General features: G+C 63.3%; 100 protein-coding genes and 2 pseudogenes (1 of these 102 running past the window's edge). 48 read left to right on the top strand and 54 right to left on the bottom strand.

What is annotated here, in order from left to right; translation table 11 throughout:
* Positions 1 to 115: the 5' end (the start) of a Vi polysaccharide biosynthesis UDP-N-acetylglucosamine C-6 dehydrogenase TviB gene (gene tviB, locus AWB70_RS27975; protein WP_045458804.1), read on the bottom strand. The gene continues 1160 nt to the left of window position 1, outside the view; the window shows 115 of its 1275 coding nt (coding positions 1-115); the start codon lies at positions 113 to 115; its stop codon lies beyond the left edge, outside the window.
* 95 nt (positions 116 to 210) lie between these two features.
* Positions 211 to 2448: a polysaccharide biosynthesis tyrosine autokinase gene (locus tag AWB70_RS27970; protein WP_014193884.1), complete on the bottom strand. Its 2238-nt coding sequence runs from the start codon at positions 2446 to 2448 to the stop codon at positions 211 to 213.
* A 786-nt stretch (positions 2449 to 3234) separates the two neighbouring features.
* Here AWB70_RS27970 and AWB70_RS27965 point away from each other — a divergent pair.
* Positions 3235 to 4356: an MraY family glycosyltransferase gene (locus tag AWB70_RS27965; RefSeq protein WP_014193883.1), complete on the top strand. Its 1122-nt coding sequence runs from the start codon at positions 3235 to 3237 to the stop codon at positions 4354 to 4356.
* Positions 4357 to 4639: 283 nt separating this feature from the next.
* Here the strand turns inward: AWB70_RS27965 and asnB are convergent, their stop codons facing one another.
* The 3 genes from asnB to AWB70_RS27950 all read right to left on the bottom strand — a co-directional run bounded on the left by asnB (position 4640) and on the right by AWB70_RS27950 (position 9444).
* Entirely contained in the window at positions 4640 to 6661 is a 2022-nt protein-coding gene (gene asnB, locus AWB70_RS27960; RefSeq protein WP_053570869.1) for an asparagine synthase (glutamine-hydrolyzing), read from the bottom strand.
* Positions 6662 to 6708: 47 nt separating this feature from the next.
* Positions 6709 to 7842, bottom strand: a complete 1134-nt coding sequence (locus AWB70_RS27955) for a glycosyltransferase family 4 protein (protein WP_053570868.1) — start codon at positions 7840 to 7842, stop codon at positions 6709 to 6711.
* Between the two features lie 156 nt (positions 7843 to 7998).
* Positions 7999 to 9444 carry a glucosamine inositolphosphorylceramide transferase family protein gene (locus AWB70_RS27950; protein WP_235024373.1) on the bottom strand — a complete coding sequence of 482 codons (1446 nt, stop codon included), beginning with the start codon at positions 9442 to 9444 and terminating at the stop codon, positions 7999 to 8001.
* 257 nt (positions 9445 to 9701) lie between these two features.
* On the opposite strand from AWB70_RS27950, the gene AWB70_RS38490 reads away from it, so the two are divergent.
* On the top strand, positions 9702 to 10091 hold the full coding sequence (locus tag AWB70_RS38490) for a hypothetical protein (protein WP_143281714.1): 390 nt from the start codon (positions 9702 to 9704) through the stop codon (positions 10089 to 10091).
* Positions 10092 to 10487: 396 nt separating this feature from the next.
* On the opposite strand, the gene AWB70_RS39580 is transcribed toward AWB70_RS38490, so the two are convergent.
* From AWB70_RS39580 to AWB70_RS38485, 4 genes are all read right to left on the bottom strand, one after another.
* Entirely contained in the window at positions 10488 to 10613 is a 126-nt protein-coding gene (locus AWB70_RS39580; RefSeq protein WP_255725117.1) for a hypothetical protein, read from the bottom strand.
* Positions 10614 to 10805: 192 nt separating this feature from the next.
* Positions 10806 to 11252, bottom strand: a complete 447-nt coding sequence (locus AWB70_RS27940) for an NUDIX hydrolase (protein WP_045458814.1) — start codon at positions 11250 to 11252, stop codon at positions 10806 to 10808.
* Between the two features lie 343 nt (positions 11253 to 11595).
* Positions 11596 to 13707: a phosphocholine-specific phospholipase C gene (locus AWB70_RS27935; protein WP_053570865.1), complete on the bottom strand. Its 2112-nt coding sequence runs from the start codon at positions 13705 to 13707 to the stop codon at positions 11596 to 11598.
* Between the two features lie 28 nt (positions 13708 to 13735).
* Positions 13736 to 13996 (bottom strand): hypothetical protein, encoded by a 261-nt coding sequence (locus AWB70_RS38485; protein WP_143281713.1) that lies wholly within the window; start codon positions 13994 to 13996, stop codon positions 13736 to 13738.
* Between the two features lie 123 nt (positions 13997 to 14119).
* Between AWB70_RS38485 and AWB70_RS27925 the strand changes: the two genes are divergently transcribed.
* A complete protein-coding gene (locus tag AWB70_RS27925; RefSeq protein WP_053570863.1) occupies positions 14120 to 15379 on the top strand; it encodes a YbfB/YjiJ family MFS transporter in 1260 nt (419 codons plus the stop codon).
* A gap of 25 nt (positions 15380 to 15404) precedes the next feature.
* Here AWB70_RS27925 and AWB70_RS27920 read toward each other — a convergent pair whose 3' ends face one another.
* Positions 15405 to 16811: a replication initiation protein gene (locus AWB70_RS27920; RefSeq protein ID WP_053570862.1), complete on the bottom strand. Its 1407-nt coding sequence runs from the start codon at positions 16809 to 16811 to the stop codon at positions 15405 to 15407.
* A 632-nt stretch (positions 16812 to 17443) separates the two neighbouring features.
* Here AWB70_RS27920 and AWB70_RS27915 point away from each other — a divergent pair.
* Positions 17444 to 18655: an AAA family ATPase gene (locus AWB70_RS27915; protein ID WP_014193873.1), complete on the top strand. Its 1212-nt coding sequence runs from the start codon at positions 17444 to 17446 to the stop codon at positions 18653 to 18655.
* Positions 18652 to 19629 (top strand): ParB/RepB/Spo0J family partition protein, encoded by a 978-nt coding sequence (locus AWB70_RS27910; RefSeq protein ID WP_014193872.1) that lies wholly within the window; start codon positions 18652 to 18654, stop codon positions 19627 to 19629. Before AWB70_RS27915 ends, AWB70_RS27910 begins: the two co-directional genes overlap by 4 nt.
* Before the next feature lie 995 nt (positions 19630 to 20624).
* Here AWB70_RS27910 and AWB70_RS38480 read toward each other — a convergent pair.
* The 3 genes from AWB70_RS38480 to AWB70_RS27895 all read right to left on the bottom strand — a co-directional run bounded on the left by AWB70_RS38480 (position 20625) and on the right by AWB70_RS27895 (position 22236).
* On the bottom strand, positions 20625 to 21080 hold the full coding sequence (locus AWB70_RS38480; RefSeq protein ID WP_143281712.1) for a hypothetical protein: 456 nt from the start codon (positions 21078 to 21080) through the stop codon (positions 20625 to 20627).
* Positions 21081 to 21265: 185 nt separating this feature from the next.
* The gene (locus AWB70_RS27900) at positions 21266 to 21739 is read right to left on the bottom strand and encodes a hypothetical protein (protein WP_053570861.1); all 474 of its coding nucleotides are present in this window, start codon (positions 21737 to 21739) and stop codon (positions 21266 to 21268) included.
* Between the two features lie 29 nt (positions 21740 to 21768).
* The gene (locus tag AWB70_RS27895) at positions 21769 to 22236 is read right to left on the bottom strand and encodes a zinc-finger-containing protein (RefSeq protein WP_014193870.1); all 468 of its coding nucleotides are present in this window, start codon (positions 22234 to 22236) and stop codon (positions 21769 to 21771) included.
* Positions 22237 to 22517: 281 nt separating this feature from the next.
* Between AWB70_RS27895 and AWB70_RS27890 the strand changes: the two genes are divergently transcribed.
* The 5 genes from AWB70_RS27890 to AWB70_RS27870 all read left to right on the top strand — a co-directional run bounded on the left by AWB70_RS27890 (position 22518) and on the right by AWB70_RS27870 (position 26042).
* Complete coding sequence (locus AWB70_RS27890; protein ID WP_235024372.1) at positions 22518 to 22757, top strand: hypothetical protein; 240 nt, start codon at positions 22518 to 22520, stop codon at positions 22755 to 22757.
* A 404-nt stretch (positions 22758 to 23161) separates the two neighbouring features.
* Positions 23162 to 23572 (top strand): hypothetical protein, encoded by a 411-nt coding sequence (locus AWB70_RS27885; protein ID WP_053570859.1) that lies wholly within the window; start codon positions 23162 to 23164, stop codon positions 23570 to 23572.
* A 2-nt stretch (positions 23573 to 23574) separates the two neighbouring features.
* Positions 23575 to 23940 (top strand): c-type cytochrome, encoded by a 366-nt coding sequence (locus AWB70_RS27880; protein WP_235024371.1) that lies wholly within the window; start codon positions 23575 to 23577, stop codon positions 23938 to 23940.
* Positions 23941 to 23980: 40 nt separating this feature from the next.
* Positions 23981 to 25027 (top strand): catalase family protein, encoded by a 1047-nt coding sequence (locus AWB70_RS27875; RefSeq protein WP_053570857.1) that lies wholly within the window; start codon positions 23981 to 23983, stop codon positions 25025 to 25027.
* A gap of 94 nt (positions 25028 to 25121) precedes the next feature.
* Entirely contained in the window at positions 25122 to 26042 is a 921-nt protein-coding gene (locus tag AWB70_RS27870) for an AEC family transporter (protein WP_053570856.1), read from the top strand.
* A 6-nt stretch (positions 26043 to 26048) separates the two neighbouring features.
* Here the strand turns inward: AWB70_RS27870 and AWB70_RS27865 are convergent, their stop codons facing one another.
* Complete coding sequence (locus AWB70_RS27865; RefSeq protein ID WP_014193865.1) at positions 26049 to 27014, bottom strand: LysR family transcriptional regulator; 966 nt, start codon at positions 27012 to 27014, stop codon at positions 26049 to 26051.
* 9 nt (positions 27015 to 27023) lie between these two features.
* Entirely contained in the window at positions 27024 to 27878 is an 855-nt protein-coding gene (locus AWB70_RS27860; RefSeq protein WP_053570855.1) for a helix-turn-helix domain-containing protein, read from the bottom strand.
* A 237-nt stretch (positions 27879 to 28115) separates the two neighbouring features.
* Between AWB70_RS27860 and AWB70_RS27855 the strand changes: the two genes are divergently transcribed.
* The 10 genes from AWB70_RS27855 to AWB70_RS27810 all read left to right on the top strand — a co-directional run bounded on the left by AWB70_RS27855 (position 28116) and on the right by AWB70_RS27810 (position 37080).
* On the top strand, positions 28116 to 29048 hold the full coding sequence (locus tag AWB70_RS27855; RefSeq protein WP_235024370.1) for a transporter: 933 nt from the start codon (positions 28116 to 28118) through the stop codon (positions 29046 to 29048).
* Between the two features lie 25 nt (positions 29049 to 29073).
* Entirely contained in the window at positions 29074 to 30795 is a 1722-nt protein-coding gene (locus tag AWB70_RS27850) for an FAD-dependent oxidoreductase (RefSeq protein ID WP_053570853.1), read from the top strand.
* Positions 30796 to 30818: 23 nt separating this feature from the next.
* Positions 30819 to 31169, top strand: coding sequence for a c-type cytochrome (locus AWB70_RS27845; protein ID WP_235024369.1), 351 nt, complete (start codon positions 30819 to 30821; stop codon positions 31167 to 31169).
* Between the two features lie 23 nt (positions 31170 to 31192).
* Entirely contained in the window at positions 31193 to 31639 is a 447-nt protein-coding gene (locus tag AWB70_RS27840) for a nuclear transport factor 2 family protein (RefSeq protein WP_053570851.1), read from the top strand.
* A gap of 137 nt (positions 31640 to 31776) precedes the next feature.
* Positions 31777 to 32268 (top strand): cupin domain-containing protein, encoded by a 492-nt coding sequence (locus tag AWB70_RS27835; protein WP_053570850.1) that lies wholly within the window; start codon positions 31777 to 31779, stop codon positions 32266 to 32268.
* Between the two features lie 36 nt (positions 32269 to 32304).
* Positions 32305 to 33300: a hypothetical protein gene (locus tag AWB70_RS27830; RefSeq protein WP_053570849.1), complete on the top strand. Its 996-nt coding sequence runs from the start codon at positions 32305 to 32307 to the stop codon at positions 33298 to 33300.
* Positions 33301 to 33385: 85 nt separating this feature from the next.
* Positions 33386 to 34849, top strand: a complete 1464-nt coding sequence (locus AWB70_RS27825; RefSeq protein WP_053570848.1) for an aldehyde dehydrogenase family protein — start codon at positions 33386 to 33388, stop codon at positions 34847 to 34849.
* Between the two features lie 16 nt (positions 34850 to 34865).
* The gene (locus AWB70_RS27820; RefSeq protein ID WP_053570847.1) at positions 34866 to 35921 is read left to right on the top strand and encodes a maleylacetate reductase; all 1056 of its coding nucleotides are present in this window, start codon (positions 34866 to 34868) and stop codon (positions 35919 to 35921) included.
* On the top strand, positions 35918 to 36739 hold the full coding sequence (locus AWB70_RS27815) for an intradiol ring-cleavage dioxygenase (protein ID WP_053570846.1): 822 nt from the start codon (positions 35918 to 35920) through the stop codon (positions 36737 to 36739). The genes AWB70_RS27820 and AWB70_RS27815 overlap by 4 nt, the downstream gene beginning before the upstream one ends.
* Positions 36736 to 37080: a Rieske (2Fe-2S) protein gene (locus AWB70_RS27810; RefSeq protein WP_053570845.1), complete on the top strand. Its 345-nt coding sequence runs from the start codon at positions 36736 to 36738 to the stop codon at positions 37078 to 37080. Before AWB70_RS27815 ends, AWB70_RS27810 begins: the two co-directional genes overlap by 4 nt.
* On the opposite strand, the gene AWB70_RS27805 is transcribed toward AWB70_RS27810, so the two are convergent.
* From AWB70_RS27805 to AWB70_RS27785, 5 genes are all read right to left on the bottom strand, one after another.
* Positions 37049 to 38275 (bottom strand): glycoside hydrolase 5 family protein, encoded by a 1227-nt coding sequence (locus tag AWB70_RS27805; RefSeq protein ID WP_235024368.1) that lies wholly within the window; start codon positions 38273 to 38275, stop codon positions 37049 to 37051. The genes AWB70_RS27810 and AWB70_RS27805 overlap by 32 nt on opposite strands.
* 381 nt (positions 38276 to 38656) lie before the next feature.
* Positions 38657 to 39400 (bottom strand): FadR/GntR family transcriptional regulator, encoded by a 744-nt coding sequence (locus tag AWB70_RS27800; protein WP_045456038.1) that lies wholly within the window; start codon positions 39398 to 39400, stop codon positions 38657 to 38659.
* 18 nt (positions 39401 to 39418) lie between these two features.
* Positions 39419 to 40195 carry an ATP-binding cassette domain-containing protein gene (locus tag AWB70_RS27795; protein WP_014193851.1) on the bottom strand — a complete coding sequence of 259 codons (777 nt, stop codon included), beginning with the start codon at positions 40193 to 40195 and terminating at the stop codon, positions 39419 to 39421.
* On the bottom strand, positions 40195 to 41205 hold the full coding sequence (locus tag AWB70_RS27790; protein ID WP_053570844.1) for an ABC transporter permease: 1011 nt from the start codon (positions 41203 to 41205) through the stop codon (positions 40195 to 40197). Before AWB70_RS27790 ends, AWB70_RS27795 begins: the two co-directional genes overlap by 1 nt.
* Positions 41205 to 42314 carry a sugar ABC transporter substrate-binding protein gene (locus AWB70_RS27785; RefSeq protein ID WP_053570843.1) on the bottom strand — a complete coding sequence of 370 codons (1110 nt, stop codon included), beginning with the start codon at positions 42312 to 42314 and terminating at the stop codon, positions 41205 to 41207. Before AWB70_RS27785 ends, AWB70_RS27790 begins: the two co-directional genes overlap by 1 nt.
* 299 nt (positions 42315 to 42613) lie before the next feature.
* Here AWB70_RS27785 and AWB70_RS27780 point away from each other — a divergent pair, with 299 nt between their 5' ends.
* Entirely contained in the window at positions 42614 to 44356 is a 1743-nt protein-coding gene (locus AWB70_RS27780) for an IlvD/Edd family dehydratase (protein ID WP_014193848.1), read from the top strand.
* 1 nt (position 44357) lies between these two features.
* Here AWB70_RS27780 and AWB70_RS27775 read toward each other — a convergent pair whose 3' ends face one another.
* Complete coding sequence (locus AWB70_RS27775) at positions 44358 to 45266, bottom strand: DMT family transporter (RefSeq protein ID WP_045456044.1); 909 nt, start codon at positions 45264 to 45266, stop codon at positions 44358 to 44360.
* 31 nt (positions 45267 to 45297) lie between these two features.
* Positions 45298 to 46428: a Fic family protein gene (locus AWB70_RS27770; RefSeq protein WP_053571053.1), complete on the bottom strand. Its 1131-nt coding sequence runs from the start codon at positions 46426 to 46428 to the stop codon at positions 45298 to 45300.
* 102 nt (positions 46429 to 46530) lie between these two features.
* Between AWB70_RS27770 and AWB70_RS27765 the strand changes: the two genes are divergently transcribed.
* Positions 46531 to 46989 carry a cupin domain-containing protein gene (locus AWB70_RS27765; RefSeq protein WP_053570842.1) on the top strand — a complete coding sequence of 153 codons (459 nt, stop codon included), beginning with the start codon at positions 46531 to 46533 and terminating at the stop codon, positions 46987 to 46989.
* 1 nt (position 46990) lies between these two features.
* On the top strand, positions 46991 to 48550 hold the full coding sequence (locus AWB70_RS27760; protein WP_053570841.1) for a glycerol-3-phosphate dehydrogenase/oxidase: 1560 nt from the start codon (positions 46991 to 46993) through the stop codon (positions 48548 to 48550).
* Positions 48551 to 48567: 17 nt separating this feature from the next.
* Here AWB70_RS27760 and AWB70_RS27755 read toward each other — a convergent pair whose 3' ends face one another.
* From AWB70_RS27755 to AWB70_RS27745, 3 genes are read right to left on the bottom strand one after another with little or no spacing between them, the layout of a single operon-like run.
* Entirely contained in the window at positions 48568 to 49473 is a 906-nt protein-coding gene (locus AWB70_RS27755; RefSeq protein WP_053570840.1) for an alpha/beta hydrolase fold domain-containing protein, read from the bottom strand.
* A 7-nt stretch (positions 49474 to 49480) separates the two neighbouring features.
* Complete coding sequence (locus AWB70_RS27750; protein WP_053570839.1) at positions 49481 to 50986, bottom strand: GMC family oxidoreductase; 1506 nt, start codon at positions 50984 to 50986, stop codon at positions 49481 to 49483.
* On the bottom strand, positions 50983 to 51600 hold the full coding sequence (locus AWB70_RS27745) for an isochorismatase family protein (RefSeq protein WP_014193841.1): 618 nt from the start codon (positions 51598 to 51600) through the stop codon (positions 50983 to 50985). Before AWB70_RS27745 ends, AWB70_RS27750 begins: the two co-directional genes overlap by 4 nt.
* 186 nt (positions 51601 to 51786) lie before the next feature.
* Here AWB70_RS27745 and AWB70_RS27740 point away from each other — a divergent pair, with 186 nt between their 5' ends.
* From AWB70_RS27740 to AWB70_RS27710, 7 genes are all read left to right on the top strand, one after another.
* On the top strand, positions 51787 to 52707 hold the full coding sequence (locus AWB70_RS27740; RefSeq protein WP_014193840.1) for a LysR substrate-binding domain-containing protein: 921 nt from the start codon (positions 51787 to 51789) through the stop codon (positions 52705 to 52707).
* A gap of 242 nt (positions 52708 to 52949) precedes the next feature.
* On the top strand, positions 52950 to 53348 hold the full coding sequence (locus tag AWB70_RS27735) for a VOC family protein (RefSeq protein WP_053570838.1): 399 nt from the start codon (positions 52950 to 52952) through the stop codon (positions 53346 to 53348).
* A 79-nt stretch (positions 53349 to 53427) separates the two neighbouring features.
* A complete protein-coding gene (locus tag AWB70_RS27730) occupies positions 53428 to 54066 on the top strand; it encodes a twin-arginine translocation signal domain-containing protein (protein ID WP_053570837.1) in 639 nt (212 codons plus the stop codon).
* 23 nt (positions 54067 to 54089) lie between these two features.
* Entirely contained in the window at positions 54090 to 55673 is a 1584-nt protein-coding gene (locus tag AWB70_RS27725; RefSeq protein WP_053570836.1) for a GMC family oxidoreductase, read from the top strand.
* A 91-nt stretch (positions 55674 to 55764) separates the two neighbouring features.
* Entirely contained in the window at positions 55765 to 56097 is a 333-nt protein-coding gene (locus AWB70_RS27720; protein WP_014193836.1) for a ribbon-helix-helix domain-containing protein, read from the top strand.
* Between the two features lie 256 nt (positions 56098 to 56353).
* Positions 56354 to 57415: a catalase family peroxidase gene (locus AWB70_RS27715; RefSeq protein ID WP_053570835.1), complete on the top strand. Its 1062-nt coding sequence runs from the start codon at positions 56354 to 56356 to the stop codon at positions 57413 to 57415.
* Positions 57412 to 57945 (top strand): cytochrome b, encoded by a 534-nt coding sequence (locus AWB70_RS27710; protein WP_045456078.1) that lies wholly within the window; start codon positions 57412 to 57414, stop codon positions 57943 to 57945. Before AWB70_RS27715 ends, AWB70_RS27710 begins: the two co-directional genes overlap by 4 nt.
* Positions 57946 to 57955: 10 nt before the next feature.
* Here the strand turns inward: AWB70_RS27710 and pdxR are convergent, their stop codons facing one another.
* The 8 genes from pdxR to AWB70_RS27670 all read right to left on the bottom strand — a co-directional run bounded on the left by pdxR (position 57956) and on the right by AWB70_RS27670 (position 68378).
* Positions 57956 to 59473 carry a MocR-like pyridoxine biosynthesis transcription factor PdxR gene (gene pdxR, locus AWB70_RS27705; RefSeq protein WP_045456080.1) on the bottom strand — a complete coding sequence of 506 codons (1518 nt, stop codon included), beginning with the start codon at positions 59471 to 59473 and terminating at the stop codon, positions 57956 to 57958.
* Between the two features lie 44 nt (positions 59474 to 59517).
* Complete coding sequence (locus tag AWB70_RS27700; RefSeq protein ID WP_045456083.1) at positions 59518 to 60831, bottom strand: MFS transporter; 1314 nt, start codon at positions 60829 to 60831, stop codon at positions 59518 to 59520.
* 35 nt (positions 60832 to 60866) lie between these two features.
* Positions 60867 to 62540 (bottom strand): GMC family oxidoreductase, encoded by a 1674-nt coding sequence (locus tag AWB70_RS27695; protein WP_053570834.1) that lies wholly within the window; start codon positions 62538 to 62540, stop codon positions 60867 to 60869.
* 162 nt (positions 62541 to 62702) lie between these two features.
* Positions 62703 to 63527, bottom strand: coding sequence for an IclR family transcriptional regulator (locus tag AWB70_RS27690; RefSeq protein WP_235024367.1), 825 nt, complete (start codon positions 63525 to 63527; stop codon positions 62703 to 62705).
* Positions 63528 to 63542: 15 nt separating this feature from the next.
* Positions 63543 to 64556, bottom strand: a complete 1014-nt coding sequence (gene pta / locus AWB70_RS27685; RefSeq protein WP_053570833.1) for a phosphate acetyltransferase — start codon at positions 64554 to 64556, stop codon at positions 63543 to 63545.
* A 60-nt stretch (positions 64557 to 64616) separates the two neighbouring features.
* Positions 64617 to 66383, bottom strand: coding sequence for a sulfoacetaldehyde acetyltransferase (gene xsc / locus AWB70_RS27680; RefSeq protein ID WP_053571051.1), 1767 nt, complete (start codon positions 66381 to 66383; stop codon positions 64617 to 64619).
* A 295-nt stretch (positions 66384 to 66678) separates the two neighbouring features.
* Complete coding sequence (locus AWB70_RS27675; RefSeq protein WP_053570832.1) at positions 66679 to 67527, bottom strand: IclR family transcriptional regulator; 849 nt, start codon at positions 67525 to 67527, stop codon at positions 66679 to 66681.
* A gap of 98 nt (positions 67528 to 67625) precedes the next feature.
* On the bottom strand, positions 67626 to 68378 hold the full coding sequence (locus AWB70_RS27670) for an IclR family transcriptional regulator (protein ID WP_014193826.1): 753 nt from the start codon (positions 68376 to 68378) through the stop codon (positions 67626 to 67628).
* A 159-nt stretch (positions 68379 to 68537) separates the two neighbouring features.
* Here AWB70_RS27670 and AWB70_RS27665 point away from each other — a divergent pair, with 159 nt between their 5' ends.
* The 5 genes from AWB70_RS27665 to AWB70_RS27645 all read left to right on the top strand — a co-directional run bounded on the left by AWB70_RS27665 (position 68538) and on the right by AWB70_RS27645 (position 74760).
* Positions 68538 to 69524 carry an AAA family ATPase gene (locus tag AWB70_RS27665; protein WP_200826445.1) on the top strand — a complete coding sequence of 329 codons (987 nt, stop codon included), beginning with the start codon at positions 68538 to 68540 and terminating at the stop codon, positions 69522 to 69524.
* Positions 69521 to 71254, top strand: coding sequence for a cobaltochelatase CobT-related protein (locus AWB70_RS27660; RefSeq protein WP_053570831.1), 1734 nt, complete (start codon positions 69521 to 69523; stop codon positions 71252 to 71254). The genes AWB70_RS27665 and AWB70_RS27660 overlap by 4 nt, the downstream gene beginning before the upstream one ends.
* 163 nt (positions 71255 to 71417) lie before the next feature.
* Positions 71418 to 72821 carry an NAD(P)/FAD-dependent oxidoreductase gene (locus AWB70_RS27655; protein ID WP_045456093.1) on the top strand — a complete coding sequence of 468 codons (1404 nt, stop codon included), beginning with the start codon at positions 71418 to 71420 and terminating at the stop codon, positions 72819 to 72821.
* A gap of 33 nt (positions 72822 to 72854) precedes the next feature.
* Positions 72855 to 73238, top strand: coding sequence for a nuclear transport factor 2 family protein (locus AWB70_RS27650; RefSeq protein ID WP_053570830.1), 384 nt, complete (start codon positions 72855 to 72857; stop codon positions 73236 to 73238).
* Positions 73239 to 73320: 82 nt separating this feature from the next.
* Positions 73321 to 74760: an amino acid permease gene (locus AWB70_RS27645; protein ID WP_053571049.1), complete on the top strand. Its 1440-nt coding sequence runs from the start codon at positions 73321 to 73323 to the stop codon at positions 74758 to 74760.
* Between the two features lie 70 nt (positions 74761 to 74830).
* Here the strand turns inward: AWB70_RS27645 and AWB70_RS27640 are convergent, their stop codons facing one another.
* On the bottom strand, positions 74831 to 75592 hold the full coding sequence (locus tag AWB70_RS27640) for an IclR family transcriptional regulator (protein WP_014193820.1): 762 nt from the start codon (positions 75590 to 75592) through the stop codon (positions 74831 to 74833).
* A gap of 210 nt (positions 75593 to 75802) precedes the next feature.
* Between AWB70_RS27640 and sauS the strand changes: the two genes are divergently transcribed.
* The 3 genes from sauS to AWB70_RS27625 are packed head-to-tail and all read left to right on the top strand — an operon-like array spanning position 75803 to position 80239.
* Entirely contained in the window at positions 75803 to 77254 is a 1452-nt protein-coding gene (sauS, locus tag AWB70_RS27635; RefSeq protein WP_053570829.1) for an acylating sulfoacetaldehyde dehydrogenase, read from the top strand.
* Positions 77251 to 78849: an AMP-binding protein gene (locus tag AWB70_RS27630; RefSeq protein WP_053570828.1), complete on the top strand. Its 1599-nt coding sequence runs from the start codon at positions 77251 to 77253 to the stop codon at positions 78847 to 78849. Before sauS ends, AWB70_RS27630 begins: the two co-directional genes overlap by 4 nt.
* Before the next feature lie 49 nt (positions 78850 to 78898).
* Positions 78899 to 80239, top strand: coding sequence for an MFS transporter (locus AWB70_RS27625; RefSeq protein ID WP_045456105.1), 1341 nt, complete (start codon positions 78899 to 78901; stop codon positions 80237 to 80239).
* Positions 80240 to 80265: 26 nt separating this feature from the next.
* On the opposite strand, the gene tssE is transcribed toward AWB70_RS27625, so the two are convergent.
* From tssE to tssK, 6 genes are all read right to left on the bottom strand, one after another.
* A complete protein-coding gene (tssE, locus tag AWB70_RS27620) occupies positions 80266 to 80691 on the bottom strand; it encodes a type VI secretion system baseplate subunit TssE (RefSeq protein ID WP_045456107.1) in 426 nt (141 codons plus the stop codon).
* Between the two features lie 11 nt (positions 80692 to 80702).
* Positions 80703 to 83354: a type VI secretion system ATPase TssH gene (tssH, locus tag AWB70_RS27615; RefSeq protein ID WP_053570827.1), complete on the bottom strand. Its 2652-nt coding sequence runs from the start codon at positions 83352 to 83354 to the stop codon at positions 80703 to 80705.
* Between the two features lie 113 nt (positions 83355 to 83467).
* Complete coding sequence (locus AWB70_RS27610; protein ID WP_014193814.1) at positions 83468 to 83953, bottom strand: Hcp family type VI secretion system effector; 486 nt, start codon at positions 83951 to 83953, stop codon at positions 83468 to 83470.
* Between the two features lie 94 nt (positions 83954 to 84047).
* Positions 84048 to 85730: an OmpA family protein gene (locus AWB70_RS27605; RefSeq protein ID WP_053571048.1), complete on the bottom strand. Its 1683-nt coding sequence runs from the start codon at positions 85728 to 85730 to the stop codon at positions 84048 to 84050.
* 5 nt (positions 85731 to 85735) lie between these two features.
* Positions 85736 to 86464 (bottom strand): DotU family type IV/VI secretion system protein, encoded by a 729-nt coding sequence (locus AWB70_RS27600; RefSeq protein WP_053570826.1) that lies wholly within the window; start codon positions 86462 to 86464, stop codon positions 85736 to 85738.
* Positions 86461 to 87813, bottom strand: coding sequence for a type VI secretion system baseplate subunit TssK (gene tssK, locus AWB70_RS27595; protein ID WP_053570825.1), 1353 nt, complete (start codon positions 87811 to 87813; stop codon positions 86461 to 86463). The genes AWB70_RS27600 and tssK overlap by 4 nt, the downstream gene beginning before the upstream one ends.
* A gap of 482 nt (positions 87814 to 88295) precedes the next feature.
* Between tssK and tssB the strand changes: the two genes are divergently transcribed.
* The 9 genes and pseudogenes from tssB (at position 88296) to AWB70_RS39400 (ending at position 100280) form a co-directional block, all read left to right on the top strand.
* Entirely contained in the window at positions 88296 to 88808 is a 513-nt protein-coding gene (gene tssB / locus AWB70_RS27590) for a type VI secretion system contractile sheath small subunit (RefSeq protein WP_053570824.1), read from the top strand.
* Between the two features lie 43 nt (positions 88809 to 88851).
* On the top strand, positions 88852 to 90405 hold the full coding sequence (tssC, locus tag AWB70_RS27585) for a type VI secretion system contractile sheath large subunit (RefSeq protein ID WP_053570823.1): 1554 nt from the start codon (positions 88852 to 88854) through the stop codon (positions 90403 to 90405).
* Between the two features lie 391 nt (positions 90406 to 90796).
* On the top strand, positions 90797 to 93463 hold the full coding sequence (locus AWB70_RS27580) for a type VI secretion system Vgr family protein (RefSeq protein ID WP_053570822.1): 2667 nt from the start codon (positions 90797 to 90799) through the stop codon (positions 93461 to 93463).
* The gene (locus AWB70_RS27575; RefSeq protein WP_053570821.1) at positions 93460 to 95469 is read left to right on the top strand and encodes a Tle5 family T6SS lipase effector; all 2010 of its coding nucleotides are present in this window, start codon (positions 93460 to 93462) and stop codon (positions 95467 to 95469) included. The genes AWB70_RS27580 and AWB70_RS27575 overlap by 4 nt, the downstream gene beginning before the upstream one ends.
* Positions 95470 to 95471: 2 nt before the next feature.
* Complete coding sequence (locus AWB70_RS27570) at positions 95472 to 96749, top strand: SEL1-like repeat protein (protein WP_053570820.1); 1278 nt, start codon at positions 95472 to 95474, stop codon at positions 96747 to 96749.
* Between the two features lie 84 nt (positions 96750 to 96833).
* Positions 96834 to 97086: pseudogene (locus AWB70_RS27565) on the top strand (PAAR domain-containing protein).
* 135 nt (positions 97087 to 97221) lie between these two features.
* Positions 97222 to 98121, top strand: a complete 900-nt coding sequence (locus tag AWB70_RS27560; protein ID WP_235024366.1) for a phospholipase D-like domain-containing protein — start codon at positions 97222 to 97224, stop codon at positions 98119 to 98121.
* On the top strand, positions 98121 to 99419 hold the full coding sequence (locus AWB70_RS27555) for an SEL1-like repeat protein (protein WP_053570819.1): 1299 nt from the start codon (positions 98121 to 98123) through the stop codon (positions 99417 to 99419). Before AWB70_RS27560 ends, AWB70_RS27555 begins: the two co-directional genes overlap by 1 nt.
* 181 nt (positions 99420 to 99600) lie before the next feature.
* Positions 99601 to 100280: pseudogene (locus AWB70_RS39400) on the top strand (DUF6396 domain-containing protein).
* A 208-nt stretch (positions 100281 to 100488) separates the two neighbouring features.
* Here AWB70_RS39400 and AWB70_RS27545 read toward each other — a convergent pair.
* From AWB70_RS27545 to AWB70_RS27480, 14 genes are read right to left on the bottom strand one after another with little or no spacing between them, the layout of a single operon-like run.
* The gene (locus AWB70_RS27545) at positions 100489 to 101916 is read right to left on the bottom strand and encodes an MFS transporter (protein ID WP_045456132.1); all 1428 of its coding nucleotides are present in this window, start codon (positions 101914 to 101916) and stop codon (positions 100489 to 100491) included.
* Between the two features lie 20 nt (positions 101917 to 101936).
* Positions 101937 to 103154: an NAD(P)/FAD-dependent oxidoreductase gene (locus AWB70_RS27540; RefSeq protein WP_053570817.1), complete on the bottom strand. Its 1218-nt coding sequence runs from the start codon at positions 103152 to 103154 to the stop codon at positions 101937 to 101939.
* Entirely contained in the window at positions 103147 to 104112 is a 966-nt protein-coding gene (locus tag AWB70_RS27535; protein ID WP_014193915.1) for a VOC family protein, read from the bottom strand. The genes AWB70_RS27540 and AWB70_RS27535 overlap by 8 nt, the downstream gene beginning before the upstream one ends.
* Positions 104113 to 104122: 10 nt before the next feature.
* A complete protein-coding gene (locus AWB70_RS27530; RefSeq protein WP_053570816.1) occupies positions 104123 to 105613 on the bottom strand; it encodes an aldehyde dehydrogenase in 1491 nt (496 codons plus the stop codon).
* 15 nt (positions 105614 to 105628) lie between these two features.
* On the bottom strand, positions 105629 to 106453 hold the full coding sequence (locus AWB70_RS27525) for an aspartate dehydrogenase (protein WP_053570815.1): 825 nt from the start codon (positions 106451 to 106453) through the stop codon (positions 105629 to 105631).
* The gene (locus AWB70_RS27520; protein WP_053570814.1) at positions 106446 to 108113 is read right to left on the bottom strand and encodes a thiamine pyrophosphate-binding protein; all 1668 of its coding nucleotides are present in this window, start codon (positions 108111 to 108113) and stop codon (positions 106446 to 106448) included. The genes AWB70_RS27525 and AWB70_RS27520 overlap by 8 nt, the downstream gene beginning before the upstream one ends.
* Positions 108106 to 108906, bottom strand: coding sequence for an SDR family oxidoreductase (locus AWB70_RS27515; protein ID WP_053570813.1), 801 nt, complete (start codon positions 108904 to 108906; stop codon positions 108106 to 108108). The genes AWB70_RS27520 and AWB70_RS27515 overlap by 8 nt, the downstream gene beginning before the upstream one ends.
* Positions 108903 to 109763 carry an IclR family transcriptional regulator gene (locus tag AWB70_RS27510; protein ID WP_014193920.1) on the bottom strand — a complete coding sequence of 287 codons (861 nt, stop codon included), beginning with the start codon at positions 109761 to 109763 and terminating at the stop codon, positions 108903 to 108905. Before AWB70_RS27510 ends, AWB70_RS27515 begins: the two co-directional genes overlap by 4 nt.
* On the bottom strand, positions 109760 to 110620 hold the full coding sequence (locus AWB70_RS27505) for an alpha/beta fold hydrolase (RefSeq protein WP_053570812.1): 861 nt from the start codon (positions 110618 to 110620) through the stop codon (positions 109760 to 109762). The genes AWB70_RS27510 and AWB70_RS27505 overlap by 4 nt, the downstream gene beginning before the upstream one ends.
* Before the next feature lie 8 nt (positions 110621 to 110628).
* Complete coding sequence (locus AWB70_RS27500) at positions 110629 to 111156, bottom strand: cupin domain-containing protein (protein WP_014193922.1); 528 nt, start codon at positions 111154 to 111156, stop codon at positions 110629 to 110631.
* A gap of 29 nt (positions 111157 to 111185) precedes the next feature.
* On the bottom strand, positions 111186 to 111929 hold the full coding sequence (locus AWB70_RS27495) for an SDR family oxidoreductase (RefSeq protein WP_053570811.1): 744 nt from the start codon (positions 111927 to 111929) through the stop codon (positions 111186 to 111188).
* A complete protein-coding gene (locus tag AWB70_RS27490) occupies positions 111922 to 112983 on the bottom strand; it encodes a Rieske 2Fe-2S domain-containing protein (RefSeq protein WP_053570810.1) in 1062 nt (353 codons plus the stop codon). Before AWB70_RS27490 ends, AWB70_RS27495 begins: the two co-directional genes overlap by 8 nt.
* 17 nt (positions 112984 to 113000) lie before the next feature.
* Positions 113001 to 113309: a recombinase-like helix-turn-helix domain-containing protein gene (locus tag AWB70_RS27485; RefSeq protein ID WP_014193925.1), complete on the bottom strand. Its 309-nt coding sequence runs from the start codon at positions 113307 to 113309 to the stop codon at positions 113001 to 113003.
* Position 113310: 1 nt separating this feature from the next.
* On the bottom strand, positions 113311 to 113628 hold the full coding sequence (locus AWB70_RS27480) for a non-heme iron oxygenase ferredoxin subunit (RefSeq protein ID WP_008345991.1): 318 nt from the start codon (positions 113626 to 113628) through the stop codon (positions 113311 to 113313).
* Positions 113629 to 114055: 427 nt separating this feature from the next.
* Between AWB70_RS27480 and AWB70_RS27475 the strand changes: the two genes are divergently transcribed.
* A complete protein-coding gene (locus tag AWB70_RS27475) occupies positions 114056 to 115129 on the top strand; it encodes a porin (RefSeq protein ID WP_053570809.1) in 1074 nt (357 codons plus the stop codon).
* Positions 115130 to 115343 lie beyond the last annotated feature (214 nt).

Here is a 115343-nt window from a genome sequence, read left to right as displayed (position 1 = left end):
CGCGGTTGATGTCGAATCCGACGACCGGATGACGCTTGCCGAATTCCACCGCGAGCGGCAGGCCGACGTAGCCCAGACCCACGACACCGATTTTCAACTCATGCGGCGAGAACATATTTACTTCTCCTCGTTTTACACACTCAGGACGTTTAATTAGTAGTACTTTTTGATTCGGGGTCCAACAGGAGCGGATACCGGATGAGTCAGTCCCTATTCCTTGTCGCTCTTGTAGGCGGCGTAGGCGTAACCACCATACTGGCGCGCCTGGGCGTAATTGCCGTAATGCACCTTGAAGCCGTTGAGCAGCACGCCGGTGACGCTCGCACCCGACTGTTCAAGCCGCTTGACCGACTCCGAGATTTCGCCGGAGCGCGTATCCCCGTAACGCGCCACGAGGAAGATGGAACCCGCGACGGGCGCCATGATCGACGTATCGGACACCGCCAGGATCGCCGGGGCGTCGAGCAGCACGATGTCGTACTCCTCCGACGCACGGCTCACCGCATCGGTGAATGCATTCGACAGCAGCAGTTCGGCCGGGTCCGGCGGGTAGAAGCCGCACTGCACGAAGTCGAGGTTGTTCAGCACCGAACGATGCACCGCCTCGTCCAGCGAGCTCGAACCGTTCACGATATCCACGAGGCCCTTGCCGCGCGGCAGGCCGAAATACTGGTTCAGGTGGCCGCGGCGCAGGTCGCAGTCGACCAGCAGCACGCGCTTGCCGCCAGCCGCCAGCAGCGTCGCCAGATTCGCCGACACGAACGACTTGCCGATACCGGGCAGCGGGCCCGCCAGCATCACGACGTTGTTCGGCGCGTCCATCAGCGCGTACTGCAGCGACGCACGCATCATGCGCAAGCCCTCGACAGCCGGGTCCGTCGGGTAACGCGAGGCGAGCGCGAGCTGTTCGGGCCGCTTGTCCGCTATACGCTTGGCGAGTTCCTTCTGGCGGTCGCTGTCCGGAATCGTCGCGAATACGGAAAGACCCGTCTTCGATTCGAGTTCCTTCGGGTCGAGCACGCCCTTGAACAGGAAGTCGCGAGCGAACGCCATCACGATGCCGAGGAAAAGCCCGACGCCTGCCGCGATCACCAGCACGAGCGCCTTCACCGGCTTGACGGGACGCTCGGGCACTTCCGCGCGGTCGAGCAGTTCCACGGTCGGCGTACGGCCGGCCTTGATCAGACGCATCGTTTCGATATTGTTGCGCAGGGCCGAATAGACATCCGTGCTCATGCGCACATCGCGCTGCAGACGAAGCGCACCCTGCTCTGCCTGCGGCATCGCCTTGACGCGCGCCGACAGCCCGCCGATGTACTTCTCGGTCGCCGCGATCTGCTGGTCGATCACCACCACGCTCGGATGCGCCGCCGAGAAGTGGCTCGCCAGGTCCGCACGGCGGCGCTTCAGGTCGAGCAACTGAGCATCCGCCTGCGAAGCCTGCTGCATGACGATGCGGCCTTCTTCGTCGGCGTTGAACAGCGTGCGGCTGTTGCGGTACGCGTTGTAGTTGTCCTCGGCCTGCTCCATCTGGCGCTTGGCGTCGGGCAACTGCTGCTCGAGATATTCGAGCGACTTCTCGGCGTTGATCCCGCGGCGATCGGCGTTCTGCTTGATGTACATGCGCGACAGTTCGTTGATCGTCGCCGCGACGAGCACCGGGTCCTTGCCTTCGAGCGTCGTGCTGATCACGCCGGACTTGTTGCCCTGCTCGGCAATCGTCAGCGAATTCTGCAGGCGCTCCATGGCGGACACGCGCGATCTGCGCATCAGATTGAACTCGACGCCCTTCTCGCCGTGAATGAAGCTCACGAGCAGGGAGATCGGGCCGGCTTCGGTGTCGAAGCGCTGCACGGTGCCGATCTGGCCGCCGACGCCCGTTTCGATGCCCGGGCCGCGCACCTGATACTGGCCGTTGCCGAGATAGCGCAGCGTGTAATCCTCGCCTTCGAACGCCTTCGGCACGTCGAACGCCGATACGTCGATCGATTCGGAACCCCACGCGTAGCCGCCGCGGCCGAAAAGACCCGGCGTCGAGGTGCCGTCGCTCATGCGCGCGATCATGCCGCCGATCACCGGGAAGCGATGCGGCGCTGCCTGGATATAAAGCTTGAGCGCATCGACGACCGGGCCGAGCACGAACTTCGAGCCGAGGACCTGGATTTCGCCTTCGGCCGTTGCTCGCTGATCGAACATCTGCGCGGCGGCTCTCACCATGTCGCGCGTGTCGCCGGGAGGCGCGGCGCTCGCTTCGTCCACCCTGACGAGCATGCCGGCCTGATAAATGGGCGCTGAGAAGAACGCGTACACCACCCCGATGCTGAAGACGACCGCCACGGTCGCAGCGATCATCTTCCAGTGACGGCCCAGCGTCTCGAGAATCGACTTGAGCTCGATCTCGTTGTCTGACTCGGCCGTTAGGACTGACGCCTGATTTTTAACTTTCATGGAACGTCTCGTTACAGGCTCTTATGGGACCGGCGCGCAGCGCGCACCGATTGCGGATCGAAACACCAGCGGCGCACCCCTGAACGGAGCGCTAAAAACCATTACCTTTTGATGAATTTCGGACTGCATTTGGGGCCGTTAAAATCCCGCCCCGTCATTGCAGTCGTATTGAAACACACGACTCAAAAAAAGAAAAATTCCTACAGACGATTTTTGTTGTTTAACGAACCTTTCAGAGCAGACAAGTGTTCGATGCCTCACTTTTAAGAGCCTATAGACTATTCGGCCCATTTGAGCAAATCGCAAAATATCACAGCGCCCCTTGGTGTATGCGCGGCACCGCACATATAATCGCTGTTAATCGGCCTGTTAATACTATGAGGAAAGCCGGTTCATCCGGCGGCGCTTTTGCGGACTTTTCTTCGCCCCGCCGCGCCAGGCCTGGCGTCCGCGCCAGCCGGGCTGCCGGCCGATGAATCTTGACATTGATCAAGAAAAGCACCCGGCTGCATAACGAGAATGCGCGGGAGGGTGTGCTTGCGCACCGACAGTGCGTGTTTTTTCAAACGCAAATCTAAAAAACTTTAGAAAACTCGTTCAATTCTCAGCACTTTTAAAACCCCGTTTGTATGAATAATCGGGGGAAGTCCCAATATAATCGAAATTGGTCCGGTTTCACACATTAAACCGCCATAAATCCGTGGACAATGGCAGGGGTAGTACCTAACATACGTTTTCGGGTTTTGATATTCGAAAAGAGATGCGCCCTCTTCGTGAGTGAGAAAAATGTTAAACCTTGCGCTTGGCTTCATATGCTCTTTCTGCATCACGCTGCTTATTGTTCGATTCGCGGGGCGCTACGGGGCGCTCTCCCTGGATCATGATTTGAAGGGCGTTCAGAAGAATCATTCTCATCCCGTTCCGCGGATCGGCGGCATCGCATTGATGATCGCGGCGATCGTGACCTTTACCGTGTGCGCCTTCGTGGGCGGCAATCCGCGGGAAGAGTCCATGTTGCTGCTGCTGTGCGCCGCGCCCGCGTTCCTGAGCGGCGTGATCGAGGATGTCACCAAGCGCGTGAGTGTCCGCGCACGTCTGTTGAGCGCGATGCTCGCCGCGCTTCTGGGCGCATTTCTGCTGCATGGCGTGATCAACCGCGTGGATCTGCCGCTCGTCGATCCGATTCTCTCGTTTGCGCCCATCGCCATCGGCTTTACGGTGCTCGCCGTCGCAGGGCTCACCAATGCGGTCAATATCATCGACGGTTTCAACGGACTGGCCGCCGTCGTGTCCATTCTGATCCTCGGTTCGATCGGCTATGTCGCGCATGACGTGGGCGATCTGCTCGTGATGAGCGCCGCGCTCACGATGATCGGCGCAATCGGCGGCTTTGCGATCTGGAACTATCCGGCGGCGTCGATTTTCCTCGGCGATGGCGGTGCGTATTTCATCGGCTTCACGATTGCCGAGCTGCTGGTGCTGCTCATCGCGCGGCATCCGAACATCTCCGCGTGGTACGCGATCGTCGTGATCTATCCGGCATTCGAAACGCTGTTCTCGATTTACCGCCGTAAGATCGTGCGCGGCCGTCCGGTGGGCGCGCCCGACGGCATCCATCTGCACACGCTGATCTTCAAGCGCGTGGTGCGCAAAGGCACGGACCCGCGCCAGCGTCAGCGCCGCAACGCGCGCACCTCGCCGTATCTGTGGGTGCTGAGCATGATCGGCATCGTGCCCGCGTCGTTTTTCTGGCACAACCCGGTGGTGCTCGCGGTGACGGCGACGGTGTTCGTCGTCGTGTATGTGTGGCTGTACACGGCGATCGTCCGCTTCAAGACGCCGCGCTGGCTCGTCAGCAGCCAGGGTATCGTGACCGCCGCCGTGCCCGAGCAGACGCATCACAAGTGATCCGAAGGCGCGGCAGGCGCTGAATGCGGTAGACGATGGAATAGGCCTTGGCTCGAGAGAGACCAAGGCCTTTTTGTTTTGCATCGGGCGATGCGGGCCGATGTTTCCGGCGGCTGGCGTTACGCGTCCGTCCTGCGCCGATCCGCCGCGCGCCGTGCGCCGTGCCTTGTGCCTTGTGCCTTGAGTCCACCGGCGCGGCATGGCGCGCGGAGCTTCGGCGCCAAAGCAAAAGGCCTTGGTCCGTTCAGACCAAGGCCTTGTTCCTTCCACCGCGCCGCCCTTGTCAGCCCGCTACACCCGCAAGATCGGCCGTACGCGACGTGAAGAGCGGAATCGACGAAGCCTGCTGATGTTCGAGCCACAACTGGAACATCAGCACGTTCCACAACTGACGATGCCAGTTCTGCTCGCCCGACAGATGCTGCTGCCATTTCGTGCGCACGATGGCCGGATCGAAGAAGCCTTCCCGGCGCAGCCGCGACGCATCGAGGAGCGCCTCCGCCCAGTCGCGCAGCTCGCCGCGCAGCCAGTGCGTGATCGGCACGCCGAAACCCTGCTTGGGCCGCTCGATCATCGCGCGCGGCACGTGGCGATAGAGCACCTGACGCAGCGCCCATTTGCTCTGGCCGTCGCGCACCTTCATCGATTGCGGCAGCCGCCACGCGAACTCAACAACGCGGTGATCGAGGAACGGCACGCGCGTTTCGAGCGACACGCCCATCGCGGCGCGATCGACTTTCGTGAGAATGTCGTCGGGCAGGTAGGTAATCATGTCGAGCGCCATCATGCGCTGCACGTCGTCGAGACCGGTGAAGGCCGGCGCATTGCCGGTCATCAGCGTCGGCGGCTGACGTCCGCCGATCACGAGCGCGGCCGGATCATTCCATTGCGACATGAGATGCAGATACACCTCGTCCTGCGTCCGGCACGACAGCAGTTGCGCGCCCTTGTGCAGCTTGTCGCCGACTTTCACGCCGCGCAGCGAAGACGGCAGCATCGGGCCCACGAGCCCCGCCATGCTGTTCCAGCGCTTCGGCGATATCCCGGCAATGCCCGATGCCGCCAGCTTGCGCAGCGGCGCGGGCAGCATCGTCACCTTGTCCCACATGCCCGGCGCGGTCCGGTAGCGCTGATAGCCGCAGAAGAGTTCGTCGCCGGCGTCGCCGGACAGCGAAACCGTGACGTGCTGCCGCGCGAGCTGCGACACCAGAAACGTCGGAATCTGCGACGAATCAGCGAAAGGTTCGTCGTAGAGTTCGGGCAGGCGCGGAATCACGTCGAGCGCCTGGCGCGCCGTGACATACATCTCCGTGTGCTCGGTGCCGAGATGCGCGGACACGGCCTTCGCCAGCTTGGCTTCGTCGAAATCGCTTTCGTTGAAGCCGATGGTGAAGGTCTTGACCGGGCGCGTGGACTGCTTTTGCATCAGCGCGACGATCGTCGACGAATCCACGCCGCCCGACAGGAACGCGCCAAGCGGCACGTCCGAAATCATCTGCTGGCGGATCGCGTCGCTGAGCAGATGCTCCAGTTCGTCCACGGCGTCTTCGGCGCTGCCCGCGAAGCCGCGCGCGGTGCCGTTCACGGCCGCCTCGACGCCGGACCAGTATGACCAGATGCGCGGCTCGCGCCGCTCCATCGACACGCTGAGCAGCTTGCCCGGCTCCAGCTTGAAGATGCCGTCGAAAATGGAATACGGCGCCGGCACGCAGCCGTGGCGAATCTGCAGCGTCAACGCGCCGCGATCGACATTGTTCTCGAACGCGGGATGTTCGCGCAGCGCCTTGAGCTCGGAGCCGAACAGGAACGTGGCTTCGTCGCCGTGTCCCTGCCAGCCGTAGTAGAGCGGCTTTTCGCCGATCCGGTCGCGGCCGAGCGTGAGTTGGCGTTCCTGCTTGTCCCACACGGCGAACGCAAACATGCCGACGGCGCGCTCGACGGTCGCCTGAATGCCCCAGGCGTCGAAGCCGGCCATCAGCGTTTCGGTGTCGGAGCTGCCGCGCCACGCGGGCGCGCGCTGCGTGTCTTCGAGCTCGTCGCGCAGATCGAGATGGTTGTAGATCTCGCCATTGAAGACGATCACGTAACGCCCGCTGACCGAGGACATCGGCTGATGTCCGGCCGCCGACAAATCCTGAATGGCCAGCCGCCGATGTCCCAGCGCGATGCCGCGCAGGTCGTCGGTCCAGTCGCCCGCGTCGTCGGGCCCGCGATAGGCGATGGCAAGCGCCATCTTCCGGACCGTTGTCTTCGAGTCGCCCGGCCCGATGCCGCGCCCACCCAGAAAGCCGACGATACCGCACATATTCGTTCTCCTTCGAATTCGGCCTCAAGGCCGGGCTGTTGCGATGCTCACTTCTCTTGGACGAGCCGCAAGTAGATATCTTCGAAACGCTCGCGCGCGCGCATCATCGTGAACTCGGCGTGGATGCGCGCGCGGGCCATCTGGCCGAGGCGCAGGCGCTCGTCGGGTTTCATGTCGATGACGCGCGAAAGTCCCGCTGCGAGCGCGTCGGCGTTTTCCTTCGGAACGACCACGCCCGTGTTGGCGACGAGCATGGCCGCGTCGCCGACGTCGGTGACGACGCACGGCAGCGCCATCGCCATCGCTTCGCCGACGACGTTGGGAAAACCTTCGGTACGCGAGGACAGGCAGAACACGTCCATCGCGGAGAGGCACGCGGGCACGTCGCGGCGCTCGCCGAGCAGCACGAAACGCGACGCGAAGCCCGTCTGCGCGATCCAGCCGGCGAGTTCGCGATTGTTCGCATCGAGATCGCGGCCGACCATCATGAAGCGCACGTCCGGATGACGCGCGGCGATAAGTCCCGCGGCGCGCACGAAACTCTCGTGATCCTTCACCGGATGAAAGCGCCCGAGAATGCCGACGACGATCGTCCGGTCGTCGAATCCGCATTGCTCGCGGATCGCGAGGCGCTGCTCCGGCGTCGCACACAGGCGCGCGACATCGAATCCGTTCGGCACCACCATCATGCGGCTGGCGTCGTAGCCCACGGAGACGTGCGCGCGGCGCGATGCCTCGGCGGCGCACACGATCGCCTGCGGCACGGAATACGAGAGCCACGCGCAGAGCTTGCGCAGCAGCACGGTGACGCGCGAGCCGCCCGATCTGACGTCGGTGGTGCGCACGCCCCAGACGATGCGCTTGTGCGCCGCGAGCCGTCCCGCGAGGCCGCCGAGGAAATCGGCGTGATACATCCAGGTCTGGATGATGTCGGGACGCACCTCGCGGATCAGTTGCACGAGACGCCACAACGCGCGCGCAAAGCCGAGCGGGGATTTCATGCCGAGACTGCGCACGTCGACGCCGCGCGCGGCGAGCTCTTCGCCGACCTTGCCGGTCGTCGTCAGCGAGCAGACGACGTGACGAAACCGCGGATCTTCGATGTGCGACTCGATGAGGCGCTGAAGCATGCGTTCAGCGCCGTCCGCATTGAGCGCAACGATGACATGGAGAAGCTTCATGGTCCCGGCTGCCGTTTTTTCTACGATGGGCCCGTCCCCATGCGGCCGACGCGCGCGTGGCTGGCGGAAAAGCTCCGCCGACGGGTGTGTTTTTATGACGATGGGCTGCCTCGCCGGAGGACGCGCGAGCGGCGCTTCGCCGCTTTCAGCGAATCGTCAATGTATGCCGGCGCGGGTGGCCCGTTCTGTTCGTCGCCCCACACGCTGGCTGGCTTGCCGGCGCGGGTCAGGCGCCGGCGCGGCCGCGCGCCGCGCGCGCTTCGTCAGACTGCGCCACGGGCTCCATTTGCGCAGTTGCGTCTTGATATCGACGATCGTGAAGTCGCCCGCCGAATTCCACGTATGGACGCCCTGATGGCCGCGCGGCGGATTGCGCACCGCCACCGTGCGCTCCGCGTAAGTCGTGGTCGTGAGTTCGGTGATCTCGCGAAACGCGAGCGCCGCGCCGTATTCGCGCTCGCAGTTCTGCGCCGGGCGGATCAGGCGGTTCTGCGCATCCGTGAAGAGATTGCCCGCCATGCGCGCGAGCCGGACATCGGAGACGACCGGGTTCATCGGATGCGCGGTCCATTCGCCGAACGGACTGTCGGAATGGAAGATCGAGAGCTCGTCCCAGTTCGGTCCGCCGTCTTCGGCGACGCTCGTGAACATCCACCAGGTCTTGCCGTCGAAATGCAGCGTGGTGTCCGCCGCCACGATGTCGCGCATGACGACCTTGTGCAGCACCCATTCGGTCGGGAAAGAGGCCGCGCGGTACATCTCGATCGTCCGGTTGCCGCAGGTTTCCGGAATCATGAAGATCTCGCCTTCATGTTCGAAGAGAAACGGATACGACAGGTGATAGTTGCGTTCGAGCACGATGCGCGGCGTCTCCTGCCACGACTGCGTGGCCGGATCGAATGCCATATGGCTGATGGTGCCGCGATTGGTGTCGTAGGGAAGGCTTTCGAAGAACAGGTGATATTCGCCGTTCTTGCCGCGCCACAGGAAAGGATCCGCGTGGAATTGCGTGGGCATGCCGGGAAGCGTGATCCAGCCGCGGCTCTCGTTCGGATCGGTGGCGTTGTTGGCGGGCGCATCGGCTGCCGTGTCGGCGCGTCGATACGCAAGCACCCAATGGCCGCGCTGCACGAGCACCTTGAGCGGCTGATTCAGCACCTTTCTGCCCAGATGCCGCAATGCGAACCATGCCGAAGTAAGACCCGACAGCACCGCCGGCCTTGCCTTGCCTTCGACGAGCGGAAAGACCTGCGGCGATCCGGCGGCTTCGAGCCGCCTGCGCGCACGCTCGACGAGCACGTCGATGCGCTGATGACTCGCCTGCAACGACTTCAGGAAGAAAAGCTTCTCCGGTATCGCCACGTGCGATTCGGCGAGCAGACGCATTTCGCCCGTCTCGGGCGACTTCCACACGACCTGGATATGCGGCGTCCGGCCCTGCAGCAGCGCCTTCCACAACGCCTCGACGTTCTCGTAGCCGTCGTACAGCACGACAAGCGAGGCGGGCGCGTCGGCGCGCGACGCGTCGCAGGAGTCGCCATAGAGACGCTTTTCGAAGTTCGTCCACCACTGAAGCACGGAAGGAAACGAGGATTGCGCCATATGTCTTCTCTCTGTCAGCAGCAGATATTCGAGTTCCGCTTCGCTCGATCGGGGCCGCGTTTGTTTGATTCGATTTAATGGCGGCCGCTTGAGCCGCCTGTACATAAACGCTTAACTGCGTATGCGCTTTTAATCGGACGCTTTCGCAGTGACGGTCAGTTCATTTCAAGTGACTGACGCGAAAAAAGACTAAAGTCTGGTGAAAATGCATGCGGTGCGCTATCGCACACAAACCGGCGACCGCAAATGGATGGGAAATGGAACGGATGTTCCGCAATGCTGAACCGTGTGACGGCCGGCCAGGCCTGGCGCGGCTGAGCGCCCGGGCGGCGCAGAAGAGAAACGTACTTCGAACTTCAGTGGATAGGCGTTTTGACGCACCCGCGTGGATGCACGGCGGGTCAGGGCGCTTCGTCGCGATGCACCACGGCTTCGCGCTTGCGATACCACGTAGGGCGCTTATGACCGGCATCGCTCTTTTCATCTGCCTTATTCTTGGAGAAAGGCGAAAAAATAATCTCGATTACCGCCAGCAAAGCCAGGCCAATTATTGCGAAAAAAACAATTGCGCCTATAACACCGACCACAGTCATGCTTCCTCCGCGCTCACCGCGTTGTATCAAGCATTTGATAAAACACGTCGCTGAAAGTTTTCACCGAAACGAGCTACTTTAATTAGTCATTCTATCACACCGACACTCCGCCCAATTTTCGCGGGACTCGCCGATACACATCATTTTCCGACGGGTGGAGTCTGCGCAAATTTTGGAACAAACGGGGGAAATCGCCTCTTTTCGTCCGACCGGGCGGCCTTTGGCCATCGTGGTTCCGCGCCTGCTGTCGCCGGGGTCGACGACAAACGCACGCGCGTTCGATCGAAACGGGATACCGATAGGGAAGTTTTAATACGCGAATCCGAAATTCGAAAGGTCGAATTGCGCAATTCGATTGAGCGCACGCATATTGGACGTTTCAAAGACGCCCGACCGCACCATTTGCCCGACGATTAATCCGTCATCGGCGAAACAACGCCTTGCATTTTCTTACGCGAGACGCTCGCTCTCGGGCGGCTTGTCCGATGGCGTCAATAGAATGTCCGCCACGGCCAACAGCGAGAGACTCACCACAGCGACGAATCCGACGGTCCCGGCGAACATGACGAGCTTCATGGTTTCCTCCGTCATCCAAATGGCGCGTGCGTGCGCGGGTCGGGCCGCATCGGTATCCGTCCGATTGAAGCGAACGCCGGCGACCGTTCCAAGCGCAAGCATAGGCGCATCTTCGCTGAAAAAGTAATCCTTTTCAGCGAAGATGCGTCCGCTCCGCTTTTGGCAGACCAGAGGAAAAGTGCTTTGACCGCCCTAGCGCCAGCGGCGGCCGATGCCCGCGGCGGCGTCCCCGCCAGCGCCGTCATGACTCCACGCCGGGCGCGAACTCTCCCGGCCGCCGCCCATCGCCCGGCTCAGGATGGCTCGCGTGCCCGGCGTGGCGCTGACTTGTGGGAGTTGCGATGCCTCGACCCAATGCAGTTCATGCAGCCGGCCGCCCGCCGAGGGGCGCGGATGCACGTCGTCCGGAATCGCGATGCGGAAAACATGATGCAAGTGATGCGCCGAAACCTGCTCGAACAAAAAGGCCGCCGCGCTTGCCGCGACGCCGGTGTCTTCGTGCAGCGCTCGGATCGCCGCGATGATCGTCAATTCTTCATATCCGACCGTTCCGCCCGGGAGCAGCCACGGACCGCCGCGCTCCCGAACAAGAAGTACTGACTGGTGACGAACCAGCAGCACGGTTGCCCGTTCTCTCATCCCCGTCTCCGGTGTTGCACCCCAATTCGTTATTGGATTGGCGATGCAATTCGACGCTGCGGCTACCGCGTGCCATGTTTTGATCTCGCAGACGTCTGCATCATGAGGTTGAACTGGTGTGCCCCTCGATCTTCACCGTCTTCAGCAGGCTGCGCAATGCGTGCATGTCCCACGTGAGTGCGTAGTACCACACGTTCGGGCGCTTTTGATCGTATTTGTCGGCGGAATAGAGACGTGAAGCTGCTTTTTGGCGGCGCGTGCGAATGAGGACGACCACGCCGTTGGATGCGCGGCCGCGCGCCGTGAAAGCGCGCGGCCGGCCATACGGATCAGCGATGAAACTTCACGCGCCGAGCGCGGGATCGCTCATGCTGTCCCGGCCCGTTTCGACGTGACCGGCAAGACGGCGCAGGAACGCGCCGTCGGTATCGACCTTGATTTCGACGTCGTACCAGCCGTGCGCGTCGCGCAGATCGAGGTAGACCTGCGCGGTGTCGCCGCCGCGCACGCGCCGCGTGATCGTCTTCGACGGGTCGTAGGCGTTGACCACGCTGAAGGTGCACGCCGCCGTGCCGCGATTTTCCAGCCGCAGTTGCAGATTGCCGTTCGCGACGTCATAGCCTTCCGCGACGTCCGGCGCCGCCTGCTCGCGCGACCACCAGGCGTGCTGCGCCCCGGCCTTGCCCGCGATCCGGCGCAGAAAGCCGTTCGGGCCATGCACGACGAAATCGAAGCTGCCGTCCTGATTCGCCGCGACGCGATCCGCGAGCCGCTTGTGCGCTTCGACCGTGTAGGTGCGCGGCGCATCGGCGCTGGCGTTGCGATAGAGCAGGAAGACCGCGCCCGCGCTGCCGGTATTGACGAAATCGAACGCGACGGAATCTTTCGACGCATCCGCGCGCGCCCGCACGAAAAGCTCGTACGGCAAGGCGCGCGCGGCACGCACGCCGGGCTCCTGCTTCGGCGTCGTCTGCGCGACGGGCGGCACGGGCACGTAATCCGGATGCCGCTTCTTGTCGGCCGGAACGTAAGCGCTCGTGGCCGGCAGCGCGGGCATCGTGCTGTTCGGATTGCGGAAGTCGAACGCCGAGCTCAGATCGCCGCAGATCGCGCGGCGCCACGGCGAGATGTTCGGCTCGGCGAGCCCGTGCTTGCGGCCAAAGCGCTTCTGGATGAAGCGGATCACGGACGTATGGTCGAAGGTCTCGGAGCACACCCAGCCGCCTTTGGACCACGGCGACACGACGAGCATCGGCACGCGCGCGCCGAGGCCATACGGGCCGCTCGCATACTTTGCGCTGCCCGGAAAGATTTCGGCGCTGGTATCGACCGTCGAGAGACCGTTAGTGTTCGACGTCGACGGAAACGGCGGCACGACGTGATCGAAGAAGCCGTCGTTCTCGTCGTAGTTGATGAGAAGCGCCGTCTTGCTCCACAACTCGGGGTTGGAGGTCAGCACCTGCAACACCTGATCGACATACCACGCGCCGTAGTTCGCCGGCCAGTTCGGATGCTCGGAGAACGCCTCGGGCGCGACGATCCACGACACTTGCGGCAGCGCGCCGCTCGCGACATCGCGCTTCAGGATCGCGAAGTAGTCGTCGCCGGCGGCGGCATTCGTGCCGCGCCGCGCCTTTTCGTAGAGCGGGCTGCCGGGCTGCGCGTTCTGGTACTGCGTGAAGTAGAGCAGCGAGTTGTCGCCGTAATTGCCGATGTACGCGTCATCGGTCCAGCCCCAGCCGTTCTTCGCGTCGAGCCCGGTGCCGATGTCCTGATAGATTTTCCACGAGATGCCCGCGCGCTCCAGCACTTCGGGGAAGGTCGACCAGCCGTAGCCGGCTTCCGCGTTGTCGACGACCGGGCCGCCGCCGGTGCCGTCGTTGCCGACATAGCCCGTCCACATGTAGTAGCGGTTTGGGTCGGTCGAGGTGTTGGTCGAGCAGTGATAGGCGTCGCAGATCGTGAAGGCATCGGCGAGCTGATAGTGGAACGGGATGTCGTCGCGCTGCAGATACGCCATCGTCGTGGTGCCTTTGAACGGCACCCACTGATCGTAGCGGCCGCCGTGGAACGCGCCCTGCCCGTCCGTCCAGCCGTGCGGCAGGTCTTGCAGGAACTGCAGGCCGAGATTCGACGCGTCCGGATGGAACGGCAGCACCTCGCCCGCGCCGGTCGCGATCGGCTGATGGAAGACCGGCTTGCCGTTCGGCAGCGTGACGGCGCTCCTGTCGCCGAAGCCGCGCACGCCGCGCAGGCTGCCGAAGTAATGATCGAACGAGCGATTCTCCTGCATCAGCACGACGATGTGCTCGATGTCCTCGATCGATCCATGACGGTTGTTCGCGGGAATCGCGAGCGCCTGAGAAATGCCGAGCGGCATCACGTTCAGCGCGGCAGTCGCGCCTGCGGCCTCGACGGCCGCACGCAGAAAGTCACGACGGTTCTTGTTTTTCATTCGTTTCGGGGGAAGTGAAAAGGAAAGGTCAGTCGACGGTGTGAATGACCGGTGTCGCGAGCGGCTCGGATGCGGCCCGGGCCATCGCGGGCGGCGCGGTGGCGTCGGTGGCTTGCTTCGCCCAGTCCTGCAGCTCGCTCGTTGCGGTCGTTGCGGGTAATGCGGACGGCTCGCTGCGCGCCGGGGTGTCCGATGACGGCGATTCAGGCTTGCTGCACCCGCAAACGATTGCGTAGGCGCAAACGATGATGCGCGCCACGACGGCGTGGCGGCTTGAAACGGTCGGCATCGGGGTTCTCCGGCTTCGCTGGTGCGGATCGACGCAGCGCTGCGCAGCATAGCTATCGCCTGTGTAAGCAATGTGACCGGTCCGCGATACCATGAGTCTCTTCATCCAGCGGACGAAAAAAGCGTGAACCAGCGTGACGATGCAAGTGCAGAGCTTTCCGATCGAGCGGCCCCGTTCGGCGCGGGCGTCCACGAGGCCGGTCGAAGGCAAGCGCTGTTGCTCGCGGTGGCGCTCTCGCTCGGCAGCGCCATCGCGCTCGGGCTCGCGCGCTTTTCCTATGCGCTGCTGCTTCCGCCGATGCGGCTCGATCTCGCCTGGAACTTCGCCCAGGCCGGCGCGATGAACACGGCCAACGCGTTCGGCTATCTGCTCGGCGCGCTGGCGTTCTCGCGACTGTCCACGCGCGTCGCCTCGCGGACGCTCTTCGTCGCGGGCTGCGTCTCGACAGTCTTATTGATGGCGGCAAGCGGCACCACCACCGATACCGACGTGCTCCTCGCGCTGCGCGTCGCGACCGGCGTCGGCAGCGCGCTCATTTTCGTCAGCGGCGGCGTGCTGGCGGCGCGGCTCGCCTCGATGTCGCCGCGCGACGCGGGCCTCGTCATCGGCCTGTATTACGGCGGCACGGGCTGGGGCATCGTCATCTCGTCGATGCTCGTGCCGGTCGCGGTGCTGCCGGTCGCGCACGGCTGGCGCTTCGCGTGGTTCGCGCTCGCCGCCGCGTGCGCCGCGTGCTCGGGCATCGCGGTGTGGGCCGCGCGCCGGATCGAAGCCGCACATCCGCTTGCAGCGGCGCGCGCAGGCGCGGGAAGCGGGCGCGGCGAACCGGTGCGGCGGCGGCGTTTCGCGCTCGCGCTCGCCGGTTACGGCTGCTTCGGCATCGGCTATATCGGCTACATGACGTTCATCGTCGCCCTGCTTCGCAACGCCGGCATGAGCGCGGCGGTGGTGAGCGGCTTCTATGTGCTGCTGGGCGTGGCGACCGTCGTATCGGCGCGCATGTGGTCGGGGCTGCTCGATCGCATGCGCGGCGGTCAGGCGCTCGCGATCCTCAACGCCCTCCTCGCGGCCGCGACGCTCATTCCGGCGATGGCCGCGCATCCGCTGGCGGCGTTCGTGTCGGGCATGCTGTTCGGCGCGACGTTCCTGTCCGCGGTGGCATCGACGACGGCTTTCGTGCGGCACAACCTGCCGCCGAACGAATGGCCGCGCGGGATCAACGCATTCACCATCGTGTTCGCGTTCGGGCAGATCGTCGGGCCGGTGGTCATCGGCAAGGTGTCGGACAGCGCGGGGTTGACGCGCGGCCTCGTCTATTCCGCGCTCATGCTGGCGGTGGGCGCGGTGCTCGCGGGCTGGCAGAAACCGCTGAAAGCCGCGTAATCGCGGCAGGAAGGATTCGGGACGATCAGAGCGGGCTGCCCGCGCGCGCCTTTTTCATCTTCACGAAAACGTGAGAACAGAACGCGTCGGCGACCACGCGATTGACCGTGAGGATGTTGTCCGCGCTCAGGCTTTCGCGCGACAAACCCTGCTTTTCGATGAGCCGTTGCGGAATGAGCTGGCTCACGAACGAGTGACACAGTTCCTTGCGCGCGGGGGCGTCGAGCGATTCGAAGAACTCGCGGCCCGCGCGGATCTCGTCGCTCATCTTGGCCTTGGCCGTGTCGTTCTGGACCTGGATGCTGGCTTCGAGATGCGCCTGCGCCGTGTCGCGCGAACGGCGCACTTTCTTGTCGTCTTCGAGCTGCTTCGCCTTGATGGACGCCATCTTCCGGTCCGCTTCGCCGATCCGGTAATTCCCTTCGAGCGCCTTGAACAGATAGCCGCGCGGACTCACCGTCACCTTGCCTTCGTTGAGCTTGTGGCGCGTGTATTCGATCGCCTGCTCGAGCCGCTCGTCGGTCCAGACATCGCGGCGTTTGGCGAGGCGCTCGAAGTCGGGCGTATCGAAGGCGAATTCGTTGTGCAGCAGGAGATACATCGAGTCCTGGATGCCGGCGCGCGCGGCATCGGCGCCCTGCTTTTTCGTGAAGCGGAAGCGGATCTTCAGTTTCTCCGACGCGACGCGCTCGGCGTTGGGCTCCCAGCTGACATCGAAATCCGACACCTCGTTGAGCTGGTCGATCGCGGGCCCAAGAAAATGCTTCTTGAACTCTTTCACTTCCTTGCGCGATTCGCCGACCTTGCCCGGCCATTCGAGGACGTCGTCGTACGCGAACCACTCCGTCACGCCGTGGCCTTCGCACGGAATCAGGCGATCGTAGATGGCGCGCGCGAGGGACAGCGAGAACGCCGTCGACGCCCGAAGGCTGAGCCAGTGCGCCTTGTACGGACTGATCAGATACTTGATGACGCGCCCGGCAAGCAGAATGCAGACGACATTGCGCTCGATATAGCAGTCGCCGAGCAAGCTGATGGTGCCCCACGAGTCCTTCTCGGTCAGCTCCTCGATGGACGGCGCGGTCATGATTTCGACCCGCGCCCGCGCCGCGGCTCGCATCTGCGCGATGAGGTGGCTGTGGTTGCGGCTGTCGTAACGCATCAGCCACTTGAAGTAGTTGATGTCGGCCGTGAAGGTGTAGACCTTGTCGTCGATCAGCTCTTCCGGCGACTTGGTCGCGACGATGAAGTACGCCGCGTCGAGCACGCGCCGTGCGGCAATGCCCAGGCCGCCGACGCGCGTGAAGATGTTGTTGCGCAGGAAACCGATATCCCTCGTCGACTCGCAAAGAGCCGAGCCCTGCGCAGACATGTCTTCGTAGATGTCCAGCGCGAGCTGCTGCGGAGTGACGGTGAGATCTTGGTTTTCCATGCTTCGGGTTCGGCTTCGATCCCCGGCACTCTAACAGGCGAGTAAAGGGTGTCAACACAAAAACCGTCCCGCCTCTTTTGGTTCGATCGGCACAAAAACCGTCCCCTCTCCCGCACCGCGCTCACAATTTCCACCCCGGGCAACACAATTTCCGTCTCCGTCGGCCCAATTTGCGGTCTCGTCAGCACAAAAAGCGTCTCACACAGCACAAAAACCGTCCCTATCCACAGGCTTCGTCGTTGATTTAAAAGGGAAAATCGCTGTCCTGTTTGTAGGTTTGCGGGTTCAGGTTTACAAAAAGACAAGACATACTCGATCTGAGTTTACCGCGTGATTCGCAGCGTTTCTGCGCTAACTCATTGATAACGCTTGAAAAACTAGCGTTGCACAAAAACCGCCTCCGGGACGGTTTTTGTGCGGGCTAAGAAAACAGCAAGACGAGATTCCGCCGTGATTTATTTTTAAGGCGGAAAATGCAGTTCTGCATTTCGGATACAACCAAAAACGCATGGAAAATCAATGAAATGGCTGTTTTCGGCCGTCCGAATGGCTAAATGTCCGCGCAGTGCCCCCTTGTTTACGCGTATTCGTGTATTCTGCGCTTCGGCGTCAATACATGGAGAAAGCGCAGAATGGCAAACGTAGGCACCCTACCTATGGAAGACCGCAAGGTTACGCTTCGCGAAGTGGCGGAATTCGCGGATAACCTGGAACCCTTTTCCGATAATCTTCGGGAACAGATTCTTGCGCCCCGTCCGCGAAAGCTTGCGCCGTTCTACACCATCAGCGAACTGGCGGAGATGTGCAATCTGACTCGACAGCAGATTCAATATCTCGTCACCAAGGGCGAAGGCGGTTTGCCCTCCGGTACGCTCAACGGCAGCGGCCGCAGCCGGACGTTTACTTTGCCCGAGGTGCGCATGTGGGTGAAGATGGCATCCGACATCTTCCAGACGCGTCTAGACGACGGCGACAGCACGTTTCGCGGCAAGGTGCTCACCACGGCGCAACTCAAAGGCGGATCGGCCAAGACGACGACCACCGTCTGTCTCGCGCAAGCGCTCACGCTGCTCGGCCGCAAGGTGCTGCTGATCGACCTCGACCCGCAGGCCTCGGCTTCGGAGTTGTGCGGTCTTTATGCCGAGAAGGAAATCTCCGGCGACGACACCGTGCTCCCCTATATCTACGATCAGAACGTCGAAGGCGGATTGGGTGCGAGCGTGCAGTCGACGTACTGGGACGGCCTCGACATCATCCCCGGTCATACTTTCTTATATGGCGCAGAGTTTCTGTTGCCCGCTCGCCAGAAGACGATCCAGGGCTACCGTTTCTGGGCGGTGTTGCGCGAAGGTCTCGAACCGCTTCGATCGCAGTACGACTACATTCTGATCGATACGTCGCCGTCGCTGTCTTACATGAACCTGAATGCGCTGCTTGCCGCCGATGCGCTGGTCATGCCGATGATTCCGGAAAATCTCGACTTCATCAGTTCGTTGGCATTTTGGCGTCTATTCTCGGATGTAGCGGAAGACTTTCTGCCGTACGAAGAGGACAAGGTCTACGACTTCATTTCGATCTTGCTGTCGAAGGTGGACTATGGCAAGACTTCGTCGGCGCCGGTGGTTCGGCAGTGGGCGCAAAGCGCGTACGGTCGATGGCTCGATCCGTTCGAGATTCCGGCGAGCTCGGTGATGAGCGGCGGGGCGCTTTCCTTTTCGACCGCACTGGACGTCGTGAGCACGCACTCCACGGCGAAGTCGCTGCAACGGGTGCGGCAGCCCATGATGCAATATGCCAAATGGCTCGATGATATGTTCGTCAAATCGTGGAAGGAGTCGGCATGAGTAACAACATTAGAGAGCAGCTCATGGCCAAAACGGCCAACCTGCCGAAGCCTGCGGACTTCAAAGGAGAGAACAAAAAGGATAAGACGAATCGCGGTCCGCAGACCATGCCGGGAATCACGAGCGCGTTGGCTGCGGCTCAGCTTCGGATTCAGGAACTCGAAGCCAAGGGCGTCGATACGGATATTTCCGTCGACGCGATCGTGCCGAATCCATGGCAGCCGCGTCGTCAGTTCAGCGAGGCCAAGCTGGCGGAGTTGGCGCGCTCGATCGGCGAGGTCGGATTGCTTCAGGCTGTTACGGTGCGTCGTACCGGTGAGTCGTATCAACTCGTCGCGGGCGAGCGGCGGTGGCGTGCGCACAAGCTTATTAATAAGCCTTCGGTTCGCGCTGTGGTGATCGACTGTACCGATCAGGATATGGCGGCGCTGGCGTTGATGGAAAACGTCACGCGGGATGATCTGTCTGACTATGAAATCGCGATTGCAATCCGTCGCGCCGAGGCGGAGTTTCCTAACCGGACGCGTCTCGCGGAAGCGATGGGGATTACGCGTAGCGATCTCTATCGCTTCCTTGCGTACGATGCGCTGCCGGACTTTGTGAAGCGCGATCTGGATTTGAATCCGTCCGTGTTGGGGGCTTCGTCGGCGCAAGACATTGCGAATGCACTCAAGAAGACGGGCGAGCAGGGATTGAAGGCGTTGCAGGAATTGTGGCCGCAGGTGCTTTCGGGTGATCTGGTGCAGACGAAGGTTGCGGCAAGTTTGAGTGCTCAGGCGAGTCGTGGAGAATCCACGACGGACGCAGGCGGCCGAAGTATTCTCAAGATTTTTGCGGGCAAGGTGCAGGCGGGGAGTATCACGAAGGATGTTAAGGGGTTGACGTTCAAGTTCAAGGCAGGCGTCATGACCGAAGAGCAGGAGAATCAGCTACGAGAGCATATTGGAAAGATGTTCTCCATTCAGTCCGAGTGACTGGCCAGAAGAAACCCGCTTAAGGCGGGTTTTTTTATGGCTGTGGTTGGAGGAAGTCTAGGGCGCGGAAGGTGTCCGAATTCGGATGGTGCGAGTTGGTGGGGCGGGGGTAGCGGGAGGTGTCCGAATTCGGACACTGCGGTCGGGGCGCAACGTTCGCGGACCCAAATTTCTGCGTAGCGACCGGTTGCGGTGTCTATCCGATCCAATCGTCGCGACGCTCGTGAATCGCAAGAGACGGTGTCCGAATTCGGACACCGCGGTCGGGCGCAACGTTCGCGGCCCCAGACTTCTGCGTAGCGACCGGTTGCGGTGTATATCCGATCCAATCGTCGCGACGCTCGTGGGTCGCAAGAGACGGTGTCCGAATTCGGACACTGCGGTCGGGGCCAACGTTCGCGGACCCAAATTTCTGCGTAGCGACCGGTTGCGGTGTCTACCCGATCCAATCGTCGCGACGCTCGTGAGTCGCAAAAGACGGTGTCTGACTTCGGACACTATGATGATAAGCACAGCGCTTCCGGCACGTGGCGGGGAGGCCAACTTGCTACGAACAGATCGATCGCGATCTCAGCGCAATTCGTTCGCGATGATGTCCGAATTCGGACACTAACGCCAACCGTGAAGAGCAAACTCGAGGAAGGCAAATCGCCCGCCATGCATACGTTCTAGACGGTCGGCGACGACCGCCGGGCTTGCTTTCGATGCGTGTGTCTGATGGCAATAGCGTGTTCGTTGCCGCCGCTACCGGCAAGGGAGTGAGGAATTTTTCCCGTCTAACGGGGAAGCAATGATGCCGCGACATCAGCAAGCGAGCTTCGGGCCACTGTCCGAATTCGGGCAGTGCCTTTGAAACACCCCGCGTTCTTGATGAGACCAAGACGAAAAGCCTTTCGGCTCACCCGTCCCAAAGCGAATGTCTTTCCGTTGCGCGTCATCACCTAGCGGGAGTCGAACGCCGCCGAGCTAGTATTTAAATTTGAACTGGGCGAGCGTCACTCACAGATTGGCACGAGTGGACTGCTTTGGGAAACGTCGGCGGCGGCGTCTAGCCAACAAAACTCGGCGCTCCCGACGTGCGCTAGTTCGGCGTCGTGCCCAGTGCCCGAAAAAGCGAAGCTCGCCGAATGCACCATATTCATCACGGGCAACTCGCGCAGGTTCGCACGTATCGTTCCGGCTTGCGCGTGCAACCGGTTCGTTAGCGAGGACGGGCTGACTTTATCGAATGCGGAGGTTCCGGTCCAAAAAGTGATCTTGCCGTGACGGGGCGCTAGATCTCCGGCCCAACCGGAACGCACGCAGGGCAGGGCGGCTTGCTGCCGAAAGATGCTGCGCGGAATTTCGCCGCGCGGATGACGCATTGATTGAGCCCGCAGAGATTCAAACTGATGCAAATCACGCTGGCGGTGGAAGTTCCACGCGTGAAACAATTCAGATCCGATTGCCAAACAATTTATTCGTTTATAATCAGTAGCTTACATTAATACTCTAAGCTTGTTTCACGAAAACCCGGCGCAGCAGCGACGAAATCGCACCGTGGTCGCGCCCACACTCCTCGCACCCACGCCCATTTCGCAGGAAAGTATCAATCAATACACTTCCCGTATCGATATCTCGCGCCCACGCAAAACCCTCAAACCCGCGCCGACTTCCTAACCTGCGCCGGCTGATAAACCTCACCCGCCTTAAACCGCTCAAGCCGCTCACTCGCCGCCGACAGAGCCCCAAGCGAAGCCCGTCGCAACTGAAGATCGTAAAGCGAGACAATCGCCGCCAGCCGATCGAAATCGTCCGCGGGCAGAATCCACGAACCCGATGCCCGGCCGGCGTCGAACACCGCCGCCATCGACTGATCCGCACGCAGCAGCTCTTCGTGCGAAAAATCGCCGTGACCCGCTTCGGACAGAAACTTCGCGAGATACATCGCTTCGGTGATGTGCTGCGCCGGCCCGATGTCCGACGAACCAAAGCGCAACGCCGTGAGCGACATGTGCGCCGCGAGCGCGAGCTCGTCCGCTACCGCGCGAGGGATGGGAAGCAGTTGCGCCTTGCTGAGCCGCGCGCGCGTCGCCTGAGGCGAGCGCTGAAAAGGAAGAGTGCGTGACATGCGAGAGATCGATGGTTGACCTTTTCAGGTTAACGTTCATCGATCGCGGAATCTGAAGGGTGCGAACCGCGTTCCCGTTCGAAATGTTCGACGACCGCAATCGCGCGCTCGCATGCGTCGGCGTCGAGCGTGTGGATGCTGCACTTCTCCGGTTCGACGCCGATCTTCTGCGCGAGCCATTTCATTCCCTTGGAACGCGCCTCGAAGACATTGCAGCCGTCGCGCCGCACCTTCGCTTGCACGAGCGGCTCCAGCGCCGCGTGCAGTTTCACTTTCAGATCGCGCAAGCGGGCATCGGCAAGACGGCCTAGCGGAACGTTGCGCGTGCTGCGCGGAAAAATGCCGATCCACGCCTGACAGTCCGCGCACATCCAGAGCGGGCCGTGGTCTTCGCGATACGGATAGGCTTCGTCGCCGGAGCGCGTCAACGTGGCGGGTGCACCGCAGTAGTCGCAATTCGGATGAGGTAGAGGTTTGACAGGTCGGCCAACGCGCATCGCCAGAAACTCCCGGGAAGGGAAATCCAATATAGCAAACCCACTGTGCGCTTCCGAAACGCGCTCGCCGCACCCGCTTCGGACAACCGTGGATATCGCAGCCTGCTTAAGCAAGATCGTTCGCAAAACCTCCGGCACGCGCGCGGGCAGTGGCTCGTCCCGACCGGGAATTTACTTTTCCGATTCACGGTATACGGTGGGAGTGCGTACTTCAGGCTAGCTACGCGCCCACGGAGCCTGCGGGCCCCGTTCCCCGGTTCTTCGATCAGGAGGTGATGGCAATGAAGATGACTTTTCTATGGGCGGCGACCGCCGCGGCTGTCTTCGCGATAAGCGCCGCGCAGGCGCAAGACACGTCGATGACGCCCGCGCAACAAAGCGCCGCGTCGCCCACGGCCGATTCCAGCTATGGCGGCGCGATGTCGGCGACTAAGGCGAGCGGCGCTTCGCGCGACGCCTGGACCAGCACGTCGCAGCTATGCACGCCTGGACTGAGCTGCAACATATATAGCGGTCAATGACGCACCCCGCGCCATGCGGCAGTCCGAAGGCGGCGGGGACGCCTTCGCGCGGCGGTGCACTGGCTCCTTCGAGTCCCTCCCTCTCTTCGCGCAGTCCCCCAATGGCGGGGTGATCTCCCTTCGAATGCGTGGTTTTCGCAGACGACCGTTCGGCCGATAGTGAACCTCATCACAACACGGCCTCTTTCGGGCCACGCGTGGCGGTGCTTCCACACGACAAATCCTCATCCGCGGCGAACAGGCCAGAACGCGCGTTACGCGCGACGCACCTGACCCGGTAGCGAACACATATTGCCAGCGCTCGCGGATCTCTCGGCCTCGCATTCGTCGAGGCGACGTTCGTCTTCTTCTATACGAGCCCATCTGGATAGCCGCATCCACGCGGCAAGCGAGGAGGTACCGAAATGAGATTCCATCACACCAGGCGTGCGATCGGTCTGGCGATCGCCGTTTTGACGCTCGGCGCGATGTGCAAAACCGGCATCGCGGCGAATAGCGCGGACAGCGCCGACGCCCGCCCCATTGCCGTCGATGTCGACCGAGGCCCGCTCACGCTCGACGTGCAGACGCCATCGGGCGGAACGTCGCGTCTTACTTACGTCGATGACGACGGCTGGCGTCTCGACGACCGCGATGCGCGCCTCAAACCGACGGAAGCGCGCATCACGCCCGCGTCGACGGAGCAACTCAAGGAAGCGTCTGCCGGCGAGCGGCCGATGACCGTTTTCATCGACGGCCCGACGGGCTACACCTACGTATGGATCCGCGATCAGGGATGGAAGTTCGTCGGCCACCTCTCCGATCGCAAGCGTTGAACATGTTGCTCGCAACGGCCGCGTGCGTGCTCGGCGTCTTGCTCGCCACGCAAGCACAAGCGCAAACCCAGCCGCAAACGCAGCGACAAACGCCCGAAGCCGACGCCTGGCGCGCGATACGCGCCGCGGATTGCGCGCGTTGCCACGGCAAGGACCACGAAGGCCTCGCCGCGCCGTCGATCGTCGGCTTTGCGCGCACGCAGAGCCGCGAGCGCTTCATCGCGGCGGTGCTCGACGGCAATCCGCCGATGGGCATGCCCGCCTACCGCGGCGACGCGCCGATCGAGAGCCGCATCGACGCGATCTATCGCTACTTCGTCGGGCGCGCCGACGGCAGCATTCCCGCAGGCGCGCCCGGCAGTCAATGACACGACCTGAACCGACTTCAACCGCACACGGAGGTTATCGATGAGTTTCGCCCAGTTACGCAGCGAGGGAACCGGCTGGACCGACAGGCTCGACGACGCCACCACGCTCGCCATGCTCGTCACGGCGATCGGCGAGCAGCAGAACAAGCTCGCGTCGAGCCGTCACACCGGCCTCGATGGAAAAGTGGACCGCGCACAACATCAGAAACAGGTGCTCGGCGCGCTCGGCACGCTTCGCATTGCAGACGATATTCCCGACGCCGCGCGCTTCGGCCCGTTCGCGAAAGGGCCCGTCGCGTATCGCGTCGCGTGCCGCATCTCGAACGGCCAGCCGTGCCCGCGATCCGATATGGCCGCCGATGTGCGCGGCATCGCGATCAAGCTGTTCACGCAAGACGGCGCCGAAACCGATCTGCTCATGACCAACGAAGGCGGCCGCTCGCACGCCCGCAATTCGGTTCAGTTCATGGCGGTCTCGGACATCATCGTCGCGCTGCTGGCCGAAGGACCGGTGAGCGGTATCGCGCAAAGCCTGCGCGAGATGATGATGGCGAAGCTCGGCCCCGTTGAAGCCGCGCGCATTCTGGCGATTCTGTTCAAGGAAACGGCCGCGCATCGCGTCGTGAGCACGACGACCGAGGACTACTGGGGATCGGTCGTGCAACTCGGCGCCGCGGCGATCAAATATTCGCTGCATCCGCATCCTTCCACGCCCGCCGGGGCGCAGTCCGCGCGCCACGGCGACGATTATCTGCGCGACGATCTGCTGAGCCGCTTGCGGCAAGGTCCGGTGAAGTGGCGGCTCGGCCTGCAGTTTTTCGTCGATGAAGCCACGACGCCGGTCAACGATGCTTCCGTTGCGTGGAAGTCCGAGATCGTGCACGTCGGCGAACTCGAAATCGATGCGCCGCCCTCTACCGACGACGAAGCGCGCATCAATCAGCTCGCGTTCAATCCGGCGAACGGCTTCGAGCCGCTCGGCATCACGCATGCGCGCAAGGTGGTGTATGCGGCGAGCGCCGCGAACCGCAAAGGCCGCGGCGTGCTGTCGAGCGACGAGGCGCGCGCCCTGCTCGGCGCGCACTGAAGCGGGCTCATTCGCGCGGCTGCGCAGAACCGTGCGCCGCGCGATGCTTTTCTCCGATAATGACGTGCGCCTTTCAACGTCATCGGAGCATCGCATGCATCTCGCCGGCATGATCCTTCCGATCTTCGCCATCATCCTCACCGGATGGCTGGCGCGCGTGTCGGGCTATATGCCGCATGCGCTCGCGCCGTCGCTGATGCAGTTCGCGTATTACGTCGCCATGCCCGCGCTGGTTTTTCTGACCATCGCCGACGAATCGCTGCGTTCGCTGCTCGAATGGCGCTTTCTCGCCGCGTTCGGCGGCGGCTCGATGATCTGCTTCGCGCTCATGCTCCTCGGCATGCGAATCGGGCGCGGCGGGAATCTCGGCGCGAGCGCGATGCTCGCCGCCGCCGTCTCGATGACCAACACCGGTTTCGTCGCGCTGCCGATTCTGAAAGCGCTGTACGGCAAGCCCGGCGTGCTTGCGGCGGCGGTCGCGACGGTGTTCGTCGGCGCGATCATGTTTCCCGTGCTCGTCGTGCTGCTCGAAATCGGCCGCTACGATACCTCGCGCAAGATCAGCGTGACGGCGCTGATTCGTAGAATCGTGACCAATCCCGTGATTCTCGCGACGCTTTGCGGCCTGCTCTGGTCCGTCGGCGGATTGACGCTGCCCGCGCCGTTCGCGTCGTTCCTGACGATACTCGGCGAAGCGCTCACGCCTTGCGCGCTGTTCGCGATCGGGCTCGATCTGACGTCAGGCGAATTGCGTGGGCGCGTGATGTTCTACGCAATCCTAACGATACTCAAGCTCGCCATCGTGCCGCTCGTCGTCTATGCGCTGTGTCTCGCGATGAGACTCGGCCACGAAGCGACCGTCGCCGCCGTCGTCTGCGCGGCGGTGCCAACTGCAAAAAGCGCCTATGTGCTCGCCGTCGAATACGACGTGGAAAAGAACGTGGTCGGCGCCGTCATCTCGATGACGACGCTCTTGTCCATCGTCACCTTGCTCGCGTGGCTCTACCTGCTGTAGCGCGGCCTAGACGTCGCCGAGTTCTTCGTCGACATTGCGTTCTTCGTCGTCGGGCGGCGAAATGCCGAGCGCCTTGTCCCACTGCGGCTCGCTCAGATAGCGTTCGCGCAGGAAATCGACGAAGGCTTTCACCTTGGTCGTCGAACGGTGCGAGGTCGGATAGACCGCGGAGAGCCACAACGGCGGCGCCGCATAGTCGGGCAGCACGCGCACGAGGCGGCGTTCGAGCAGATCGCTCGCGGCGACCATCGTCGGCAGATAGACGACGCCCGCGCCCGCGCGCGCGAATTCGAGCAGCAGATGCACGCTGTTCGTCTTCAGGACGGCATTGAGCGCGATCTCGTAGCACTCGTTGCCCTTCATGAGCGGCCAGTTATCGCCCCACGGATAATGCGCATAGCGCGCGAAATCGTGACGCAGCAGATCGAGCGGCGTCTCGATGGCCGGCTCTTCCTTCAGATACGCGGGCGTTGCGCACAATACGCCGCGCACCGGAAAGAGCTTGCGCTCGACGAGCAGATTCGACGCCGGCGGATAAATCTGCAGCGCGAGATCGAAGCCTTCCTGCACGGGATCGATGACGCGATCGTTCACCGTCACCACGAACTCGATGCGCGGATGCGCCTCGCGAAACGCGATCAGCGCCTGTGAGAAGTGCCCGAGCGCGAAGCCCGGCAGCACGTGCACGTTGAGCGTGCCGCACAGCGATTGCGTCTCTGCGCTCACGCGCCCCGAAAGCTCGTGCACCTTGGAGACGAGCAGCAGGCAATCGCGATAATAGGATTCGCCGACCTCCGAGAGCCGAACCGCGCGCGTCGAGCGATGAAACAGCGCGACGCCGAAGTGCTCTTCCAGTTGCTTCACGCGCGACGTCACCACCGATTTCGCCACGCCGAGCTGCCGCGCCGCGCTCGCGAAGCTTTGCGCCTCGGCTGCGCGGACGAAGGCCTCCATCGACATGAAGAGGTCCATTCCCGCTCCTTAAGCCGCGCCTTTCCTGTAACGCAGCGGCGTGGTACCGAGCCGCTCCGAGAACAGCGCGGTCATGTGCTGTTGCGATGAAAATCCGCACGCGACGGCGACCTCGACGAGCGGCGCGTCGCCCGCGCGCAGCATCCGCGCGGCGGCGTCGATGCGCTTTTCCAGCACATAGCGATAGAGCGAATGACCCGTACGCGTCTTCACGCCATCGAACACGACGCGCACGGGCAGATCGAGCTCCGCGGCGATATCGGCGCAAGCGAGATTCTGGTCGATGTTCTCCGCGACATACGCTTCGAGCATGGCGAAGCCGGCGTCGGTCAGCGCGGACTTGCGCTCGCGCGCGCTGCTTTCCAGATGACGCGTCGTTTCGATCCACGCCAGTGTCGCGACGCATTGCATTTCCCACGGATCGACCGGGCGCGCTTCGGCCTGCGCCTTCTGCCGCGCATAGCGCACGAGATGCCGGATCGAATCAGCGCCGAGATTGCTGCGGCTGCCCGCGCGGCGCAACGGTTCCGCGTTGCGATCGGCGATGCGGTTCACGAAGGCGTCGGCATAGCGAAACGCGATGAAGCCGTGCCGCACGTCGTGCGCATCGATGCGCATGCTTTCGCCGCGCGGATGGAACGCGGCCGTTTCCGCGCGGAACGTGAAGGGCGCTGCGGGGCCGTCGTCGTAACGCGTGTCCGAGACGATCGTGCCGAGCAGCAGGCAGATCATGTCCGACGAATTGCTCAGCTCCAGCGAATAAGGGCGCGGGCCCGAAATGCAGTATTCGAGTCCGGGCACGCCCGCGACCGCGCTGAAGCGATCGATGCGGGCCGTCGCCGTATGAACGCTCTGGACGCTCATGGTCCTGTCTCCATTGTCTTCGCGGCTTGGATGGACGCCGCTGTTCACGCGAGTATAGATGCGAACCGCGACGCGCCCGCATGCGCGATGGGTCGCGATTCGCGAACGTCGCGTGCGGTCTTTGAGCACGGTGTAAACCCGCATCCGCCCGGAATCTGTAATCCGCAAAACCTGAAAGACCGCCGCGCCGCATCTTCGTAACGTTCGCTCACATTACACGAACGACCGGAGACGACGATGCAAAGGCGGCACACCAAACCAACGATACGAATACGCCTGGCATGCGCGCTCGCCATGCTCGGCGCGGGCTGCTCGATGACGGCTCACGCGGCGGGCATTCCCTTCGCGACGGACCGCCCGCAGACCTGGCAATTCAGCTCCGACTTCGAAGGCACGTACGACTCCTTCGGCCAGAACCTCGACTGGAATCACGACAGCCGCGCCTTCGATGCGCACGGCAACCAGGTCGCGGGTCCGGGCACGAACACGTTCGTCGGCTTATCGACGTTCATTCACTACTGGAAGCTGCCGTCGCTGCCGCATGTGGGGTTCAACGCGAGCATCACCGTGCCGGAGATCCGCTCGCAGGGATCGCAGTTTTCCGCGAGCGGCATCGGCGATCCGCTGATCGGCGGCCTGGTCTGGTACAACCCCGCGCCCGCGACCACGCTCGGGGCTCAAGCCTACGTGCAGGTGCCGATCGGACAGAACGACGTCTCGACGAATACGTGGTCGTTCTGGCCGTCTGTCTTCTACGACGACTGGTACGGGCACGTGAACGTCGATCTGCTTCTCGGCGGCATCATTCGCGGACGCACGCTGCGCTCCGGCCACGACGACCTGAGCCCGGGCAACTCGTTCCATCTGAACTTGCGCGTCGGCTACAGCATTTCGCCGCCGGACAATCCGTTTGCGATTCCCTTCGTCGGCCTCGACTTTCAGACGAGCGGCGGCACGTTCAACCAGACCGCTGCGATGCCCGTCTCGAACAGCGCGAGCCGCGAAACGACCGTGGGTGTCGGCGTGCTGTTCCAGTTCAAACCGAACAGCCTGCCGTTCGTGCACCAGAAGATGTACGACCAGCTTTCCATCCAATACCAGCACTCGGTTTCGGGGCGCAACACGACGCTCACCAACGGCATTCTCGTGCAGGCCTGGCATTACTGGTAAGCATAGCGAAATAAAGGAGACGAACATGAACGAGACGATTCGACCCGCCGCCTCGCGGCGCAACTTCATCAAGGCCGCTGGCGCGGGCACGGCGGCGGCCGCGTTCGGCGCGGTGTCGCTCACCGCGCGTGCCGCGAGCGACATCAAGTTCGACGCCGAATACGACGTCGTCGTGTGCGGCGGCGGCGGCGGCGGCTTGCCGGCCGCGCTTTTCTCGCGCTGGCTCGGCAACCGCGTCGCGATCCTGGAGAAAGCGGGCAGCGTCGGCGGCACGGCGGCGAAGGCCGCGTTCTGGTACTGGGTGCCGAACAACGAGCCGATGCGCCGCGCCGGCATCGCCGATCCGAAGGCCGACTACATGCGCTATGTCGCGCGCCTTTCGCGGCCCGAGCAATATGATCCGACGCAGCCGAAGCTCGGCCTCTCCGACTGGGAGTACGAGATGTGCGAGGCGATCTACGACAGCGCATCGCCCGCGGCGGAGCTGCTCGCAAACAAGGGCGCGCTGCCGTACCGGCATGAAGCGGCGGTGCCCGATTACTGGGCCGAATTGCCCGAAGACAAGGCGCCGCGCGGCCGCGTGCTGTTCCCGAAAGACGGGCTGCCGAGCATGTCCGATGGCGGACGCGTCGCGATTCGCACGATGAGCGCGGCCGCACGGCGCGATGGCATCGATATCAAGACCGGTTATCGCGTGCAGAAAGTGCTCGTCGATGAATCGGGCGCGGTGATCGGCGTCGAATCGCTGACGGAAGAGGGCACGCTGTATCGCGTCCGCGCAAAGAAAGCGGTGATTTTCGCGACCGGCGGCTTCACGCACGATCCCGAACTGCGCAAGAACTTCCTGCACGGCGCCGTGTACGGTGGCTGCGCCGCGCCGACGAACGAAGGCGATTTCGTGCGCATTTCCAGCGCGCTCGACGTGCAGTTGCGCAACATGAACTACTCGTGGATGGCGCCGATCTCGCTCGACAAGGCTATCGCGAAGGATGGCTCGCTCTCCGGCATCTTCACGCCGACGGGCGATTCGATGCTCTACGTGAACAAGTACGGCAAGCGCGTCGTCAACGAAAAGCTCGCGTACAACGAAGTCTGCGCGACATTTTCCGAATGGGACGGCGCGAAGGGCGAGTATCCGAATCTCACGCTGATTTCGATCTGGGATCAGCAGGCGCAGGACCATTGCGGCAGCGACGATTACGGCAGTCTCATCGTGCCGAAAGGGTCGAACGACCGGCACGTCGTGCGTGGCAACACGCTCGCGGAACTTGCCAGCGCGATCAGGGAGCGCATGGCGAAGTATCAGAGCGCGCTCGGCGGCGCCACGCTGAGCGACGACTTCACGCGCAATCTCGACGCGACCATCAAACGCTTCAACGGCTTCGCGAAGACGGGCGTGGATCAGGACTTTCACCGCGGCGAGCGGATCGTCGAGAAGCTGTTCAACGGGCCTACGGCCAAGAAGGCGGATCAGAAGAACGAGACGATGTATCCGCTCGCCGCGAAAGGTCCGTATTACGCGGCACTCATCGTCGCGGGCAATCTCGACACGAAAGGCGGCCCGAAAACCAACTCGCACGGACAGGTGCTCGATACGCGCGGCGCGCCGATCAAGGGCTTGTACGGCGTGGGCAACTGCGTGGCGTCGGCATCGGCGCGGGCGTACTGGGCGGGCGGCGGCACGCTCGGGCCGATCATCGCGTTTGCTTATCGTGCCGCACAATCGGCCAACGGAGTTCAATCATGATTCGGATTACGAATTTAATAGCAATGCTCGCACTCGCCAGCACCGCGGCCTACGCGCAGGACAACACCGCCGCGCTCGGCAAGAAGCTCACGACGAACAATTGCGCCGTGTGCCACACCTTCAACAAGGGCGAGCCGAACGGTCAGGGGCCGAATCTCTTCGGGATCGTCGGCAAGCCGCTGGCATCGGAGCCGGGCTTCAAATATTCGGCGGCCATGAAGGCCGCGGCGGCGGGCAAGGTCTGGGACGAAAAGCTGCTCGACGCGTGGCTCACCGATACGCAAACCGTCGCGCCCGGCAACGCCATGACCTATTTCGAAGGCGACGAAGCGCGGCGGCAAAAGATCATCGCTTATCTGCGCACGCTGCATTGAACTGAACAACAGGAGACGAAAGCATGAACCCCACCACCATGACCGACGAACAACGCAAGACCATCGCGCTCGAATATCTGCGCAGGCTCGATCGCGGCCAATCATTCTTCGAATTGTTCGATGACCACGCCGAAGTCTATTTCCCGAAATGGGGCATTGCGACGGGCCGCGCGGCCTTCGAAAAGCTCTTCGCCGATCTCGGCACGATCGTCGCGAGGTTCAAGCACGATCTCGCGTATCTGAACGTGATCCAGCAGGGCGACACGGTGGTCGTCGAAGGCACGAGCTACGGCGCGACCCAAAGCGGCGTGGAATGGCGCGCGGGCGTCACGCACGCGGGCCGCTGGACCGATGTCTTCGAGATTCGCGATTTCAAGATCCAGCGCTGCTTCATCTATCTCGACCCGGACTACGAGGGCGCGGACACGCAGCGCTATCCGTGGCTCGCGGAGCAACAAGCGCGAAAGTAAGTACTTTCCCTAAGGCCGCGATCGAGCACGCGACGTTCGGCAAACGCGAACCTCGATTCATTGCCTCGCGGCGCGCACCGCCCTAATCTTGATTCCAACGCGACACCGCGAAAGTGAACGCAGACACGGAGACAGACATGCAACCGACTCAACTCGGCAGCCTCGATAACTATCGCAAAGGCTCGATCGAAATCATCAAAGGCCAGGCCTCGCATTACGTGATGTCCAACGTATTCGAAGTCGCGAGCCATGCCGCGCCGTATGAAAAGGTAGTGGTCGGCAAGAACCTCAAGTACGTGATCGAAACGCTGCGCGCAGAGGGCGTGTCGCCGTGGTTCACCGCATCGCACGATGAATTCGCGGTCGCGCTCGATGGCGAAATCGACGTGCACTTCATCAAGCCGTCCGACGGCGCGCTCGTGAGCGAAGAGATCGAAGGCACGGTGAAGCTCGAAGGCGAACCTTCGGGCCAGAAGATGGGCTTCGTGCGTCTGCGCCGCGGTCATCAGGCGCTGCTGCCCGCGGGCGCGGCGTATCGCTTCGAAGCGAGAAAGACCGGCGTGCTGCTCGTGCAGACGATTCTCGGCGCGGCATCGGTCGAGAAGTGGGCCGACATCTGCATTCAGTAACGCCGCCGCGAACTCATCTTTCGGAGCAAAAACATCATGGATACCAGCACTTTCCTGCAAAGCGTCGTCGCCACCGATCCCGATGCGACCACCGGCTACCGCACCTTCAAACTGGGCGATTTCGAATTCAGCCGCGATGCCTACTTCGTTACCGTGAAGTGGCCGGCGCAAGGCCAGACGCGCTCGCATCAGATGCACGCCGACGACTTTCTGCGCGCCATGATGCGCGACGTCGCGTGGGGCTTCTTCTACGGCTGGGTCAATTTCGACGAAGTGATCGGCACGCGCAACCACTACGGCAAGGTGGACATGTACGCCGGCGCGTATAACGCGAGCTTCCGCGAGGCGGGCGTCGATTACACGCAGCAGTTCGAAACGCCGATCATCATGGCGACCTTCAAGGCGATCCTGAAGGACTGGGTGAACGAAGGCTTCGACCCGTTCGCGGCGCCCGAGGAAACCGGCTCGGCGTTCGGCGCGAAACACGGCGACAACATCGCGGCGATCGACCGCACGCGCATTGCGACCAAGCGCATGCCGGGCCTCGAAGGCGACTCGCCCCTGCGCGACGACTTCCCGGTGAATCGCCAGTTCGCGGATGTCTCGCAGGACGAGCCGGAGATTCAAGCGGAACCGGGCTTTGAAGGCCAGTTGCACGCATTCAGCCTCTTCAAGTATCTGTCGCGCTCGGACGTGACGTGGAATCCGTCGGTCACGTCCGTCTGCAAGCAAAGCCTTTTTTGCCCGACGACCGAAGAATTCGTGCTGCCGGTTTTCCACGGCAACGACCGCGTTGAGTGGTTCCTGCAACTGTCGGATCAGATCATCTGGGACGTCGCCGATAAAGACACCGGCGAGCCGCGTGCGCGCATCACGATGAACGCCGGCGATATCGCCGCGATGCCCGCCGACATTCGCCACAAGGGTTATTCGCAGAAGCGCTCGATGCTGCTCGTCTGGGAAAACGCAACGCCCGATCTGCCCAAGCGCTACGAAAGCGGCGAGTTGCCGCCGTATCCGGTCGCGCTTTAAATCCCTGTCCTTTGAATCTCGACGGCGCCTTGAACGAAGGCGTCGCGAGAGAGGCTTCGTCTTCAATCTTCGACACGAGCAAGACATGCAAACGCAACTCTTCATCGATGGCCGCTTCGTGCCCGCCCTGTCCGGCGAAACGCTCGCGACCCTGAATCCGCACGACAACAGCGTGATCGCGCAAGTGTCGATGGCGGGCCGCGAGGACATCGACCGCGCGGTGCAAGCCGCGAAAAAAGCGTTCCCGGCGTGGAGCGCAATGGCCGCCGCCGACCGCGGACGCCTGCTGCTGAAACTCGCCGATGCGATCGAAGCCAACGCCGATCAACTCGCGCGCCTCGAATCGATGGACACGGGCCACCCGATCCGCGACACGCGCAATCTCGACGTGCCGCGCACCGCCGCGACCTTCCGCTATTTCGGCGGCATGGCCGACAAGTTCGAAGGCTCGGTGATTCCGGTCGAAGCGGGCTTTCTGAACTATCTGACGCGCGAGCCGGTGGGCGTCGTCGGGCAAGTGGTGCCGTGGAATTTTCCGCTGATGTTCACGAGCTGGAAGATGGCGCCCGCGCTCGCGGCGGGCAATTGCGTCGTGATGAAGCCCGCCGAACTCACGCCGCTGTCGAGCCTCGCGATCGCCGAACTGATGGCCGAAGTCGGCTTCCCGGCGGGCGTGGTGAACGTGCTGCCGGGGCTTGGACAGGTCGCTGGGCAATACATCGCGGAGCATCCGGACATCGGCAAGGTCGCGTTCACCGGATCGACGGCGGTCGGGCGCAAGATCGTGCAGGCGTCGAGCGGCAATCTGAAGAAGGTGCAGCTCGAACTCGGCGGCAAGGGCGCGAACATCGTCTACGCGGACGCCAATCTCGCTGCCGTCGTGCAAGGCTCCGCGTTCGGCATCTTCCATAACCAGGGGCAGGCGTGCATTGCGGCATCGCGGCTGATCGTGCATGAATCCATCGCCGATGAACTGCTGGAGCGCTTCACGTCGCTCGCACGCTCGATCCGCATCGGCGATCCGCTCGATCCGTCGACGGAAATGGGGCCGCTCACGTCGCAGATGCATCGCGATCGCGTGCTGTCCTATGTCGATGTCGCGCGCGAGCAGGGCGGCCGCGTGCTCGCGGGCGGCAAGGCGCCGGACGCCGCCGCGCTCGCGAACGGCTGCTATGTCGAGCCGACCATCGTGCAGGCGAAGCCGACCGACCGCGTCGCGCAGGAAGAAGTGTTCGGCCCGTTCGTCACCGTCAGCACCTTCAAGACCGACGAGGAAGCGCTCGCCATCGCCAACGGCACCGAATACGGCCTCGGCGCGGGCCTCTGGACGCGCGATCTGCAACGCGCGCATCTCGTCGCGCGGCAATTGCACAGCGGCATGGTGTGGATCAACTGCTACAAGCGCGTGAGTCCGGGCTCGCCCTTCGGCGGCGTCGGCGCGAGCGGTTATGGCCGGGAAATGGGCTTCGAAGTGATGCGCGAATATACTCAGGCCAAGTCGGTGTGGGTGAATGTCGACGCCAATATTCCGCCTTACTATCCGCGCTAAAAGCGCATCGGGAATCATGCAATCGTTCATCTATCAGGGCATGCCGTCGCGCGTCGTGTTCGGCGCGGGCAGCATCGAACATATCGAGCGCGAGATCGAGCTGCTCGGCGCGAAGCGCGCGCTCATTCTCTCGACGCCGCCGCAGCGCGACCAGGCCGAAGCGCTCGCCGAACGCATCGGGCCGCGCGCGGCGGGCGTCTTCGCCAAAGCGGTGATGCACGTGCCGGTCGAAACCGCCCGCGAGGCGCGCGAGGTCGCCGAGCGCATCGGCGCGGATTGCGCGATCGCCATCGGCGGCGGTTCGACGACCGGTCTCGGCAAGGCGATCGCGCTGACATCGTCGCTGCCGATACTCGCCGTGCCGACCACGTATGCGGGCTCGGAGATGACGCCCATCTACGGTCTCACCGAAGCGGGCCTGAAGAGGACCGGACGCGACCCGCGCGTGCTGCCGAAAACGGTGATCTACGATGCGGAACTCACGGTATCGCTGCCCGCGTCGCTTTCGGTGACGAGCGGCATCAACGCAATCGCGCACGCGGCGGAAGGGCTCTACGCGCAGGACGCGAATCCGGTGACGAGCCTGATGGCGGAAGAGGGCATCCGCGCGCTGGCGCAGGGCATCGGCAAAGTGGTGGCGAAGCCCGGCGATCTCGATGCGCGCGGCGATTGCCTTTACGGCGCGTGGCTGTGCGGCGCGGTGCTCGGCAGCGTCGGCATGTCGCTGCATCACAAGCTGTGTCACACGCTCGGCGGCACGTTCAACCTGCCGCACGCGGAAACGCATACCATCGTATTGCCGCACGCGCTCGCCTACAACCGCGACGCCGCGCCCGATGCGATGAAGCGTATCGCCCGCGCGCTCGGCGCCGGCGATGCCGCGCAAGGCGCATTCGATCTCGCGCGGGACAACGGCGCGGCGACCGCGCTGAAGGACATCGGCATGAAGGAAAGCGAGATCGATATCGCCATCGATGTCGCGATGAAAAGCCCGTACTGGAATCCGCGGCCGGTGGAACGCGCGCCCTTGCGTGCGCTGCTCGAAGCGGCCTACGAAGGACGACGACCATGAACGAGTCTCTGACGCACAACGTCACCGAAGCCTTCGGCGCTTGCGCCGATGCGCGCACGAAGGAAATCGTCACCGCGCTCGTGCGTCATCTGCACGCGTTCGCGCGCGAAGTGAACCTCACGCACGACGAATGGCGGCAGGGCATCGAGTTTCTCACCGCCACCGGCAAGAAGTGCGACGGCATCCGGCAGGAGTTCATTCTGCTGTCGGATACGCTGGGGCTGTCGATCGTCCTCGACGATATCAACCAGCATCACGAAGAAGCCGCGACCGAAAGCAGCCTGCTCGGGCCGTTCTATCGCGATGGCGTGAAGGAATCGGGGTTTGGCGCGAACATCGCGCAAAGCGAGGGCGAGCCGGTGTTCTTTCATGGCGCGGTGCGCGATGCAACGAGCGGCAAGCCCGTCGCGAACGCGCTGATCGAGGTCTGGCAGACCGCGCCGAACGGCATGTACGAAGGACAGGACCCGGACCAGCCGGAAGGCAATCTGCGCGGCCGGTTCCGCACGAACGCGGACGGCGCCTACGCGTTCCATTCGATCAAGCCGACGAGCTATCCGATTCCAACCGATGGCCCCGTCGGCCAGATGCTCGTCGCGACCGGCCGTCATCCGATGCGTCCCGCGCACATTCACTTTCGTATCGACGCGCCCGGCTACGCGCAACTGACGACCGCGCTCTATTCCGCCGACGATCCCTACGTGAATTCGGACGCGGTGTTCGGCGTGAAGCCATCGCTCGTGATCGAGTACGCGCCGCGGGAAAACGGCTACGACGTGGCGCGCGATTTCACGCTGATCGCGAAGGAACGCGCATGAACGCGATCTGCACGCTCGACGACGTGCCCGACGGCGGCGGCCTCGAAGCCGCGCCGTCCGTGCTCGTGTTGCGCCGCGGCGGCGAAGTCTGGGCGTATCGCAATGTGTGTCCGCACTTCTCGATTCCGCTCAACTACGAGCCGGACGCGTTCTGGACCTACGAAGGCGGCCTCTTGATGTGCGCGCATCACAGCGCGATGTTCCGCTTCGAAGACGGCGTGTGCGTCGACGGGCCTTGTCTCGGCGCGAGCCTCAGGCGCATTCCGATTCGCATCGAACATGGCGCGGTGATGATCGCGCAGGAGACGCTCACATCGGATGAGCCGCGACGAAGTTCTTGAACGCGGCGTAAGCGGGCTTCGGCGTGAAGCCATCGAACTTCAGAAGGCCGAATGCGCCTTCGCCGTGAACCGGATCGTCGTCGTAAAGCTCGTAGGACTGGATCGATTCGATGTCGTACGTCGCGGCGAGCGCGACGAACTGCGCCATCATCGTGTTGCCGACGAGATACGCCGCGATCTGCTGATCCGTGCCGTAGTTCGGGCGCACGCCGAACTCGTTGATCCAGATCGGCTTGCCGAGCGCCTTCAGTTCCGCGAGCACGTTGTGGCAACCCGTGCCGCCGCACGCGTGGGTGATGTCGCCTTGCTCCGAATACCAGTGCCACGCGGTGATGTCCCAGTCCACGGCCGGATGCCCGATGCTGCCGTCCGGCTCCATGCCGGCCGCGAGCATCTTGTGGAAGCCGTAATGCAGCCACGTCCCGCCGCCCATGATGATCTTGCCCGACGTATCGACCGAGCGGATGCCTGCGATCATCCCGCGAATGACGCCGCGCAGGATGCGGAATTTCGCCATGTCGAACTGCTGCGGATAGACGCCGTCCACATTGCCGAGGAGCAGTTCCGCTTCCATCTCGTTCGTGACTTCGTAGTACGGGTAGCGGCGCGAGGTCGCCGTCTGCCGGCCGAGCGTGAAGCCCGCGTTATAGCCTTCGGTCTCGTTGTTGAAATCGCTGATGCCCATCAGCATCACCGGATACACGGTGACACCGCCCGTCGCCATGAATTGCGCGATGCCCGCGAGCTTGGTCACGGTGCCCTGGTTATACACCTCGTTGCGATAGAGCTTCGCGCCGAGATCCTGCAACTGCGCAAGCTGCAGCGCGGGGCTGGAGATATCGTAGGCGCCGCCTTCGTTATTGTGGCCGTTCACGCCGTAGAAGAGCCGTGCGGGCGGCAGCGGCGCCGTCGCGTTGCCCGCGCCGGAAGCCGGGGCCGGCGTGCTCGCGGCGGGCGACGATGCGCCGCTGCCTGCGTCGCCGGCCGGTGCGGACGCCGGGTTCGTCGTGGTTTTCGATGTCTGCGTGTCCGTGGCCGGCGTCACCGGCGACGAAGCGGCCGTGTCGGGAGCGGAGGCCGAACCGGATGCCGAACCGGACGCAGAAGCGACGCCGCTTTGCGTCGCCACGGTGGACGATGCGGCGTCGCTGCCGCCGCCGCCTCCGCCGCCGCACGCGGCGAGCAGCACGCTCATGGCCGCTGCAAGCGCGACAGCCTTGAATCGGGCAAGGCGAAAAATCGGAACGCCGGCGTGGAGAAAATCAATCATGTCGATGCGCGCTACGGAATGGTCGAAATCCATCCATGTCCACGAAGCAGGCGCACGCTCCCCGGGTCGCCCGCGCGAAAGCGGACGGACCGATGAGGGGCCTTCATCCCGCGTCGAGCGCCAGGACGTGTGGAAAGATCGTCGAAAGACCCCGGCGAGCCGGTGAAAGCGGCACGCCGGCGGAAGGAAGGGGTTAAGCGAAGACCGCGTCGATGCCGGTCTTAATAGGGTTTACGGCGAGGATGGAGAGGACTTGAGGTGCGTTCGGCAAAAGCAAACGTTACGACGGCGCGGGTTCGGACATTCTTACCCGGACCGCGGCCGGTCGGGTTCGAGCGCTGCGCCGCCGAGAATCGAGTTGGCGTCGGCGCGCGCGTTGTCGAGCTGCACGACGCTCGCCTGACGCGCGGCGAGTGCATCGCGGTTGGCGATCGCGGTGAAGATCGCCTTATGGCGCGGCAGCGAGAGCGCGTGCGTGTTCGGATGCCGGCTCGTCAGCTTGATCGATTCGGAGAGCGCGAGCGACAACATGTTGCCGATATACGCGAGCATGTCGTTGTGCGTCGCCGACATGATCGCGCGATGAAACGCCAGGTCCGGATCGAGCAGCGCGGCGGCCGTCTGCGCGCTTTCCATGCGCTCATAGGCCGCGCCGATGCGCGCGATGTCGTCGTCGGTGGCGGAGATGGCCGCGAGCGCGGCGGCGGCGGGCTCGATGATCTGCCGCACCGTCATCAGCGAGCGGAAGAACTCGCCTTCGGGAAGATGGCTGATGGTCCACACGAGCACATCGGGATCGAGCATGTGCCATTCGTCGCGCGCGCGCACGACGCTGCCCACGCGCGGCTTCGACACGACCAGCCCTTTCGCGACGAGCACGCGCGTCGCCTCGCGCAGCACCGGGCGGCTCACGCCATAGGTTTCGCACAGCGTGGGTTCGGTGGGCAGGCGCTCGCCCGGCTTGATGCCGCCGCTCACGATCCGCATGCCGAGCTCCTGCACGATGCGCCCGTGCATGCTCTTGCGCTGCTTCGGATTGCGGTAATCCATGATGCGGCCTGACGGCGTCTATTGCGCGGTCGTCGCGCGCATCGCCCGATACTCGCGCCTCACGATATCCATCAGCTCGGCGACCGACGTATTCGCGCTCTGCTGCTCGTAGGTCACGCGGCCGCGCTGCATCAGCATGATGCGATCCGCGATATCGAGCGTCTGCGCGTAGTTGTGCATGATCATGATGATCGAGAGCCCGCCTTTCTCCTTCAGGCGCATGATCAGATCGATGATGAGCGCGGCCTCGCGCGCGCCCATCGCGGCGAGCGGCTCGTCGAGCAGCAGGATCTTCGCGTTGGAATGCACCGCGCGCGCGACGGCGATCGCCTGACGCTGCCCGCCCGACAGACGCTCCACGGGCAGATCGACGGACGGCACGTGCACGCCGATATCTTCGAGCAGATGCGCGGCGCGCTCGCGCATCTGCTTGTGATCGACGAGACGGAACACGCGCGCGGGCCCGCGCCGCACGATCTCGCGGTTGAGGAACATGTTGTGATAGATCGACAGCGAATTCGCGAGCGCGAGATCCTGATACACGCATTCGATGCCGAGCGCGCGCGCATGATCGACCGACTTGAGCAGCGTTTCCTCGCCGTGCACGGAGAGCGTGCCGCTCGTCTGCTGATGAAAGCCCGTGAGGATTTTCACGAGCGTCGATTTGCCCGCGCCGTTGTCGCCGAGAATGCCGAGAATCTCGCCTTGACCGAGCGTGAACGAGACCCCGTCGAGCGCGGTCACCGCGCCGAAGCGCTTGACGATGTTGTCGCCGCGAAGAGCGAGATCGTTCATCACCGTGCTCCCTTGCGGCGAATGCGCCCGACGTGGATGTTGAAGATCATCGCCGCGAGAATCGCGCCTCCGAGAATGATGTTGAACGTGAACGCATTGATGCCGATGAGCGTGAAGCCGTCGCTCAGAATGCCGAGCACGGCCGCGCCCAGCAGCCCGCCGACGATCGTGCCCGAGCCGCCCGTGAGCGGTGTGCCGCCGATCACCGCTGCCGCGACGGCGAGGAACATGATCTGATTGCCGCCCGCCTGCGGATCGATCGACGTGATGCGAAAGCTTTCGAGCACGCCCGTGAAGCCCGCGAGCACCGCCGCCAGCACGAAATTGCCGAGCCGCAAGCGGTTCACGTGGATGCCCGCCTCGCTCGCGCCGATCGGATTCGCGCCCGCCGCCTGCGTGTGCAGGCCCCAGCGCGTGTGCCGCAGCAGCACGTGCATGACGAACGCGATCGCCACGGTCCAGATGATCTCGCTGTAGCCCCACGCGCCCATGACGGCGGCGAACTCCGGCGAGCCCGGCGTCGCGGCGGGCGTGCCGCGCGAAACCGTCAACGTGATGCCGTTGATCAGAAAGAGCGTGCCGAGCGTCGTCACGAACGAGGGCAGGCGCAGATAGACCGTCACCGCGCCGTTCACGAAGCCGATGATCGCCGCCGCGAGGAGACCGGCGATCACGGCGAGCCACATCGGCGCGCCCGCCTCGTTGGCGAAGACCATCATGAACGGTGCGAATGCGAACACCATGCCCGCCGACAGATCGATATCGCCGCCGATCATCAGCATGATTTCGCCGAACGCGATAATCGCGACCGGCGCGATGTACTGCGAGAGATTGACGAGGCTCGCGTTGCTGAGCAGAAAATCGTGGTTGAGAAACTGGAAGTACGCGCAGAGCAGCACCGCGACCAGGAGGATGCGCAACTCGGGCGCCCAGTGCGACACCCACGCCCCGCGCGGGCTTTCGACTCGCGCGGGCGCCGTTGCCTTGCTAGGTTCGTTCACCGTATTCATCAGGATTTGATCGCGCCTTTCATCGGCACGATTTGCGGCTTGGTGGTCTTGCCTTCATAACGCGTCGACGTGTTGAGATACGGCTCGACCGTGTCCTTCGTCACGAACTTGAGACCCGTGTTGATGTTCGCCGGCCCGACGAGCCCGCCCGACGCGAGGAACACGAACGCTTCCATCACCGTGTAAAAGCCCTGTACGTACGGCTGCTGGTCGATGGTGAAGTCGAGGAAGCCTTCGTGGATGAGCTGGATCGTCTGCGGCAAGAGATCGAAGCCGCCGCCATGCACGCCCTTCGAAGGCAGGTTCGATTCCTTCATCACTTGCGCGACGCCCTGCGTGCTGCCCGCATCGACGGCGAACATGCCTTTCAGGTCCTGATGGCCGAGATAGAACGATTTGATCTTCGAGAGTTCCTCGTTGACGGTCGCGCCGGTCGCCACGGTCTGAATGTCGATCTTCTTGCCGGATTTCTTGATCGCGTCGCTCGCGCCGTCGAGACGCGGCTGGATGTTCAACTGGCCCGGCGTCGCGATGAAGAGCGCGACCATGCCGCTGTCGATGAGACTCGCGATGCGCTCGCCCATCTGATAACCCGACAGATACAGGTCCTGCCCGATATACGCGAGACGCGGATTGCTCTTGCCGCGCGGGGCATCCGCGTTGTAAGCGAACACGGGAATGCCCGCGTCGAGCGCGGCCTGAATCGGCTTGTCGAACGCGTTCGGATCGACGATCGGCACGGCGATGGCGTCGGCTTTCGCGGCGATCGCCGAATTCACCGCGCGCACCATTTCGCCCGCGTCGGACGTGGCCGAGCCGGTCCACTGATAGTCCATGCCGAACATCGCGCACGCGTCCTGAATGCCGTATTGCGTCGGCACGAAGAACGGATTCGTCGTGACGTGATTGACGAAGACGATCTTCCATTTCTTGTGCTGCGGGAACGCCGCTTCGGCTGCCTGCGCGGTCGAAATCAGGCCGCCCGCGCCGCTCACCCCGCCCAAGAGCGATAGCGCCGCGCCTAGCCCCGCGCCTTGCATCAGGCCGCGCCGGCCCGAACTGATGAGGCTGTTGCCGTCTTTCGCGTCGTCATCCCGATTCTGCGCCATATCTTCCTCCGGTCTCTTCTGCGTTGGTCGAATACTGGGTTTTCACGGCACGTCACGCGCGCGCGGCTTTCATGATCGAAAAATGAAAGCGTGCGGGTGACGATGCGAGCAGTGCGAGAGGATCATTCGATAGCGCGGCGTTTTTTTAACTAGTAATTGGGATATGCGAAGCCCGCGCGCCGACTTCAATAGACAAACTATATGCAGTGTGTTTTGACGTTTCGATTAGCGTTTTCCCGGTACGTGCCCTCGATATAGTCATGCTATTTATAGGTCTTTCCCGCACAGTGAGCACAGCCATGAGCGCCCCCAAATTCAAGCTCCGCTCCGCGGCGTGGTTCGGCACCGCGGACAAGAACGGCTTCATGTACCGGAGCTGGATGAAAAATCAGGGCATTCCGGATCACGAGTTCGCGGGCAAACCGATTATCGGCATATGTAATACGTGGTCCGAACTAACGCCGTGCAATTCGCACTTTCGCAAGATCGCCGAGCACGTGAAGCGCGGCGTGTACGAGGCGGGCGGATTTCCCGTCGAGTTTCCGGTGTTCTCGAACGGCGAATCGAATCTGCGGCCCACCGCCATGTTCACGCGCAATCTCGCCAGCATGGACGTGGAAGAAGCCATACGCGGCAATCCCGTCGATGCGGTCGTGCTGCTCGTCGGCTGCGACAAGACCACGCCCGCGCTCCTGATGGGCGCGGCGAGCTGCGATGTGCCCGCGATCGCCGTCTCCGGCGGCCCGATGTTGAACGGCAAGCACGAAGGACGTGACATCGGCTCGGGCACGGTCGTGTGGCAACTCTCCGAGCAGGTGAAGGCAGGCAAGATTTCGATTCACGAGTTCATGTCGGCGGAAGCGGGCATGTCGCGTTCGACGGGCACCTGCAACACGATGGGCACCGCATCGACCATGGCGTGCATGGCCGAAGCGCTCGGCGTCACGCTGCCGCACAACGCCGCCATTCCGGCCGTCGATTCGCGCCGTTACGTGCTCGCGCATCTGTCGGGCATGCGCATCGTCGAGATGGCGCTGGAGGATCTGCGGCTCTCGAAACTGCTCACGCGCGAGGCCTTCGAGAACGCGATTCGCACGAATGCGGCCATCGGCGGATCGACGAATGCGGCGATCCATCTGAAGGCGATCGCGGGACGCATCGGCGTGAAGCTCGAACTCGACGACTGGACGCGCATCGGGCGCGGCACGCCGACGCTCGTCGATCTGCAGCCTTCCGGACGTTTCCTGATGGAAGAGTTCTACTACGCGGGCGGCTTGCCCGCCGTGCTGCGGCGGCTCGGCGAAGCGAATCTGCTGCCGCATCCCGGCGCGCTCACGGCCAATGGCCGCACGCTGTGGGAGAACGTGAAGGAAGCGCCGCTTTATAACGACGAAGTGATTCGCCCGCTCGACAAACCGCTCGTCGCCGATGGCGGATTGTGCGTGCTGCGCGGCAATCTCGCGCCGAACGGCGCGGTATTGAAGCCATCGGCGGCGACGGCCTCGCTGCTGAAACATCGCGGCCGCGCGGTCGTGTTCGAAAATTTCGACGACTACAAAGCCCGTATCGCCGATCCCGATCTCGACGTCACGAAAGACTCCGTGCTCGTCATGAAAAATTGCGGGCCGAAGGGTTATCCGGGCATGGCGGAAGTCGGCAACATGGGCTTGCCGCCGAAGCTCTTGGCGCAAGGCGTGACCGACATGGTGCGCGTGTCGGATGCGCGCATGAGCGGCACGGCGTACGGCACCGTCGTGCTGCATGTCGCGCCCGAGGCGCGCGCGGGCGGCCCGCTTGCCATCGTGCGCGACGGCGACTGGATCGAGCTCGATTGCGACAACGGCGTGTTGCGCATCGATATCGGCGATGACGAAATCCGCGCGCGCCTCGATGCATGGAACGCGGCGAAGCGCGAGATTCCCGAAGATCGCACGGGCTATCGCAAGCTGTATGTCGAGCACGTTTTACAGGCCGACGAGGGCTGCGACTTCGATTTTCTCGTCGGCTGTCGCGGCGCGGACGTGCCGAAGCATTCGCACTGAGCTACTTGCGCGGGCTCCATGTCGCGATGGCGACGCCGAGCACCGCGACGCCCATTGCCCACCATGCGGCCGCCGGCAGGACTTCGCCGAGAAAGAACCACGACAGCACTGCCGCCGCGGGCGGCACGAAGAAGAACAGCGACGCCACTTGCGAGACCTTGCCCGCGCGCGTCATCGCGAGCAGCAGGGTGATGGCGATCAGCGAGTTGCCGATCACGAGATAGGCGAGCGTGGCGATGAGCGTCGGCGTCCAGTTGACTTGCGTATGCTCGAAGGCGAGCGCCATGGGCGCGCAGAAAATCAGGCCGACGCTGTATTGCACGAGGTTCGAGGTCAGCGGATCTTGCGCCGTGCCGAGGCGCTTTTCATAGAGCATTGCGCCCGTGATGCCGATGAGCGCGCCCACCGCGAGCAACACCGGCCCGAGCGATTCGGCGTGCAGCGGCCCGCGCGCGGCGATCACGCCCGCCGCGCCCGCGAGACCGAGCAGCAGCCCGGTCCAGCGCCGCGCGCCGATCCGCTCGCCGATGAACTTCGGCGCGAGCACGCCGACGAGAATCGGCTGCAAGGACACGATCAGCGCGAGCACGGAAGTGGCGATGCCCGCCGTCATCGACAGATAGCTGAGCCCGAAGTACATCACCTGCACGAGAAAGCCGACGACGACGAGATGCAGCCACGCACGCGCATCGCGCGGCCATTGCGGACGTTTGATCGCGCATACGGCGAGCAGCACGCCGACGCTCAGCGCGAAACGTATCGACAGAAACGTGAGCGGTGATGCGTAATGCAGACCGGTCTTCGCGATGGGAAATCCCGCGGACCAGAGCATCAGGAACACGATCGGGCCGCCGACGGAAAGCCAGCGTTCGTTTCGAGCGTTCGTGTCGATGTGCGGCGCTTGCGCCATGCCAGATATCCTTGGGTATTTGCGTCCGGATCTACGCTATCGAGTCCGGATCGCTCAGTTCGTACGATGTGCTGCGCCCGCCCGCCGACGAGCGATGCAAGATGCCGAGCGCAACGAGTTCGTTGAGGTCGCGCAAGGCGGTGTCGGGCGAGCATTTCGCGATCGACGCCCACTTGCTGCTGGTGAGCTTGCCTTCGAAACCGTCCAGCAGCCGGTTGATCAGCTTCGTCTGCCGTTCGTTCAATGCCGTGCCGGCCCACCGTTGCCAGAAGCGTGTCTTGACGAACACCGCGTCGAGCGCGTGCTGCGCGGTTTCGATCGCGCGCAGTACGGCGGAGAGAAACCAGGTCAGCCACTCGGTCACGTCGAGCGTGCCTTTCTGGGTGCGCTCCAGTATTGCGTAGTATTCCTTGCGTTCGCGCTGAATCTGCGCCGACAGACTGTAGAAGCGTCGAGGACTGCGGTCGGCGCGGGCGAGCAGGAGGTCGCCCACCGCGCGGGCAATGCGGCCGTTGCCGTCGTCGAACGGATGCAGGGTGACGAACCAGAGATGCGCGAGTCCCGATTTCAGGAGGAGCGGCTCGGCGGAGTCGGCGTTGACCCACGCCAGGAAGCGATCCATTTCTTCATCGATACGGCCTGCGGGCGGCGCTTCGAAATGGACCTTCTGCCTGCCGATCGGCCCCGAAACGACTTGCATGGGACCGTGCTCGTCGTTGCGCCAGGCGGCGACGCTGATCCGCGACATGCCGCTGTAGCCGGTCGGAAAGAGCGCAGCGTGCCATCCGAACATGCGCTCTCTGGTCAGGGCGGCGGCGCACTGGAGGGTCGCGTCGAGCACCATGTCGACGACGCCTTCGACATGACGGTCGGTGGGCGCAAGCGCGCCGATGTCCACGCCGAGCCGGCGCGCAATCGACGAGCGCACCGACGCGACATCGAGCCGTTCGCCTTCGATGGCGCTGGTCTTGACGACGTCTTCGGTGAGCACGGCGAGACTCGCCTGGTCGCGAAGCGCGATGCCTGCATCGGTGAGCCGGCCGAGCAGCAGCCCTTGCGCGCGCGACACGTCCGCAAGCAGTACCGCCAGACGCGCCATGTCGTAGCGCCATGCGGGCCAGCCGGACGCTTCCCAGATATAGATCGAATCACCGCATTTCATGCGGAGATTATGCGTGGTATTCGCCGCGCGGGCAAACATTTCGATCGCAAATTCCGCAGCGAAGTATGAGACATTCTCCCTTCCACCGACACTCCACCCGCCATGCCCAAGATCGACCTCGCCGCCGCGCCCGAGATAGAAGGCTCGGGCTACCCGCCGCCTTTCGATGCGCCGTGCGCCGGGCGCATCCGCCGACGACTCGGCGATGCCGGCGGCCTCGGCGATTTCGGCGTCAATCTCATGCGCCTGCCGCCGGGCGGCTGGTCGAGTCAGCGTCATTGGCACTCGCACGAGGACGAGTTCGTGTACGTCCTCGAAGGCGAACTGGTGCTGCTCGAAGACGAAGGCGAAACGCTCCTGCGCGCGGGCGATTGCGCGGCGTTTCCCAAGGGCAGCGGCAACGGCCATCACATGATCAACCGGTCGGAGAAAATCGCGATGTATCTCGAAGTCGGCAGCCGCGTATTCGACGATCTCACCACCTGCTCCGACGTCGACATGATGAGCGCCAACGCCGATGGCCGCTTCGTGCGCAAGGACGGCACGCCGATCACGCGCTGACATGCACTCGACGACTCCACCCGAGCGCGCATCGCTGCTGCGCGAACTGGACCGCACGGCGGTCTTCGATGTCGTCGTGATCGGCGGCGGGGCGAGCGGCCTCGGCACGGCCGTCGATGCGGCGTCGCGCGGCTACCGCACCTTGCTGCTGGAAGCGCGCGATTTCGCCAAAGGCACGTCGAGCAAGGCCACGAAGCTCGTGCACGGCGGCGTGCGCTATCTCGCGCAGGGCAATGTCCCGCTGGTGCGCGAAGCGTTGCGCGAGCGCGGCCTGCTCGCGCGCAATGCGCCGCATCTGGTGCGCCCGCTCGGCTTCATCGTGCCCGCCTACCGGACCGCCGACAGGCTGCTCTACGGCGCGGGGCTCAAGATCTACGACTGGCTCGCGGGTTCGCTCAATCTCGCCGCGAGCCGCAGCCTCGGTCTTGCCGAAACGCGCGAAAAATCGCCGATGCTCGCGGACCATCTGCACGGCCACGCGTTGCGCGGCGGCACGCTCTACTACGACGGCCAGTTCGACGACGCGCGTCTCGCCATCACGCTGATGCGTACGCTCTTCGATCTCGGCGGCATCGCGCTGAACAATGCGGCGGTGCGCGGCGTGAGGTTCGATCGCGACGCGGGGTGTCATCGGGTCGCGGTGGAAGACGTCGAAACGGGCGATGTGCTCGACGTCGGCGCGCGCTGCCTCGTCAACGCGACGGGCGTGTGGGTCGATTCGATCCGCTCCATGGCCGATCCCGCCGCGCGGCCGATCGTGGCGCCGAGCCAGGGCGTGCATCTCACGTTGCCCAGCCGCTTCCTGCAAAGCCGCGACGCGATTCTCGTGCCGCGCACGGAAGATGGCCGCGTGTTGTTCGTCGTGCCGTGGCACGGGCACACGATCGTCGGCACGACGGACACGCCGCGTCGCGATCTGCCGCTCGATCCGCGCGCGAGCGACGAGGACATCGACTTCATTCTCGCGACGGCGGCGGATTATCTCTCGGTGAAACCCACGCGCGACGATGTGCTGAGCGTGTGGGCCGGCTTGCGTCCGCTCGTGAAGGGCGACGCCGATGCCTCGACGGCGGCGCTTTCGCGCGAGCACACCATCGTAACGAACGCGACGGGCATGATCACCGTGACGGGCGGCAAGTGGACGACGTATCGGCTGATGGCGCAGCAGGTGGTCGATCTTGCCGTCAGCAACGGCCTGTTGTCCGCCGCGCCGTGCCGCACGGCCTCGCTGCCGCTGCACGGCGCGACGGCGCAGCAGGGCGGCCGATACGGCGCCGATGCCGAGTTCATTGCGCGATTGCCGGGCGCGGACCGTGTGCTCGTGCAGGCGAGCGGGCTGACGGAGGCGCAGACGCGCTTCGCGGTGCGCGCGGAGCTTGCGCGCTCGGTGGAAGACGTGCTCGCGCGCCGCGATCGCGCGCTCTTCCTCGACGCCGCAGAGGCGCGCCGCGCCGCGCCGGACGTGGCGCGGATCGTCGCGGAGGAACTGGGACGCAGCGCGACGTGGGAAGCGGAGGAAGCCGCGCGTTTCGACGCCTTCGCGCGGGGCTGGATGTTGTGACCCGGCGCGCGATGCCGTCAGCCGCGCCGCGCCATGTGACGTTCCAGAAACGCCGCCGCGAGATCGAGCGCGTGTCGCGCCGCTTCGAGTTGCTCCACGTTTTGCTGGAACACGTGAGGCATGCCGGTCCACTCCTGGAGCGTCACATCGTGGCCGCGCGCGTGCGCCCGCTCGGCGTAGCGCCGCGCGTCGTCGTAGAGAATCTCGTCAGCGCCGACTTGCACGAGCAGCGGCGGCAGCGCATCGGGAATGCCGAAGAGCGGCGATGCGCGCGGGTCGTCCGCCGCTGCGCCGCCGAGATAGCCCCGCGCGGCGGCGCGCAGGGCTCTTTCATCGAGCAGACGTTCCGACGCGGCGCGCTCGCGCAGGCTTGCGCCGCTCAAGGTCAGGTCCGTCCACGGTGAAAACACCACGGCGGCGGCGGCCTTGCCGGTCTGCGCCAGCGTCGCGAGCGTCAGGCCGCCGCCCGCCGAATCGCCGATCACGCCGACTGTGCCGTACCGTTCGCGCAAGCGTTCGACGGCCCCGGCCGCGAGCCCGATCGCGGCGGGCAAGGCCGTTTCAGGCGCGAGCGGATACTCGAGAATGAAGATCGTGCGCCGCGTGCGCGCCGCGATCTGACTGACGAAGCCGCGATACGCCGGCGCGGTGCCCATCGCATAGGCGCCGCCATGCAGATACAGCAACGCCTGATCGCCGATGGCCTGCTCGGGCACGCAGACCCAGCCGGGCAACGACGGATCGGTGGAAGGGTGCAGCGCTACCCCGGCGAGCGGCGGCGTCGCCGCGAAAAAGGCATCGTAGGCGACGCGCGGCGCGGCTTGCGCGAGCGGGCCGGACCAGAAGCGCCGGAACATGTCGTGCAGCGCGGGCAGCGCTTCGCGGTCGGCGTCGGAGAGGGGAAACACGTCGGATGGGGTCATGTCGTCCTCACGGTGCGGCGAATACGCGAAACGCGATGTGCTCGGCGAGCATCATCGTCGTCAGATTGGTCGGCGCGCTCGGGATGCCGGGCATGATCGACGCATCGACGACCATCAGCCCGTCGATGCCGTGAACGCGGCCATCGGCATCGACCACGCCGTTGTCGCCCATCGGCGCGGTGGAGGTCGGGTGCGCATAGGCGTCGAGATTGCCGAGGATCGCCGCTTCGAGATCGGCGTCCGCTACCGCAGCGCCGGGCGTCATTTCTTCGGCGACCGTTGCCGAAAACGCCTTCGAGCGGCCGATCGCACGCGCGATTTTCACGCATTCGACCATGCGGCGCCGGTCGCGCGCGGTCGAGAGAAAGTTGTACACGATGCGCGGCGCGCGCCTCGGATCGCGATCCGCCAGCCGCACGTAGCCGACGGATTCCGGCTGCGTCACCGATGCCGCGAGCACGAGCGCGCCGCCGGTGGGCGACTGCGCCGGATCGAACAGATGCGTGGCGGAGACATGCAGGTCGAGATCGCCGGACGCCGCCTCGGACGATGCCGCCCACAGGATCGCGCCCGCGGCGGGAAACATGCCGTTCGCGCCGGGCTTGAGCGCGTAGATGTTGTAGTAGAACGGATGCTCCTGCAGGCGTTCGCCGACCGGCAGGTTCGCCGCGACCGGAATGCCGAGATCGCGCAGATGCGCCGCCGGCCCGATGCCCGAGCGCATCAGAATGGCCGGGCTGCCGAACGCACCCGCCGATAATATGACGGTATCCGAATGAAATGCCCTGCCTTCGATATCGAGCACGCCGCGGGCGCGACCGCCGTCGATCAACACGCGATCGATTTCCACGCCGCCCATGATCGTGAGATTGGGACGCGCGCACACGCCGTCGTCGAGAAACGCAATGCCCGTGTTGATGCGCCGCCCCGAAACCACATTGAGCGGATACGGCGACACGCCCGCCTGTTCCTCGCCGTTGAAGTCTTCCACGTACGCGAAACCGCATTCGAGCGCGCCGTCCACGAAGGCGTTGACGGCGGGCGTGAGTTCGTCGCGGCGGCGCTGGCGCACGGGAAGCGGGCCGTGGCGTCCGCGATGGCGATCGTCGCCGTCGGGCGTATTTTCGATGGATTTGAAGCAGTCGAGCACGTCGTCGAACGACCAGCCTTTCAGGCCGCGCGCGGTCCACTTGGCGAAATCGGCGGGACGCGCGCGCATCGCGACGGCGGCGTTCACCGAGGAGCATCCGCCGAGCGCCTTCGCGCGCAGCGCGGCGATCGTGGCGCCGCCTTCGGCCACCTCGCCGCGATAGCCCCAGTCGTGCGCCGCGTCGCCGCCCGCGTGGTCCGCGTTCCAGAGCACGCCGGGAAACTGGTTCGGCCGATACGCGTTGCCCGCTTCGAGCAGCAGCACATGGCGCGCCGGATCGCTGCTGAGGCGATTGGCGAGCACCGCGCCCGCCGAGCCGCCGCCGACGATGATCACGTCGTGGAAGTCGCGCGTGCCGTTCATCGCGCGAAGCCCTCGGCAACCTGACCCATCAGCGTGGCGAAGGGCATGTCGAGCGCGGCGTAGACATCGAGTGCTTTCGGGTCGGCGTTGTCGGCCATGATCTCGACCATCAGCGTGGCGTAGTCGGATACTTCGATACCGAGCGCGGTCAGCCGCGCGAGTCCCGCCTCGTGCTTGTAAGCGCTGAACGTGCCGCACGCGTCGAGCGCCACGACCGGCTGATAGCCTTCGTCGCGCGCGGAGATCGCGGGCAGCGACGCGCACACTTCGAAGCTCAGGCCCGCGATGATCAGATGATCGCGCCGCGCCGCCTTCACCTTCTCGACGAAGCGCGGCTCGTCCCATGCGTTGACGGTGGAGCGATCGAGGATATCGGCGTCGCCGAGCGCGGCCCGCAATTCGGGGATGGTCGGCCCCCACATGCTGTCGCGCGCGGTGGTCACGGCGATGACCGGCAGACCGAGCGCGATCGCGGCCTTCGCCAGCCCGACCACGTTGTGCTTCAACTCGCCGACACCGATATCGCGCACGCCGGTGAAAAGACCGACCTGGTGATCGATCAGCAGCACGGCGGTGTTGTCGCGGGTCATGCGCGTTCTGGCCTGGGCGTTCATCGCTATCTCCTTGGGTTGGACACTGCGCAGCTTAGACGTCTGGCTGAGCGAAACAAGGCGTCGGCGATGGACGCTGCGTGCAATGGATTGGACGACCGGAGATGATGACCCCCGACGCGTCGAAACAGGCCGCGTGTAACATGCCCGATGCCAATCAGGCCATTGGGAAATCAGGAAAACGCGCCCATGCTGGATCTCAACGACATGTACTACTTCGTGCAGGTGGTCGATCACAAGAGCATCACCGCCGCCGCGCGGGCGCTTGCCTTGCCCAAATCGACGATCAGCTACCGCGTGAACCAGCTCGAAGCGCAGCTCGGCGTGCGGCTCATCAATCGCACGTCGCGCCAGTTCGCGGTGACGGAGATCGGCGCGGAGTTCTATGCGCGCGCGCGTTCGATGCTTCAGGAAGCGCTCGCGGCGGAATCGGTGGTGCGGCAGCGCATCCTCTCGCCGAGCGGGCTCGTGCGGATCTCGACGGCGGTGGCCACCGCGCAGTTCGCGCTGCGCAATCTGCTGCCGCGTTTTTGCGAGCGTTTTCCGAAAGTGCGGCTAATGGAGCACCTGTCCGATGCCGAAGTCGATATCGTCGCCGAGGGCTTCGATATCGCGATCCGGGCGCACAGTCAGCCCTTGCAGGATTCGACGCTGATCCAGCGTCCGCTTGCGCCGACGCCGTGGATGCTCTTCAGCAGCCCGGATTTCTTCGAAGGCGCGAAGCCGCCCGCGACGCCCGATGACATCGCGGGGCGGCGTTCGCTTTTCATGGTGCGCGGCGGCGTGCCGCACGAATGGACGCTGCGCCGCGACGAGACGGTGAGCACGGTGCGCCTCTCGCCGGTGCTCATGACGAGTTGCATGCTGACGCTGAAAGACGCGGCGGTGGCGGGGCTCGGGATGGTCGCCTTGCCGGGCTACGTCTGCAAGGAAGAACTCGCCGATGGCCGTCTGATGCGCGTGCTTCCGGAATGGACCTGCGGCGATGCGCAACTCACCGCGCTCGTGCCGTATGGACAGAACCAGTTGCCGTCGGTGCGCGCGTTGCTGGACTTTCTCGTTGCGGAGCTTCCGGGCGTCGTGTCGATGCGCGATTTCGAAGCGTCCTGATGCCCGCCGGCGCCAGAGGGTTTACACCGATTCGCATGCCCGAATGCAGATAGCCGCGCCGTAAGGCGTGGCGAGCCGCCCGCAATAATTTCTACGTGAAAGGCTCGCGCCTCCTAAAATTTAACCGTGTATTACCTCGCGCCTCGCCACTCTCGGTAGATTGCTCATGACGCCGTGGCGGGGCATTCAGCGAATGCTTTCTCCCGCGCGAGCGGCGGACGTTCTCATCAAAAGGAGCGCCAATGGCAAAGCTGATTCATACCATGATTCGCGTTCGCGAACTCGACCGATCTCTGGACTTCTATCGATCCGCGCTTGGCCTCACGCCGAGCCATCGCCTGGATTTCGACGACTTCTCGCTCGTCTATTTGCGCAACGACGAGACCGACGCCGAGATCGAACTCACCTGGAACAAGGGGCGCGATATACCTTACACGCATGGCGACGGCTATGGTCACTTCGCCGTCGTGGTCGATGACGTGCGCGCGGAACACGAGCGCCTCGCCGGACTGAATCTACAGCCCAAGGACGTGAAGGAATTCAAGGATGGCAAGGGCGAACTCATCGCCCGATTCTTTTTCCTGGAAGACCCGGACGGCTACAAGATCGAAGTACTCGAAAAACACGGACATTACCGCTGACGCATCCGGACATAACAACAAGACGTATCGGGCAGGACCCCATACATAAGCTGTTGCAGTGCCCCACAAGGAGAGAGACATGCGAGACACGATCATTCCGATCGTCGGCGAGCGGCGCGCGCACGACGGTGGACCTCATCACGACCATGATGAAATCGCCCCCCCGAAGATCGCACTGACGCGGCGCGAATTCCTGCGCGGCACCGGCGTGCTCGTCGGCACGATCGCGGCGACTTCGATCTTCGCGACCCTCGCGCCGAGCCGCGTCTGGGCGCTCGAAATGCAAGGGCTCGACACGCATCAGGGCGAAGTGCTTCTGCAGGTCACGCGGCAGATCTATCCGCACGCGACGCTAGACGACGCCGTCTATGCGCTCGTCGTCAAGGATCTCGACGCCAAGGCGAAAGCCGATCCGGCCGTGCGCCAGCAACTCGCCGATGGCGTCGCCCAGCTCGACGCCAAAGCCGGCTCCGACTGGACGAAGCGCAGCGCGAAGGACAAGGCGCAGGACGTCGCCGCGCTCGCGGGCACGCCGTTCTTCGCGACCGTGCGCAGCACCGCCGTGGTCTCGCTGTACAGCAATCCGATGGCGTATGCGCACTTCGGCTACGGCGCATCGAAGGGCGACGGCGGGTATCTGCATCAGGGCTTCAACAGCCTTTCGTGGCTGCCCGATCCGCCCGCGGGCGCGAGCGGTCCCATCCCGACCGATAGCTGAGCAACCACGAGCGGAGACCGAACATGGATCAGGGTAACAAGGTGCAGTTCAAGCACAGCGACGGCAATGTCGTCGTCGTCATCGGATCGGGTGCGGGCGGCGGCACGCTCGCCAACGAGCTTGCTCAAAAGGGCATCGACGTCGTCGTGCTCGAAGCGGGCAAGCTGCATACGCAAGGCGATTTCTCCACCTCGGAGTGGGACGCCTTCAAGATGCTTTCATGGCTGGACACGCGCACGACTTCTGGCTCGTGGCGCGTGGCGAAGGATTTTCCGAACTTGCCGGCGTGGGTCTGCAAGACGGTCGGCGGCACGACGACGCACTGGGCGGGCGCGAGCCTGCGCATCCAGCCGCACGAGTTCAAGGCGAAGACCACGTATGGCGACGTGCAGGGCGCCAATCTGCTCGACTGGCCCATCACGCGCGCGGAGCTCGACCCGTACTACGACCGCGCCGAGAAGAAGATGGGCGTGACGCGCACCAACGGCCTGCCGGGACTGCCGGGCAACAACAACTTCAAGGTGATGTCGGCGGGCGCGGCGAAGGTCGGCTACAAGGACTGCAACACCGGCCACATGGCGATCAACAGCGTGGTGCGCGACGACCGCACGCACTGCTTCCAGCGCGGCTTCTGCTTTCAGGGCTGCCGCATGGGCGCGAAGTGGTCCACGCTCTATACGGAGCTGCCGCGCGGGCAGGCGACCGGCCACATGGAGCTGCGCACCGAGGCGCATGTCGTAAAGATCGAGCACGATGCGCGCGGCAAGGTGTCGGGCGTCGTCTACTACGATGCGAACGGCAAGCTGCAACGTCAGCGGGCGCGCGTCGTCGCGGTGGCGGGCAATGCGATCGAGACGCCGCGCCTCTTGCTCAATTCGCAGTCGAGCAAGTTCCCCGACGGCCTCGCGAACGGTTCCGGACAGGTCGGCCGCAACTACATGCGGCACACGACCGGCTCGGTCTACGGCGTGTTCAACGACAAGGTCGAGATGTTCAAGGGCACGACGATGGCCGGCATCATCGAGGATGAAGCCGTGTTCGAGCCGAAGCGCGGCTTCGCGGGCGGCTATCACATGGAGACGATCTCGCTCGGGCTGCCGTTCTATGCGGCGTTTCTCGATCCCGGCGCGTGGGGCCCGAACTTCACGGCGGCGCTCGACCAGTATCAGTACACGGCGGGCATGTGGATCGTCGGCGAGGACATGCCGCGCGAATCGAACCGCATCACGCTCAATACGAACGTGAAGGATCAGTACGGTTTGCCGGTGCCGAACGTCCACTTCGACGATCATCCGAATGACGAAGCCATGCGCGAGCACGCGTACAAGCAGGGCAGCGCGGTGTACGAGGCGGCGGGCGCGAAGGCGACGTATATCGTGCCGCCGTATCCGTCGACGCACAATCTCGGCACCGCGCGCATGAGCGCGAAAGCCGCGGACGGCGTGTGCAATCCGCATGGCCAGACGCATGAAGTGGCGAACCTGTTCATCTCCGATGGCAGCCAGTTCACCACGGGCGCCGCCGAAAACCCGACGCTCACGATCGTCACGCTCGCCATTCGCCAGGCGGATTACATCGCGAATCAGATGAAACAACGCAGGGTTTGACGCGATTGCGGGTGAATGTGCGGGGGCGTAATTTGTCTGACTGGCCGTCATGCGCGCGCATGACGGCCCGCTTTGCTGGAGGGCTATCGTCATGTGCCGGGTGTACATCAACGCCGATCCGATCCTCTATGAATCGCGCACGCGCTCGCTGCGCATTCATGGCGTGATCACCACCGTGCGGCTCGAAAATCTGTTCTGGGACGTGCTGCAGGAAATCGCCGGACGCGAGAATCTCACGACGAGTCAATTCGCCGTGAAGCTTTACGACGAACTCGTTGCGCTGCGCGGCGAGGTGCCGACGAATTTCGCTTCGTTTCTGAGGGTGTGCTGTTTGCGGTATTTGTCGATGCGCGAGGTGAAGGAGGCGGTGGGGGAGGAAGAGGCGGGGAGTGGGGTGGGGTTGCGGGTGTTGAAGGCGGGGTGATGTCTGATTGCCTTCAGCCGTCAGGTCTTCTCGTGATTGAACCGCTTGCGCCGCTATGTAGCCCCATGCCATAGCTGCCGTATTCGCTGCATGCAGCCGCAACCGGCCGCCAAAGCTGGCCATCCTCCGAACATCCCGGGGTTCACTTCGAACGACCCCGCCCGGCAGGGTCTCTGCACGTTTCCCCCATTGCTGGCACGATTCCCCTCACGCTGCTAGATTACCCCCCACCAGAATCGCTGTCCGAGAGACTACGATGACTGACAAACCCGCGTCCTCACGCTCGCCCCTGCCCGCGCTGATCCTCATCGCGGCTATCGTCGTCGCGCTGGTCGCGGCATTTGCCTACACGGCGGGCTGGCTGTCGCCACACCGCCTCACGCCCGCGAAAATCGTCGGCAGCCTTGCGCCGCCCGGCGGCGCGGTGCCGGGCTTCAGGCGCAATCACGCGAAAGGCATCTGCTTCAGCGGCGATTTCGAATCCAACGGCTCCGGCGCGGCGCTCTCCAAAGCCAGAATGTTCGCCTCGGGCACTTACCCCGTCACCGGGCGCTTCAATCTCGCCACGCCCGATCCGAAGGCATCGGATGCCATGGCGCGGGTGCGCGGCCTCAGCCTGCGCATCGTGATGCCCGACAACAGCGAGTGGCGCTCCGCGATGATCGACGCGCCGTTCTTCCCCGTCGCCACGCCGCAAGCCTTCTACGATCTGCAACGCGCGCTCGCCAACAAGAGCGATCCCGAGTCCATGCAGAAGTTCGCGGCCGCGCATCCGGAGATCGGCGCGTTCGGCGCATGGGCGGGCAGCGCGCCGTGGACGCCCTCGTACGCGGACGAACGCTACAACAGCCTCAACAGCTTCGTCTTCACGAACGCGGAAGGGCAGGATCAGACGGTGCGCTGGTCGTTCGTTCCAGCCGCGAAACCCGAGAACGTAACGCCGGATGAACTGAAGAAGAAGGGCGACAATTTCCTCGATGCCGACATCACCGAGCGCGTGAAGAGCGGGCCGCAGCGCTGGGCCATGGTCGTCACGGTCGCCAATCCCGGCGACCCCACCGCCGACCCGAGCAAGGCCTGGCCGGAAGACCGCCACACGGTGGAGGTGGGCACGCTCGTCGTGAAGACGATCGAGCCGGAGCCCGACGGGCCGTGCCGCGACCTCAACTTCGATCCGACCGTGCTGCCATCGGGCATGCGCGTATCCGACGATCCGTTCCCCGCCGCGCGTTCCGCCGCTTACTCGGTATCGTTCAATGCACGCACCGCCGAGGACAAGGACTATCCGCACACGCCCGCGCAAGGAGCCAAGCCATGAACGCGATTCACACACGGTTCTCGCCGCTGCAACGCGCGCTGCACTGGATCATGGCGATATGCATTCTCGCGATGCTGTTCATCGGCGTCGGCATGGTATCGACGGTGCGGCCCGACTATCTGACGCTCGTATCGATACACAAGCCGCTCGGCATCGCGATACTCGTGCTCGCGCTGATCCGTCTCGCGGTGCGCATCACGCGCGGCGCGCCGCCGCTGCCCGCCGACATGCCCGAGCCGATGAAGCTCGCCGCAATCCTCTCGCATCTCGCCTTCTATGCGCTGATGATCGCGTTGCCGCTGCTCGGCTATGGCATGTTGTCGGCGGCGGATTATCCGGTCGTCGTGTTCGGCGTGCGCGTGCCTTCTCTGCTGCCGCATAGCAATTCGCTGCATACGCTGCTATGGAACGCGCATCGCTTCCTCGCGCTGTGCTTCTTCGCGTTGATCGTCGTGCATCTTGCGGCCGCGCTGTTTCATGCGCTCATCCGGCGCGACGGCGTCTTTCACGCGATGGCGCCGTGGAAGTGAACGACGAAACTCAAGGGCGCCGCTGCTGCACGACCTGAGCCAGCGCCCGCACGCCCGGCTCGATCAGCTCCGCGCGTATCGCCGAGAAGCCCATGCGAAAGCAGCGCTGACCATCGGCGGGATCGGCGAAGAACACGTTGCCCGGTTCGATCAGCACGCCGAGCGCCTGCGCGTCTTTGGCGAGGCGCGTCGCGTCGAGCCAGGGCGGACCTTCGACCCAGCACGACGCGCCGCCCGTCACCTTCGATGCGCGCAACTCCGGCAGATGCGCGGCGAGCGCATCCATCAGCACTTCGGCGCGCTCCTTGTAGACGCGCCCGAGCTTGCGCAGCAGCGTATCGTGATGGCCGAGCGCGAGAAACGTCGCGAAGGCGCGCTGAATGTACGCGGCGGGATGGCGGATCATCAAGCGGCGCAGCGCGCGCAACTCGCGGATCAGCGTGCGCGGCGCGACGATATAGCCGAGCCGCAGGCCGGGCGCGAGCGTCTTCGACAGCGAGCCGATATACACGACGCGCTCCGCCGTATCGAGGCTTTTCAGCGCCGGATGCGGCGTGCCGGAAAACGAGTTCTCGCTCTCGTAGTCATCTTCGACGACGATGAAGTCGTGCTTCACCGATAAATCCAGCAATCTGCGCCGCCTCTCGATCGGCATCGTCACTGTCGTCGGGCATTGATGGCTCGGCGTGACATACACGTAATCGCACGGCGCAAGCAGGCTTTCGTCGTCGATGACCGCGCCTTCATCGTCCACCTGAATCGGCACGATCTGCGCGCTGTGATGCTGGAAAATGTTGCGCGCATCGGGATAACCGGGGTTCTCCATGCCGACTTTCGTCTGCGGTGTGCACAGCAGATCGCCGATCAGATAAAGCGCCTGCTGGCAGCCGTTCGTGACGACGATCTCGTCGGGCATCGCGAACACGCCGCGGCGCGGCAGCACGCGCGTGCGAATCTGCTCGACGAGCGTTTCGTCGTCGCGTTCGATGAGATCGGGCGCCCAGTTGCGGATTTCCATCACCGAAAGGCCGTGCATGCAGCTCTCGCGCCAGTCGTTCGTGGGAAAGAGCTCGGTATCGAATTGCCCGTAAATAAAGGGATATTCGTAGCTCTGCCAGTTCGAAGGCTTGACGATATTGCGCTGATGCGACGGCGCATGCCGGATGCGCGCGCTCCAGTCGGGATGACCTTGCGGCGTCGGCGCGGCGGGCGTGTCGGCCAGGCCCGTCGCGGTGAAGCCGCGCTGCAATTCATCGGTTGCCGGATTCACGAAATGGCCGCTGCGCTCGCGCGACACGAGATAGCCTTCCTCGACCAGTTGCTGATACGCGAGCACCACGGTATTGCGCGATACGTTGAGCTGGTCCGCGAGCTCGCGGCTGGAAGGCAAGGCGGAATCGGGCGCGATATGACCGCTCAGAATCGCGTTGACGATCATCTGGCGGATCTGGTTCTGCAAGCTCATCCCCGAGACCCGCGAGCGCTCGAAAAGCTGCGCCCAAAGCGTGGCGGTTGGCCGGGCGGGCATGCATGTCTCCTTCAAAAGTATCGCGATGTTTGCATATTAGGTGATCAACTCACCGAAAACGCCAGTTCGCGACGTTGCCGCAATCCGACCCACGCCGCCGAGAGCGCGCTGATGACGCCGGCAGCCATGCAGTAGCCCGCGATCATCCACGGATCGCCGCCATTGCGCTGCAGCAGCCACGTCGCGACAATCGGACTGATGCCGCTCGCGAAGATGCCCGAGAACTGATACACGAAGGAGATGCCCGAATAGCGCACTTTCGCATCGAAAAGCTCGGAGAAGAGCGCGGCTTCCGGCCCGTAGATCGATGCATACACGACGCCCAAAGGGATCACCACCGCGAGCCAGGCGAGCATCGTGTTGCCGCCGCTGTGCTTCATGAGCCAGAAGCCGAAGAACGCCGAGAGTCCCGTCGCGAGCGATCCCCAGAAGTAGATGCGCGCGCGCCCGATGCGATCCGAGAGCCGCCCGAAGAAGGGAATCGTGAAGATCATCACGAACGCGGCGACCATCACGCCGAGCAGCGCATCCGTGCGTTGCAGATGCAGCGTGCCGGTGAGATACGAAATCGAGAACACGCCGAAGACGTTGAAGAACACGCCGTCGATGAAACGCGCGCCCATCCCCGCGATCGTGTTGCCCGGATACTTCGCGAGCACATCGACGATCGGCATGCGCGCCTCGCTGCCCGTCTTCTGGATGCGCGCGAATTCCGGCGTCTCCATCACGTTCAGGCGGATATACATGCCGATGACGACGAGCGCGAACGACAGGAAAAACGCGAGACGCCAGCCCCACGCGAGGAACTGCGCATCGGTCAGCGCGAGCGACAAGCCCGCGACCACGCCCGATGAAAGACACAGCCCAAGCGCCAAGCCGATCTGCGGAATGCTCGCGTAAAAGCCGCGCTTGTTCTCGGGCGCGTATTCGAACGCCATCAGCACCGCGCCGCCCCATTCGCCGCCGAGCCCGATGCCTTGCAGCACGCGCAGGAACAGCAGAAGCGATGGCGCCCAGATGCCGATCTGCGCATAGGTGGGCACCATGCCGATCAATACCGTTGCGACGCCCATGATCGTGAGCGTCATCACGAGCATGCTCTTTCTGCCGAGGCGATCGCCAAAATGGCCGAAAATCACGCCGCCCAGCGGCCGGCTCAGAAAGCCGACGGCGAACGTGCCGTAGGCGAGCATCGTCGAGATCAGCGGATCGCCGCTCGGGAAATACAGCTTGTTGAAGACGATGCCGGCGACCACGCCGTATAAGAAGAAGTCGTACCACTCGATCGTCGCGCCGATCAGACTTGCAACGACGACGCGTCTCATCTGCTTGCCATCGGTTCGGGGCAGTGCGTTCATGGGTTTGTCTCCGTGATGTTTCACTGGGCTTGTGTTCAGCCTTTGTGCCCTTCATGGGCCATGCGTTTTTCGATCATGCTTACGTTTGCTTCATCCACGCGCGTGACGTGCTGATAGCGCTGGTCTTCGAGAATCATGTCGGCGGCTTTCTCCGCGATCATGATGACGGGCGCATTCGTGTTGCCCGATACGAGCTCCGGCATGATCGACGCATCGACCACGCGCAGGCGTCCGATGCCGCGCACCTTCAGCCGTTCGTCGACGACGGCGCGCGCATCGCTACCCATCTTGCAAGTGCCCGCCGGGTGATAGATCGACTGGCTGAACTTGCGCGCGACGTCGAGCAGTTCGGCATCGGTTGCATACGCCGCACCGGGAATGAATTCCGACACGATATGCCGCGCGAGCGACGGCGCGGCGGCAATGCGGCGCGCCACTTTAATGCCGCCGATCACGACCGGGTGATCGCGTTCGTCGGAAAGATAATTCGCGTGTATCGCGGGATAGTGCAGCGGATCGTTCGAGCGGATCTCCACACTTCCGCGGCTATGCGGGCGCAACTGGCACACCGAAGACGTGAACGCCGAAAACGGATGCGCGCCCTGGCCGGGCTTGTCGGCGGAAAGCGGCTGCATATGAAACTGGATGTCGGGCCGCGCGACATCCGGCGACGAGCGCGTGAATATCGCGACCTGACTGGCCGCGAGCGTGAGCGGGCCGGTGCGCGAGATCGCATATTGCAGGCCGACCAGCGCCTTCTTGAGCGGATTGTTGACTTCGTCGTTGAGCGTGCGTTCGCGCGTCTTGAAGACGAGCCGCACCTGCAGATGATCCTGAAGGTTCTGGCCGACGCCCGCCAGTTCATGCCTGACCTGCACGCCCGCCTTGTTCAGCACGTCGGCCGGACCGACGCCCGAGTTCTGCAGGATTTGCGGCGAGCCGATGGCGCCTGCCGCAAGTATCACTTCGACGCGGGCACGCACCGTCTTCACCGCGCCTTCGTGCACGTACTCGATACCGACGGCTTCCTTTCCGTTGAAGAGCACACTGCGCGTTTGCGCGCGCGTCCGCACGATCAGATTGCGGCGGTCGCGCACGGGCTTGAGAAAGCCTTTCGCGGTGCTCCAGCGAAAGCCCTTGTGCGCGGTCTGCTGAAAATAGCCGACGCCTTCCTGCGTTGCGCCGTTGTAGTCATCGTTGAACGGAATGCCGATTTCCTGCGCCGCCGCGATGAAGTGATCCGCGATAGGGCGGCGCAGGCGCAAGTCCGACACCTTCAACGGACCGCCCACGCCGTGATACGCGCTCGCGCCGCGCTCCTGATCCTCCGACTTCATGAAGTACGGCAACACGTCGTTGAAGCGCCATCCCGTGTTGCCGAGTTCGGCCCAGCGATCGTAGTCTTCGCGCTGGCCGCGCACGTAAAGCAGCCCGTTGAGCGAACTGCATCCGCCGAGCACCTTGCCGCGCGGCCAGTCGATGCGGCGTCCGGCCACCGCTTCATCCGGCTCCGTGCGATAGCACCAGTCCAGCTCGGGATCGTGCATCGTCTTGAAGTAGCCGACGGGAACGTGAATCCACGGGTTCGTATCGGGTCCGCCCGCCTCGAGAAGCAGCACCGTGTTGCGCGGATCGGCGCTAAGCCGGTTCGCGAGGACGCAGCCCGCCGAGCCCGCACCGACGATGACGTAATCGACTTCGTGCTGCATGACGCTTGTCTCCTGGAATCTTCTTCTTGCGTTCAATGTGGAAGATGGCGGCCAGGAAGCCAAGAGAAAAACGCGGAAGCCCGCGAAAGTGAAACGGAAACTGCAAAATTCGATTCAGAATCGCGCGTTAATTGGGTATCCGAAGTATTTTGTTGCGGCGCGTCAGAATGTATCCGCGAGCGCCGCTGCCGCTTCCTGCAAGCGCGGCACGAACGTGAGCCCGCGCGACAGCGTCATGCGCGACACCGGCCCGTGCACGGCGATCGCCGCGATGCATTTGCCGCGCGAATCGAACACGGGCACCGCGACGCACGCAATGCCGAGCACGAATTCCTCATCGTCGACGGCAATGCCCTTGTGCGCGATGCGATCCAGCTCCGCTTCGAGCAGATTCGGTTCGTCGAAGGTGTTGGGCGTGAAGCGTTCGAGCCGCATCGCGCGGATCAGCGCGGAACGCTCGTCGCGCGGCATCATCGCGAGAAGCAGCTTGCCGCTCGCGCTGCAATGCGCGGGCACGTGCGATCCGGGCTTGAGTTCCAGCCGCAGCGCCCACGGCGACTCGCAACGGTCGAGATAGAGCACTTGCGTATCGTGCAGCATGCTCAGATTGCAGGTTTCGCCGAGATCGGCGACGAGACGCTCCAGAATCGCGTGCCGCTGACGCCGCGCGCCGCTATGCATCATCACGTCGATGCCGAGACGTTCGAGGCGCGGGCCGATCACGTAGGCGTTCTTCTGGCCCGGCTCGCGCGCGACGAAACCGCCCGCTTCGAGCGATTGCAGCATGCGGTGCAGCGAGGCCTTCGGCTGCCCGATGATGCTCGCGAGTTCCGCGAGCGAGAGCGCGCCCTTCGCGGCCACGAGATGTTCGAGCACGCTGAACGCGCGCAGCGTGGGCGTTTCCGCGCGCGCCGACTGATCGGCAAGCGGCGCGTTGTCCGTCGATTCCGGCTCGATGAACGCTTCGGTTTCGGCTCGCGTATCCATGATGCGTATCCGGTATCAGCGCGTTCGATGCCGCGCCGCCTGCGCCTGCACGCACGTCACGGCGATGACGTGATAGATGTCGTCGGCGCTGCAGCCGCGCGACAGGTCGTTGGCGGGCTTCGCGAGCCCTTGCAGAAGCGGCCCGATGGCCTTCGCGCCGCCAATGCGCTCCGCAAGCTTGTAGCCGATGTTGCCCGCTTCGAGGCTCGGGAAGATCAGCGTGTTCGCGTGCCCTTCGATCTGCGAGTGCTGCACCTTGCGCTGCGCGATCTCGGCGACGATCGCGGCATCGAGCTGCACGTCGCCGTCGATCGCGAGGCCGGGACGCGCTTCCTTCACGCGCCGGGTCGCATCGACCACCTTGTCGACGGCCGCATGATGCGCGCTGCCGCTCGTCGAGAACGACAGCATCGCGACGCGCGGATCTTCCATCAGCAGATTGCGCGCGCTGTCGGCGGCGGCGATCGCGATTTCCGCGAGCTGCTCCGCATTCGGCTCCACGACGAGCGCGCAATCGGAGAAGATGAGACCGCCTTTCATCGTATGGAAGGGCTCGCACAGCATCATCAAAAAGAAGCTGGAGACGAGCTTGAACGACTCACGCACCCCGATGATCTGGATGGCGTTGCGCACCACATCCGCGGTCGTGTTGACCGCGCCCGAAACCGAGCCGTCCGCCTCGCCCGTGCGCACCATCAGGTTCGCGAAGCACAGCGGATCGAGCACGGCGGCGCGCGCCGCTTCGGGTGTCATGCCTTTTTTCTCGCGCAGCGCGAAAAGTTCTTCCGCGAAGCGCGCGGAGAGCGGCGAATGCGAAGGATCGACCAGTTCGATACCTTCGAGATCGATGCCCGCGCCATCCGCGATCTGGTACGCGCGCGCCTTCGCGCCGACGAGCACGATACGCGCGATGCCTTCCTGGTGCGCGCGTTGCGCCGCCTGAAGCACGCGCGTGTCTTCGGCTTCGGAGAGGACGATGCGCATCGGCAGGTCGCGAGCCTGATCGATGATGCGATGCATGGCTTTCATGGCGGACTCGTTCCGGTGAGAAGAAATCGCCGCCCCGGAAGACGGGGCGGCGCGCAGGACTTAGACGTAGTCCTTGTACTTGTCGAGCATGCGAACCGGCTTCGCGAGCGCATCGCGGCGGAACGGATCGCCGAGTTCACGCGTGCACATGATCTCGATGATCGTCGTCTTGCCGTGATTCATCTGCAGATCGATGGCCTTCTTCAGCGCCGGGCCCACGTCCTCCAGCTTGTCGACGACGATGCCTTCCGCGCCCATCGCCTTCGCGATGTCGGCGAAGCTCTGGTTGTCCAGTTCGCCGGCGACGAAGCGGCGGTTGTAGAAGTCCACCTGGTTCTTCTTCTCCGCGCCCCACTGACGGTTATGGAACACGACCGCCGTCACCGGAATGTTATGGCGCACGCACGTCATGGTTTCCATCAGGCTCATGCCCCACGCGCCATCGCCCGCATACGAGACAGCCGGACGGTGCGGCGCCGCGACCTTCGCGCCGATGATCGTCGGGAACGCGTAGCCGCAATTGCCCCAGCTCATCGCCGCAAAGAAGCTGCGCGGCTTGTTGAAGCGCAGATAGCTGTTCGCCACCGAGTTGATGTTGCCGATGTCGGTCGAGACCATCACGTCTTCGGGCATCGCCTTTTCGAGCTCGCGCAACACCTGGCGCGGATGCAGATATTGGCCGCCGCTGAACGGCTTCTCGTTCTTCTGCTCTTCGATCATGTCGAGGCTGTACGGGTCGCGCTCGTGCGTCCATTCGTCGAGCTCTTTCTCCCACGCGGCCTTTTCATCGGCGATCGTCTTCGCACGGGCGTCCTTCGTCGCGTCGCAATCGAGCTGGCGATTCGCGAGACGCTGCGTGAGCGCGATGGCGGTCGCCTTCGCATCGCCGCAAATGCCGACCGAAATCTTCTTCACGAGGCCGAGCATCTTGTGATCCGCGTCGATCTGGATGACCTTCGCTTCCTTCGGCCAGTAGTCGAGACCGTGTTGCGGCAGCGTGCCGAACGGCCCGAGACGCGAGCCGAGCGCGATCACGACATCGGCCTGGCTGAGCAGCTTCATCGCGGCTTTCGAGCCCTGATAGCCGAGCGGGCCGCACCACAATTGATGGTTCGCCGGGAACGAGTCGTTATGCAGATAGCTGTTCACGACCGGCGCGCCGAGCCGTTCGGCGAGCGCCTTGCATTCCTCGATGGCGTCGGACATCACGACGCCGCCGCCCGAGATGATGACGGGGAATTTGGCTTGCGCGAGCAGATCGGCGGCTTCGTTCAGGCTTTGATCGCCGCCGGGGCCGCGGTCGAGCCGCTGCGGCTTCGGAATCTCGACCTTCACCTGACCGTAGAAGTAATCGCGCGGAATGTTGAGCTGCGTCGGGCCCATTTCCGACATCGCGCGGTCGAAGCAGCGCGCGGTGAATTCGGCCATGCGCGCCGGATGCGTGACGTGGCCCTGATACTTCGTGAATTCCTGGAACATCGGCAGTTGCTTCGCTTCCTGGAAGCCGCCGAGCCCGATGCCCATCGTGCCGGCTTCGGGCGTCACGATCACGACCGGGCTATGCGCCCAGTACGCCGCCGCTATTGCCGTCACCGCATTGCTGATGCCCGGGCCGTTCTGACCGATCACCACGCCATGACGGCCCGACACGCGCGAGTAACCGTCGGCCATGTGGCCCGCGCCTTGTTCGTGCACGACCGGAATGAGGCGGATGCCGGCGGGGGCGAAGATGTCCATCGCATCCATAAACGCCGAACCCATGATGCCGAACATTTCGGTCACGCCATTGGCGGCGAGCGTTTCGACGAAGGCTTCTGACGGGGTCATCGCCTGCGGACCGCTGGGCGTCGCGCTGGTGGCGGCGAGGGTGGTCTTGGAGGGACGTGCTTGGTCGTGCTCGCTCATGAGTGTCTCCGGTGAAAATAAAGCGGAACATTTGGTTCCGAAATTTGTATCGTGAATACATCGTAGGACGAGCCGATTTCGGCGTCAATCTATTTTTCAAATAAATGGAATGAATCGTCTCTAAAAAAATCGGAATGCCAGGGCGCTTTGGCGCGTGCGTCGCCGCCGGCGGCCCGTGCGGCGGGCGTCGGCGGGATTTTTCGGAAGGAGGAGGGAGCTAGCGTGCGGCGGGACGCTGGCGCGCCATGAGCGTCAGTCCGCCGGACGCGTCGATGAGCGTCGCGAGCTTCACGGCGGTTTCACGCAGTTGCGGCACCGCCTGAAGCAGATCGTTGAGATTGGCGCGGGCAGTCGGAGCGTGCGCCGCAAGGCACGCCAGCACGCGCCCGCTCGCCGCATCGACGATGGGCACCGCGACCGCGACCATGCCGAGCACGAACTCTTCGTTGTCGATGCCGATGCCGCGCGCGGCGAGCCGGTCCAGTTCGCCTTCGAGCAAGGCGGGATCGGTCAGCGTGCGATTGGTCCGCTTCGTGAGCGCGAGGCGGCCGAGTATCTGCCGGCGCTCGGCAAGCGGCATCTGCGAGAGGAACAGCTTGCCGCTCGCGGTGCAGTGCAGCGGCACGCGCATGCCGGCCTGCATGTGCAGGCGCAGCGGCTCGGCCGTCTCGACGCGCTCGATATAGAGCACCGTATCGCCGTCGAGCGCGGTGAGGTTGCAGCTTTCGCCGATCACATCGACGAGCGAACGCAGGATCGAGCGGCACGCGCGCGTGAACGAATTGTTGGCAAGCGTCGCGAGGGCAAGCTGGGCGGCGCGCGGACCGAGTGCGATGCCGCGGTCGGTGCCGCGCGAGTCGGGCATGTGCGTGACGTAGCCCTGCGCTTCGAGGGAATCGATCAGGCGCAGCAGCGTCGCCTTCGGGATGCGCACCCGCGCCGCGAGTTGCGACAGCGTGTAGGCATGGCCGGCCGCGGCCAGTTGTTCGAGCACCGCGAGCGGCCGAAGCGTGCGCGCTTCGTCGCCGGCGGGCTCGGCAGGATCGGATGGATGGGCGTCGCGCATGAACCGGAATCGGAACAAATGGTTTCAGATTACGGTTACTTTACGCGCAATCCGCCGTCCGACGCCAGAATTTTCGGAACAAGCGGTTGCAGTTTTATCTAGAACGTCTTGCCAAGCTCGATGGCGGCTTCCTTCAGACGCGGCACCATTTCCAGCGCGCGGGACAGCGGCGTGCGCGATACCGGCGCGTGAACGGCGATGGCGGCGATGCAGGTGCCGTTCGCATCGACGATCGGCGCCGCCGCGCACACGATGCCCTGCACGAATTCCTCGTTGTCGATCGCGACGCCTTTCTTCGCGATGCGATCGAACTCGGCTTCGAGCATTTCGGTATCGGTGATCGTGTTGGCGGTGTAGCGCTCCAGCTTCATCGCGCGCACGAGCGCATTGCGTTCCTCGCGCGGCCGGAGCGCGAGCAGCAGCTTGCCGCTCGCGCTGCACCACACGGGCACGTGCGAACCGGGCTTCAGATCGAGGCGCAGCGGCCACGGCGCTTCGACGCGGTCGAGATACAGCACTTCGTTCTCGTGCAGCATCGTGAGGTTGCAGGTCTCTCCGAGATCCGCGACGAGCCGCGTGAGAATCGCATGGCGCAGCCGCCGCGCGCCCGCGTGCGTCATCACGTTGAGGCCGAGCTGAGCGAGCCGTGGGCCGACTACGTACGCGTTCTTGTCGCCGGGCTCGCGAATCACGAGGCCGCCCGCTTCGAGCGACGCCAGCATGCGGTGCAGCGACGGCTTCGGCATGCCCATGTCATCCGCCATGTCCGTCAGCGACACGGGGTTGCCCGCCTGGACCAGATATTCGAGCAGCGCGAAGGCTCGCAGCGTGGGCGTGTCGGGCTTGTCCATCGGCATGTTTCCATATGATTTCGTTCGACATTATTTTAAATGAGGTGCCGAACGCCGTTATATAGGTCGAATGGATAAAAATAAACGAAATGATTTGTTCCGAAAAACGATAGTGGTTATGCTTGAGCCTCGACGAAAACCGCAACAGGGAGTCAGGCGATGATGCGCGACACAGGGTTGGATGAGCCGGACCGGCAGGTTTCAGTGCGTACGCTCTTCGGTATAGATTCGGATCTGCACGTGCCCGCGTTCGGCGCGCGCGACGCGCACGTTCCGGAAATCGACGAGGCGTATCGTTTCAATCCCGAGGTCACGCTCGCGATCCTCGCGGGCTTTGCGTTCAACCGGCGCGTGATGGTTCAGGGGCTGCACGGCACCGGAAAATCGACGCACATCGAACAGGTGGCGGCGCGCCTGAACTGGCCCTGCATGCGCGTGAACCTCGACGGCCACGTGAGCCGCCTCGATCTCGTCGGCAAGGATGCGATCGTCGTGCGCGACGACGTGCAGGTCACGGAGTTTCAGGAAGGCATCGTGCCGTGGGCGCTGCAGCGGCCCGTCGCGCTCGTTTTCGACGAATACGACGCCGGCCGGCCCGACGTGATGTTCGTGATCCAGCGCATTCTGGAGCGCGACGGCAGCTTCACGCTGCTCGACCAGAACCGCGTGATCCGGCCGCATCGTTTCTTTCGGCTGTTCGCGACGACCAACACGATCGGTCTCGGCAATCTGAACGGCATGTATCACGGCACGCAGATGCTGAATCACGCGCAAATCGACCGCTGGAACGTGGTTGCAACGCTCAACTATTTGTCGCGCGAGGAAGAGGCGCGCATCGTGCTCGCGCGCGTGCCGCAGCTCGATCACGAAGCGGGGCGCGCGCTCGTCGATTCGATGGTCGCGATGGCCGGATTCACGCGGCGCGGCTTTCAGGCGGGCGATCTCTCGACGCTGATGTCGCCGCGCACCGTGATCAGCTGGGCGGAAAACTGCGAGGTGTTCCGCGATCCGGAGCTCGCGCTGCGTCTCACTTTCCTCAACAAATGCGACGAAGCGGAACGGCCGATCGTCGCGGAATATTTTCAGCGCGCGTTCGGCGAGGAACTGGACACGCCCTCGCAATGGCACGACGAGACGGCGAAATGAGCGGCCCGCGCGAACCTGCGCGTCGCGATGCGCTGTGTGCCGCGACCGTGCGCGCGTTGACCGGCGACGAAGCCTTGCACTATCGCGGCGGCACGCTGTACCGGCACTTGCGGCCCGTGCGGATGCACGCGCCGCACTTGCGCGGCGATCATCGCGACGAAGAAGACTTCGCGTCGGCGCGCGGCGCGGCGGATGCGTCCGCGCTGCGCATCGCGTATTCGGATGCGGCGCTGCATCGTGCGCTCGCGCCGGATGACGCCGTCGAACGCGTCGTCTTCGACATGCTCGAACAGTTGCGCTGCGAAACGCGCGTGAGCGCTGGTCTGCAAGGCGTGAAGCGCAACGTGCGGCATCGCTTCGACGCATGGTCGCGCGCGTGCCACGCGGCGGGCCTGCTCGACAGCGACATCGGCTTGCTGATCTACACGGTTGCGCAAATGGCCGCCTCGCGCCTGTCGGGCCGCGCGGTGCTCGAAGAAACGGAAGGGCTCATCGAAGCGACGCGCATGGCGCTCGCGCCGCCGCTCGGCAAGGCGCTCGCGGGCATGCGGCGGCATTGCGGCGATCAGCGCGCCTTTGCGGCGCATGCGCTGGATATCGCGCAGCACGTCGGCTCGATGGTGCGCAACGCGCGCAATGCGTTCGTCGAAAGCAATGCATCGTCCGATGACGACGAAAATGAACCCGCGCGCACCCTGCTCGGCACATGGTTCGATATCGACGATGAAGAAGGCGATATCGAACGGCTCGCGCTCGCGGCGAGCGGCGACAGCAGCGCGCGCGATGCTTCCGGCGAGGACTATCGCATCTTCACGACGCGTTACGACGACACCGTTCGCCCCGCCACGCTGATCCGCGCCGCATTGCTGCGCGAGTATCGCGAACGTCTGGACGATTTGATCGCCGCGCGGCATATCAGCGTGCCGCGTCTCGCGCGCCTGTTGCAGGCGTCGATCACGGTTCCGCGCCGCGATGGCTGGTCGTTCGGCGAGGAAGACGGGCGCATCGACGGCAGGCGCCTCGCGCAAGTGGTTGCATCGCCGAATGAGCGGCGCGTGTTCAGGCGCGAGCGAGAGCGGCCGCATGCGGATTGCGCGGTGAGCTTTCTCATCGACTGCTCGGGGTCGATGAAGGCGAGCATCGAGCCCGTCACGGTGATGATCGACGTGCTCGTGCGGGCGCTCGGCATGGCGGGCGTCGTGACGGAAGTGCTCGGCTTCACGACGGGCGCATGGAACGGCGGCCGCGCGAAGCTCGACTGGCTCGCGAAGGGCAGGCCGCGCCATCCGGGCCGGCTCAGCGAAGCGCGCCACATGATTTTCAAGGAAGGCGATGCGAGCTGGCGCGCCGCGCGCGGCGATATCGCGGCGCTGTTCAAGGCCGATCTGTTTCGCGAGGGCATCGACGGCGAAGCGGTGGATTGGGCCTGCTCGCGCCTGATGGCGCGTGACGAGGCGAGAAGGATCCTCGTCGTGATCTCCGATGGCAGCCCGATGGACAGCGCCACCGCGCAGGCCAACGATTCCAATTATCTCGATCAGCATCTGCGCGAAGTGGCCGCCAGGCACGAGGCGGCGCGCCGGGTCGAAGTGCTCGGGCTGGGCGTGGGGCTGGATCTGAGCCCGTATTACCGGCATCACTTCGCGGTCGATCTATCCGTGCCGCCCGACATGACGCTGTTTGCGAAGCTGGCCGCGTGGCTCGGGGCGCGGCGCAGGAGCGGCGTTTGAGGTGCTTTCGAGCCTCGAATTAAGCGCCGCGATAACTCATCTCACCCCCTTGGAGCCATCGAAAGTTCCTGACTGGTACTAAGCCGCCGCCTCGTTTGGATGCAGTATGGAATCAAATTCCAAGGAGACATCGGTGGCTACTCTCGACTACGTTGCGCCGGCCATGCATGGCGCGTGCGCACCCTACGATCCGCTCTACGATCCGCTCGTCTCGCGTATCGGCCCGCAACCGATGGATTACGCGCCCACCTACTGGGTTGCGTCCGCAGGCGAGCCGCCCGAAGACGACGGCCCCTTGCCCGGCGATGCCGATGTCGATGTGCTGATCGTCGGCGCGGGATTCACCGGCCTGTCCACCGCGCTCTTTCTTGCTCGCGAGCATGGCATTCGCGCGACCGTCGTCGATGCCAATCGCACGGCGTGGGGCTGCACGAGCCGCAACGGCGGGCAAGGGCAGAACGCGAGCGGGCGTCTCTATCGCTCGCAATGGATCGAGCGCTGGGGCAAGAAGACGGCCCTCGAACTCGATGCTGAAATCCGCGAAGGCTTCGACACGTTCAAGCGGCTGATCGGCGAATTCAATTGCGATCCGCAACCGGGCGGGCATCTCTACATCGCGCATCGCGCGCGCAAGATGGACTTTCTCACGAACGAATGCAAGGTCATGCGCGATGTCTTCGGCTACGACACGCGCATGCTGAGCGCGCAGGAAGTCGCGCAATCGTACGTCGATGATCGCGAAAGCTGCGGCGCGCTGCTCGAACCCGATGGCATCGGCGTGCATCCGCTCAAGCTCGCGTTCGGCTATCTGCGCATGGCGCGCTCGCTCGGCGTGAAGGTGCATCCGGGCACGCCGGTGCAGGGTGTGGAAACGATTCGCGGCGTGCATCACGTGAAGACGCCGCGCGGCGTGATCCGCGCGAAAGCGGTTGCGTTCGCGACGGGCGGCTACACGCGCAACGACATGCACAGCGCGCTCTCGGCGAAGATCATGCCGATTCTCTCGAACTCGCTCGTGACGCGCCCGCTCACGCAGGACGAACTCGCATCGACGAATTTCCGCTCGCGTCTGGTGATCACCGATACGCGCACGCTGCGCTTCTACTATCGCCTGTTGCCGGATAACCGCGTGCAGATCGGCAGCCGCAGCGCGATCACGGGCGCGGATGCCGCGAATCCGCGGCATATGGACGTGCTCATCGAAGGCCTGCATCGCAAGTTTCCTTCGCTGAAGGGCATACGTATCGACTATTCGTGGTGGGGCTGGGTCGATGTCAGTCACGACATGATGCCGCGCGTCGCGCAGCCCGATCCTCAGCAAAGCATTTTTTATGCGGTCGGTTATGGCGGCAACGGCGTGTCGTTCTCCGCGCATGCGGGACGGCGTATGGCCGAGCGTATCGCGGGCAAATGGCAGCATGCGCGCGATGCGCTGCCGATCTACGAATCCGCGCTCGAATATCCGAACGTGATGGGCATGGTTCGCTGGAAAGGCTTCGCGCCGTTCCGTCGCGTGGGCCAGCGGTTTCTTTATCACAAGTATCTGGCGCAGGACGAAAAGCGCTGATCTCTTTCTTCAACGTACTCACCACATCGGCATATGAGCACTCAAACGAATCAGGATTACCTCCGCCTTCTGCAAGCATTCAACGAGGCGTGGAACCGCCACGACATCGATGCGCTGATGAACTGCATGGCGGACGAATGCGTCTTTCACGGCGTAGCCGGACCCGATACGCTCGGCCGCACCTTCACGGGCCGCGATGACGTGCGCAAGGGCTTCACGCTCGCATGGGAAACGTTCCCCGATGCCTCGTGGCAGGACGGCGAGCATTTCGTGAGCGGCGAGCGCGGCGTATCGGAATCGACGTTTCGCGGCACGAAGGCGGACGGCTCGCGCATCGAAGCGCGCATGGTCGACGTCTTCACGTTCAGCAACGGCAAGATCGCGGTGAAGAACGCGTATCGCAAGAGCGCTGCATGACGGAATGAAACGCATCGACCCGCTGGCAATGAATCGGCGGGCGATCGTCAAATCGACACAAGCCCATCAGGAAGGAGACGACATGCAATCGAGCACGGATCAAGGCGATCTGAAATGTGGCCTCAAGCAGCGCCACATGACGATGATCGCGTTAGGCGGCGTCATAGGCGCCGGACTTTTCGTCGGCAGCGGCGTGGTGATTCAGCAGGCCGGGCCCGCCGCCATTCTTTCTTTTCTCATCACGGGCGGCCTCGTCGTGCTCGTGATGCGCATGCTCGGCGAGATGGCCTGCGCGATGCCCGCCGTCGGCTCGTTCTATGAATACGCGCGTCTCGCGTTCAAGACGCCACGCGGGCCGGGCAAGCTCGCGGGCTTTCTGACGGGCTGGATGTACTGGTACTTCTGGGTCATCGTGATCGCGCTCGAAGCGGTCGCGGGCGCGAAGCTCGTGCAATTCTGGATACCCGACGTACCAGCGTGGATCATCAGTCTCGTGCTGCTCGTCGTGCTCACGCTGACGAACCTCATCTCGGTCGGCAGCTACGGCGAGTTCGAGTTCTGGTTCTCGTCGATCAAGGTCGGCGCGATCATCGTGTTCCTGTTTCTCGGCGGCCTGTACGTATGCGGCCTGTGGCCCGCGTCGATGCACACGACCGATGTCGCCTCGACCTTCCTCGGCCACGGCGGCTTCATGCCCAACGGCATAGGACCAGTCATGACAGGCGCGGTCGCCGCGACGGGCTTCTACTTCGGCGCGGAGATCGTCACGATCGCGGCGGCGGAAGCGAAAGAGCCCGCGAAGGCCGTCGCGAAGGCGACCAATTCGGTCATCACGCGCGTGCTCGTGTTCTATGTCGGATCGGTTGCGCTGGTCGTGGCGCTGGTGCCGTGGAACTCGCATCAGATGGCGACGCCTTATGTAAGCGCGCTCGAAGTGATGGGCATGCCTGCCGCCGCGAACGTGATGAACGCGATCGTGCTGACCGCCGTGCTGTCCGCGCTGAACTCGGGCCTGTACGCCGCATCGCGCATGCTGTTCGCGTTGACGCGCCACGGCGACGCGCCGCTCGGCCTCGCGAAGGTCAACAAGCGCGGCGTGCCGGTGCGCGCGATTCTGCTCGGCACGGTGTTCGGCTATGTCTCGGTGGTGATGTCGTATATCTCGCCGGATACGGTGTTCGCGTTCCTCGTCAATTCCTACGGCACCGTGGCGATCTTCGTGTACCTGCTGATCGCGTTCTCGCAACTGCGGCTGCGTGCCCGCATGACGAGCTTCGAAGCGAACGACCTGCGCGTGCGCATGTGGGGATTTCCCTATCTCACGTGGCTCGCGATCTTCGGGATGACGGCGATTCTCGTCGCGATGGCCTTCATTCCCGATCAGCGCAAACCGCTGTGGCTGGGCGTCGCGAGTCTCGGCATTCTGATCGTCGCGTATATCGTGTTCAAGCGCGGCCGCAAAGAGGTCGAGATCGAATCGGAAGATCATTCGGCGCAGCATCTGCAAACCGTCGAACGATAAGCGTTAAATCAGAGGCCGGTTTGCGATGCAGCAAACCGGCCTTTGTCGTTCTCTGAAGTTCTCTAAAGCGTCATTCCCTGAAGGTCTTGGCGGTTTCCTCGGCCGTGCGGCGCAGATCCGGCTCGAAGGCGAGCAGTTGATCGAGCGCGACGCGCCCCACCGGCGCCTGAATGGCGATCGCCGCGCATGCGCGATTGCGGTCCAGCATCACCGGCACGGCTATCGCGACGAGTCCCTGCAAATGCTCCTGATTGTTGATGGCGAGCATGCGGCGGCGCGTCAACGCCAGTTCGCGGCGCAACGCATCGCGATCGGTAATGGTGCGTTCGGAATAGGATCGCAACGGCAGGCGCTCGATCATGCGCTCGCGCCGTTCCTTCGGCAGAAAGCTCAGCAATAGCTTGCCGCTTGCCGAACAATGCAGCGGCACATGCGAGCCGGGCTGCAGATGCATGCGCAGCGGCCAGCCCGTTTCCACGCGATCCACATAGACGACGTCGTTGCCCGCGAGCATCGTGAGATTGCAGGTTTCACCGACGCGCGCGACGAGCTGTTCGAGCAGCGCATGACGCGCCGCGGCGGGCCCCGCATGCATCAGCACGTTGATGGCGAGCGTGCGCACGCGCGCGGAGCATTCGTAGAGCCGGTCGCTTGCGCCGCGCGTGACGAGCCATGCGTCCATCAGTTGCACGAGAATGCGATGCACCGTCTGCTTCGGCAGGCCGAGCGCGTCGACGAGCTCGGTCATCGAGAGCGGGCGGTTCGCTTCGGCAAGCGTTTCGAGCACGCGGAACGCGCGCACGGCGGCGGCATTCGATTGATTCGACGTCACGTTGCTTGTCTCCGTCTGCTGACTTTGCGTTTGTATTTCATTGTGCGTCGAAAACAGCGCTTTTCGGGACTCTGGAAAGTCCCGAAAAGCTGATTTTTCGATGCTGACGGTTTTGCCGCATGCGTTAGTCCAGAAAACGGGACCGCGCGACGGACACGGCTGACTAGATTGGATAGCACCTCCAATCTTCCAACAGCCGAGGTTTATCGCATGAATGACATGGCAAGCGGCGCAACACTCGCGCGTTCCCGCGACGACGCGCCCGATACCAACGAAGCCGATGTAAAACGCATCGTCGAGCGGGCGCGCGCCGCGCAACGCCGCTTCGAGCAAGCGGGACAAGAGACGCTCGACACCGCCGCCGCGGCCGCCGCGTGGGCGATCATGGAGCCGCAACGCAACCGGCGGCTCGCCGAGCTTGCCGTGCGCGATACCGGTCTCGGCAACGCCGACGACAAGTTCCGCAAGAACCATCGCAAGACGCTCGGCCTGTTGCGCGACCTTCACGGCGTCGCCACGACGGGCGTGATCGCGCGCGACGAAGAACGCGGCATCGTCGAGATCGCGCGCGCGGCGGGCGTGGTGGCGGCGATCACGCCATCGACGAATCCGGCCGCCACACCCGCGAACAAGATCGTCAACGCGCTCAAGTGCGGCAACGCGGTGATCGTCGCGCCTTCGCCGAAGGGCTATTCGTCGTGCGCGTTACTTATCGACTTCATCCATGCGGAGTTCGCGAAGGCCGGTCTCGATCGCGATCTCGTGCAGATGTTGCCGCAGCCGATCGGGAAGGCGGCCACCGCCGCGCTGATGAAGCTCGCGGATCTCGTCGTCGCGACCGGATCGCAAGCCAACGTGCGCATGGCGTACACGAGCGGCACACCGGCCTTCGGCGTGGGTGCGGGCAACGTTGCGTCGATCGTCACGGCGCGCGCTCATCCGGATGATGCGGCGCAAAAGATCGCGCTCTCGAAGACCTTCGATAACGCGACGAGCTGCTCGTCGGAAAACAGCGTCGTGATCGAAGACGCGATGTATGCGCGCATGGTCGATGCATTGACGAAGCAGGGCGGCGTCATGCTCGATGCGTCGCAGAAGGCGCGCTTGCAGGCGGCGATGTGGCACGACGGCAAACTCTCGGCGCACTGCACGGCGCGTAGCGCGGCGGTCATCGCGCGCGAAGCCGGCCTCGACGATATCGCCGCGCGCGAGCCGGCATTCCTGATGGTCGAAGAAACCGGCTACGGACCCGGCTATCCGTTTTCCGGCGAAAAGCTCTCGCCCGTGCTGACGGTTTATCGCGCGCGCGACGTTGCGCACGCCATCGATATCGTGCGCGGCATATACGGCTACATGGGCGCGGGACATTCGGTCGGCGTGCATGGCGCCGACGACGCGCTCGCGGTCACGCTCGGCATGCAGTTGCCGGTGGCGCGCGTGATCGTCGATCAGGCGCATTGCCTCGCGACCGGCGGCAACTTCGACAACGGCCTGCCGTTCTCGCTCTCGATGGGCTGCGGCACCTGGGGCGGCAATAACTTCTCGTCGAATCTCGGCTATCGGCAATACCTGAACGTGACGCGCGTCGCGTACCAGATCGAGGAACACGTGCCTGATGTCGATGCGCTGCTCGGCGATTACTTCCGGAGGGTCGGACGATGAGCGCGCTGCCCGATCGAATCGTATCGGCCGAACCGCTTCCGCTCGATGCGCCGACGCTGCGCGCGTTGATCGATGCGCGCGCCGAACACGCGCCGGAGAAACCGTTCCTGCTCTCCGCGACGCACGAAGACACGCTGACCTTCGGCGCATTGCGCGACGACTGCATCGCGCTCGCCACGCGCTTTGACGAAGCCGGCTTGCGCCCGGGCGATGTCGTCTCGGTCTTCATGGGAAACGGCATCCAGACCGCGCGCCTTCTGCTGGCGGCGATGTATGGCGGGTTCGTCGCCAATCCGCTGAATCTGCTATGTCAGCCGTCGCAGGTGCGTTATATCGTCGAGCATTCGGATACGCGCGCGATCTTCGTTGCGGACGATACGCGCGACACGATCGTCGAAGCGATCGATGCGCTGCGCCGCGAAGGCATGGAACGCGATATCGCGGTGATACACACATCGCCCGATGCGAACGCGCTGCCCGACATCCCGGCGCTTCCCGAACGCGCGATGCCGCCCGCGCGCGATGAAACGCCGGGAACGCGGATCGTCGCGGGCGAGACCGCGCTCCTGATGTACACGTCCGGCACGACGGGCGCGCCCAAGGGCGTGTTGCTGAGTCATCGGAGCCTGCTCGCGAACATGCGCAATATCAGCGCGGAGCACCGCCTGTCCGACGATGATCGCGTGCTCGTCTCGTTGCCGCTTTATCACATCAACGGTCTTGTCGTCGCGCTTCTGACACCGCTCTTTCATGGCGGCTCCGCGGTGATGACGCCGCGCTTTTCCGCGCGCACGTTCTGGAACGAGGCATCGCAATACGGCTGCACGTGGATCAACGTCGTGCCGACGATCGTCGCGTATCTCCTGAACGGCGAGGGCGCGCAAGACTGCGATCTTTCCGCGCTCAAGTTTTGCCGCAGTGCGTCGGCGGCATTGCCGGCCGATCATCATCGCGCGTTCGAGGCGCGCTTTGGCATCGGCATCATAGAAACGATGGGGATGACGGAGACCGCCGCGCCAGCATTTAGTAATCCGTATGACCATGCGATGAGGCGGCTGGGCAGCATCGGCCTGCCGTCGGGCGGCGAAGCGAAGATCGTCGCTCTCGATGGACGCGAGTGCGCGCCCGATGAAACCGGCGAGCTCGTGCTGCGCGGCGAGCAACTGATGAGCGGCTATTACAAGCGTCCCGACGAAACCCGTCATGCCTTCACCGACGACGGATGGCTGCGCACCGGTGATCTCGGCTATCGCGATGCGGCCGGTTTCTTCTACATCAACGGCCGCGCGAAGGAACTGATCATCAAGGGCGGCGAGAACATCGCGCCGCGCGAGATCGATGAAGCGCTGCTGCGTCATCCCGGCGTGCTCGAAGCGGCGGCGGTCGGCGTGCCCGATCCGGCGTACGGACAGGACATCGTCGCGTTCATCGTGCCGAGCGGCGGCGCGCAGTCGCTCGATATCGCGGAACTGCGCGCGCATTGCTTGCGCGAACTCGGCCGCTACAAGACGCCGCGCGAATTCCACTTCACCGACGCGTTGCCGCGCGGGCCGTCGGGCAAGGTGCAGCGCCTGAAACTCGTGCAGCCCGCGTAAGCGAAGGCTCAACCATTCCACATCAGATGGACATAGGATAGGAGACAGCATGAACAATCATCGTCAGCGCGTGAAGACGCGCCATATCATTCTCGGCGTGATGTGTCTGATGTACTTCATCTCGTACATCGACCGGGTGAACATCGCGGTTGCGGGACCGTTGATCCGTCAGGAGATGGGATTGACGTCCGTGCAGCTCGGACTCGTGTTCTCCGCGTTCGCGTATCCGTATGCGGTGATGCAGATCGTCGGCGGATGGCTCGCGGACCGATTCGGACCGAAGCTCGTATTGACCGTGCTCTCGCTGATCTGGGGCGCAGCGACGCTCGCGACGGGCTTCGCGGGCAGCATCGGCATGCTGGTGCTGATGCGGCTCGCGCTCGGCATCGGCGAAGGCGGCGCATTTCCGACCGCAACGCGCGCCTTCACCTTCTGGATGCCCGTGCATGAACGCGGCTTTGCGCAAGGGATCACGCATAGCTTCGCGCGGCTCGGCGGCGCGGTGACGCCGCCGCTCGTGCTCGCGGTCGTGGCCGCGGCGGGCTGGCGCGAGGCGTTCATTCTGCTGGGCGTTGCGAGCCTTGCGTGGACGGTGCTCTACTTCTTCGTGTTCACCAATTCGCCCGACGAGAATCGGCGCATCACGCCCGAGGAGACCGCGGAGATCGGCTACCGCGCGGGGGACTGCGCGCGCGCGAGAAAGAATCCGACGCCGTGGCGCAAGCTGATTCATCGCATGTGGCTCGTGACGTTCGTCGATTTCTGCTACGGCTGGCTGCTGTGGGTGTATCTGACGTGGCTGCCTTCGTATCTGAAGGAAGCGCGCGGCTTCGATCTCAAGCATCTCGCGCTCTTCACCGCGTTGCCGCTGCTCGCGGGCGTGATCGGCGATACGCTCGGCGGCGTGATATCGGACCGCATCTACAAGATGACGGGCAAGCTGCGTCTCGCGCGTTGCAGCATCCTGGTGGTCGGCATGGGCGGATCGCTCGCTTTTCTCGTGCCGATGGTCAATGCCCCCAGCCCGATCGCGGCTGTGTGGTTCCTGACGGGATCGTTCTTCTTCCTTGAGATCACGAATCCGGTGTTGTGGACCTTGCCGCTCGATATCGCGGGCAAGTATGCGGGCACGGCGGGCGGCATGATGAATACCGGCTTCGGGATTGCGGGGATGACGTCGCCGGTCGTGTTCGGTTATCTCATTCAGGAGACGGGCAGCTATAACGTGCCGTTCACGATCTCGGCCGCGCTGCTTGCGGTCGGCGCGTTCGCGGCGCTTTTCATCGATACGAGCAAGACGGTGGAGGCCGATGAGGCGCGTGAGGCGCGCAGGAGGGATGGGGTGGGGGTGCCGGCGCTTGCGGGTGGGGCGGGGAATTGGCAGGAGTAGGGGGCGGTTGCGATTCGGGGGAAGGTCTAAATCTTCCCCTCACGCACGCGCCGCTCCAGCCTGAAAACGCCGGGCGGCGTGAAATACGTCCCGAAGCGCACGAGCCCCGCGCGCTTCAGATGACAGATCATTTCGAAACTGACTTGCAGTCCCGGCTCGGGCGTCTCCACCATCTGGATGTCGATCGCCCGGATGCGCGGCTCGTACTTCAGGACCGTCGTTTCCATCTGCTCCTTGAGCGCCTGCGACGACGCGGGCAGCGCCTTGTAGATGTTGGTCAGATCAGGCAAGCCATAGTCGGGCAGATGCTTGAGCGCACCGGCCCGCGTGTTCAGAATGCGCCGCACGTTCTGTTGCACGCTCAGGATTTCGAGCGTGCGGTCGTCGAAATCCGCGAGCGGCTCGCCGTCGATCTGGCCAAGCAGCATTTCATAGAGGGACGGGCCGGGCATGTTCGCTCGCCTCAACCGGCCGCGAAACCGGCTTCATCGCAATCCACGAACTCGATCGTCAGATTGCCTTCTTCCGATTGCGCGAGACGAATCTCTGCAGGCGCGGCGCCGCTCGCCATTCGCGTGAGCAGTTCGCGCGATACCGTCGGCAGAATGCGCTGATCGAGAAACGCGTCGATGCTGCGCGCGCCCGATTCGCGCGACAGGCTGAGATCAGCGAGCGATCCGATCAGCGAGTCGTCGCAGACGAGTGTGACGCCGTGCTGCCGCTTCAGACGACCGGCGATCTTCGCGATCTTCAGCCGCACGATGCTGCCGAGGGCGCTCACATCCAGCGGCCGGTAGACGAGCGTCTGGAAGCGCGCGAGCAGCGCCGGCTGGAAGTGCCTGACGAGCGGTTCATGAATAGCGTCGAGCAGCGCGGCGTGCGCGATGTCGGGCATGTCCGTGGCCGCGTCGTGAATCTGCTCGCTGCCGAGGTTCGAGGTCATCAGAATCACGCAATTGCGGAAGTCGATCTCGCGGCCTTCGCCGTCGCGCATCGATCCGCGGTCGAACACCTGATAGAACATGTCGAGCACATCGCGGTGCGCCTTCTCGACTTCATCGAGCAACACCACGCTATAAGGCCGCTGACGCACGGCTTCGGTCAGAATGCCGCCGCGTCCGTATCCGACGTAGCCCGGCGGCGAGCCCTTCAACTGTGAAACCGAGTGCGCTTCCTGATACTCCGACATGTTGATGGTCGTGAGCGCGGCCTCGCCGCCGAACAGCACATCGGCGAGCGCGAGCGCCGTCTCGGTCTTGCCGACCCCCGAGGTGCCCGTCAGCAGAAATACGCCGAGCGGCGCGTGCTCGCTCTTGAGCCCCGCTTTCGCGGTGCGCAGGCTTTGCGCGAGCATGCCGAGCGCGTCGTCCTGCGCGATCACGCGTTTTTGCAACTGATCTTCCAGCGTGAGCAGATTCAGCAGTTCGTCTTCGACGAGATTGCCGACCGGCACGCCCGTCCATTCCGCGACCACGCGTGCGATGGCTTGCGCATCGACATCGGCGAAGATCAGCGGGGTCTTGCCTTGCGCTTCGGCGAGCGCGTTCTTTGCCGTCGCGAACGCGTGCGCGTCCGGCCGGGTCTGGCCGTCGCCGCGTTGTTTCAGCAGCGCCTGAACCAGCGAGCGCTCGCGTTCGTAGCGCGCCTGAACGTCGGCCAGTTCGTGATTCGCCTGCGCGAGCGCGGCGACGAGCGTTTCGCAGCGCGCGGCCGCGTCGTCGATGCCCGCGCGCTCGTCCGCGTCGATGGCCGAGCGTTCGAGCTCCAGCGCCGCCACGGCCGCACGGGCGCGCTGCAATTCGGCGGGCGGCGTGTCGATACCCATGCGCACGCGCGCGGCGGCGGTGTCGATCAGATCGACGGCCTTGTCCGGCAACTGACGCGCGGGGATATAGCGGCGCGAGAGCTTGACCGCCGCAACAAGCGCTTCATCGCGGATGTGCACGTCGTGATGCTTCGCGTAGCGCGTCGCGAGGCCGCGCAGCATGAGACAGGCCGCTTCGTCGTCCGGCTCCTCGACCTTGACCATCTGGAAGCGCCGTTCGAGCGCCGCGTCGCGCTCGAAGTATTCCTTGTATTCCGACCATGTGGTCGCGGCGATGGTGCGCAATTCGCCGCGCGCGAGCGCCGGCTTCAGCAGGTTGGCCGCATCCGAGCCGCCGGCCGAATTGCCCGCGCCGATCAGCGTGTGCGCCTCGTCGATGAAGAGCACGATCGGCGTCGCCGAAGCCTTCACCTCGTCGATCACGTTCTTCAGGCGCTGCTCGAATTCGCCTTTCACGCCCGCGCCGGCCTGCAGCAGCCCGAGATCGAGCGTGAGGATGCGCACGTCGCGCAGGGGCGACGGCACGCTGCCTTCCGCCACGCGCAGCGCGAAGCCTTCGACGAGCGCCGTCTTGCCGACGCCTGGTTCGCCGACGAGGATCGGGTTGTTCTTGCGGCGGCGCACGAGCACGTCGATCATCTGCTGAATTTCGCGATCGCGGCCGAACACCGGATCGATCTCGCCGCGGTGCGCCTTGTCCGTCAGATCGATCGCGAAGCGCGCGAGGGCTTCGCCTTCGGTCGAGCGCGGCGGCGTTGCGGGCGTTGCCGGCGCGGGTGCGGCCGCGGCGTCGTCGTCTTCTTGCTGCGCTGACGCGTTCTCGCACGATGCGCGTCCGAGACGCGCCAACACGCGCTCGATCTGCGCGCCGGAAAGGGAGAAGAGCGGCCACGCATCCTGCGTGCGCATCGCGTGCGGCGCGGCGATGATCGCGCTCAGCAGATGCGCCGAGCGGATCGTGCCGTCGATATCGTCACGCGACGCGAGATTCCACGCGTCCTGCAATACGCTCGCGAGCTGAATGGAGAGCGACGGCATGCCGCGCAGCGTGCGCGGAAGGCGATCGATGGCGGCGAGCAGCGCATTCCAGATCGCTTCGACATCGATCTCATAGTGACGCAGGATCGCCGGAATATCTCCGTCGTCCGCCTCGATCAGCTTCAGCAGCCAGTGCTCGACGGTGATTTCGTCGGCGAGGCGCGTCTGGCACAGGCTCGCGGCCGCTTCGAGCGTGCGGGCGCAGTGCGGGTTGAGACGGCGAAGCAGATGAGTGGAATCGCGCAGAGTCATGGAAAGTCCGGTGACGAGGGATGAAAGAGGGAGGCGGGATAGGGAAATCGAAGACGTGAAGCCAGCCCGCTGCAAGCGGACTGGCTCCGACGACTTACGTCGTCATGAGGCGCTTACGCGCGCTCGTTCCACGTGTCCTTGTGGATGATGTTGCCGTCCTTGTACGACCAGGTGATCTGTTCGTAGCGCAGTTCGACTTCTTCCAGGTGGTTGTGCTTCTCGTAGGCCGGATTCTTGATGTCGAGCATCTTCGGACGCACTGCGACGACCTTGACGTTGTCGAGCTTGGTGTTGAAGTACTCCTTTTCCTTGCCCGCGTCGTCGATCTTGTACCACTTGATCTCGACCGACTTCAACGTCTGGCCGCTCGTCACCGCCTTGTACAGGTACGGCGTCGATGAGTCGGTTTCCTTCGTCAGCGTGATCGGTGCGTGGACACGCGTGCCGGTCAGCTTGCCCGTGTTGCCATCGGTCGGAATGTGCACGCCGTGATCGAACTCGACGATTTCGACGCTGCCTTCGCGACCTTGCACCGTGACGGAACCCTTGATGTCGGCGCCGCCGTCATCCTTCAGCCACAAATATGCGGGAATTGCCATTTACTGCTCCTCGTTGGTACTGCCAAGCAATGCTCAGGATGGTTCCTGAGCCACAAGATCCCGGAGACGAGCCCCGGGGATTCAAATAGGGATGTCACTGCGCGCGCGCTGCCGTCTCCGGCACCAGCGTGATTTCCACGCGACGGTTTCTCGCGCGGCCCTCGGGCGTGCGGTTGTCCGCGATCGGCCGCGTGTCGCCGTAACCCTGCACCGCGAACTGGGTCGCCGGAATGCCCGTCGCTTCGATCAGCCAGGTACGCAACGCCGCCGCGCGCGCGTTCGAGAGCCTGAGATTGCTGTTCGCATCACCCGAATCGTCGGTATGACCGGCGATCAGGATGCGCTTGCCGGGATGCGCCTTGATCATTTCGACCGCTTCGACGAGCGTGCGCGTGGAGCCGGGCTTCAGGTTCGCCTTGCCGCTGTCGAAGAGCGACATGTTGTCGAGCGTCACGACGGTTGGCGGCGGAGGCGGCGGCTGATAGCTGGCGATGGCCGTGTTGAGCGCGGGCAGAAGTTGCGCGCCGTGATACAGCCCGAACGACAGACGCAGCGGCACGCCGGTGCGCGCGTAGCGGTCGAGTTCGTCGCGATCGGCGACGAGCGCGCGCAAGGCGTCGCGTCGCGCGTCGTCGTGATCCGCGGCGATGGAGGCGTAACGGCCCAGATCCGCATGCACCCGGTCGAGCAATTGGGCGTTGTGACGGCCCGCGCCGAGAAAGGCGGCGCCCGCGGCCAGCGCCGTGATGCCGATGGCGTGCGCGAACGCGGCGAGACGCGGCGAGATCGCCACGCGGCGCGGCATCGCTTCGATCAGTGGCTGCGGCAGCGGCCACGGCGCGGGCGTCGCATCGACGCGCGCCGGCGCGATGCGCGTGTGCCGCTGCACGTCCTGCTCCCACGGTTTTCCGGCGTCGCTGGCGGGGCCGCAGTCGATCCAGCCCGCGCCATGGAGCGCCCAGGGCGCGGCGGGCTGGCGCGGATCGGTGAGCGCGCCGAAGATCACGCGCTGCGTCCATCCGACGATCGATGCGAGCGCGGCGGCATGGACGGCCGCATAGCGCGCGTCCGGGTCGGGGCGGGGATCGTTCTCCGCGTTCCGGATGACGGCTTCGATGCGTTGCGCGTCGATGAGCGGCGCACTGGCGGAGACGCTGTGCCACTGCCGCGCGAGATCCGCATCGCGCGGCGCGAGCGGCGTCAGCCGCTGATACACGGCGACATAGCCCGGCAGGCGCGCACCGACGATACGGGCGGCATCGGCGAGCGCCTGCCGTGTCACGCGCAGGCGCTGCACGAGCGCATCGGCATCGGCGTGAAGCGCGGGCGCCACGCTCAGCACGACGCCGTCCGGCGGCTGGCCGTCACGCCACTGGCGCATCGCGAGCGCGACCTGAGGCAGATCCTGCGGGCGATCGACACGCAGCCAGATCGCGCCGTCGCCGATATACACGAGACGCGTTGCGCCCGCGCCGTGGTCGAAGAGCGATGCGAGCGCGTCGCCCGTGACGAGCACGAGCGGCATGCGGGCGCGCAGGCTCAGCGGAATATCGACCGTTGCCGCGCCCAGCGCCTGCAGAATCGGCGCGCTCTGCCTGCGCGCGTGAGACAGGCGCCGCGTGCGCCAGCCGACGAGCGCCGCCGCGACGATCAGAATCGCGACCGTGGAAAGCCAGAGCCATTCCTTGCCGAACGGCTGCACGAGCCCGTTGACGGCGAGCGCGAGCAGCGCCGCGAAGACGACGATCGTGCGAGCCGGATAACCCAACCTTTGCATGGCGTTCACGGCTTGACGGTGTGCGGGAGCAGCGCGGCGAGCTGTGCATCGAGCACGGCATGCCAGACGAGCCAGGCGACGAGCGCGACGATGCAGCCGAATGCCGCGATCGCCCACGGCGACATGCGCCGGAACGCGTCGCCGAAACGCCGTCCCGGCTGGTCGATGACGAGCGAACGCTCGCGCTGCGGGCGAAGCCGCTCGATCAGCGCGTTCAGTTCGGCCATGAGCGTTTGCCGCTCGTTCGCGCCGTGGAGCGCGTAGCGGCCGAGAAATCCGAGACCGAGAATCGCCGCGTAGCATTCGAGCAGGTCGGTCTGCGGCGATCGCTCGCGCATGCGCAACTCCAGCCGTTCGAACACGCGCTCGCCGGCATCGTGCTGGTTGAACTGCTGCACTTGCAGGGGATAAGCGGACCAGTTCGACCGGTCTTGCCCGGAAAGATGCTGGAGCGCGGTTTCGTCGAGCAGCGCGCATTGCGCTTTCAATGCGTCGTCGCGCACGTCTTCCGGATAGCCCCGGCGATCGAGCGCCGCGCTGAAATCGGCGACCATCGAGGTGCAGCGCGCGCGCAGGGCTTCGAAGTCTCCGGCCGCGCCGCCTGTCGACAGCGTCGCCACGAAGAGCGCTGTGTCGCGCAGGAGATCGCGGATGCCGCTCGCGGATGCAGAGGCCGCCCCCGACGTCGGTTCGACGAGCGGCGCTTGCGCGTGAGACGAAGTCAGCATGTTCATGAGCGCAGCACCGCGTAGAGTTCGAGCGAGACATCCGGCACGGATGTCGGCAGATAGATCTGGCAAGCCCGCGCGGCCAGCATGCGTGCGAGCGCCGGGCTCGCCGCATCGAGCGCGAAGTATTGATTGTCGAGACGCACGGGAATCGCGGCCGGTACGCGCTGGACGGCTTTCAGCGCGATGCCCGCGAGCGCCGAATTGACGATGTGATCGACTTCGTCCGGCGCGCCGATCTTGCACAGGCGCGGAATCCGTTCGACGAGCTCGAAGGCGGGCAGCGTCGAGTTGACCGACAGATACCAGTCGGCGGCGCCTTCCGCGATGCGCGTATCGAGAATCTTGCCGTTCCAGGTCGTCGCGTTGTCATGCGCGAGATCGATCGGCACGACCCGCGACGGAATGATCGCGTCGAGCAGATTCCGGATCATCGATTCGAGCTCGGCGAACACTTCGTCCGCGCGAACATGGTCGTAGGACGGGATATCCGTGAGTTGCGAACCCGTGGAGAAGGTCAAGAGGGCGCTCGCGAGTTCGGATAGCACCGCGTACAGCCGCTCGGGCGGCAGGTTCGGATTCGACGCGAGGAAGCGCAGCCTGGGCCACGCCGCATGAATGCAGTGCAGCAGCCAGAACAACTGGACGTCGGCGACGCCGTATTCGGCCACCTGTTCGATGCGTTCGCTGCGCCGCGCGCCGAGCGCGAGGCTCTTGGCCAGCAGGATGTCCGCCATGCGCGTGATGCGCTCCACATGCAGCGCATGCGCACCGAGCGACAGGCAAGGCGGCACATAGCGGCGGTCGAGCTGGAACTGTCCGCTCGTCGATCGCGTGAGACGCGCGATGGCGCAGACGGTGTCGTCGGCATGCGGCTCGAAATCGAAGAGCAGGCGCACGGCATGACGCTCCGCGGCGATCTCGACATCGTCCGAGCCGTTCAGATCGACCACCTTGACGAACTCGCGGTACGAGCGGCGCGGGCGCGTGAGTGTCGACTCGTCCATGCGGCAGTTGTTGCCGTTGGCATCGGGCAGGGCGAGCGCGGCAAGCACCGTGACGCTTTGCCGTTCCGAACCCACGCCTTGCGACAGGTCGCGCGCGGGCGGCAGCGGTTGCGCGGCCGAGGTGTCGATGGGCGTGCCGTCGGGAAACCGCAGCTTCAGCCTCGAGAGCTTGAAACGGCCGGCGGCAAGCGCGTCTTCGTCGACTTCGACGCCGAGCGTTCCCCACGGTTGCGCGAGCGCGGCCGTCGTGAACTGGCGCAGAGTGAACTCCGTCCACCTTTCCTGTTGCTGGAAATGCTGCTGCGTGAGAATCAGGCCTTCGTGCCAAAGCGGTTTGTCTATCCGCATGAATGTCGTTTGTAATGCTTATTAGAATGAATTAGGGACGTGATTCTATAGCCGGAGATTCAATTCGTATACCTAGCCATATAGAGGGATCTGAAGCGGTGCGAAGAGCGAGATCCGTTTGATAACAAGTACTTGTCTCAGGATGAACGCATGGAAACGCTATTCCGGGACGAGCGTGATGTAGTTGAGATTCGTCAATTAATGTATGCGCCAGCGTTGGCATGCGCGCCCGTGCGGGCGAGGCGATATTCGTGGACGCGTGCTAAGTCATTGTTAGTGAAAGTGATTTAATTTGTGGAGTGCCAATCTGCAAATTATTTAGGCAGACTGATAGATGCTTTAAGGTTGATGTGAAACCTGTTCTAATACGGCCCCAATCAAGCGCTTGAGCGCGAGTGCGGTCAATGCCTCCCGGGTGCAGCAAAAATCAGTTTCACATCTCAATATCGAGATGAGTTTGGTCTTTTTACTAAGGATTATTGATGGATAGCTTCCAGAGAGAGATTCCCAAAAGCCGAGTTTCGATCACGCTCGATCTGCATACGGGTGGCGCGCAAAAGAAGGTCGAATTGCCGCTCAAGCTGCTCGTCGCGGGCGATTTCAGCGCGGGGCGTGAGCAGGCGCCTTTGTCCGAGCGCAAGAAAGTCAACATCGACAAGAACAATTTCGATGCGGTGCTCGCCGACTACGCGCCGGACCTGAAGTTCGCAGCCGAGAACACGCTCGCGAGCGATGGCTCCGAGTTGCCGGTCAACCTCTCCTTCCGTTCGATGAAGGACTTCGAGCCGGAGCAGGTGGCGCGTCAGATTCCCGAGTTGCAGGCGCTGCTCGCCGTGCGCAATCTGCTGCGCGACCTGAAGTCGAATCTGCTCGACAACGGCACGTTCCGCCGCGAGTTCGAAAAGATCCTGAAGAACAAGGAACTGTCCGACAAGCTGCGCGGCGAGCTCTCGCAGATCGCCACGGCGGCGACGCAGCCCGAAGGACACGCCTGAGCCTTCCGGCTCGCATCGACCCGCATCCCAGACAGGACCCGAAATGAACAAGAAAGAAGCCCGCGCGAGCGCCGCTGGCGAGACCGTCGTGCTCGACGCCCCGCAAGCGTCACATGGCGACAGCGTCTACGCTGCCCTCTGCGACAAGATCAATCTGAGCCCGGTGTCGCAGGCGCGCCCGCTCGAAGCATTCCGTGACAACGACATGCTGTCCGAAGCCTCCGCCGACGAGCGCCTGGCGCGCGGCATGGGCGCGTTCCTCGATCTCGTCGCGCAGACGAGCAAGCCGGTGGATCGCCTCGACAAGTCGCTGCTCGATTTCTTCATCGGTCAACTGGACCGGCAGATCAGCCGTCAGCTCGATTCGGTCATGCACAACCCCGAATTTCAGGCGCTGGAAGGCCGCTGGCGTGGCCTGAAGATGCTTGTATCGCGCACGGATTTCCGCAAGAACGCGCGTATCGAGGTGCTCGACGTCTCGAAGGACGCGCTCGTGCGCGACTTCGAAGACGCGCCGGAACTGATCCAGAGCGGGCTGTACCGGCTCACGTACATCGAGGAATACGACACGCCGGGCGGCCAGCCGATCAGCGCGATGATCAGCGACTTCGAATTCGCGAACTCGCCGCAGGACGTGGCCTTGCTGCGCAACATCTCGAAGGTCGCGGCGGCGGCGCATATGCCGTTCATCGGCTCGGTGGGCGCGGCCTTCTTCGGCAAGAAGTCGATGGAGGAAGTCGCGGCCATTCAGGATATCGGCAACTATTTCGATCGCGCCGAATACATCAAGTGGAAGAGCTTCCGCGACACGGACGACTCGCGTTACGTCGGTCTCGTGATGCCGCGCGTGCTGGGCCGCCTGCCCTACGGCAAAGATACGACGCCCGTGCGCGCGTTCAACTACGAGGAGCAGGTGAAGGGCCCGGACCACGATCGCTATCTGTGGGTGAATGCGTCGTTTGCGTTCGCGGCGAACATGACGCGCAGCTTCGTGAACAACGGCTGGTGCGTGCAGATTCGCGGCCCGCAGGCGGGCGGCAAGGTGGAAGACCTGCCGGTGCATCTGTACGACCTCGGTACCGGCGTGCAGCCGAAGATCCCGACCGAAGTGCTGATTCCCGAGACGCGCGAGTTCGAGTTCGCCAACCTCGGCTTCATTCCGCTCTCGTTCTACAAGAACCACGATTTCGCGTGCTTCTTCTCGGCGAATTCGTCGCAAAAGCCCGCGCTCTACGAGACCAAGGAAGCGACGGCGAATAGCCGCATCAACGCGCGTCTGCCGTACATCTTCCTGCTGTCGCGCATTGCGCATTACCTGAAGCTGATTCAGCGCGAGAACATCGGCACGACCAAGGATCGTCGTCTGCTGGAGCTCGAACTGAACAACTGGATCAAGGGCCTCGTCACCGAGATGAAGGACCCGGGCGACGAACTGCAGGCGTCGCATCCGCTGCGCGAGGCGAAGGTGATGGTCGAAGACATCGAGGACAACCCCGGCTTCTTCCGCATCAAGCTGTTCATCGTGCCGCACTTCCAGGTGGAAGGGATGGATATCGGCCTGTCGCTGGTGTCGCAGATGCCGAAGGCGAAGAGCTGATTCTTTGGGTTAGCGTCGAATAGAAAAACGCCGGGACGGCTAGAAAGGGCGTCCCGGCGTACGTAGTGCGCGAACAAGGCGTTCTCGATGGCGCTCGCGTTCGGCCTGTAGAGTCAATCCGCGCGAACGTTTCAGGGCGGTGTCACAGCGTGCCCGGGCCTCATCAACGAACGGGGAGCAATCCTCAGGTGCCGGAATTAACGGTGAATATCGGTGAATTGATCAGGATACCGATCGTTCTAAGGCCCACGGCACGTCCGTATAGGTAATAATGCCGTGTTGCTTCCCGATTCGTTGATCTCGATCGATCGAGGAACCAGTTCGGAGTTTCGTGGGCGTGCGCTGGCGTGGGGGCCGGGCCGACGACACAACCCCCAGGGAGAATCAACCGATGTCGATGGTGGTACCGTCTCAAGCCTATACATTACTGCTCAAGCCACAACCCGCACCGCTGGTCGTGTTGAATTGGTCAGGTAAAGCGGCTATCAGCCAGTTGTACGAGTACAAGATCGAGTTTACGAGTGCTGCCGACATTTCGATGGATGAAGTCGTGGGACGGCCCGCGACATTCAGCGTCGAGCCCGTGGACCCTTCAGCAGGCCATTTGCAGCAAATGTTCGGCGAGCGCTGGAAAGACTTCAGCAAGATGCCCAAACGCTATGACACGCATGGGATCATCCAGCAATTCGAGGTACTCGGAACATCGGCCGATGAAACGCGGTATCGCGTCACGCTGGCTCCGAAAATAGCTGATTTGTCAAGAGTTCGAAAAAGCAGGCTATTCCAAAAGCAAAGCGTTGTCGAGATCATTACCGACACCCTGCGTCACTACGGCTATCGGCTAGGCGTGGACTTTGATTTCCTCAAGCTGCGCGGCAAGTACAAACGTCACGAATATATCACTCAGTACCACGAATCGACCTTCGGATTCTTACAAAGACTTTGTGCTGAAGAGGGGTTGTGGTTCCGGTTCGAGCAAAAGCACGATCGAACGATCATCGTCTTTGGCGATGATCTGGATGCCTACGCCAGAAAGCAGCGGATCATTCCCTATCGCAGCCACTCGGGCCTCGAAAGCGCGGGTGACGAGTCGATCCGCTCGCTCAGGACGATTACGCAGCGCGCGCCCGAAGCGATCCAGTTGAATGACTACAACCATCGTCAGGCCGACGTGAACCTGCTGGTGGAGGCGAACGCCGCGCCGGCGAACAAGACCACCGACGGCGTCGATAACCACTGGGGCGAGCACTACGAAACGCTCGAAGAGGGCAAGGCGATCGCACGCCGGCGTCACGAAGAGCATCTGGCTACGCAGATTAGTTATCGGGGGCGTGGCAATCCGTTTTCGCTCGAAATCGGCGAGGTGGTTGGCCTCGACGTGAACCCGAAGGATGCGCCGCACGGTCTTTTTGTGACATCGATCCGATGCGGCGGCGGCCGGGCCGCGTCGTACTGGTGCGCGTTCCGGGCGATTCCGGCGGATCGCCGGTGGCGGACCAGCATCGAATCGGTCAAGCGTCCGAAAATTGAAGGCGTGTTGCCCGCGCGAATCGATTCGCCGGGAAAATACACCTATAGCTATGTGACCGAGAAAGGCCTGTACGTCGTCAAGATGCCGTTCGATCTGGACGAGTGGAGTCCGGGTGGGCGCAGCCGTGCGATCCGCATGATGAGGCCGTATGCGGGGGCGAACTACGGGCATCATTTCCCGCTGATCGACGGGGCCGAAGTTGCGCTGATCTTCACTGCGCAAGATCCAAATAGGCCAGTGATAGCCGGGTCACTTCATGACAGCCTGAATCCCGATCTCGTCAATAACCTTAACCATACGCGAAATATCCTTCGCACAGCGGCGCTCAATGAGATGCGCATGGAGGATAAGCGAGGGTTTGAGCATATTCACCTGACCACGCCGTTCCAGACCAGCGAACTGAATCTGGGGCACATGGTCGATGGAGATCGCAAGGAGAGGGGGCGCGGCGCGGAGCTGAGGAGCGACGAGCACATAGCGCTGAGAGGGGGTAAAGGTGTGTTCATCTCGGCCGATACGCAGAATGCGGCGGGCGGCAAACAGCTTGACATGCAACCAGCTCAAGCCCTGCTCGAACAGGCGCTGCTGCAGACGCAGTCCCTCGCGGAAGCGGCCAAGGCGGCACAGGCTATTGCAGCAGACTACGAGAATCAGAAGGCGCTGCTCGACGGCACGCTGCGCGAACTGAGGAAGGCGGCTGTGCTCGTCAGCGCTCCAGCGGGTGTGGGTGTTGCATCGGGTGACCATCTGCAATTGAGTGCGGCCAAAAACATCCTTGCCACAGCGGGCGGCAATGCCGATATCGGCGTGTTGCGACGTTTCACTGTCGCGGCGGGCGAAGCTGTGTCGATCTTCGCGCAACGGCTGGGGATGAAGCTGATCGCCCAGGGCAAAGTCGAGGTGCAGTCGCAAGGCGACGAGATGGCGCTGTCGGCGCTTAAGGACGTCACGATTTCCAGCGTGGACGGTCGACTCGTTCTCTCGGCAGCGAAGGAGGTCTGGATCGGCGCGGGAGGGTCGTATATCAAGATCAACGGCAATCGCATCGAGAATGGGACGCCGGGTGACATTCTGGAGAAGTGCGCTGTGTGGAGCAAGCCAAGCGCGGCGTCGGCGCAGATCAGCAGTACGTTGCCAAATGCGCTGCCGTCAGAGCGGCTCATCCTTAACTTGGCATCGTCACCTTCGGCGATGACATCCATTCCGCAGGATATTCCCTACAGGCTCTATGCGCAGGGCGCTTTGGTCGCACAAGGATTGACTGACCCATCTGGACGCATTCTCGTTGACCACCAGCCAAGCACACAGTCCTATCGGCTGGAGTTGGCAAACGGTGTGACCTACAACATCCCCGTAAGCGAAGAGTTTCTCGGTGACGCCGAAAACGGTCAATTGGCGAATCAAGGCTTTCATTTCTTCGAGCAAGGATCAAACGGGGATGGCCAAGATCGCGCCGTCCACCGCAAGACTTACTACGGTCTTTTGAATCCCGCCACCGACATTTCAGCTACGGAATCGCAATCATGAGTGGACGAGCAGCCATCACATCGCCGATCGCTCGATCATGTGGAAACTCTGCGACGTTGACTTTGCCGCATTGCCTGCAAGAGGCCGAATACAAACCGAAGCCAGCCACACATCGCCCTTTGGTGTGCGGAGAGGAGGCGTTTGGGGCAGTGTATGACGCGATCGACGCCGCACAACATTCGATCGACATTATATGCTGGGGCTTTCAGCCTTCGATGTATTTCAAGCGCGGAAGTATAGGGGCAGGCTCGGTGCCGATCGGGCAACTGCTCCTAGAAAAGGCAAGGCTGGGCAGGAAAATCCGTCTGCTCGTTTGGGGCGATAAACTCCATGCTGCTCAGCATCTCGAAGATATGATGCCCGGGGCCCGCATGTCGAAGGCGCCTGACAATCGAAATTCTCCTCAGCGGGAATTCGACGCCTGGTGGTACGGTCAAGTCAGCCTGGACGAGAAGAATCGACCCGAGTCAGATATGACCGGCTCGGATCTTCTGCCCGTTTCTTTGAGCAAGCTGCGTCGGATGAAAGATGAGGTCGGGAACAGCGTGCTCCGCTCGAAGCGCGATCCAGCTTTCAACAACATTGAGTTCGCGACTCGCGATTTCGAAATCTGGGATCGCGCGGAGATTGCGTGGCGTAGCTTTCACAATAGTGCCTACGCCGAGCGTAGTACCAAAGCGAAGGCGATGAATGGTGTTGCGATGGCGGGTGCACCTTCGCATCACCAGAAGATGGTCCTGATCGACTACGCGTATCCCGAACTGGCAACAGGATTCGTCATGGGGCATAACACGCTTGATGAGTATTGGGATGTCAGCGGCCATGGCCATATGCGGATGCACCCCCAGATGGGGCGTAACGGGTTTCATCCTCGCCAGGATATCTCCGCCAAGGTGACGGGGCCGATTTTGATCGATCTGAACGCGAACTTCTGTCAAGCGTGGGATAAGGCGACAGGGCAACAGTTGACCAAGGAGCGCGCCTCTGCATCGCCACCTGAGTTGAACTGTAGCCAAGATGACGTGCCAGTGATGGCGCAGATTCTTCGGACTCAGTCGCAATATGGTGCGAAGAAAGATGGGGTGAAGGATATTGAGGCGCTGTACCTTCAGGCCGTGAACAACACTAGCAATTTTATCTACATCGAGAACCAATACTTTCGCTTTCCGCCGCTAGCAAAAAAACTCACAGAGCTTGTGCAGAAATACCAGACGGATGGCCGCAAGACGCCGCTTTACCTCTTCGTTGTGACTAATTCGAGCGACGACGGGATTGGCCTCGGTACGGTCAGTACGTATCAGATGCTCGACGCATTGGGGAGAACTGATGTCCTGCCGGGAGTGACAAAGCTCGAACGTGCGGACGACTTTGAGAAGCAGTACAAAGAAGCGCTCGACGCCAAAGTGCAAACTGATCAGGCACTTGGAAGTGCAATGCACATGCAGGTCGACCCATTTTCAAGTTCGGCGCAAGGCGTAGCGAACTATCTTGCGACGGCACAACTAAATGCTGCGCAAGCGGCTCAGCGCGTGGAGGAACTTAAAGGGAAGATGGAGAGAGCGAAGACGGAAGACCCTCAGAAGCTCGATATACCCGGTCTCAAAGTGCATATCTGCACCCTTACGCCTCCTGATACGCCAAAGGGAATGGCCTGGGACGAAGTGTATATCCACACTAAACTCATGATTGTCGATGATGTCTTTGTCACGCATGGGTCGGCGAACGTCAACATGCGCAGCATGGAGGTGGATAGTGAGTTGAATATATGTCACGAGTCCATGAAGGTAACGCAACCGCTACGCGAGAAGCTTTGGCGGATTCATACAGGTGGCATGGGGGTGGGAGAGAAAGATAAGAATGGGCGGTTGAATGCGGGCAGTGCGTTTAAGAAATGGGAAGTTATTTTTGGTGAAAATAAAAGCAGGAAATATGGCACCAAGGATCGGCCGTATGCATCGTTGGTTGAGTTCTACCGAGATAAGCCAAGTCGATCATACTTAGACTAAAAATGAAAAATGTCGTACTTGTTTTTCTAGCTATCGTTAGCTTAGTGGCTTGTTCGAAGGAGAATTCCTTGCCTAATATTTCCAGCGTTACTCAGATGCGCACCAATCTGGCATTCACCTGTAGTCGCGAAGCCGATCGGTTGCCTGCACTTGACCCGGTTGCCGATAGCCTGTTCCGATACGGCCGATATTTACAGACGCGAGATGGTCCAAAAAACTTCGACGAGGTGGCGCGCTACTTCCGTGTTGCCGCGGCACATGGTCATTACATGGCGAACCATAACGTGCAGCAGTTGATCTCGCATGGACTTGCGAATTCACCAGACGCTGCTCGGGAAGCGATTGATTGGGCAACGCAATTGGTTAATCAGGAAATCCCGACGGGTTACTATGATATTGGCTATTACCTCAATTCTGGCTACGGTTTGAAGCAAAACCAAGAGATGGCGCTAAAGTACATCCGCAAGGCGGCCGATCTCGGTAACCCAGATGCTCAGTACTACATCTCGGATTTGTTGTTTCGATACGCCCGCGAGCCGGAGATATCGCACCAAATGCTGCGGTGTGCTGCCGATCAGGGGCATCAAAAAGCTGGATTTGAGGCGGCGATTAATTTAAAGAACAGGAAAAAATTTCTAGAAGCTGCTCAGATGTATCAGAAAGCGGCTGCATCCGGTAGTAGTGTTTCAGCGATGGTGCTTCATGATGCATTCTTGGCACCGCTTGCAAGCGATGAAGGCTACTTTCTCGACCTATCGAAAGATCAAGAGCGATCACGCCGCTACAGCGCCATAGAGAAGTTCCTCGACGACAACGAGCAGAGCAATCCAAAAGTTCCTGACATCGACAAGATTGTGCCGCTGCCACCGGCGAAGCTTCCTGCGTGGGACGGCACGTTCGAATGGGAGAGGGCGCGGGCACAGATTCCGCCGAAGCCATCAGACGAACTGATCGAACGCTTGGCGAAAGAAAAGCACCTCGATCCTGCCACCGGACTGCCGCTATCGGAACAGCAAAAATCCGCTGCCGCGCCGAAGGTGCCACTTGAAACGACGGTGCGTGTGCTTGAGGAATGCCCGCAGGCCGGCGTGTGGCAAGCCTGTCCGCCGTCGGGTTATGTCGCGATTCCCGCCGAACGAACTTTCCGCAAAGGCGAGAAGTTGCCGCTGATCGACGTTGAAAAGCCACGCGCCATCGCACTGTTGGACGACATGCTAGGCGCCCGACGCACGCACACAGATGGCATGTGGCGTTTGATTGCCTACAGCGAAGAAAGCTGACTCGAACCGACTGCACGATGCGCAGGTCTCCGACCTGCGCATCGTCGCGTCCGAACAGAACTCGAAACCACCAAGCACCAGACCATGCCTAACCTGATTCTCCTCGGCGACGCCACCGACCACGGTGGCCGCGTCATCACCGCATCGACCACGATGATCTACGAAGGACGGCGGCGTGGCGCGCAAGGGCGATGAAGTGAGCTGCCCGAAACATCCTGAGATCAGGCCGAACCTCATCATCGACGGCGATGAAGAGACGCTGGACGAGGGCGTGCCCGTCGCCCGCCACGGCTATCGCGCGATGTGCGGATGCCACCTCATCTCCAGTCTGCTCTGAATCGCACGATGCCTGTCGAACCAAGGTTTTCAGTTTCACGAAGGATTGGCTAGGTCAGAGGATGCGATCGACAGGGCAGTTCGCGCCCAAATTCTGCGGACGCAGTCACAGAAGGGTAAGCGCGATATCGAGAAGGTGTATCTGCAAGCGGCGAACAACGTCTCCAACTACATTTATGTCGAGAACCAATACTTCCGGTTCGTGCCGATCGCGGAGAAGATCAAGTCGGCTGTTGCGGCTCAAATCAAACAGGGACGCAGCCCAGATAATCCAATCTATCTATTCGTGATTACGAACTCGAATGATGAGGGCATTGGACCGGGAACGGTGAACACGTATCGAACACTGGAAGCGTTGGGGTGTGCCGATCAGATTCCGGGTGTTGCGACGCTGGAGCGAGAGGATGCAAGACAGGCGGATTTGAAGAAACGAGCATCGCAGGCCGACTTCGAGGCGAGTCAGCTTGAATGGGCGGTTCAACAGGCCGGGGGGCGGTTTCCGGAGTCAGTAGTGAATCCTACGCGAGAGCGAGCGAAGGCGGCTCGCGCGCAAGCGGCCGAGCTTAAGCAACAGATGAAGCAAAAGCCTGGGCCGATCATTCCAACGCCGATTCCGGGTCTCAAGATGCACATTTGCACGCTGGTCGCTCCGGATTCGCCGCCACGTGCTTGGGACTACGTGTATATCCACGCCAAACTGATGCTTGTGGACGACGTGTTCACCACACAGGGATCGGCGAACCTCAATACGCGCAGCATGGAGGGAGACAGCGAATTGAATATCTGTCACGAGAATGCAGACGTTACGAAGCCGCTGAGGAAGCGGTTGTGGAGGATGCATACGAAGGCGCGACAATTAGGATCAGCAGTGAAGCCGGAATTAAACGGGTGGCAGGATGACGCCGGGCAGGCGTTTCTCGCGTGGGGAAGAATTCTTGACATCAACCGAAAGATCGAAAGCGTAGGGCAGGATTCTCCCTTTGCATCTGTAGTCAAGTTTATGCGAATGTCGGAAGATCGCCAGGACAGTGATTGATGAAACGGCAAAGTCTTTTGAGCTTAACCGTTGCGACGGTTGTTCTGTTGGGTGCTTGCAAAAAGGAGAATCCCGTGGTGGTATCTGTGCCTGATCTTGGCGGCGTTCGAGCGAACTTAGCGTTCACATGTACGCGTGAGGCGGACCGTCTTCCGCCTTTGGATGTTGAAGCTGACAGCCTATTTGCATACGGTCGCCATCTCAGCAAGCGAGATGGCGAAAAGAATTTCAATGAGATAGCACGATACTATCGAATCGCTGCGGCTCACGCTCACTACAAAGCCAATCACAGCCTGCAATTGCTTATTTCGCAGGGACTTGCTGATTCCCCGGACGGAGTGAGCGAAGTAATTAGCTTGGCAGAACAACTTATCAAGCAAGTTGTGCCCGGCGGCTACTACGATATAGGTCACTATCTCGAACTCGGGTATGGCCTGAAACAAAATGCTGAGATGTCGCTGAGATATTTCCGAAAAGCGGCGGATCTTGGGAGTCCAGACGCTCAATACTATGTTGCCGATTTGCTGGAGCCTCACGATAAAGCTCCTCAAATTGCGAAGCAAATGTATGCGTGCGCCGCCGGCCAAGGCCATGGTAAAGCTGCCGTGTCGCTTGCCATGCTGCTACAACTCGGCGATAAGCAATACGCCGAGTCAGTTCACTTTTATCAGAAGGGAGCCGAGTTGGGGAACGGCATGTCAGCATCGATGCTTGCAATGGCATTCGACGACGCCTCGCCGAGCGACAAGGCAGCCTTTTTATCTCTTCCGAATGATCCGGAGCGTGCCCGACGCTATCGCGAAATTGAGCGTTTCATTACGTCTCGTGAGAGCCGAAATCCTAAGATTCCAGACATCGACAAGATCGTCCCCTTACCTCCGGCCAAGCTGCCACCGTGGGACGGAACATTCGAATGGCAAAAGCAGCAGGATGCAGCGGTTCCTCCCCAGAAGCCGTCGGAGAAACTGGTCGAACGTTTGGCCAAGGAAAAGCACCTCGACCCAGCCACTGGACTGCCGCTATCGGAGCAGCAAAAATCCGCTACCGCGCCGAAGGTGCCACTTGAAACGACGGTGCGCGTGCTTGAGGAATGCCCGCAGGCCGGCGTGTGGCAAGCCTGTCCGCCATCGGGATTCGTCGCGACCCCCGCCGAACGTACTTTCGGCAAGGGCGAGAAGTTGCCGCTGATCGACGTTGAAAAGCCACGCGCCATCGCACTGTTGGACGACATGCTAGGCGCCCGACGCACGCACACCGATGGCATGTGGCGTTTGACTGCCTACAGCGAAGAAAGCTGACTCGAAACGTCGCGTCCAAACAGAATCTAAACCTCCAAGCACCAGATCATGCCTAACCTGATTTGGAGCTTGCTTTCGTTTGTGTTAAGGAGGCTGATCATCTGCCGCCACTCGCTCCTGAGGCGGATAGCTTGTTCAAGTATGCGCGTTACTAGAGGCTGCACCAGAAATATCTCGCCAGATGCGAAGATGCGCGGTAAATAAAGGAAACGGCGAGGCGGGATATGATTTGGGCATTGATTTTTCAGAACGGGAAAGATTTTCTGAAGCAACTGATGCTTACCAGGAAGCGGTAAGGGCTGGCAACGCCATGTCGGCTTTCTCACTGCGCGAAGGTTTCAAAGGACCAGAGCCGACAGTGAAGTTGACGTATTTAGGACTCCAGCGTGATTCGGAGCGGGTTTCTCGCTATAAGAAATTGCCGACTTTCTCGAAGACAACGAATCGCTGAATCCAACGCTTCCCGACATCGACAAGATCGTCCCCTTGCCGCCGGCAAAACTGCCGCCGTGGGACGGCACGTTCGAATGGCAAAAGCGGCAGGACGCGGTGGTGCCGCCGCAGAAGCCGTCGGACGAACTGGTGAATCGCTTGGCGAAGGAGAAAGGACTGGACCCGGCTACCGGACTGCGCGTATCGGGACTTCCCGGAGATCCACTTCCTGACGAGAAGAGCGGGGCGCCGACACCATCCGGTTATATGGCAACGAACGCTGAACAGAGTTTTCGCAAGGAGGAAAAGCTGCCGCTGCTCGCGGTGGGGAAGCCAAGACCGTTCGCGTTGCTCGATAGCATGCTAGGCGCTCGCCGCATGCATGTAGATGGCATCTGGCGCCGCATTTCATACAGAGATGATGCGTAGGCGAGAACAATGAAACATCCGCGAGGGTTGATGCAGGGTATGCGACTTGTCGGTTCCGTTGGTCGAAGCGATCTTGCCGATTTACGGCGCGCCCCGCCGCCCGCCTCGCATGCATAAAGTCATCTTTGACTAGTTACACTCGGCGACGGCGGCAGGAGCAACCAGGCGAAATGATGAAGACGAGAAACGCTGGCGATACAAACCCGCGCTAAGCCTCCAGCGCCTCCAGCACCTTCCCCTTCGTCTCGATCCCCATGTAATGCACCGCGACCGCCGCAACCAGCGGCACCGCAGCAAGCGCATAGAACGCGATGTTCATGTTCCCGCCCATCAGCGTCTTGCCCACGAGCGCCGGTGCGAAAATCGCCGCGATCTTGAGCCACGCGCCGCCAAGCCCGCAACCGAACGCGCGGATGCTCGTCGGATAAAGCTCCGGCGTATACACATAAGCGGTGATGAAGCCGCACGCCATGAAGCCGAGCGCGAGCGCACAGAAGGTCGCGACCACGTACACCGACTGCGTGACGAACACGCCCGCGCACACCAGCGACACCGCGCACAACACGAACGACCAGTTGATGACCGGCTTGCGCCCGACCTTGTCCACGATCAGCGCGCACGTCAGCGAGCCGATCACGCCGAGCACGGACGCCGCCACCGCGAGATTCAGCGCGAGCTGCAACGGCGCGTGATAGACAGTCTTGTAGATCGTCGGCAGCCACGTCGAGAGGCCGTATTGCAGCACGCCGCACGTCATCCACAGGAGCGCGACGGCGATCGTGCGCTTCAGATACGCCGGCCCGATGAGATCGAGGCGGCGGCGCTGCGGATGACGGGCCGCCATCGATTCGAATTCAGCGAGATTGCCAAGCGGCGGCAACGGTTGCTTCACGGTCGCTTCGAACTTGGTGAGCGCTTCGCCCGCTTCGCGCATGCGTCCGCGCTCGCCGAGCCAGCGCGGCGATTCGGGCACGAGCGTCTTCAGCAGGAAGAACAGCACGAGCGGCACGCCGCCGATGAAGTACATCGCTTCCCAGCCGAAGCGCGGCACGATCCACGCGCCGAGCGCATTCGATGCGAGCAGGCCGATCGGGAACACGATCTCGTACATCAGCACGAACCGTCCGCGTCCATGTGCGCGCGTGATCTCGTTGATGTAGGTCGCGGCCACGGGCAACTCGCCGCCGAGCCCCAGCCCCTGCACGATTCGCAAGGCGACGAACACCGCGAACGAAGGCGCGAAACCGCACGCGATGCTCGTCAAGCCGATGATGCCCGAGCTCCACGCAATCGAACGCACGCGCCCGTAGCGTTCCGCGAGCGACGGAAACAGGAACGCGCCGATCAGTTGCCCGATCGATCCCGAGGCGATCAGAAAGCCGACCTGCCCGGGCGTGAGCCCCCATTTCTGGATCAAGAGCGGCAGCGTCGCCGCGATGACGATGACATCGAAGCCATCGAAGAATGTCGCCGTGCCGATCAGAATACGCGCGCGCACCTGCATCGCGTTCGCGGGCAGTCTTTCGATGCGCGCGATGATCGATCCCTTCGTGACCGCGTGAGCGGCGGTGGCCGCGTCGGCGATCGGTGTGGCGGTGCCGCCGTGGTCGACGACCGTATTGCTCATGCTCCTCATGCCTGCTCCCGTCTATGTGTTTATGCGAGCGCTTTCGCGGTGTCGGTGAGCGCCGCGATATCGACCGCGCGCCCCTGGCTCATCCACTTCTTCGCGACCTTCAGGTCGCGCGTCGCGTTGATCGCGATGACGCCGCGCAAGGCGTCGCCATCGAAAAAGAACAGCGACGCGCGGCGCGCTGCGAGATCGCCGCGCACGATGGGCGCGGCGCCCGCCGGAATGTCGCCGAGAATCTGCAGGTTCACGTCGTACTGATCCGACCAGAACCACGGAATCTCCGCATACGGCTCGCGCACGCCGAGCACCGCGCGCGCCGTTGCGATTGCCTGGTTTTGCGCGTTCGCCCACGATTCGAGGCGCACGCGGCGCTTGAGCCACGCGTTCGGATGGTTCGCGACATCGCCGCATGCGAACACATGCGCGTCGTTCGTCGCGCCGAATTCATCGACGACGATGCCGTCGTTCACGTCGATGCCCGCGCTTTCGGCGATCGCCGTATGCGGCGTCAAACCGATGCCCGCGACGGCGAAATCCGCATCGAGCGTCGTGCCGTCGGCGAGTTGCGCGCGCACGCCGTCGCCCGCGTCTTCGAGCGATACGAGCGCTGCGTTCAGACGCACATCGACACCGTTATCGCGATGCAGCTTCAGCAGAAACTCCGACACGCTCTCCGGCACCGAGCGTCCGCACAGACGCGGCGCGCCTTCGATCACCGTCACGTCGACGCCGAGCTTTCTCGCGGTCGCCGCCACTTCGAGGCCGATCCATCCGCCGCCGATCACGAGCAGCCGCTTGCTATGACTTTCGCGCAGGCGCTTGCCGATCAGAACCGCATCGTCGAGCGTGCGCAGATAGGCGAGATGCGACGTCTTCACGAGCGCGTCCGGCAGACGCCGCGCCGCGCCGCCCGTGGCGATCACGAGGCGGTCGTAGCGCACTTCGCGGCCGCTCGCGGTGCGCACGATGCGCGCCTCGCGATCGATCGACGCCGCGCATTCCGGCTGCCACGCCTCGACGTTCAACTCCGCGAAGGCATCGTCGCCGACGATGCTCACGGTGTCGATATCCGCTTCGCCCGCGAGCACCGCCTTCGACAAAGGCGGGCGTTCGTAGGGAAGATGAATCTCGTCGGCGATCATCACGAGGCGGCCGTCGAAGCCTTCCTTGCGCAGCGTCTTGACGATCCAGCCCGCCGCTTGCCCGCCGCCAATGACCACGATCGTTTGAGCATCAGCCATTTTTCCGCTCCGTCATGAACTTGCCCTCGGGCGCCTTCGCGTCTTTCTGGCGGCGCGTGTTGCCGTCGAGACCGCCATCGATGGCCCATTCGGCGAACACGGTCGGACCCGGCTCGAAATCGCGCGGCTGCCAGTCGGGCGTGAGCACGTCTTCGTCGGCGTAATACTCGATGAGGCCGCCCGCCGGATTCTTGAAGTACCAGAAGTACGCCGACGACACCGGATGACGTCCCGGCCCGAGCTGCGTGGTCCAGCCGCACCGGCTGATGTGCAGCCCGCCGCCGAACACTTCGTGGATATCGCGCACCGTGAACGCGACGTGGTTCAGGCCGCGCTTGCCATCGGGCAGTTGCAGCAGGAACAGGTCGTGATGCCCGCCGTGCGGTGCGCAGCGCATGAACGCGCCGCGTCCGGGATAACGGTCCGACGTCTCGAAGCCGAGCAGTTCGTGATAGAACTTTTCCTGCTCCGCGACGCAGTTCGTGAAGAACACGACATGACCCACTTCGACCGGCTCGGCGCGTTCGTAGACCGGGCTCGGCGTGTCGATCCGCTGCGCATTGCCCCACACGTTCGACAAGGAGCCCGTCACGCCGATGTCGCGCTTCTTCGTCACTTCGACGCGAATCGCCATGCCGTTCGGATCGATGCAGCCGATGGCGTCATCGGTTTCGACGTGGCCCGGCTGGCCCGCGAAGCGTCCGCGCAGTGCGTCCAGTTCGGCGCGCGTCGCGACGCTCCACGTCACTTCGCGCAGCGTCGGCCCGCCTTCGAACGCGGGCGGCAGCGACGGATCGCTCGCGAGCGCCAGCAGCACTTCGCAGCCGTTCAGGGTTTCGAAACGCGCGCGCGTTTCGTCGTGCGAGACTTCCTTCAGACCCCAGTCGGCGAAAAAGCGCCGGCAGGTGTCGAGATCGGTCACGCCGTAAGTGATTCGTTCGATGCCGAGAATCGTCATGGCGTCTCCTTCAGTTCGCCCACGGCAGCGGGGCGTCGTTCAAGCCCCAGTACAGGCTCTTTTGCTGCATGTATTCGCGCAGGCCCAGGCGGCCCTTTTCGCGTCCCATGCCGCTGTCCTTCCAGCCGCCGAAAGGCGTCGTAATCGAAAATTGCTTGTAGGTGTTGATCCAGACCGTGCCGGTGTTCAACGCGCGCGCCGTGTTCCAGGCGCGCTTGTAGTCGCGCGTCCAGATGCCCGCGGCGAGGCCGAAGACGCTGTCGTTCGCTTCTTCGAGCAAGGCGGCTTCGTCGTCGAAGGGCAGCGCGGCGAGCACGGGGCCGAAGATTTCTTCCTGGCACATGCGGGCGTCGTTGCTCAAACCGGCGATGATCGTCGGCAGATAGAAGAAGCCTTTTTCGCGGCCGTCGCCGGTCGGGCGCTCGCCGCCGCACAGGAGCGTGCCGCCTTCTTCGAGACCCAGCGCGACATAGCGCTCGATGCTTTCGCGATGCTGCCCCGTGATGAGCGGACCCATCTGCGTGTTCTCGCGCGTCGGATCGGCGACACGCAGCTTCCTCGCGCCATCGACGAGACGCGCCATGAATGCGTCGTACACCTTGCGCTCGACGAACAGGCGCGAACCCGCGATGCACGATTCGCCCGACGAACTGAAGATGCCGTACAGCACGCCGTTCACCGCATGATCGAGATCGGCATCCGCGTAGACGATGGTCGGCGACTTGCCGCCGAGTTCGAGCGAGACCGGCATGAACTTGTCGGCGGCAAGCCGCGCGATGCCGCGCCCGACTTCCGTGCCGCCCGTGAACGCGACTTTCTTCACGAGCGGATGACGCACGAGCGCGTCGCCGATCACCGAGCCTTTGCCCGGCAGCACGCTCACGACGCCTTTCGGCACGCCCGCTTCCTCGCAGATGCGCGCCAATGCCAGCGATGCGAGCGGCGTGACTTCCGCGGGCTTCAACACGACGGCATTGCCTGCGGCGAGCGCGGGCGCGAGCTTTTGCGCGTCGGATGCGATCGGCGAATTCCACGGCGTGATCGCCGCGATGACGCCGAGCGGCTCGTGCACGCTCATCGTCAGATAGTCGCCGCGCGAGGGCGTCAACGCTTCTTCGAGCGTTTCGAGGCACGACGCGAAGTAGCGGAACGTGTTCGCCGCGCTCGTGACCAGAGCGCGCGTTTCGCTGATCGGCTTGCCGTTGTCGCGGCGCTGAAGTTGCGCGAGCGCTTCGTGACGCGCTTCGATCAACGATGCAATGCGATGCAGGATCGCCGCGCGCTGATGCGCCTTGAGGCCGGCCCAATCCGCTTTGCGCCAGGCACGATCCGCGATCTCGACGGCTTCGCGCGCATCGTCGGCATTGGCGGTGCTGATTTCCGCGTTCACGGACTGATCGGCGGGATAGATGCTCGCGTACTGATTGCCGCGTCCAGTGCGCCATTCGCCGCCGAGAAAAATATCGCCGGACGTGACGAGCGAAGTGTCGGGATGATTCATCGTTCCAAAAACTCCTTAGATGACGCAGCGCGCGGCGCGATTCTTCAACGCACGGATCGCGCTGAACGCGGTGAGCGCCGATGTCTTGGGATTCGAGGGCAACGGCTTGCCGCACATTTCGAGCGACATCTCGCCGAACGCGCCGCGCACGACGATGCGATGCACATTGCGCTCGACAGCCGGATCGGCGATCAGGCGCACGCGCGTGCCGTCGAGGCCGAGGCCCGCGAGCGCGATCGTCGCCGCCACGTTCGCGTTCTTCGGATAGAGCCGCGCCGCATCGCGCGCGCTGCCTTCGAAAATGACCTTCTCTTCGGTGAGCGACTTCAGATCGCACAGCGTTTCGGCGGGCGTGCCGAGCCAGCCGAGCGGCGGCTTGCGGCCCGTGTATTGAACCTCGTCGAGCCCGCCTTCTTTCGCCGATGCGATCGCATCGACGCCGCCGATCGCGCCCGACAACAGCGTGAGCGTGGCCGCGCCTTCGTCGGCGGCGTTCGACAGGGCATCGAGCAAGCCCGCTTCCGACAGCGCGCCGATCGATGCCACCGCGCAATCCGTGCCCGACCTGAGCAACGGCACGACGTGATCGACGAGCGCCGCGTGCCCCGCGCATTCGAGCGCGAATTCCGGATGACTCGCGAGCGCATCGACGCGCGACACGACATCGACCCGATCGCCCAAGGCGGCGCGCACCTGATCGCGGTCGCGCTCCGGCACGATCACATGCGAGATGCGCACGTGCGGATCGTTGTCGAGCGCGCGATACACCGCGCTGCCGATCGCGCCGAAGCCGATCATCGCGACGTCGATCGCGTGATTGACGTGACGTGGATCACGCATATTCCGGCTCCTTCGGTTCTTCCTTCTTGACCGGCGGGCCAGCGAACGCGGTCGCGAACGAGCCAACCGAGAGCATGTCCACTTCGACCAGAACCGGACCGTCGATGGCGAGCCCTTCGCGCACGATGTCATCGGCCTGATCGAGCGACGTGATGCGGCGATGCGCGAGGCCGAGGCTGGCGCAGAACTGCGCGAAATCCGGCTGATGCAGATCGACGAACATGCGCCGTCCGCCATACGCGGCGTCCTGAATGTTGCGGATGACGCCGTAGCACTGATCGTTCATCAGCACGATCATCACGTTGGCTTTCTCCTGAACGGCCGTGGCGAGTTCGCCGACGTTGACCATCAGGCCGCCATCGCCGACGAGCGCGACGGTCTTCTTCGCCGCGCCGGACAACGCCGCGCCGATCGCCATCTGCATGCCCTGGCCGATGCCGCCGCCGAGCGCATGCACGCCCGCGCGCGGATTGAAGATCTTCAGGAGGCGATTGCCCCACGTGCTGTTCGAGATCGTGACGTCGCGCACCCAGTTGTAGTCGCGGCCCACCGCGCGCTGCAGCGAATCGACGAGGCGCTTGTACGGCCCGAGTCCCTTCGATACGTCCGCGACCGCGGTTTCGCGCGCGGCGGCGAGATCGCCTGCAAACGACGCGTCGATGCGGATGCGGCCTTCGAGCAGCGTCGCGAGTTCGTCGAGCACGCGCGAGGCATCGCCATGCACGAAGAGGTCGTTGCGATAGCCGCGGTTGTCGGCGAGCGCGTCGGCGTCGATGCGATAAAGCGGTTGCGGCAGCGCGAGTTTGTACTTCAGCGTTTCATTGCCGCGCAGACGCGAGCCGACGACGACGAGCGCATCGCACGTCTTATAGAACGCTTCCACGGACGGATGCACGTTGAACGCGCCGAGCGTCGCCGGATGATCTTCGGGCAGCACGCCGCGCCCTTGCACGCTCGTCACGACGCCGAAGCCGAGCTTGACCAGCCGTTCGACCGCGCCGCGCGCATGACGCGTGCCGCCGCCGAGCCACAGCAACGGGCGTTTGGCTTGCGTCAGCGCATCGGCGAGCTGCTTCACGCGCAGCGGATCGTGCGTGAGGGCACCGACGTGCGGCGCGGCGAGATCCGCGGGCCATTCGATTTCGGCGGCCTGAATGTCGATCGGAATCTCGACGCTCACCGGACCCGCGGGCGCGGTCAGCGCGACGCGCACGGCTTCGCGAATCGTCGGCAGCGCGGTATCGACGGTGCGCACGCGAAACGCCGCCTTCGAGATCGACTGCAGCATGGACAATTGATCCGGCGCTTCGTGGATATACGCGAGATCCTGATCGAGATACTCCGTTTCGATCTGTCCCGTGACGTGCAGGAGCGCGGTGCCCGCCGTCAGCGCTTCGACCATCGCGCCCGCGGCGTTGCCGGCCGCCGTGCCCGTCGATGTGAACGCGACGCCGAGTTCGCCCGAGACGCGGGCGAGGCCATCGGCCATGTTGAGCGCGCCCGCTTCGCCGCGCGCGCCGACATAGCGGATATTGCCGCGGCGGCCGATCGCATCGAGGATCGGCATGTTGTGAATCGAGATCACGCCGAACGCGGTGCGCACGCCGCATTGTTCGAGAAACGCGGCGATCAGTTCGCCGACCGTGGTTTTTTCAGACATGACGTGCAAAGCCTCCGGAAACATCGATATGACTGCCGGTCGTGTACGACGACAGCGGTGTTGCGAGATAAAAGAGCGCCTGGGCGGCTTCTTCGGGCAGCCCGAAGCGGCCAAGCGGAATGTTCTTCTTGCGCGCGAGCTCGGCGGTCCATTGCTGCCAGCTCGGTTGTTCTGCGTTTTCTTTTAGATAGTTCTGGTAACGCCGCTTCCATTGCCCCGATTCGACGATGCCGATGAGAATCGAATTCACGCGAATGTTCTGCGGCGCGAGTTCCGTCGCGAGCGACTTCACGAGGCTCAGCACGCCGGCGCGCGCGGAAGACGTCGCGACCATGTGCGGCTCGGGCTGCAGCGCGAGCAGCGAATTCACGCAGACGATCGCGGGCGCGTCTTTGAGCATCGGCAGAAAGGCGCGTGTCGGGCGAATGATGCTGAAGTACTTCAGTTCCAGCTCGTCGCGCCAGGCGTCGTCGGCGGTGTCGGCGAAGGTGGACACGCGGCCTTGTCCCGCGTTGTTCACGAGCATGTCGACGCGGCCGAAGCGTTGTTTGACGCGTGCGGCGAACGCGTTCACCTGTTCCGCGTCGAGCACATCGCAACGCGAGGCAAGCAACGGCGCTTGCGGAAACGCTTCGGCGAGCGCGGCTTGCGCGGCTTCGAGCCGTGCGCCATCGCGGCCGCAAATGGCCACCGACGCGCCCGCCTGCAGAAACAGGCGCGCCGTCGCGAAGCCGATGCCCGACGAGCCGCCGGTCACGACCGCAACGTGCCCTGAAAGATCGATTTGAATCATTGCAACCCCAGAGACTTCATGTATCGGCTCGACGTCGATGAACGCGCGGCCGGACGATAGTTGAGACGCATCGAGAGCGCATCGGCGGCTTCGCGCACCTTGTCGATGAGGCCGCTTCCGAGCAGCGCGGCATCGATCTCGGGACGCGGAATCGTCGTCGTGATGACGGCGACGATGCGCCCCGTGTCGTTGCGAACCGGCGCGGTGACGACCGAAATGCCGCGCTCGAACGACGACTGGCTCGTTGCGAAGCCGCGTTCGGCGTCTTCCTTCACGCGCTCGTATAGCTCCTCGACGGTGTCGGGCGTCGATTTCGTGAAGCGTTCGAGATGCGCTTCGGGATACAGCGCGCGCAATTCATCGAGCGAGAGATCGCCCATCAGCACATGGCCGTGCGTCGTGGCATGCGCGGGCAGGCGCGTGCCGACGTTCACCTTCACCGAGCTGAAGATCGGCGCGTGACTCTGCGCCTTCGCGACGAACACGACATCGCGGCCATCGCGAATCAGGATGTGGCTCGTGAGGCCGGTCGCATCGCGCAAGGCTTCGATGATCGGCAGGCCGAGATCGGTCAGTTCGAGCGAGCTCAGATATTCGAAGCCGAGACGCAGCACGGCCACGCCCAGACGATAGTTGCGGTCCTTGTCCGCGCGCTCCAGAAAGCCGAGCGATTCGAGCGTCTGCAGCAGGCGGAAAACGGTGGTGCGCGGAATGCCGAGGCGGCGCGACAGTTCGGGCGCGCCGAGCACCGGCTCGCGCGGCGAGAACTCCGTGAGAATCTTCAGGCCGCGTTCGAGGCCCGGCACGATGTAGGTCGGTTCGCCCTTGTCGGTGTCTTCTGCGGCGAGGGATGTCATTGCGTTGCTCCGTCTTTCATTCGACATTCGATGCTCTGGCAAAACGCGTCGATCAATGCCGTATAGGCGGCGGGCGATTCGATGTAGCCCGCGTGTCCCGCATGCGGCATGACTTGCAGACTCACGTTCGCGGCCTGCGCGATGAACGCGCAGGCTTCGGGCGGCGTGATCGCGTCTTCCGCGCCGACAGCGACCGCCGTGCGTCCATGAAAGCGCGCGAGGTCCGACGCGAGATCCGCGTTTGCGAGCAGATGCGTCGCTTGCGCGTAGCCTTCGGGCACGATGCGCGCCATGTTCCAGCGGACCCATTCGCGCGCTTCGTCATCGGCGTATTGCGACAGCATGTTCGCGCTGCGTTCGCGTGCGAGTCCTTGCGGGCCGAGTTCGTTCAGCATCTTCAGGCGCGCATCGCGTTTCGATTCGCGCACGTCTTTCGATGCCGCGCCATAACCCGCCGCGGGCGATATCAGCAACAAACCCGCGACACGTTCCGGCGCGCTTGCAGCGAACGAACCGGCGACGATCGCGCCAAGCGAGTGACCCACGAGCACGCAGCGATCGACGCCGATCGCATCGAGCCATGCGGACAACGCCTTCGCATAATCGATCGCAAGCGGCGACGCACTGGCGACGCGCGTCGATGCGCCATAACCCGGCGCATCCCACGCGAAGACGCGACGCGTTTGACCCAGCGCGTCGAGCTGCCGCACCCACGAAGCCGCGCCCGAGCCGATGCCATGCAGCAGCACGACGGGCAGGGTGCGCGGATGCGATGCACCCGCCTCGCGATAACCCGTGATGCCGTGCGCGGTCTCGATCTTCATGTCGCGGAAGCGGGCGAGCGTCTCGATGTTCATGTCGAATCTCAGCGCTTCAACTTGGCCAAAGGCGAATCCGGCGGATACGTCGGCGTGATCGGCTTCGATGCGCCGAGCATCACGCACATCAGCGCGTCTTCCTCGCCGATGTTGATCTCCGTGCGATACACGCCCGGCGGCACCGAAATGAGGTCGCGCTCGCCGAGCACGGCTTCCCAGGTCTTGCCGTCTTTCTCGCAGATCACCTTCATCTTTCCGCGCAGCACGAAGAAAATCTCTTCGACGTCGGTATGAATGTGGCTCGGCCCGATGTTGCCGGCCGGAATGACCATCGTCGAAAACGTGAAGCTGCCGGCGGGGATCGTGTTCATGTCCTTGGCGACGCCCGTGCCGCCCGTGCCGACATAACGCATCTGCGCGCGGCGGTATTTCGGGTCGTAGTCGGCCTGAAACTTGAGCGCGTCCCAGTCGTAGCGGCGCGTTTCGAGGCGCGCGACGCGCGTGTCCATCCATTGCTCGAAGCTCGCGTCGGCGGGCTGGTCCCACGATTTGCGTTCGATGTCTGCATCGGCCATTGTTTTCTCCAGGTTCCAGATACGAAAAATCAATTCATCACGAAGCCGCCGTTCACCGGCAGCAATTGGCCCGTCACGAAGCGCGCCGCGTCCGAGAGCAGGAACAGCACGGGGCCGTTCACGTCGTCGGGAACTTGCGGGCGCGTCAGGGCGCGGCCTTTGAGGTAGTACTCGTGGCGCTCGGCCGGCACGTAGGCGGTCGCTTCCACTTCGGTTAAGCCCGGCGCGATCGCGTTGACGGTCACGTTGCTCGCGCCGAATTCGCGGGCGAGCGAGCGCGTCATGGCGATCACGGCGCCCTTGCTCGCGACATACGCGAGCAGCTTGGGCGCGCCCCACATCGCCGTATCCGACGCGATGTTCACGATCGCCCCGCGCCCCGACGCCTTCAGATGCGGCAGGCACGCGGTGCTTGCGAGCCAGGTGCCGCGCACGTTGACGTTCATCACCGCGTCCCATGTCTGCGGCGTGAGCTCGTCGGCGAACTTGCCGCCGGAGTTCGTGATCGCGGCGTTGTTGATGAGGCCGTCGATGCCGCCCAACGCGTGCGCGCTTTGCTCGACGAAGCCGGCAATGCGCTGCGGATCGTTCAGATCGAGCGGGAAGAAGTGCGCATCCGGCAGATCGCGCGCAAGCGCTTCGCCTTCTTCATGGAGCACATCGCCGAACGCGACGCGCGCGCCGCTCGCAACGAGCGCCCTGACGAACGCCGCGCCGAGTCCGCGGGCGCCGCCCGTCACGATCACGCGGCGGTCCTTGAGCGCGTCAGGCATGGTTGTGCTCCGCGCGCTGCGGCAGTGCCTCGAGCGCGGCGAGATGCTGCTGCGCGCGTTGCTTGAGCATGCGGCGCACGCGCGTCATGCCGACATCGTGCTGATAGAGGAATTCGTGATTGCGCGCGTTCGGCGCGAGGCTTTCGAGCACGTAGCGGTCTTGTTCCAGCACGGCCCAATGCAGCCCTTCCAGGCGATTGCGATACAGGAAGCGCCACGCATCGCGCTGCCAGCCGGATACCTTGCGCGTGCGCCAGAAATAGACCTGACAGTTGTCGTTATCGACGGGCGTGGCGAAGCCGATGATCCCGAAGTTGCCGCCCGGGCCGAACTTCTTCTTGTACGGAATCGCGAGACGCATCCACAGGCAGCCGGTTTCGCCGAGTTCGACCCAATCGAAATTCACGTCGCGCTGATTCACCTTTTCGAACATCAGGCCGGTGTCGGTCTTGCGCACGCGCATGTCGGCCTGCTTGTCGCCTTCGGCCATCGAGTGCGAGGTCGCGTGCAAGTACGCGCCGTGCATCGGGTCCATCACGTTGTCGATTGCGTACTGGTAATTGCACTTCCAGTGCGACATGCACAGGAAGCTCGCGTATTCATCGCCGACGAGTTCTTCCGGCAGCACGAGCGGCGCGGGCTCGGCGTTGGCGTCGTCGCCGAACCAGAGGAAGATCGCGCCCGCGTGTTCTTCCACCGGATACGACTTCACGCATTTCTGGCCTTCGAGCGGGCATGCGGACACCGCGGGCACTTTCTGCACGGTGCCGCTGCCATCGATTTCGATGCCGTGATACCAGCACGCAACGCTGCCGCCGAGATTCCAGCCGAGCGACAGACGCGCGCCGCGATGCGGGCAGCGGTCTTCGAGCGCGTGCACGTTGCCTTCGTTGTCGCGCCAGAGAACGATCTGATCGCCGAGGCGCGTGAGGCCGATGGGCGCGTTCCCGACCTGCCAGCTTGGCGCGACGGGATACCAGTAATTGCGCAAGCCGCGATCGAGATAAGCCTGGACCGGATCGGCTGCGGGAGTGGTGTGCTGAGGGGACGTCATGAGAAAGAGCTCCTTCTTTATTCGGCGAGCGTGCGCAGTTCCGCGGCGAGGCGATCGGCGGTCCACGCCGTGCCTTCCGGCGTGCGGAAACCGTCCTTGTTCAGGCCCGCGACCACTTGATCCAGTTCGAGCGCGCCCGCTTCGAAGACGCGTTCGAGCGCGTCGCCGAAGTCGTTTTCGTATTGCGTCGGCTCGGCCTTGCGGTTCTGCCAGATGAAGTTCTCTGTTTCGCCCGGCTTCTCGATCACGCCCTTGCCCGCGACGTTGTTCGGCTGCGGCGCGAGCCACGGCTTGAGATGCGGATTGAAGTTCACGACTTTTTCCATGTCACGCCACCTTGATCTGGATTTCCTCGCCGGCGAGGCGCACCGAATACGTCTTCAGGTCGCGGCCGCCGGGCTCTTTCAGGCATTTGCCCGTGGGGATGTGAAACACCGCTTCGTGCAGCGGGCATTCGACGGTGTCGCCGTCGACGAAACCTTGCGTCAGCAGCGCATAGGCATGCGGGCAGACGTTTTCGAGCGCGTAGAGCGCGTCGCCCACTTTGTAGATACCGATTTCCGCGCCGTCATCCAGCTTGAATTCGATCGGTGCGTCTTCCGACAGATCGCCGGCATGCCCGGCGCAGCGCCATTGTTCAGACATCTTTCACCCTTTCCTCTGGTTCGTCTGTGTTCCACTAAAGGAACATCAGTTCGTGTATGGGCATTATAGGAGTCGTCCGAGCCGGACAAAACAAAAATCTGGCGCTCTAGGTGAAAACACTGAAACGCGGACGCCAGCCCGGATTTCGTCCGATGTTTGCACGACCATTCGACGTTGATTCTTAAGCGCTTTTCGTTCCAGATCGCCTCGTCGCACCCCTCCTCGGGGTCTACCCGAAGTGCCCTGAAATTTATTGTTTTGAAGCAGGAAAGCTCACTATACTTTCCATAGGCAGTACGTTGATCCATATATGGAACATAACTCGGGATCGGCGATAGTGCTTCCGGGCGATGCGAAAACTCATCGGCCGGAAACAGGAGAAGCGGGCGCGGTCGGGCCTCGGACCACACGGTTAGGAGAACGAAGGGTGAAGCACATCATTGCAGCGGGGCTTATTGGAGCGGGCGTCGCGACCGGCGCGGCGGCGCAAAGCACAGTGACGCTCTACGGCAGCCTCGATGCCGGCATCGCGTACATCAACAATGTCGGCGGGCATCCGAAATGGATGCAGGAGCAAGGCAACATGCAGCCGGACCGCTGGGGCTTTCGCATCGTCGAGGATCTGGGCGGCGGGCTGAAGACGGTCGCGCAACTGGAGAACGGCTTCTATACGAACACCGGCAACTTCGCGAAGGCCGGCACGCTATGGAATCGCCAGGCGTATCTCGGGCTGGAGCAACAGAACGTCGGCACGTTGACGCTCGGTCATCAGACGCCATTCAGCTTCGACATGCTCGGGCCGCTTTCGACGGCCTATCTCGCGGCAAGCTGGTATGCGTTCCATCCGGGCAACCTCGACGAACTCGCGGACACGGGCGTCGTGCCGTACGACAACTCGGTGAAATTCCGCTCGGCGAGTTTCTACGGATTTTCGCTCGGCGCGATGATGGGTCTCGGCAATACGACCAACTTTTCGACTGGGCGTAATTACGGTTTTGGCCTTTCGTATGCGAACGGTGCGTTCAAGGCGGCGGCCACGTATTCGAACGAGCACAACCGCAACCCTGCGATCGCGACGATGGGGTTCTCGACTTTTCAGGGGCAGCCTGCTGCGAGCTATGTCGCGGAGAAACAGGAAGTGATGGGCGCGGGGGCATCGTATGAGATCGGCAAGTTCGTCGCGCACGGTCTTTATACGCGCGTGAAGCTGCAATCGAATGGACAGTCGGATACTTACCAGACGTATGACGCGGGGCTGACTTTCAAGCCGGTGGCGTGGAATTGGATCGCTGGCGGTGCGGCCACGACGACTTTTGCGGGCGGGCGGTGGACGCAGTTTGAAATCGGCGATATCTATATGTTGTCGAAGTCGACGCAGCTTTATGTTAATGCGCTATATGAGCATGCTAGTGGGGGGGCGAAGGCGGCGTTCTTCACTGCGGGGGTTTCGAGTACCGCGAATCAGGTTATTGTGTTGGCGGGGATTCATCATTCGTTTTGATTTTTTTCGTTTCGTGGAATCCCGTGGGGGAGTGCTTCTTTGCTATGGGTTCCCTTGCGTTTGTTTCGTGGAGTCCTGAATTCGCGTTGGTCTATTAGCACTGCCCCTCCCCGGGGCGGGGGTAACTTTCTTTGCTGCTGCAAAGAAAGTCACCAAAGAAAGCAGCTTTGTCACCGCCCGCGGTCACACGCAGTTTGGCCATTTTTCTCCTCCG

The organism is Caballeronia cordobensis, from assembly GCF_001544575.2.
Classification (GTDB): Bacteria; Pseudomonadota; Gammaproteobacteria; order Burkholderiales; family Burkholderiaceae; genus Caballeronia; species Caballeronia cordobensis.
The sequence above is the reverse complement of the archived record's forward strand: the minus strand, read 5'-3'. Positions and strand labels throughout refer to the sequence as shown.

Excerpts from the sequence above, each read along its gene's own strand:
- AWB70_RS27810 (WP_053570845.1), top strand. The coding sequence starts at position 36,736 with ATGAACGCGATCTGCACGCTCGACGACGTGCCCGACGGCGGCGGCCTC.
- AWB70_RS27780 (WP_014193848.1), top strand. The coding sequence starts at position 42,614 with ATGAGCGCCCCCAAATTCAAGCTCCGCTCCGCGGCGTGGTTCGGCACC.
- AWB70_RS27860 (WP_053570855.1), bottom strand. The coding sequence starts at position 27,878 with ATGAGCGTCCAGAGCGTTCATACGGCGACGGCCCGCATCGATCGCTTC.
- AWB70_RS27895 (WP_014193870.1), bottom strand. The coding sequence starts at position 22,236 with ATGCGCGTTGGCCGACCTGTCAAACCTCTACCTCATCCGAATTGCGAC.
- AWB70_RS27495 (WP_053570811.1), bottom strand. The coding sequence starts at position 111,929 with ATGCCTGACGCGCTCAAGGACCGCCGCGTGATCGTGACGGGCGGCGCC.
- AWB70_RS27840 (WP_053570851.1), top strand. The coding sequence starts at position 31,193 with ATGAACCCCACCACCATGACCGACGAACAACGCAAGACCATCGCGCTC.
- tssC (WP_053570823.1), top strand. The coding sequence starts at position 88,852 with ATGAACAAGAAAGAAGCCCGCGCGAGCGCCGCTGGCGAGACCGTCGTG.
- AWB70_RS27710 (WP_045456078.1), top strand. The coding sequence starts at position 57,412 with ATGAACGCGATTCACACACGGTTCTCGCCGCTGCAACGCGCGCTGCAC.
- AWB70_RS27955 (WP_053570868.1), bottom strand. The coding sequence starts at position 7,842 with ATGAAGCTTCTCCATGTCATCGTTGCGCTCAATGCGGACGGCGCTGAA.
- AWB70_RS27970 (WP_014193884.1), bottom strand. The coding sequence starts at position 2,448 with ATGAAAGTTAAAAATCAGGCGTCAGTCCTAACGGCCGAGTCAGACAAC.
- AWB70_RS27610 (WP_014193814.1), bottom strand. The coding sequence starts at position 83,953 with ATGGCAATTCCCGCATATTTGTGGCTGAAGGATGACGGCGGCGCCGAC.
- AWB70_RS27555 (WP_053570819.1), top strand. The coding sequence starts at position 98,121 with ATGAAACGGCAAAGTCTTTTGAGCTTAACCGTTGCGACGGTTGTTCTG.
- xsc (WP_053571051.1), bottom strand. The coding sequence starts at position 66,383 with ATGACCCCGTCAGAAGCCTTCGTCGAAACGCTCGCCGCCAATGGCGTG.
- AWB70_RS27940 (WP_045458814.1), bottom strand. The coding sequence starts at position 11,252 with ATGAGAGAACGGGCAACCGTGCTGCTGGTTCGTCACCAGTCAGTACTT.
- AWB70_RS27805 (WP_235024368.1), bottom strand. The coding sequence starts at position 38,275 with ATGAGCGTGCTGCTCGCCGCGTGCGGCGGCGGAGGCGGCGGCGGCAGC.
- AWB70_RS27845 (WP_235024369.1), top strand. The coding sequence starts at position 30,819 with ATGCTCGCACTCGCCAGCACCGCGGCCTACGCGCAGGACAACACCGCC.
- pdxR (WP_045456080.1), bottom strand. The coding sequence starts at position 59,473 with ATGCCCGCCCGGCCAACCGCCACGCTTTGGGCGCAGCTTTTCGAGCGC.
- AWB70_RS27525 (WP_053570815.1), bottom strand. The coding sequence starts at position 106,453 with ATGCGTGATCCACGTCACGTCAATCACGCGATCGACGTCGCGATGATC.
- AWB70_RS39580 (WP_255725117.1), bottom strand. The coding sequence starts at position 10,613 with ATGAAGCTCGTCATGTTCGCCGGGACCGTCGGATTCGTCGCTGTGGTG.
- AWB70_RS27850 (WP_053570853.1), top strand. The coding sequence starts at position 29,074 with ATGAACGAGACGATTCGACCCGCCGCCTCGCGGCGCAACTTCATCAAG.
- AWB70_RS27515 (WP_053570813.1), bottom strand. The coding sequence starts at position 108,906 with ATGATTCAAATCGATCTTTCAGGGCACGTTGCGGTCGTGACCGGCGGC.
- AWB70_RS27630 (WP_053570828.1), top strand. The coding sequence starts at position 77,251 with ATGAGCGCGCTGCCCGATCGAATCGTATCGGCCGAACCGCTTCCGCTC.
- AWB70_RS27795 (WP_014193851.1), bottom strand. The coding sequence starts at position 40,195 with ATGAACGATCTCGCTCTTCGCGGCGACAACATCGTCAAGCGCTTCGGC.
- tssH (WP_053570827.1), bottom strand. The coding sequence starts at position 83,354 with ATGACTCTGCGCGATTCCACTCATCTGCTTCGCCGTCTCAACCCGCAC.
- AWB70_RS27835 (WP_053570850.1), top strand. The coding sequence starts at position 31,777 with ATGCAACCGACTCAACTCGGCAGCCTCGATAACTATCGCAAAGGCTCG.
- AWB70_RS27855 (WP_235024370.1), top strand. The coding sequence starts at position 28,116 with ATGCAAAGGCGGCACACCAAACCAACGATACGAATACGCCTGGCATGC.
- AWB70_RS27485 (WP_014193925.1), bottom strand. The coding sequence starts at position 113,309 with ATGGAAAAAGTCGTGAACTTCAATCCGCATCTCAAGCCGTGGCTCGCG.
- tssE (WP_045456107.1), bottom strand. The coding sequence starts at position 80,691 with ATGCCCGGCCCGTCCCTCTATGAAATGCTGCTTGGCCAGATCGACGGC.
- AWB70_RS27920 (WP_053570862.1), bottom strand. The coding sequence starts at position 16,811 with ATGGAAAACCAAGATCTCACCGTCACTCCGCAGCAGCTCGCGCTGGAC.
- AWB70_RS27765 (WP_053570842.1), top strand. The coding sequence starts at position 46,531 with ATGCCCAAGATCGACCTCGCCGCCGCGCCCGAGATAGAAGGCTCGGGC.
- AWB70_RS27580 (WP_053570822.1), top strand. The coding sequence starts at position 90,797 with ATGTCGATGGTGGTACCGTCTCAAGCCTATACATTACTGCTCAAGCCA.
- AWB70_RS27870 (WP_053570856.1), top strand. The coding sequence starts at position 25,122 with ATGCATCTCGCCGGCATGATCCTTCCGATCTTCGCCATCATCCTCACC.
- AWB70_RS27730 (WP_053570837.1), top strand. The coding sequence starts at position 53,428 with ATGCGAGACACGATCATTCCGATCGTCGGCGAGCGGCGCGCGCACGAC.
- tssB (WP_053570824.1), top strand. The coding sequence starts at position 88,296 with ATGGATAGCTTCCAGAGAGAGATTCCCAAAAGCCGAGTTTCGATCACG.
- AWB70_RS27500 (WP_014193922.1), bottom strand. The coding sequence starts at position 111,156 with ATGGCCGATGCAGACATCGAACGCAAATCGTGGGACCAGCCCGCCGAC.
- AWB70_RS27880 (WP_235024371.1), top strand. The coding sequence starts at position 23,575 with ATGTTGCTCGCAACGGCCGCGTGCGTGCTCGGCGTCTTGCTCGCCACG.
- AWB70_RS27725 (WP_053570836.1), top strand. The coding sequence starts at position 54,090 with ATGGATCAGGGTAACAAGGTGCAGTTCAAGCACAGCGACGGCAATGTC.
- AWB70_RS27605 (WP_053571048.1), bottom strand. The coding sequence starts at position 85,730 with ATGCAAAGGTTGGGTTATCCGGCTCGCACGATCGTCGTCTTCGCGGCG.
- AWB70_RS27785 (WP_053570843.1), bottom strand. The coding sequence starts at position 42,314 with ATGGCGCAGAATCGGGATGACGACGCGAAAGACGGCAACAGCCTCATC.
- AWB70_RS27600 (WP_053570826.1), bottom strand. The coding sequence starts at position 86,464 with ATGAACATGCTGACTTCGTCTCACGCGCAAGCGCCGCTCGTCGAACCG.
- AWB70_RS27915 (WP_014193873.1), top strand. The coding sequence starts at position 17,444 with ATGGCAAACGTAGGCACCCTACCTATGGAAGACCGCAAGGTTACGCTT.
- AWB70_RS38485 (WP_143281713.1), bottom strand. The coding sequence starts at position 13,996 with ATGCCGACCGTTTCAAGCCGCCACGCCGTCGTGGCGCGCATCATCGTT.
- AWB70_RS27670 (WP_014193826.1), bottom strand. The coding sequence starts at position 68,378 with ATGGACAAGCCCGACACGCCCACGCTGCGAGCCTTCGCGCTGCTCGAA.
- AWB70_RS27815 (WP_053570846.1), top strand. The coding sequence starts at position 35,918 with ATGAACGAGTCTCTGACGCACAACGTCACCGAAGCCTTCGGCGCTTGC.
- AWB70_RS27575 (WP_053570821.1), top strand. The coding sequence starts at position 93,460 with ATGAGTGGACGAGCAGCCATCACATCGCCGATCGCTCGATCATGTGGA.
- AWB70_RS38490 (WP_143281714.1), top strand. The coding sequence starts at position 9,702 with ATGGAACGGATGTTCCGCAATGCTGAACCGTGTGACGGCCGGCCAGGC.
- AWB70_RS27755 (WP_053570840.1), bottom strand. The coding sequence starts at position 49,473 with ATGACCCCATCCGACGTGTTTCCCCTCTCCGACGCCGACCGCGAAGCG.
- AWB70_RS27520 (WP_053570814.1), bottom strand. The coding sequence starts at position 108,113 with ATGTCTGAAAAAACCACGGTCGGCGAACTGATCGCCGCGTTTCTCGAA.
- AWB70_RS27665 (WP_200826445.1), top strand. The coding sequence starts at position 68,538 with ATGATGCGCGACACAGGGTTGGATGAGCCGGACCGGCAGGTTTCAGTG.
- AWB70_RS27830 (WP_053570849.1), top strand. The coding sequence starts at position 32,305 with ATGGATACCAGCACTTTCCTGCAAAGCGTCGTCGCCACCGATCCCGAT.
- AWB70_RS27950 (WP_235024373.1), bottom strand. The coding sequence starts at position 9,444 with ATGGCGCAATCCTCGTTTCCTTCCGTGCTTCAGTGGTGGACGAACTTC.
- AWB70_RS27480 (WP_008345991.1), bottom strand. The coding sequence starts at position 113,628 with ATGTCTGAACAATGGCGCTGCGCCGGGCATGCCGGCGATCTGTCGGAA.
- AWB70_RS27745 (WP_014193841.1), bottom strand. The coding sequence starts at position 51,600 with ATGAACGCCCAGGCCAGAACGCGCATGACCCGCGACAACACCGCCGTG.
- AWB70_RS27890 (WP_235024372.1), top strand. The coding sequence starts at position 22,518 with ATGAAGATGACTTTTCTATGGGCGGCGACCGCCGCGGCTGTCTTCGCG.
- AWB70_RS27900 (WP_053570861.1), bottom strand. The coding sequence starts at position 21,739 with ATGTCACGCACTCTTCCTTTTCAGCGCTCGCCTCAGGCGACGCGCGCG.
- AWB70_RS27750 (WP_053570839.1), bottom strand. The coding sequence starts at position 50,986 with ATGAACGGCACGCGCGACTTCCACGACGTGATCATCGTCGGCGGCGGC.
- AWB70_RS27720 (WP_014193836.1), top strand. The coding sequence starts at position 55,765 with ATGTGCCGGGTGTACATCAACGCCGATCCGATCCTCTATGAATCGCGC.
- AWB70_RS27775 (WP_045456044.1), bottom strand. The coding sequence starts at position 45,266 with ATGGCGCAAGCGCCGCACATCGACACGAACGCTCGAAACGAACGCTGG.
- AWB70_RS27535 (WP_014193915.1), bottom strand. The coding sequence starts at position 104,112 with ATGACGATTCTCGGCATCGAACGAATCACTTACGGCGTGACCGATCTC.
- AWB70_RS27650 (WP_053570830.1), top strand. The coding sequence starts at position 72,855 with ATGAGCACTCAAACGAATCAGGATTACCTCCGCCTTCTGCAAGCATTC.
- AWB70_RS27740 (WP_014193840.1), top strand. The coding sequence starts at position 51,787 with ATGCTGGATCTCAACGACATGTACTACTTCGTGCAGGTGGTCGATCAC.
- AWB70_RS27820 (WP_053570847.1), top strand. The coding sequence starts at position 34,866 with ATGCAATCGTTCATCTATCAGGGCATGCCGTCGCGCGTCGTGTTCGGC.
- AWB70_RS27700 (WP_045456083.1), bottom strand. The coding sequence starts at position 60,831 with ATGAACGCACTGCCCCGAACCGATGGCAAGCAGATGAGACGCGTCGTC.
- AWB70_RS27760 (WP_053570841.1), top strand. The coding sequence starts at position 46,991 with ATGCACTCGACGACTCCACCCGAGCGCGCATCGCTGCTGCGCGAACTG.
- AWB70_RS27825 (WP_053570848.1), top strand. The coding sequence starts at position 33,386 with ATGCAAACGCAACTCTTCATCGATGGCCGCTTCGTGCCCGCCCTGTCC.
- AWB70_RS27645 (WP_053571049.1), top strand. The coding sequence starts at position 73,321 with ATGCAATCGAGCACGGATCAAGGCGATCTGAAATGTGGCCTCAAGCAG.
- tssK (WP_053570825.1), bottom strand. The coding sequence starts at position 87,813 with ATGCGGATAGACAAACCGCTTTGGCACGAAGGCCTGATTCTCACGCAG.
- AWB70_RS27510 (WP_014193920.1), bottom strand. The coding sequence starts at position 109,763 with ATGACATCCCTCGCCGCAGAAGACACCGACAAGGGCGAACCGACCTAC.
- AWB70_RS27625 (WP_045456105.1), top strand. The coding sequence starts at position 78,899 with ATGAACAATCATCGTCAGCGCGTGAAGACGCGCCATATCATTCTCGGC.
- AWB70_RS27530 (WP_053570816.1), bottom strand. The coding sequence starts at position 105,613 with ATGAATCATCCCGACACTTCGCTCGTCACGTCCGGCGATATTTTTCTC.
- AWB70_RS27800 (WP_045456038.1), bottom strand. The coding sequence starts at position 39,400 with ATGGATTACCGCAATCCGAAGCAGCGCAAGAGCATGCACGGGCGCATC.
- AWB70_RS27690 (WP_235024367.1), bottom strand. The coding sequence starts at position 63,527 with ATGGATACGCGAGCCGAAACCGAAGCGTTCATCGAGCCGGAATCGACG.
- AWB70_RS27655 (WP_045456093.1), top strand. The coding sequence starts at position 71,418 with ATGCATGGCGCGTGCGCACCCTACGATCCGCTCTACGATCCGCTCGTC.
- asnB (WP_053570869.1), bottom strand. The coding sequence starts at position 6,661 with ATGTGCGGTATCGTCGGCTTTCTGGGTGGGCGCGGCATCGGGCCGGGC.
- AWB70_RS27875 (WP_053570857.1), top strand. The coding sequence starts at position 23,981 with ATGAGTTTCGCCCAGTTACGCAGCGAGGGAACCGGCTGGACCGACAGG.
- AWB70_RS27660 (WP_053570831.1), top strand. The coding sequence starts at position 69,521 with ATGAGCGGCCCGCGCGAACCTGCGCGTCGCGATGCGCTGTGTGCCGCG.
- AWB70_RS27570 (WP_053570820.1), top strand. The coding sequence starts at position 95,472 with ATGAAAAATGTCGTACTTGTTTTTCTAGCTATCGTTAGCTTAGTGGCT.
- AWB70_RS27790 (WP_053570844.1), bottom strand. The coding sequence starts at position 41,205 with ATGAATACGGTGAACGAACCTAGCAAGGCAACGGCGCCCGCGCGAGTC.
- AWB70_RS27935 (WP_053570865.1), bottom strand. The coding sequence starts at position 13,707 with ATGAAAAACAAGAACCGTCGTGACTTTCTGCGTGCGGCCGTCGAGGCC.
- pta (WP_053570833.1), bottom strand. The coding sequence starts at position 64,556 with ATGAAAGCCATGCATCGCATCATCGATCAGGCTCGCGACCTGCCGATG.
- AWB70_RS27545 (WP_045456132.1), bottom strand. The coding sequence starts at position 101,916 with ATGAGGAGCATGAGCAATACGGTCGTCGACCACGGCGGCACCGCCACA.
- sauS (WP_053570829.1), top strand. The coding sequence starts at position 75,803 with ATGAATGACATGGCAAGCGGCGCAACACTCGCGCGTTCCCGCGACGAC.
- AWB70_RS27695 (WP_053570834.1), bottom strand. The coding sequence starts at position 62,540 with ATGCAGCACGAAGTCGATTACGTCATCGTCGGTGCGGGCTCGGCGGGC.
- AWB70_RS27885 (WP_053570859.1), top strand. The coding sequence starts at position 23,162 with ATGAGATTCCATCACACCAGGCGTGCGATCGGTCTGGCGATCGCCGTT.
- AWB70_RS27735 (WP_053570838.1), top strand. The coding sequence starts at position 52,950 with ATGGCAAAGCTGATTCATACCATGATTCGCGTTCGCGAACTCGACCGA.
- AWB70_RS27540 (WP_053570817.1), bottom strand. The coding sequence starts at position 103,154 with ATGGCTGATGCTCAAACGATCGTGGTCATTGGCGGCGGGCAAGCGGCG.
- AWB70_RS27675 (WP_053570832.1), bottom strand. The coding sequence starts at position 67,527 with ATGCGCGACGCCCATCCATCCGATCCTGCCGAGCCCGCCGGCGACGAA.
- AWB70_RS27505 (WP_053570812.1), bottom strand. The coding sequence starts at position 110,620 with ATGAACATCGAGACGCTCGCCCGCTTCCGCGACATGAAGATCGAGACC.
- AWB70_RS27965 (WP_014193883.1), top strand. The coding sequence starts at position 3,235 with ATGTTAAACCTTGCGCTTGGCTTCATATGCTCTTTCTGCATCACGCTG.
- AWB70_RS27715 (WP_053570835.1), top strand. The coding sequence starts at position 56,354 with ATGACTGACAAACCCGCGTCCTCACGCTCGCCCCTGCCCGCGCTGATC.
- AWB70_RS27770 (WP_053571053.1), bottom strand. The coding sequence starts at position 46,428 with ATGAAATGCGGTGATTCGATCTATATCTGGGAAGCGTCCGGCTGGCCC.
- AWB70_RS27865 (WP_014193865.1), bottom strand. The coding sequence starts at position 27,014 with ATGGACCTCTTCATGTCGATGGAGGCCTTCGTCCGCGCAGCCGAGGCG.
- AWB70_RS27910 (WP_014193872.1), top strand. The coding sequence starts at position 18,652 with ATGAGTAACAACATTAGAGAGCAGCTCATGGCCAAAACGGCCAACCTG.
- AWB70_RS27490 (WP_053570810.1), bottom strand. The coding sequence starts at position 112,983 with ATGACGTCCCCTCAGCACACCACTCCCGCAGCCGATCCGGTCCAGGCT.